This is a genomic window from Streptomyces sp. NPDC087844, assembly GCF_044742785.1.
Taxonomy (GTDB): Bacteria; Actinomycetota; Actinomycetes; order Streptomycetales; family Streptomycetaceae; genus Streptomyces.
Genome location: NZ_JBIUVD010000007.1, coordinates 1 through 111440 on the forward strand (window position 1 = coordinate 1; position 111440 = coordinate 111440).

A 111440-nucleotide genomic window follows, 5' to 3' on the forward strand; every position below is an offset into this window, starting at 1 on the left:
CTGGCGTTGATTTTTGGCACGCTGTTGAGTTCTCAAGGAACGGACGCTTCCTTTGTACTCACCCTCTCGGGCTTTCCTCCGGGCGCTTCCCTTCGTGTTTCCAACCTTACCAGATCCGTTTTCCGTTCCGTTTCCGGTCGGAATTCATTTCCAGCGGCCAGTTGGGAGGCCTTTGCCTATTTGATTGCCTTGCGGCTCTCTTTCGGCGATTCCGACTTTATCAGAAGTTTCCGACCGGCCTGACCGGCCGCTCAATTTCTGAATTATCGGGGGGTGCTCCACCGAAATTGAATTTCAGGGAGCTGACAGATGCTAACTGCCACCGCCGAGCTTGTCCAGCTCTAGGCAACTGTTCGAATCTACCTCCCCACGCGTCCCGTGTCAACGGTTTTTGTGGGGCGAAGAGGAGACTAGCAGCCTGACCGGGGTGCCTGCACATCAGGCCGCGGTCGGTACCGAGGCGCTGCGCTCGGCTTCCTCGACGTCGCCCGTCTCGCCGGCCCGCACGGCTCGGCCGCCCAGGACGTAGACGTAAGCGAGGAAGAGCAGTTCGGCGGCTATGCCTATGCCGATGCGGGCCCAGGTCGGGAGGCCGGAGGGGGTGACGAAGCCTTCGATGGCGCCGGAGACGAAGAGGACCAGGGCAAGGCCTATCGCCATCCCCAGGGCGGCACGGCCCTCCTCGGCGAGGGCCGCACGACGAGTGCGCGGGCCCGGGTCGATGACGGTCCAGCCGAGGCGCAGTCCGGTGCCGGCCGCCACGAAGACGGCGGTCAGTTCCAGGAGGCCGTGCGGGAGGATCAGGCCGAGGAAGGTGTCGAGACGGCCGGCCGAGGACATCAGGCCGATGCCGACACCCACGTTGAGCATGTTCTGGAAGAGGATCCAGACGACCGGCAGGCACAGGAAGGCGCCGAGTACCAGGCACATGGCGGCCGCCTGGGCGTTGTTCGTCCATACCTGGGCGGCGAAGGACGCCGCGGGGTGGCTGGAGTAGTACGTCTCGTACTGGCCGCCGGGGCGTGTGAGCTCCCGTAGTTCGGCGGGGGCCGCGATCGAGGACTGGACCTCGGGGTGGGTGCCGATCCACCAGCCCAGGAGGACCGCCAGCGCGGTGGACAGGAGCGCGGTCGGGACCCACCAGTGGCGTGACCGGTAGACCGCCGCGGGGAAGCCCTGGATGAGGAAGCGGGTGACGTCTCGCCAAGAGGCACGGCGGGTGCCTGTCACGGCACTGCGCGCGCGGGCCACCAGTTGACTGAGGCGGCCGGTGAGCTGGGGGTCCGGTGCGCTGGACTGGATCAGGGAGAGATGGGTCGCCGTGCGCTGATAGAGGGCGACGAGTTCGTCGGCCTCCGCTCCGGTGAGACGGCGCCTGCGTCCGAGGAGTGCGTCGAGCCGGTCCCACTCCGCCCGGTGGGCGGACACGAAGACATCGAGGTCCATCGGGTTGGCTGCTCCTCGGCTGCTCGTCTTGTGCTCGTCGTGTGGTCAGCTTGTCGCACTGCGGCGCGATGTGCCTCAGCTTGACAGACTGGCTGTTCTCAGGGCAGTTCGGGGAAGGACGGCGGGCGTGAGTGAGCTTGTGACGGGCGAGGCGGTGGCGCTGGAGCTGCGCCCCGCGAAGCTGCCGAGTCGGGTACTGGCCGTGGTGCTCGACCTGGTGGTGGTGGTGACCGCCTATGTGGTCGTGCTGATCGCCCTGGCCGTGTCCACGGCCGCGCTCGACGAGGCGGCGCGGATGGCCGTGGCGATCGCCGCGTTCCTTCTTCTGCTGGTGGGCGGGCCGATCGCCGTGGAGACGCTCAGTCATGGGCGCTCTCTGGGGAAGATGGCGTGCGGGCTGCGCGTGGTGCGGGACGACGGCGGGCCCATCCGGTTCCGGCACGCGCTGGTGCGTGGGGCGGTCGGTGTGGTCGAGATCCTGATGACGTTCGGGGTCGTGGCGTGCATCGCTTCGCTCGTGTCGGCGCGGGGGCGGCGGCTCGGTGACGTGTTCGCCGGAACCCTCGTCGTACGGGAACGGATTCCCACCGGGCGTACGTCCTTTGTCCCTCCTCCGCCACCATGGCTGTCGGGGCGGTTTTCCGGACTTGATCTGTCCGGGGTTCCGGACGGGCTGTGGCTGGCCGTCCGGCAGTACCTGACGCGGATGCAGCAGCTGGACCCGCAGGTCGGGTGGGCGATGGCGGAGCGGCTCGCGAACGACGTGGCCGAGCGCACCGGCACTCCGGCACCGCCCGGTGTTCCGCCGGCGGCGTTCCTGGCGGCCGTGATGCAGGAGCGGCAGGCTCGGGAGGCACGGCGGGCGTTCGGTGGCGGCGTTGCCGGGGGTGGGCCTGCCGGTGGTGGCTTCCTCGGCGGCCCGGCCGGACAGGCAGCCGGTGTACCGGGCGGGGGTGCGCCGAACATGCCGTACGGCACGGTGCATGGGGTGCCGTACGGCACCCCGCATGGCCCGGGGTATGGCGGGAGTCAGCCCCAGGGGCCGGTCGGTTATCCGATGCAGGGCGCGGTGGGGAGTCCGGCGCGGGGTCCTGTCCAGGACGCTGTCCGCCCGGCCGCTCCACCTCTCCCGGCCGCTCCCCCGCTCCCGTCTCCTGCCGCGGCTCCCGTGAACGCCTCGCCTCCGCCGGTTTCGCAGGAGGCCGACACGCAGCGCCCCGCCACCGGGTTCGCCCCGCCCGTTTGACCGCCGGGCTCGCTCGGCACCGGTGTCAGGCGGCACCGGTGTCAGGCGAAGACCGACGGCGGCGATTCGAGGTCTTCGAGTTCGATGCCGGGCGCGGAGAGCACCACGTCGCCGGACAGGTGCACGGTGTGCTGTTCACCGGTGTCCAGGGCTGTGACCTGGTATTCCTCCACGGCCAGGGGGCCGTTGTCAGTGGCGTGTGCTTCTCTTGTGATCAGGGCCCAGGACTGGTCGAGGGTGCGCGGGGCGAGGACCGGGTCCGTGAAGGCGACGAGGCGTACACGCGTGGCGGAGGCATCGGGGGTGAGGCGCAGCAGACGTGCGGTGGCGACGAGGAAGGCGGGGGACGAGCCGGTGAAGGCGTGGGCGCGGACATTGCCTTCGGTGGCGTGATCTCCCGTGGGGTCGGTACGGACCCAGGTGACACCGTCGAGGGCGGCGGCGCGGACCTGCCAGCCCGACGCGTGGAGTTCCAGGCGGATGGGGCGGCCGCGGTCGTCGAGGGCGAGGTCGACGGAACCGGCGGGGGTGCCTTGCCGTGCGGTTCCCTCGGGTCCCGTGCCGGAAGGGGTGGTCAGTTGGGAGACGTAGCGCCAGCCGGAGGGGCCGGGCGCGCAGTGGAACCGTTCTTCGGCGAGGGGGGTGTGGTCGTGCGGGTCATGGAGCGAATATCGGCCGCGGGGCATGGTGGCTCGGGTCCTCGTAGGGGGCAGGCCCCCGCCGGTGAGGGCGAGGGCCTGCTGACAACCGTCTGGTGAGCGCTGGGCTCAGTAGCGGTAGTGGTCCGACTTGTACGGGCCTTCGACCTCGACGCCGATGTACGAGGCCTGCTCGGGGCGGAGCGTCGTGAGCTTCACGCCGAGCGCGTCCAGGTGGAGGCGGGCGACCTTCTCGTCGAGGTGCTTGGGCAGCACGTAGACGTCGATCGGGTACTCCTCGGGCTTGGTGAACAGCTCGATCTGGGCCAGCGTCTGGTCCGCGAACGAGTTGGACATCACGAACGACGGGTGGCCGGTCGCGTTGCCCAGGTTCAGCAGGCGGCCCTCGGAGAGGACGATGAGCACCTTGCCGTCGGGGAACTTCCAGGTGTGGACCTGCGGCTTGACCTCGTCCTTGACGATGCCGGGGATCTGCGCGAGGCCGAGCATGTCGATCTCGTTGTCGAAGTGGCCGATGTTGCCCACGATCGCCTGGTGCTTCATCTTGGCCATGTCCGCGGCCATGATGATGTCCTTGTTGCCGGTCGTGGTGACGAAGATGTCGGCCTTGTCGACGACCTCGTCGAGGGTCGTGACCTGGTAGCCGTCCATCGCCGCCTGCAGTGCGCAGATCGGGTCGATCTCGGTGACGATCACGCGGGCGCCCTGACCGCGCAGGGACTCCGCGCAGCCCTTGCCCACGTCGCCGTAGCCGAGGACGACGGCGGTCTTGCCGCCGATGAGGACGTCGGTGGCGCGGTTGATGCCGTCGATCAGGGAGTGGCGGCAGCCGTACTTGTTGTCGAACTTCGACTTGGTGACGGCGTCGTTCACGTTGATCGCCGGGAACAGGAGGGTGCCCCCGCGGTGCATCTCGTACAGGCGGTGGACGCCGGTCGTGGTCTCCTCGGTCACGCCGCGGATCTCCGAGGCGAGCTGGGTCCACTTCTGCGAGCCGCCGGTGATCGTCCGGTTGAGGAGCTCCAGGACGACCCGGTGCTCTTCGTTCTCGGCGGTGTCGACGGACGGGACCTTGCCGTCCTTCTCGAACTGGACGCCGTTGTGGACGAGCATGGTGGCGTCGCCGCCGTCGTCCAGGATCATGTTCGGGCCGCCCGTGGGGGTGTTCGGCCAGGTCAGCGCCTGCTCCGTGCACCACCAGTACTCCTCCAGGGTCTCGCCCTTCCAGGCGAAGACCGGGATGCCCTGAGGGTTGTCGGGCGTGCCGTTCGGGCCGACCGCGATGGCGGCCGCCGCGTGGTCCTGGGTGGAGAAGATGTTGCAGGAGGCCCAGCGGACCTCGGCGCCCAGGGCGACCAGGGTCTCGATGAGTACGGCGGTCTGCACGGTCATGTGCAGGGAGCCGGTGACGCGGGCGCCGGCGAGGGGCTGCGCCTCGGCGTACTCCTTGCGGATCGACATCAGGCCGGGCATCTCGTGCTCGGCGAGGGTGATCTCCTTGCGACCGAAGTCGGCCAGGGAAAGGTCGGCGACCTTGAAGTCCTGTCGGTTGGCGACAGTGGTCATGCGAGCTGCTCCTCGGGTTGGGGCGAGGTCGGTTTCGGCTGGTCTGCGCGGCGGCGGGCACGGTGAGCGCCCCACGGGGCACACGAATGCCCGGTGCCTTGCGCAGCGCAGTCCGTCGGAGGCCCTCTCTCCCTCGGCCGGCCCGTGGGGCCGCCCGACCGCCATCAGCAGCGACGTCTGGCTCGGTTCCGAATCTACACCGATCGGCGCAGTGGGCCCCAGTCCGCCTGCGAACAGATCAAGCGGATTTCGAGCGTCCGGCGAGTCGGGGACACCCGTGCGCGACCTGATGGCGGCTCTCCACGGGGCGGCTGTTCTCGACGTGCCGCGCGAGATCCGGTAGCCGTAGCCGTAGTCGTACCTCTGGTCATACGTGACCGGGGCCCGCCGGAAAGTTCGGCGGGCCCCGGTCACGTATCCGACGGGTCGGGTCGTACGGAGATCAGTGTTCGGCGGTCGGTGCCGGGCCGCCCGGCGAGGCCTCCGGGTCGGCGCCCTTCTCGGCCTCGGACTCGTTGTAGATGTCGGGTTCGAGGTAGATGACGCGGGCGATCGGGACGGCCTCGCGGATGCGGGACTCGGCGGCGTTGATCGCCGAGGCGATCTCGGCGGCCGTGTCGTCGTGCTGGACCGCGATCTTGGCGGCGACCAGCAGCTCCTCGGGACCGAGGTGGAGCGTACGCATGTGGATGATGCCGGTCACCGTGTCGCCGTCGACGATCGCGGCCTCGATCTTGTGGACCGCCTCGATGCCTGCGGCCTCGCCCAGGAGCAGCGACTTGGTCTCGACGGCAAGGACGATCGCGATGACGATGAGCAGGATGCCGATGCAGAGGGTGCCGATGCCGTCCCAGACGCCGTCACCGGTGGCCAGGGCGATGCTGACGCCGCCCAGCGCGAGGACCAGACCGACCAGGGCGCCGAGGTCCTCCAGGAGGACGACCGGCAGCTCGGGTGCCTTGGCGTGGCGTACGAAGTCCTTCCAGGACTGCTTGCCTCGCGTCTGGTTGGACTCCACGATGGCCGTCCGGAAGGAGAAGGACTCGGCGATGATCGCGAAGACGAGGACGCCCACCGGCCAGTACCAGTGCTCGATCTCGTGCGGGTGCTTGATCTTCTCGTAGCCCTCGTAGATCGCGAACATGCCGCCGACCGAGAAGAGGACGATCGAGACGAGGAAGGCGTAGATGTAGCGCTCGCGGCCGTAGCCGAAGGGGTGTTGCGGGGTCGCCTCGCGCTTGGCCTTCTTGCCGCCGAGGAGCAGCAGTCCCTGGTTGCCGGAGTCGGCGAGCGAGTGCACGGACTCGGCGAGCATCGACGACGAACCGCTGAAGAGGAACGCCACGAATTTCGCTACCGCGATGGCGAGGTTGGCGGCGAGTGCCGCCACGATCGCCTTGGTGCCGCCTGACGCGCTCATCTGTTCCCGATGTCCCTTCGTCTGCCACTCGACTGCCACTCGACTGGCACTCGTCTGTCACCCGGCTGCCCCGGTCGGCCGCCGTCAGGCTGCCGTCCCGCATTTTGCCTGCCCTTTGCGGTGGGCCATTGTTGCAGCCCGGACCGGCCCCGGAGCGCCGGGCCGCGACAGTGGTGCCTGGTGATTCCCTCAGACGACGACCGTGGCCCGAAAAATGGTCCCGCTTCCGGAGACTTCCACCTTTTCGTCCGCCGGTACGAACACGGATTCACCCGCGACGAGCGTGACGTCGCCCGTCTGTACGGAGCCGGCGGTGCACAGCAGGATCTGCGGGGTGCGGCGGGTGAGGTCGCGGTCGGGTCCGCCCGCCGGGAGGACGTACCGGGAGAGGCGGAACTCGTCGATGGGGGTCTCGTAGACCTCCTCGCCGTCCGGGGAGGCCTCGGGGCGCAGTACGCCCGGGTCGCCCGCCTCGAAGCAGACGATGCGCAGGAGTTCGGGGACGTCGACGTGCTTGGGGGTCAGTCCGCAGCGCAGCACGTTGTCGGAGTTGGCCATGATCTCGACGCCGAGGCCGTTCAGATACGCGTGCGGCACCCCGGCGCCGAGGAACAGGGCCTCACCGGGCTGCAGTTGTACGTGATTGAGCAGCATCGCGGCGATGACACCGGGGTCGCCGGGGTAGTGGTGGGCGATCGAGGCGTACGGGGCGTGGGCGCCGCCGAGCCGGGCGCAGGCCGCGGCGGCCTCGGTGACCGTGGTGGCCATCAGCTCGGGGTCAGCGGTGAGTACTGCGGTCAGCACCTCGCGCAACGCGGCCTCCTCGGGCCGCGCGTGCAGCAGGTCGACGTACGGCTTGAGGGAGTCGACCTCCAGGGCCGTGAGCAGCTCGGCGGCATCCAGCGGGGCGCGGAAGCCGCACAGGCCGTCGAACTCCGTGAGCGCGCAGATCAGTTCGGGCTTGTGGTTGGCGTCCTTGTAGTTGCGGTGCGGTGCGTCGATCGGGACGCCGCGGCGCTCCTCGTCCTCGTACCCCTCCTTCGCCTGGGTCAGGTCGGGGTGCACCTGGAGGGAGAGGGGGGCGCCCGCGGCGAGGATTTTGAGCAGGAAGGGGAGGCGCGGGCCGAATGCGGCGACCGCCTCGGTGCCCAGTTCACGCTCGGGGGCCGCGGCGATCACCTCGGTGAGGGGGCCGCGGGGGGTGCGTGAGGGCGCGCCCGGGTGGGCGCCCATCCACATCTCCGCCTGCGGTTCGCCGGTCGGCTCGGTGCCGAGGAGCCGCGGGATGGCCGTGGTGGAGCCCCAGGCGTAGGGGCGGACGGTGTTGTCGAGGCGGTCCATGCTCTGTCTTCTTCTCCGTACGTGCGCTGGTACGCGTGCTCCGGTCAGGAGGCGTGGCTCAAGGTCAGGCCGTCGAGGCGAGTGCCAGGTAAACGGCGGCGAAATCCGTGACGGCGATCAGTTCGGCGAGTGTTTCCAGGTCGCCGCCCTCCTCCGGTTCGAGTTCGCTGATCGCCGTGTCGTGGCTGAGGGCCAGCTCGCGGGCGGCCGGGGCCGCGGTGCGCCCGCCGGCCGGGCGGTCGCGCAGCAGGACCACGCGCGCGTGGACGACCTGGGCCTCCTCGACGCGGTCGCGGAAGAAGTCGTCGGGGTCCGCGCCCGCCGCCAGTGTGCCCGCGAGGAGGACGCTGTGCGCGGCCAGTGCCTCGGGCAGTTCGGCGGTGAGGGCGGGGCGCCCCGCGAGTTCGGCCAGGGCCGCGACGAAGCGGCGGCCCGCGGGGCCCGCGGAATCGCCCTCGGTCCAGATCACCGGGAGTGCCTCGGCGAGTTCGGACGCGAGCGTCTTGGCGGGGTTGCTGTACGTCGCGATGGCCGGTCCGCAGCGCTCGGCCACCTGGTCGAGACGGTCGGCGACCTTCTGCAGGGTCTCGGGCGGTGCGGACAGGAGGCCGGTGCGGTCGAGCAGGGCGAGCAGCGGGGTGAGCAGTGCCCAGAGGGAGCCCGGGGCCGAGGCGGCGGTCGGGGCCTGCGGCTCGTAGGGGGCGGTCGCCATCGGCACGGAGAGGCCGTGGGCGCCGGCGACCGCGTCCGTGAGCGGGGCGCGGGGCGGGCAGACGGCGACGACGGTCAGGCCGCGCCGGTAGGCCTGCTCGACGAGGAGCGAGAGGCCGGGTTCGCTGCCGTCGGGGGTGGCGATCAGCAGCAGGTCCACGGGGCCCGCCCAGCCCGGGAGTTCCCAGAGCAGGGCGCCCGCGGCCGGGGCCACTCCGCGAGGGGTGAGCCGGGTGACGGGGCAGGCGGCGCCGGCGAGCGAGCCGAGCAGGTCGGCGACGCAGGTGGCGGCGAGGCCGGGGCCCGCGGTCAGGATGGCGCGCGGGCGGCCGTCGGGCTTCAGCTCGGCGATTCCGGCCTCGGTGGCGTGCCGGACGGCGGTGCGTACGCGGGCGCCCGCCTCGGCGGCGCCGCGGAGCAGGTCCCGCCGGTCCGCGCGAGCCAGCGCCTCCGGGTCGTCGAGGAGTGATTCGTCGAACATGGTGGGCAGCCTCCGGACGCCTGGCGGGGTCGCTTCTGCGGGGTTGCTTCTCTGTGGCCGGCGGGGCTCTACGCGGGGCGGCGGGCCTCGTCGACCAGGAGGACCGGGATGCCGTCGCGGACGGGGTAGGCCAGGCCGCAGTCCTTGCCCGTGCAGATCAACTCGGCCTCCTGCTCTTCGGAGGAGGCCTCCTTGAGGGGGGCGTGGCAGGCCGGGCAGGCGAGGATTTCCAGGAGGCCGGCTTCTAGTGGCATGTCAGGTCCCTTCGGGGGCGGGTTCCGGGGTGGGGCCGGGGTGGGGGTGTGTGTGATGTGGCCTGGTCAGGGTACCGCTGCGTGGGGGTGAGCGTGGGGGGTCTTCGCCCCCGCCGCCCCTACCCGTTCCCGTCACGCATGGGGGCTTCGCCCCCTCGCCCCCCTGTCGCGCTGCGCGCTCGTCCTCAAACGCCGGACGGGCTGAAAGAATCGCGTTGAGGACCGGGGGTCGGGGGCGGCGCCCCCGAGTACGTGACGGGGATCGGTCAACCCCTGATGAGCGCCAGTACCTCGTCGCGCACCTTCGCCACCGTCGGCTCGTCCCGGGCCTCCGCGTTCAGGCGCAGGAGCGGTTCCGTGTTGGAGGGGCGGACGTTGAACCACCAGTCCGCGGCGGTGACGGTGAGGCCGTCGAGTTCGTCGAGGGTGACGTCCTCCCGGCCCTCGTACGCCGTCCGGATCGCGGTGAGGCGGGCCGTCTGGTCGTCGACCGTGGAGTTGATCTCGCCCGAGCCCGCGTAGCGGTCGTACTGGGCGACGAGGGCGGAGAGGGTGCCCTCCTGGCCGCCGAGGGCCGCCAGGACGTGGAGGGCGGCGAGCATTCCGGTGTCCGCGTTCCAGAAGTCCTTGAAGTAGTAGTGCGCGGAGTGCTCACCGCCGAAGATCGCCCCGGAGGCGGCCATCTCGGCCTTGATGAAGGAGTGGCCCACGCGGGTGCGTACCGGTGTGCCGCCGTTCTCGCGGACGACCTCCGGGACCGACCAGGAGGTGATCAGGTTGTGTATGACCGTGCCCTTGCCGCCGTGCCTGGCCAGCTCCCGGGCGGCGACCAGGGCCGTGATCGCGGACGGGGAGACCGGCTCGCCGCGCTCGTCGACGACGAAGCAGCGGTCGGCGTCGCCGTCGAAGGCGATGCCGAGGTCGGCCGCCTCCTCGCGGACGCGCTTCCGGAGGTCGACGATGTTCGCCGGGTCCAGCGGGTTCGCCTCGTGGTTCGGGAACGTGCCGTCCAGCTCGAAGTACATCGGGACGAGGGTCAGGGGGAGGCCTGCGAAGACCGTCGGGACCGTGTGTCCGCCCATGCCGTTGCCCGCGTCCACCACGACCTTCAGGGGGCGGATCGAGGTCAGGTCGACGAGGCCGCGCAGGTGCGCCGCGTAGTCCTCCAACGTGTCGCGCCGCGTGATCGTGCCTTGCGTCGCATCCGAGGCCGGAGCTTGTGGGGTCGGAGCTTGTGGGGTCGGAGCTTGTGATGTCGGGGCTTGCGCGGTCGGGGCTCCCGCGTCGAGCCACGACTCGACCAGTTCCCGGATCTCGGTGAGGCCGGTGTCCTGGCCGACGGGGGCCGCGCCCGCCCGGCACAGCTTGATGCCGTTGTACCGGGCCGGGTTGTGCGAGGCCGTGAACATCGCGCCCGCGAGGTCGAACGCCCCCGACGCGTAGTACAGCTGGTCCGTGGAACAGAGCCCGATCTCGGTGACGTCGACGCCGCGCGCCGCCGCCCCGCGTGCGAAGGCCCGGGACAGACCCGGTGACGAAGGGCGCATGTCGTGACCGGTCACGATCGCGTCCGCTCCCGTCACCTGCACGAAGGCCGCACCGAACAACTCGGCCAGGGTCTCGTCCCACTGGTCCGGGACCACCCCGCGTACGTCGTACGCCTTAACGAGCTGCGACAGATCAGCGGTCACGGCCAACCCTTCTGGAGTCCTCAACGGTGACGGGGACCCCAAAGTACCCGTACGGACCGACACTCGGCCGTGCGGGACCTACGCGGGCACATACGGACATCGCGCGGGCTTACGGAAGCATCCATCCCAGGACGGGTGAGCTCTGTCCGACGACGATCAGGCACATGATCAGCAGGAGTCCGAGGCTCCACGGGAGCACCTTGCGCAGCAGGTCGCCCTCGCGGCCCGCGAGGCCGACCGCCGCGCAGGCGATGGTGAGGTTCTGGGGCGAGATCATCTTGCCCAGGACACCGCCCGAGCTGTTGGCCGCGGCGAGGAGTTCCGGGGACAGGCCGGACTCCCTCGCCGCGGTCACCTGGAGGGCGCCGAAGAGCGCGTTGGCCGAGGTGTCAGAGCCGGAGACGGCCACTCCGAACCAGCCGAGTACGGGTGACAGGAAGGCGAGTCCCGCGCCGGCCGCCGCCACGAAGTGGCCGATCGTGGCCGCCTGCCCGGACAGGTTCATGACGTAGGCGAGCGCGAGGACGGAGGTGACGGTGAGGATCGCGAACCTCAACTCGTGGACGGTGGCCGCCCATTCCTTGAGCGCCACGCGCGCGTGCACCCCGAGAACGACTGCCGTGCACACGCCGGCGAGCAGCACCAGCGTGCCGCCGGTGGACACGATCGGCCAGGTGAAGACATTGCCGCCGACCGGGTCGCCGTCCGGGTTCACGACGTTCAGGAAGGGCCAGTCGAAGACCCGGGTCGCCTTCGCCAACTGGTCCTTGACGGGCGGGATCTGGGCGATGGAGAAGATCACCACGATCAGTGCGTACGGGGAGTACGCGCGCAGTACTTCGGGGCGCGGGTCCTCCTCGTCCAGGTCCTCGCTGCGGGTGCCCGTCAGGACCGCGGCCCGTACGGGTTCGGCGGCGGGCCTGCGCGCGTGCGGTACCGCCATCAGCGCGGCCGCGCCGGCCAGGGCGGCCCCGATGTCAGCGAGTTGCGCGGAGACGTAGTTGGAGGCGGCGAACTGGGCGATGGCGAAGGCGACTCCGCACGCCATCGCGGGTACCCAGGTCTCGCGCAGGCCGCGCCGGCCGTCCACCAGGAAGACGAGCACGAGGGGCACCACCAGGGCGAGCAACGGGGTCTGACGGCCCACCACGGAGGCGACGGTGTCCAGCGGCAGGTCGGTCACCTGGGCGAGCGTCACGACCGGTGTGCCCATCGCCCCGAAGGCGACCGGCGCCGTGTTGGCGACGAGCGCGACCACCGCCGCGCGGACGGGGTCGAAGCCGAGCGCGACGAGCATCACCGAGCAGATCGCGACGGGCGCGCCGAAGCCCGCGAGGGCCTCCAGGAGCGCGCCGAAGCAGAACGCGACGACGAGCGCCTGGATGCGCGGGTCGTCGGAGAGCCGCCCGAAGGAGCGGCGCAGGATGTCGAAGTGCCGGGTGCGGACGGTCATCCGGTAGACCCAGAGGGCGTTGACGACGATCCACAGGATGGGGAAGAGGCCGAACACCGCTCCCTGGGCGGCGCTGGAGAGGGTCTGGCCCACCGGCATGCCGTACGCGAGTGTGGCGACCAGGGCCGCCGCCGCCAGACCGATGAGGCCGGCCAGGTGCGCCTTCATGCGGACCCCGCCGAGCAGGACGAGGACGAGGACGAGGGGCAGGGTCGCGACGAGCGCGGACAGGCCGAGCGAGTCGGCCAAGGGCTCAAGTTCCTGGACGTACACGGAGCCTCCCCCGATTCCGCTATGCGGAAATCAATTTCTCATGGGCCGGGGAAAATCGTCGTGTCCGCGACAAGCGCGCGTCAATGGTCATGCACCACTGAGCGAAACGTGTACCGAATACACACGGGACACACGAGACACACGGGATGCAGGGGACACAAAGGACGCAGGGGACACGCGGGGTGAAGTCCCCTGCAAGGAGGAAGGGTTCAGGAGTCCGGTGAGCGCAGGACCCGCAGATGGCCGCGGCGGGCGACCTCCATCGGGTCGGCGCCACGGGCGTTGCCGCCACCCGCGCGGGTGGGCCGCTCCTGCGGGCGGGCCGCCTCGCGGACCGCGTTGGCGAGCGCTTCCAGGTCGTCACCGCTGGGGCGGGAGGGAGCGGAGCCGTCGGCGAGCCGGACGACCTCCCAGCCGCGCGGCGCGGTGAGGCGCTCGGAGTGCTCGGCGCACAGGTCGTAGCAGTGGGGTTCGGCGTAGGTGGCGAGCGGGCCGAGGACCGCGGTCGAGTCGGCGTAGACGTACGTCAGCGTCGCTACGGCGGGACGGCCGCAAGCGGTGCGCGAACAGCGACGTACAGGGCTCACGAGGTTGGACGGTACCGCACTCTTGAGCGGGCCGCGACGACACTCCCCCGGGTCACTCCACCGTGTCGTGCGGTGACGCCCGGCACAAGGGGATTCCGGCGGGCGTGTTCGGCCTGCTGGTACGGGTGTTGACGAGGTGACGGACGAGCCCGGGAGTGGTCGCGATCCAGTGCAAAGGCTGTCAAATACCGCTATGCGCCCGGCCTTGGAGGATACGGTCCTGGAGGAAGCGGAAACCAGCCCGAGCTTGGCTCCGACGCCCATCCCGCGACATGTCTGATGCGGGGCCCCCGAACTCGTACGCAACGGTGGTCCGTAGCCGCAGGCGGGACGCGTGCCGTGTGCGGGCGGCGGCGGGGCGCGGGGACTACTCTTCGTCAGTGATGGACAACCCCGTACCGCCCCGTCCCGCCGAACCCGGGCCCCGTCGTCGTGATCGACACGGACGCGGGATGCGTGGGCCCGTGGCACCACCGCAGGTGCCCCTCTCGGCCAGTCGCTCCGAGGTGTTCGCGGATCTGGTGCAGGACTCCGTGGAGCGGCTGGAGCGGCGGTGGCCACAGCTCTCCGACATCGAGTTCATGGTGCTGGAGGTCCCCCGGTTCGATCCGGCAGGTGACGAGGGCTGGGGCGAGGAGGCCGTGCCCCTGGGCGGCACCACTCCGGCGCACGAGGGCCGTCCCGCCCGGGTCATCGTCTACCGGCGCCCCGTCGAGATCCGTACGAAGAGCCGCGACGAGCGGGCCGCACTGGTGCACGAGGTCGTGGTGGAACAGGTCGCCGAGGTGCTGGGCCTGACACCGGAGACCGTCGATCCCCGGTACGGGGAGGACTGAAGCCCGGACGGACCGAAGCCTGGACGGACCGAGCACCGGAGGACCGAGCCCTGGACGGGCCGGGGCTCCTCCCTGAGTGCACTGAGTGCCCTGAGTGCTGGTACCGCCCTACTTCTGCAGGACCGAGAGGTCCTGCTCGGCGACCGGTACCTTCACCGTCCCCCGGTCGTCCGGGAGGGTCTGCACGGTGAACATGGGCACGCCCCCCTCGGCCGCTTCGAGCATGCGCGACGCGTGGACGGGCCCGCCGGACAGCGGCTCCACGGTGAGCGCGTACGTGCCCTTGAGGCCGGCGGGCACGGGAAGCTCGACGTTCTGCGTGGTGCCGGCCTTGACCGTGTACGTCTTCGAGGCGGCCGTGCCGCCGTCGCTGCCCGCGGAGGCCGTGACCTTGACCTTCGCGCCGCGGCCGGGGGCGACCAGGGAGAGTGTGGAGCCCTTGGAACGGTTGTCGGCGGCCGTCGCACGCGCGCCCACCGGGCCCGTGGCCGGGATGAACGCCGTTTCCTGGTCGGCGCCCTTGCCGCGTACGACCCTCAGGGCCGCGACGACAGGGGTGGACTTCCCGGTCGGCGTCAGCACCAGGGAACCGGCCTCGCCGCGTGTGACGTCGCCGAGGTCGACGGCGGCCGTCATACCGGCCTTCACGTGCAGCGTCTCGTGCCCGGCGGGAGTGATCGTGCCGGTCGGCGAGGCGAGCCGCACCTTCAGGTCGGCGTCGGCCTCACCGGGCGCGAACGCCACCAGCCGTACGGAGGTGGCGTCCTTCGGGATGCCCGGCAGGACGAGGCTGCCCGCCGGAGCGGCCGAGGGGGCGAGCCAGTCGCCGCCGAGCGCGTCGTCCAGAGCCTGGACGGCGGCGGCCACCCGGCCGCTGCGGACCGTGACGTGCACGGTGAGGTTGGTCTCCGGCTCGTCGATGAGGGTCGACAGGAGCACCGACTCACTGGAGTGCGGCGGGATCTTGATGCCCTCTCCGACCGTCGACTTCAGGACGCCGTCCTTGCCGTACAGCTCGATGTCGGCGACGGCTGCGGAGTCGTCGGGGTTGGTCAGGTGCGCGTAGTCCGTGCGCTCCTTGGCGGTGCTGGCGCCCGGGAACCAGAAGTCGGTGTCCGGTGCCGAGCAGCTGGTACCGAGCAGGCCGCGGCCGGTGCCCGCCTCGACCTCGGTGGTCTGCTGGACGGCCCAGCCGGGTGCGAACCTGCCCTCGGCCGTGCCGACCAGCGCGGGCGACTCGGCGCCTGACGCCTTGGCCGTGACCGGCTTCCCGGGCTCCTTCGGCGTCAGGACCGGCTTCTCCTTCTCGCCGTCCTTCTTGTCGTCCTGCTCGCTGTCCTGCTCGCTGTCCTGCTTCTCGTCCCCGTCGTCGGCCGCGGACCCGTCGGCCGACTGCGCACCCGCGGCCACCAACTCGGCCTTGCCGCTCGTACCGGTGCCCTTGGTGACGGGTGTGAAGGACGTGTACGCGGTCTCGGCGAGGTCCGAGGTGCTGGGAGCCGGACAGAGGAGGCTGGTGCGCTCCACGGGCAGCTGGGCGGCCGCCTTGGCCGTGTCCTCCCCGGCGGCCTGCGGCTCGGACATCGAGGCGAAGCCGGTGACGGCGGCGAGCGCGGCCACGCCGGCGATCAGGGACACGGTGGTGCGGTTCACTGCTGGCTCCCGTCGGGGCGCTCGTTGTCGGTGCCGTGCGGTGGTTGCTGCTGTTGCTGTTGCTGCTGTTGCTGCTGTTGCTGCTGTGTCGGGTCGTACGAGGGGTCGTAACCCTGTCCGTAAGTCTGCGACGGGTCGTACCCCGCGTTCCCCGTGCCGTACGCCGCGTACGGGTCGTATTGGTCCGCCTGGTACGGGTCCGCCTGGTACTGCTGCTGCTCGTACGTGCCCGCGGGGTACTGCGGGGCGCCCTGGTACTGCTGCTGCTCGGAGGTGCCGTACTCGGCGCCGTACGTCGACGCGTCCCACTCGTCGTAGGACTGCTGCTGCGGGATCGGGGCGACCGCGGGGGCTTCTCCCGGAGCGGGCGGGGCGTCGGGCGGGAAGGAGTCGGACCGCTCCGACGGCCCGGCCTGTGCGGCCTCTTCGCTCTGTTCGGCCTCCGCCTGGGCGCGCAGGCGGCGGGCCCTGCGGCCCTCGCCCGACGCGGACTCGACGGGTACGACGGCCTCCTCGGGGAGGTCGTCGTCGACATCGCGACGGCGTCCCGGCAGCGCGAGCACCACGAGGACGACGGCGAGCGCGCCCTGGGCCCACAGCCAGCCGGTGTGCCCGAACGGCGCCTCGAAGGTGACGTCGAGGCGGCCTCCGGTGGCGGGCAGTTCGAAGCCCTGGGCCCAGCCGTCGACCGTGGTCCTGGTGAGCGGCTTCCCGTCGAGGGTGGCCGTCCAGCCCTCGTCGGCGGTGTCCGCGAGGCGCAGGACGCGGCCCTCGGCACCGGCGGAGATCTTGGTGTGCAGTTCGACGGGGCCGGCGGCGATGGGCTGCGGGTCGCCGGAAGCGGGAACGATGGCCGCGCGCGCGACCTGCCGGTCGACGCGCCACAGGGCGCTGCCGTCCTGCTGGCTGAGCCGGCTCAGGCCCGGTGTGGCGTCCAGGACGCGACCGACCTCGCGGGGCGCGCCGTCGCGCACCAGGACGTACCGCACGGCGAAGCCGCCGAGCTGGTCGGCCTGGTCGGCGCCGGAGCCCGCCACGAGGTTGGCGACGACCTTGTCGAGCGTCCTGTTCTCGCCGCCCGCCGCGGCCAGTTCGGCGTCGCCGAGGCGGGCGCCGGAGCCGCGGACGAGGGTGTAGCCGACCTTGGACGCCGTGTCGCTGCCGAGGACGAGCGTGCGGGCCTGGTCGCGGGTGCCGCTCTCCTCGGCGACGAACGCGGGCACCTGGACGGGATCACGTCGCTCCAGGGGGCCGTCCGCACCGCGGATCATCCAGCCTGCGGCGATGAGCAGGGGCCCGGCGGCCGAGGCGAAGGCGATGAGGACGGCGACCGGCTGACGCCAGCCGAAGCTCTGCTCTGCCACGCGTGAGCGTGCCCCGTCGGCGCCGAGCGCGGCGGCTGCGAGGAACGCGAGGCCGTAGACGAGGGTGGCGGGTCCCGCCCAGGTGGAGCCGTTCGAGAGGGCGGCGAAGACGAGCGCCACCAGGGCGGCCGTCCAGGCGGCCCAGATGCCCAGTTGCCGTTCGGCGCGCATCAGGGCGGCCACGGCGGCGCACACGATGCCGGTGAGCATCAGCCCGCTGACCGTGCCGGGTCCGCCGGGGCTCGCGCCGAGAAGGTCGAGTGCGGAGGCCGCTCCCGACTCGTACTCCATGCCGGCCTCCTGGAAGAAGCCGAACGGGAGCAGGGTGAGCGACCAGGGGGCGAGGACCAGCAGCGGGGTGCCGAGCTGGAGCAGGAAGCGCAGCCCGTAGGCGGCGATGTCACCGCGGCGCACGACCGCAAGGGCGACGCCGAGCACCAGCGCGATGGGCCACACGATCGGAGTGAACGCGGTGGCGAGGGTCAGCAGGAGCGCGTACGCCCAGGTGGCACGCCAGCCACCGCGGCCGGACTCCGAGGCGAGGCCGCTCGCCGCGATGCCCGCGCGCGCGATGAGGGGCAGCAGGACGGCGAGCACGGCGGTGCCGAGACGGCCGCCCGCGAGCGCGCCGGTGGCGGCGGGCAGGAAGGCGTACGCGACGGACGCCCAGGCGCGCAGCAGGCGCGACTCGACGAGCGGCCGGGAGACGAAGTAGGCGGCGAAGCCGGCCAGCGGTACCGAGCCGATCAGCAGGACGGTGACCGCGAGGCCCGCGGAGCCGAACAGCACGCTGGCGAGCATGGCGACGAGCGCGAGGTAGGGCGGCGCCGACTGCGTGCCCCCGGCGCCGACGGGGTGCCAGCCGTCCAGGTAGCGCGACCACAGTTCGGAGGAGTCCGCGGGGGCGGGCAGCAGCGCGCCGCCCGCGAGCGCACCGCCGCCGAGGAGTTCACGGCAGGCGATGAGGGTGAAGAAGAGGAGCACCACGAAGACCATCGGCCCGGGCTTGCGGGCGACGCGCTTGAGGCGGGCGAACTGCTCGATCTGCAGGAAGTCGGCGTCGTCGCCGCCCGGTCCGGACTCGACCGCGCTGCCGTGGCGTCCCGCCGCGTTCAGCTCGGGGTCGGAGCGGCCCACGAGGCTGCCCGCGGCCTGTTCGACGGTGGCCCGGACGGTGGCGCCGGGGGGTGGGAACAGTGCGCGCAGTTCGTCCTTGTCGACCTGCGGGCTGCCGCGCCTGCGCCGGCCCGCGATGATGCGCTCGGGGCGCAGCAGGGTGCCCAGCAGGCCGCGGATCTCGTCGACCGCCTGCCCGGGGGCCTTGCCGACGAGGTACGCGACCGTGCGCAGCAGGGTGCCGAGCACGAGCCGCACGAGGATCCAGGGCAGGACCGCGCTGCGGGCGTTGACGAGGAGGGTGTAGGTGGCGCCCGCCTTGTCGACCTTGTGCGGGGAGGCGGAGGTGCGGCCCACGCAGTCGACGGTGCGGCGCTCGCGGGAGGACGCCTCGGCGTGCCGTACGACCGCTTCGGGGGCGACCAGGACGCGGTGGCCCGCGGACTGGGCGCGCCAGCAGAGGTCGATGTCGTCGCGCATCAGGGGCAGCCTGCGGTCGAAGCCGCCGAGCTCCTCGTAGACGTCGCGGCGGATCAGCATGCCGGCGGTGGAGACGGCCAGCACGGGAATCACGTGGTCGTGCTGGCCCTGGTCCTGCTCGCGCCGGTCGAGGCCGGTCCAGCGGCGGCCGCTGTGGGCGATGGTCACGCCGACTTCGAGGAGCTGTCTGCGGTCGTACCAGCCGCGGAGCTTGGGGCCGATGACGGCGACGTCCTTGCCGAGCTCCCGTTCGTTCTCCACGACGCGCAGCAGCTGGGCCAGGGCGTCGGGCTCCGGGGCGCAGTCGTCGTGCAGCAGCCACAGCCACTGCTGGGGCTCGCCGTGCGGCAGCTCCGGCAGGTCGTACGTGTCGTCGCGCCAGGTGCGGGTGACCGGGTCCCAGCCGCTGGGGCGCTTCAGGTACGGAAGCTCGTCCGGGGTCAGCACGCCCGCGATGCGGACGGCCTCCTCGACGGCCTGGCCGAAGCCCGTGCGCCGGGCGAGGTGGAGCACCCGGTCGGCGCCGAGGGCGTCGGTGACCAGCTGGGCGGAGGCGTCCGCGCTGCCGGTGTCGGCCGCCACGGCGTTCTGTACGGGGCGCTCCTGGCCGAGCAGCCCGGAAAGGGCGTCGGGCAGCCAGCGGGCACCGTCGTGCGAGACGAGCACGGCGGTGACCACGTGCCTCGGGAACTCCGGCGGGCGGCCCGGGTCGGACACCATCGGGCCGGCCGGGTCGAACGCTGCGGGGGCAGTGTCGTACTGACCTGCCGAATGGCTGTGCACGGACATCGAGGTACGGGCCCCGGTTCGCTGGACTGCGGTGGACGCCTGTGTTCCCGGGGGATCACGGGGCGTCTCGGACGGAGGCCCACACTAACGGCTGCACAACGGCGCGGCCCGCCGCCTGTGGACAACCCACCCGCGACGGGCCGTGCGTTACGTATCACTACGTAGGGGTGTGCGCCGTTCGATCGGAACACGATCAGAGTGTGGCCGAAGTGCGACCGGATGCGATCAGGTCACTTCTGGTACCTGTCACTTCTGATCCCTGTCGAGTCTGGCCCCTGTCGAGTCTGGCCCCTGTCGAGTCAGGTCAGACGGCGGCTTTCTTCAGGCGGCGCCGCTCACGCTCGGACAGACCGCCCCAGATACCGAAGCGCTCGTCATTGGCGAGGGCGTATTCAAGGCATTCCGAGCGGACCTCGCAGGCGAGGCAGACCTTCTTCGCCTCGCGGGTGGAGCCGCCCTTCTCGGGGAAGAAGGACTCGGGGTCGGTCTGCGCGCAGAGCGCCCGCTCCTGCCAGCCGATCTCCTCTTCGGCCTCGTCGACCAGCAGTTCCTGAAACAGCTCGGTCATGTGCGCCCCTCGTCCGTCTCGCGTCCCCGTGATACTGCCGCTACCGATTTCGGCTGAACGACACGAGTGAAATTACAATTGCGCTGCTCCGGCCCAGTCAAGCCGAGATCTGCTATTGGGCCTCTTATTCACTCTGCGGAACCAAGGCTATGCGGAAAGTGTTCAAATCGGCATAAACCCTGACAGCCGAAAGAGAGCCAGCGGGACGCCGTCTCCGCACAGGACTTGTACAGAGGAAGACGCCCAGGAGTTCGATCTCGTTCCGCCACGATCGACGAAGCGAACCGGATCACATATGGATCACTGGGATCACACAGGGATCGCGGGGTCGCGCCGAGGTTCGTGCGCCCGGTTGTGCGCCATGTGTCCCGGCACCCTCCTGCACAAACCTTTCACCTCCGAGGTGGCCCGGATGAGGTGAAAGATCTCCTACATATCGGACGTCAAGTTGACAGTGCGGGTGTGAACCGGTGTGCTGGTGGGCATGCTCGCGAACTCGGTACTCACCTCGACCCGCATCGCCGGGTCCCTCGGTGCTGTCCAAGCTCGCTGTAGCTGTAGCTGTTGCTGTCGCAGCTGTTGAGCTCACCGCGCTCCCGCTGCCGCCGCGTCCACTGAGACCGGCCGCTGGTCCCCTCCCGCCCGTACCAGGGCCCGCCCTCACCGGGGCACACCTCACGCCCGCGATCCGGGCGGCCGGTACGTGACATCCCCGACCTCCAGCACTCTCTTCCGCCGAGGAAACCACCGCACCTCATGAACAGCGACAGCGACCTCCAGATCGCCGGCGACATCCTCGAAGTACCGCACCTCCTCCAGCCGCCGCGCGAACACCCGGCCACCGTGGCCGAGTTCGTCGGCCTCGCCCGTTCCATCGCAGCCGACCGCTCCCGGTGGGAGCACCTCGTCCGCTACGACGCGGCCTCCCGCTGGTACCACCGGCTGCGCACCGGCCCCGGCTACGAGGTGTGGCTGCTGTCCTGGGTCCCCGGGCAGGGCAGCGGGCTGCACGACCACGGCCCGTCCTCCGGTGTGCTGACCGTCCTTGAGGGGGCGCTGACCGAGCGCACCGAACGGGGCACCCGCGCGCTCGCCGCGGGAACCCAGCGGGTGTTCGCGCCCGGCTACGCGCACGAGGTGGTCAACGACTCGCTCGAACCGGCCATAAGCCTGCACGTCTACTACCCCGGCTTGACGGAGATGCCGATGCTCCCCCAGTCGCAGCTCCGTTCGACCGGGGGAACCCCCAACGTCCGGTGCTCGATGGCCGAGGTCCTGTGACCGGTCGACGTGCCGCAGTCATCGGTGACGCGTTGTCGCAACCGGCTGACGCGTTGTCGTAGCCGCCTGCAAGACTGCATGCCATGCGCATTGTGGTTCTGGCAGGCGGCATCGGCGGTGCCCGGTTCCTGCGTGGTCTCCAGCAGGCCGCGCCGGACGCGGACATCACCGTCATCGGCAACACCGGGGACGACATCCACCTCTTCGGGCTGAAGGTCTGCCCGGACCTCGACACGGTGATGTACACGCTCGGCGGCGGTATCAACGAGGAACAGGGCTGGGGACGGGCCGAGGAGACGTTCCATCTCAAGGAGGAGCTGGCGGCGTACGGCGCCGGCCCCTCCTGGTTCGGTCTCGGCGACCGTGACTTCGCGACGCACATCGTGCGGACGCAGATGCTGAGCGCCGGTTATCCGCTCAGCGCCGTCACCGAGGCGCTGTGCGACCGGTGGAAGCCGGGCGTCCGGCTGATCCCCATGTCCGACGACCGCGTCGAGACGCATGTGGCCGTCGAGATCGACGGCGAGCGCAAGGCCGTCCACTTCCAGGAGTACTGGGTGCGGCTGCGGGCCTCCGTGGAGGCGCACGCGGTGGTGCCCGTGGGAGCCGACCAGGCCAACCCGGCACCCGGGGTGCTGGAGGCCATCGCCTCCGCGGACGTCATCCTCTTCCCGCCGTCCAACCCCGTCGTGTCCATCGGCACGATCCTCGCCGTGCCGGGCATCCGCGAGGCGATCGCCGAGGCGGGGGTGCCGGTGGTCGGCCTCTCCCCCATCGTCGGCGACGCGCCCGTGCGCGGCATGGCCGACAAGGTCCTGGCGGCCGTCGGCGTCGAGTCGACCGCGGCTGCGGTCGCCGAGCACTACGGCTCGGGGCTCCTCGACGGCTGGCTGGTCGACACGGTGGACGCCGCCGTCGTCGAGCGGGTCACCGAGGCGGGCATCCGGTGCCGTGCCGTCCCGCTGATGATGACCGATCTCGACGCGACGGCCGAGATGGCCCGCGAGGCACTGACGCTGGCCGAGGAGGTGCGGGGCGCTTGAGCGACAACGGCAGGGACAGGGACAGGGGCAGCGGCAGCAACCCCGATGCGCCCGGCTATCGCGTCTGGGCGCTGCCCGGGCTCCCCGAGGTACGACCGGGGGACGATCTCGCCAAGCTGATCGCCAGTGCCAGTGCCAGTGTCAGTGTCAGTGCCCATGCCAGCGCCGAGCCGGGGCTCATGGACGGGGATGTGCTGCTGGTCACCTCGAAGATCGTGTCCAAGGCCGAGGGGCGCGTCGTCGAGGCGATGGACCGGGAGGCCGCCATCGACGCCGAGACCGTGCGGGTCGTGGCCCGGCGCGGTCCGCTGCGGATCGTGGAGAACCGGCAGGGACTCGTGATGGCCGCCGCCGGGGTCGACGCCTCCAACACACCCGCCGGGACCGTACTGCTGCTGCCCGAGGACCCCGACGCCTCCGCCCGCACGATCCGGGACGGTCTGCGGGACGCGCTCGGTGTCGAGGTCGGCGTCCTCGTCACGGACACCTTCGGCAGGCCCTGGCGGACCGGGCTCACCGATGTCGCCATCGGGGCCGCCGGAGTGCGCGTGCTCGACGATCTGCGGGGCGGCACGGACGCGCACGGGAATCCGCTGGGCGCCACCGTCGTCGCCACCGCCGACGAGCTGGCCGCCGCCGGGGACCTGGTCAAGGGCAAGGCCGCGGGACTGCCCGTCGCCGTCGTGCGCGGGCTGTCCCACGTGGTGGGCACGGACGGCGGCGCGGAGGAAGGGACACGGGGCATGGTCCGCGGGGCGCGCGACGACATGTTCCGGCTCGGCACCTCCGAGGCCGTACGGGAGGCCGTCACCCAGCGGCGTACCGTACGGGCCTTCACCGACGAGCCCGTCGACCCCGGTGCCGTACGGCGTGCGGTGGCCGCGGCCGTGACCGCGCCGGCCCCGCATCACACGACACCGTGGCGATTCGTCCTCCTGGAGACGGCCGAGTCGCGTACGCGGCTGCTGGACGCCATGCGGGACGCCTGGATCGCCGATCTGGAGCGGGACGGGAAGAGCGCGGAGTCCATCGCCAAGCGGGTGCGCCGCGGGGACGTCCTGCGGAAGGCTCCGTATCTCGTCGTGCCGTGTCTCGTCATGGACGGGTCCCACACGTACGGCGACGCCCGGCGCGACGGGGCCGAGCGGGAGATGTTCGTGGTCGCCACCGGCGCCGGGGTGCAGAACTTCCTCGTCGCGCTCGCCGGGGAGCGGCTCGGGTCCGCGTGGGTGTCGTCCACGATGTTCTGCCGGGAGGTCGTCCGGGACGTGCTCGCGCTGCCGCAGGGCTGGGATCCCATGGGGGCCGTCGCCGTCGGGCACGCGGCGGAGGAGCCGAAGGCCCGGGCCCGGCGGGATGCGGGGGCGTTCATCGAGGTGCGGTGACCTGCGAGCCTGTGACTGGTGACGGGGGCTGGTGACTGGCGCCTAAGGGCTGTCCCGTAATCCCCGGCGGGCGCACGACGACAGCTACGGCACCTCGCTGCGTTGTCGGATCGCCCGAATACGCCCAGTATGAGGACGACCCTCCGCCTTGCGATGCACCGCATCTGACGTCGCGCGCTGATCCACCGGGGATTACGGGACAGCCCTTAGCCTTGTGCCCGCATCCCGAGCAGCTTCCTACCGAAGGACCTCATCCGTGGCCGGACGCTTCGAACAGCGGCCCACGCGTACGACCGTGCGCGGCGGGCGTGTCGTCGTGCCTGTGCCTGTGCCCGAGCCCCGGTCGGCGGCGGCGGCCGGGGAGGGTGGGCGGAAGCGGGAGTGGGTGCCGCCCTGGCCGCTCGATCTGGGGCTCGTGCTCGGGCCGTTGCGGCGGGGGCCCGCCGATCCCACTTTCCGCGCGGCTGCGGACGGGTCCGTGTGGCGGGCCAGCCTCACCCCGGTCGGGCCCGGGACCCTGCGGGTGTCCGCGCGCGCGGGTGTGGTGCGGGGTGAGGCGTGGGGACCCGGGGCCGAGTGGCTGCTCGACCGGCTTCCCCTGCTGCTCGGGGAGGCCGACGATCCCGACGCCTTCGAGCCCCGGCACCGGCTGGTCGCGATGACCCGGCATCGGCGGCCCGGGCTGCGGCTGACGCGTACCGGGCTCGTGCTGGAGTCGCTGATTCCGTCGGTTCTGGAGCAGAAGGTCACCACCGACGAGGCGTACCGGGCGTGGCGGCTGCTGGTGCGGAAGTACGGCGTGCCCGCGCCCGGGCCGGTGGAAGGGCGCATGTTCGTCATGCCCGAGCCGCGGGTCTGGTCGCTGATTCCCTCGTGGGAGTGGCATCGGGCGGGGGTCGACAACAAGCGGGCGTCGACGATTCTGCGGGCCGTGCGGGTGGCTCGGCGGATGGAGGAGGCTGTGGCGTTCGATCCGGTCGCGGCGCGGGAGCGGCTTGAGGTGGTGGCCGGGGTGGGGCCGTGGACCTCGGCGGAGGTTGTGCAGCGGAGTCATGGGGCGGCCGATGCGGTGACGGTCGGGGACCTTCATCTGCCGGGGATCGTGGGGTATGCGCTTGCGGGGGATCGGGATGCGGACGACTCCTTGATGCTGGAGTTGTTGGAGCCTTATGCGGGGCAGCGGCATCGGGCTGCTCGGCTGATCCTGTTGAGCGGGCGTACGCCGGCTCGGCGGCATCCGAAGATGCCTCGTGGGGATATCGGGGTGCTGTGAGGTTGGGGGCTTTTTTCGCCCCCGCCGCCCCTACCCGTCCCGTCACCGCGTGAGGGCTCCGCCCTCACGCCCCCCTTTGCGCAGTTCCCCGCGCCCCCCAGGAAGGCGCACACCGGGCCGCCGCCGATGACGCAGGCCTCCCTGGCAGGGACTCCGCTACTGGTCCGACGAGAAGCGTAGTGATCCCTGGGGGATGCGTGCGTCGCACCAGACGCGTACGCCTGCTCGGAGTTCGTTGTCCGGGCCCACCGTCGCTCCGTCGCCCACGACCACGCCCGTGAGGATCGAGCGGGCGCCCACCCGGGCGCGGGCGCCGATCAGGGAGTCCGTGACGACCGCGCCCGGTTCGACGACGGCGTCCGCCAGGATCGCGCTGCCGTGAACGCGCGCCCCCTCACCCACGGTCGCGCCCCTGCCGACGACCGTGCCGCCGGTGAGTTTGGCGTCCGGGGCGACGGTGGCCTCCGGGAGGACCAGGCGGTCTCCGCAGCGGCCCGGGACGGCCGGGGACGGCGCCCTGCCGAGGACCAGGTCGGCGGAGCCGCGGACGAAGGCCTGGGGAGTGCCCAGGTCCAGCCAGTACGTGGAGTCGACCATGCCCTGGAGATGGGCGCCGGCTGCCAGCAGGTCCGGGAAGGTCTCCCGTTCGACCGAGACGGGACGGCCGACCGGGATCGAGTCGATGACCGACCGGCGGAAGACGTACGCGCCCGCGTTGATCTGGTCGGTGACGATCTCCTCGGGGGTCTGGGGTTTTTCGAGGAACGCCTGTACGCGGCCCGAGGCGTCCGTCGGGACCAGCCCGTACGCCCGCGGGTCCGTCACCCGTGTCAGGTGCAGCGAGACGTCCGCGCCCGAGGACCGGTGGGTGTCGACCAGGGCCGGGATGTCCAGGCCGGTCAGGATGTCCCCGTTGAAGATCAGTACGGGGTCGTCGGGGGCGGATCGCAGATGAGAGGCCACGTTCCGGATCGCGCCGCCGGTGCCGAGGGGTTCGTCCTCGGTGACGTACTCGATACGGAGCCCCAGCGACGAGCCGTCGCCGAAGTAGGGCTCGAAGACCTCGGCCAGGTAGGACGTGGCCAGCACTATGTGCTCGACCCCCGCCGCTCTCGCCCGTGCCAGCTGGTGCGTGAGGAACGGTACGCCGGCCGCCGGAACCATTGGTTTCGGCGTGTGCACCGTGAGGGGGCGCAACCGAGTGCCCTTGCCGCCGACCAGGAGGATCGCTTCTGTCACCTGTCGTCTCTGCTTCCTGCTGGGGCCGGTCGAACGGTCATTCGACCGGCCAGTGTATGCAGACGTCTCGATGGCTGTGGGGCGCCTCTGGGAGGTGGCCGTGGGGAGCCGCCGGGTCGGGTCGTCCCGGCCGGCCGGGCCTCACCGTTCCCGCCGACCGGACGTCATCGCCCCTGGTAGCGGGCCGAAGTGGCACGGGCCTTGCCGAGCTTCGCGTAGAGCCGGCCGCCCGGGCATTCGGTGGCGAATCCGTCCCGGTGACCGGAGATTACATTGAGTCGTACGTTCTTTCCTTTTCGGTACAGATTTCCGCCTCCCGACTTGAGGTAGGTCTTGCCGCGCGGGTTCGCCCCGTAGAGGCCGAGCTTCCATGCCGTGAGCTTGGCGACGGCCTTCACCGAGGCGGCGGGCGGGTTCGCGGTGCCGAAACTTCCGAGGACGGCGATCCCCATGCTCTTGCTGTTGAAACCGAGCGTGTGTGCGCCCATCACCGGCTTGGCCACACCACCGGCCCTGCCCTCGTAGATGTTTCCGCACTTGTCGACGAGGAAGTTGTAGCCGATGTCGCGCCAGCCACTGCTCTTCACGTGGTAGCGGTAGATACTGCGGATGACTGAAGGCGCTTGCGCACAGCGGTAGTTGTTGCCCGAGGCGCTGTGGTGGACGAAGACGGCCTTCACCGTCTTCGTGTAGCTGAAGTTCGACTCCCGCAGCCCCTCGTCGGCGCCCCAGCCCCGGCGGGTGACGATGCGCGGACGGGCGCCGATGTACGGCTTCGCACGCTGGTTCGCGCTCGCGGCGACGGTGTCTGCCGTCCCCGCGGCACCAGTACCAGTGCCAGTGCCCGTACCCGTACCCGTCGTATCAGTCGCGTCCGTCTCCTCGCCATGGGTCGCCAGCAGGTCGGCCCTGGTCTCCTTCCGGCTCAGGGCCGAGATCTCGGTGGCGCCGATGGGCGCGAGCTCGGCGTTGACGGCGGAGGCCGCCGCCGCGGACTCGGCGGTCAGGACGCCCGGAGGCGGGGCGTTCAGTTCGGGGCCCTGGGGCGGGGGTTCGGCGCCGGGGTCGACCAGTTCGACGTGCAGGCCCTTGGGGAGGGGTTCGGCGGTGACGGCTCTTCCGCCGGCGCCCGGCCGGCCGGCCGCCTCGCCCTGGACCCTGACCTCCACACCGTCCGAGTCGCCCACCCACAGGGGTGCCGTGGAGCCCCGTACCCGGCCGGAAGTGCGCTCCGCCGTGTCCGGGTCGGCCGCGTGCTCGTGGTTGTGGGTGTCCACGTCCTGCCAGGCGGACCACTTCGTGGTGCCGGTCGCGCGGGTACGGACCTGGACCCGGCCGTGGAGTTCGCTGTCCGGGTCGTCCCAGACGACGCCCACGAGGGAGAAGTGCCGGACGTCCCGGCGGGCCAGGCCCTGGGCCGGGGCGGTCGCGAGAGCGGGAGGCGGCAAGGTGCGGTCGCCCGAGGACGGGGTCGAGGGCGAGGACGGGGTCGAGGGCGAGGGCGGGGTCGAGGAGGAGGGCGGGGTGCTGGGGGTGAGAGGGGTGAGCGGGAGGGACTGGGTGCTGCCGGGGGTCGTGCCGCCCGGGTTCGAATTGCCGGTGGTCCGTCTCTCGGCCGCCGAGGAGGTGGCCGCGGCGTCCGAGGACAGGGCCAGCGGGAGGGCCAGGGCGGCCGCACAGGTGACGGCGATCGAGGAAGCTAGGTGTCCGCGCATGCCCCTGATCCTGGACATAGTCAGACTTATCTGTCCATCTGGGATGTGACGGACCGTCGGTCGCACTCCGCCGAACCGGTGCCCCTTCCTCCTCCGCCCGGGCAGCCGCCCGCGTACGCTTGCGTCCCGTGACCGCCATCGACCGCACCCCTGCCGACCTGCTGCGATCCGCGCTCGCCGCGGATCCCGCGCGCCCCCTGGTGACCTTCTACGACGACGCCACGGGCGAACGTGTCGAACTGTCCGTGGCCACCTTCGCCAATTGGGTGGCCAAGACCGCCAATCTGCTCCAGGGCGAACTGGGCGCCGAGCCCGGCGAGCGGGTGGCACTGCTGCTGCCCGCGCACTGGCAGACGGCGGTGTGGCTGCTCGCGTGTTCCTCGGTGGGTGTCGTGGCGGAGGTCGGGGGTGACGCGGGGGACGCCAATCATGTGGTCGCCGGGCCCGGGCAGTTCGAGGCCGGGCTCGCCTGCTCCGGGGAGCGGGTGGCGCTGTCGCTCGCGCCGCTGGGGCGTCGCTTCGCGCAGGTGCCGGGTGGGTACGCCGATTACGCGGTCGAGGTGCCCGGGCAGGGGGACGTCTTCCGGCCGTACGGGCCTGTGGACCCGGAGTCCGCCGCGCTGGTTGTCGCCGGGGCGGAGCTTTCGGGGGCGGAGGTGGTCGAGCGGGCCCGGGGGGATGCGGGGGCGCTCGATCTGACGGGGCCCGGGGGGCGGTTGTTGTCCGCGCTGTCCTATGACACGTGGGAGGGGTTGAGCGCCGGGTTGTACGCGCCGCTGGCCGCCGGGGGGTCCGTGGTGCTGTGCCGGAACCTCGACCGGCTCGGGGAGGAGGCGCTCGCGAAGCGCATCGAGAGCGAACGGGTCACGTCCACGGCCCGCTGAGGCATCTCCCGCCCCCGCCGCCCCGTCACCGCATGGGGGCTCCGCCCCCTCGCCCCCGTCGCGCAGTTCCCCGCGCCCCTGAGGGGCTCGCCCCCGCCGCATCCCCCGTTCGGCCCACCACCCGGCGCCCCCGCCCCCCAACCCGCGTCATGGTCGTAGAGGGCAGCGCAGGGAACGGCCGGCGGGAGGAGGCGACAGGGTGGCGAGCCGGACGGGTGGGACGCGTGGTGACGGGGCTGTCGGACCGGGCGTGGGCTCAGCCGCCACCGGAACCGGTGTCGCCCGGCGCCGCAGGCGGTGGCTGCGGTGGACGGGGATCGGCGTCGCCGTGACCCTCGTCGGCGCCGCGGGAGCCGGCTGGGCGGTGTACGAGAAGCTGAACGCCAACATCACCTCGGACGACGACACGGCCGCCGAACTGGCCCGGTACGAGCGGGAGCGGCCCACCGCACTGGTACGCGCCGCGCAGAACATCCTGCTGATCGGGTCGGACTCGCGGTCCGGGGACGGGAACCGCAAGTACGGCAGGGATTCCGGCACCGAGCGTTCCGACACCACGATCCTGCTGCACCTCGCGGCGAACCGGCGCAGCGCGACCGCCGTCTCGCTCCCGCGCGACCTCATGGTCGACATACCGGGCTGCCGGCGCACGGACGGCGCCCGCGCCGCACCCGTGTTCTCGATGTTCAACCACGCCTTCCAGAACGGCGGTCCGGCCTGCACGATCCGTACCGTCGAGAAGCTGACCGGTGTGCGCGTGGACCATCACATGGTGGTGGACTTCCACGGGTTCAAGGACATGGTCGAGGCGGTCGACGGCGTCGAGGTGTGCCTGAAGGAGCCGATCGACGACCCCGCAGCGAAACTGCGGCTGCCCGCGGGCAAGGTGCGGCTCGACGGCGAACAGGCCCTCGGTTACGTGCGCGCCCGCAAGACCATCGGCGACGGCAGCGACACCGACCGGATGGACCGCCAGCAGCGCTTCCTCGGCGCGCTCGTCAACAAGGTGCGCAGCAACGACGTACTGCTGAATCCCGCGAAGCTCTATCCCGTGCTGGACGCGGCGACGTCGTCCCTCACGACCGACCCCGGACTGGCGAACCTGCGGGGGCTGTACGACCTGGTGCGCGGTATGCGCACCATCCCCACCGAGCGGGTGCAGTTCCTCACCGTGCCGAGGGAGTCGTACGCCCTCGACGCCAATCGCGACCAGCTCGTGGAACCCGAGGCGGAGAAACTCTTCGAGCGGCTGCGCAGGGACGCGCCGCTGGAGGTCGCGAAGGAGGTTCCGAAGGATTCCGGCGCGGAGAGGAGCACTGAGGAGCCCGTCGACCACCAGGACAGACAGGGCTATTCATACGACTTCGAGCGCTACCGACCGGGTGACGGGGGTGAGGAGGAGCCTGACAGGTCGGAGTCGGGTGCGGACGACGGCAAATGGGGCGGAAAGCGGGCCGACAGGACCTCGGCCACACCGGAGCCCGCACCGACTCCCGCGCCGACTTTCCGGGGCAATACGGCCGCCGAGGACGTGTGCGGTTAACGCCCGAACTGCCCTCCGAGTAAAGGGCATACCAAGAGCGGGAACGTACGTTCAAAGAATTGGGCGGATTGTGCGGTTGTAGGGACGTGGAATGCGTCACCGTCGTCGCTCGACGCTGATCCAGCCGGATAGTGTGAGCGATCCGGTGCACCCGGCCCGAGGTTTGTCCTGGGAGTCGCGCACTGGTTGGACCGACTGACCGAGCGTCTTTCTGAGGGGGAAAAGACGCCGCGTGGCCCCGACGGAGGACTCAAGCAACCGTGGACGCGCAAGGCCGTGGGCGGGCGGACGATATCGACCCCGCAGACCAGTGGGTACTCAATCCGAGCACAGGCGACTACGAACTGCGACTGCAGAGTTCCGCACCGCAGTCGGCGGTCCCAGGCCCCCGTTCCCGCAGAACGGCGGGAGCCGACGCGCCACCGCGCGCGCGCACCGCTCCGGGCCGGGAGCGGAAGAAGACACCGGAGGAGGCGCCGGAACCCGCGGTGCCCGGCCCGCGCAGACGCCGTGCGCCGGAGGAGCCGCTTCCGGGCCGCCGTCGGGCGCGCACGAAGTCCGGCAGATCGAGGGCGAAGAAGGTGCTGCTGTGGACCGGCGGCGGCATGGCCTTCGTACTGGTCGGCGTCTCGGCCGCGGCGTACGCCTACATCAAGCACCTTGAGGGCAACGTCAGCACGACCGATGTCGGCAGCGCGGGTGCGAGCAGTTTCAGCAAGGACGAGGCTTTCAACATCCTGATCATCGGTACGGACAAACGCACCGGGTCGGGCAACGAGGGCTACGGCGACAAGGGCAGCGTCGGCCACGCCGATACGAACATCCTGTTGCACGTCTCCAAGGACCGTACGAACGCGACCGCGATGAGTATCCCGCGCGACCTCGTGGTCGACATTCCGGACTGCGTGACCAAGCAGGAGGACGGCAGCGAGAAGGTCGTTCCAGGGACGCAGAACCAGCGCTTCAACACGAGCCTGGGCCAGGACGGCCGGGACCCGGGCTGCACCATGCGCACGGTCAAGGCGGTCACCGGCATTGAGCCGCAACACTTCATGATGGCCGACTTCAACGCGGTCAAGACCCTCACCACGGCGGTGGGCGGCGTCGACGTCTGCGTGGAGAAGGCCGTCAACGACAAGGATTCGAAGCTCAAGCTGCCGGCCGGTACGTCCACGGTCGAGGGCGAGCAGGCCCTCGCCTTCGTCCGCACCCGGCACAGCTTCGGCAATCAGGGCGACCTCGACCGCATCAAGGTCCAGCAGCAGTTCCTGGGCTCGCTGATGCGCAAGATGGCGTCCGGCAACACGCTCACCAACCCGAGCAAGTTGCTGAAGCTCGCCGAGGCCGCCACCAAGGCACTGACCGTGGACACCGGCATAGGGAAGGTCAGCACGCTCAAGGACGTGGCGCTGGAGCTGAAGAAGGTGCCGCCGAAGAACATCACCTTCACCACGGTGCCGGTCGTCGACAACCCCGCCGAGACGGTCAAGGCGACGGTCGTCGTCAATGACGCGAAGGCACCGCAGATCTTCTCGATGATCAAGGACGACGTCTCGTTCACCGAGGTCAAGCAGGAGAAGAAGAAGGAGAAGGCCGCCGTGGCCGCCCGTCTCAAGGGCAGCAAGGCCGACCCCGCCGATGTCCGCGTGCGGGTCCTCAACGGCGGCGCGGTCGCCGGCTCCGCGCAGGAGACCCTCAACTGGCTGCAGCTCGAAGAGGGCATCACGAAGTCCGAGAACGCGGGCAACTCCGGGGCGACGCTGAAGAAGACAACCGTCGAGTACGCTCCCGACCAGGCCGATCAGGCACGCAGGCTCGCCGGTCTCATGGGCCTGTCGGGATCGGCCATGAAGCCGGGCAAGAGCGTGACCAACTCCCAGGGTCTCCCTGCGATCACGCTGACCCTCGGTGAGGACTTCAAGGGGGCCGGGGTCTCTCTGACCACTCCGTCGACGACGCCGGAGGACGTCGAGAAGTCCACGGCGGACAAGGTCGAGTGCGCCAAGTGACCTAACAGGTCCGTCCTACGTCTCACAGGGCGTAGGACGGACCTGTGTCAGGCGCAGGGTGGGGAGGCAGGAACATGGCGCAGAGCAGTGTGCGTGGGGAGGGGGCTCGTCCACGCGCCTCGCGCGCGAGGGAACGAAGCCGCAGTGACGGCTCCTCGCATACGGGGGAACAGAGCGGGAGCGGCTCTCCTCAGGCGCCGCAGGTACCGCGGGCGCGGACCGCGCCGGGCGGGAACGGCGGCGACGACGACGGGGACGGCGGCAGACGGGAGAGACCGCGGGGCGGCAAACCCCGGCGCATACTGCGGTGGTTCGCGCTGGTCCTCGCGGTACTGATACTCGGGACGGCCGGCGCCGGATACCTCTACTACCGCCATCTGAACGGCAACATAGACAAGGGCAAGCGCAACAACGGTGAGTCGGACGTCAAGAAGACGGAGCCCAACGCGGCCGGTCAGACGCCGTTGAACATCCTGTTGCTCGGCTCCGACAGCCGCAACTCCAAAGAGAACGTGAAGCTCGGCGGCAGCAAGGACCAGGTGGGCAGCAAGCCCCTGGCCGACGTCCAGATGCTGGTGCACGTCTCCGCGGACCGCAAGAGCGCCTCCGTCGTGAGCATCCCGCGCGACACCCGGGTGAAGATCCCCGAGTGCGAGGATCCCGACACCGGCGACAAGTACCCCGAGACGAACAACATCATCAACATGTCGCTGCAGCGCGGCGGGGCCGGCTGCACGCTGGCCACCTGGCAGAACCTCACCGGTGTCTACATCGACCACTGGATGATGGTCGACTTCGGCGGCGTGGTGAAGATGGCGGACGCCGTCGGCGGCGTCGAGGTCTGTGTGCGGCAGAACGTGTGGGACCGCCCGCTGCCGGGCGTCCCCGGCGGCTCCGGTCTGAAGCTGGAGGCGGGCAGCCACAAGGTCAAGGGGAAGCAGGCCCTGCAGTGGCTGCGCACCCGGCACGCCTTCGAGAGCGACCTGGGCCGCGCCAAGGCCCAGCACATGTACATGAACTCGATGATCCGCACGCTGAAGGGCCAGAACGCCTTCACCGACAGCGGCAGGCTGATGGGGCTGGCCGAGGCGGCCACCGACTCCCTTGAGGTCTCCGAGGAGATCGGCACGGTCAAGAAGCTGTACGACCTGGGGATGAAGCTCAAGTCCGTGCCGATGGACCGGTTCACGATGACGACCATGCCCACGGTGACGGACCCGCTGAACCCGAACCACCTGGTCCCCAAGCCGACGGACGCGGACAAGGTGTGGTCGATGATCCGCAACGACGTGTCCTTCGACAAGGGCGGCAAGAGCGGCAAGGACGGCAAGGGCGAGAGCGGTGCGTCCGCGAGCCCGGCGGCGACCGGGCCGACGGCGGCGCCCGCCGAGGGGCTGGCCGTCTCGGTCGTCAACGGCACGGCCGGCGACGACAGTGAGCTGGCGCCGGTGGGCAGCCGGGCCACGGCGATCGCCGGCGCCCTGCAGGGCAAGGGGTTCGCCAAGGCCACCGCGAGCGCGCAGGCCGATCCCAGCTCGCGTACGCAGATCACGTACCCGAAGAGCTCGGGCGCCCAGGGCAGGGCGAACGCGCTGTCCGTGGCCGGGGCCGTCGGTGTGCCGAGCAGTCAGGTACGCGCCACGGCGGACGCCGTCACCACCACGCTGACCGTCGGCAGTGACTGGCGGGAGGGCACGTCCTATCCGAAGCAGGACACTCCTGATGCGGGTGACCTGCCCGCGAGCGCGGACGCCCTCAACGGCTCCGAGAAGGACGCCTGCATGCCCGTGTACAAGCCGTACCAGTACTGAGTCCGGTACTGAGTCCAGTACCGGACTCAGTACCGGACCGGCGAGGGGCCGGGACCACTGTCACGACGACAGCGGTCCCGGCCCCTCGGCAGTTCGGGTTCCCGGCGCGGACGCTCAGGTCTCGCTCAGTACCGCCGGCCTGCGGGACGCGATGACCTTCTTGGCCAGCGCCTTCGGGCTGGTGAGGAAGCCCCAGCCCCACGACATGTGCATGGTCGCCAGCGCCACCGGGATCCGCAGCCGCGCCTTCGGGGGGAGTCCCTTGCCCGCGGGCAGCGAGCCGGCCGCGATCGCGACGAGGTAGCCGAGGGGGACCAGGAAGCCCCAGGGGGTCACCGCCGCGCCCACCACGAGGCCGAGGATGATCGCGACGACCGCCGTCGGCGGCGCCAGGTAGCGCAGGTTGATGGAGCCGGAGTGGTAGCGCGCCACGACATGACGCCAACGGCCGTAGTCCTTGTACTGCTTGGCCAGGGCCTGCATCGAGGGGCGCGGACGGTACGAGACCCGCAGCTCGGGCGAGAACCAGATGAGGCCGCCCGCCTCCCTGATCCGGAAGTTCAGCTCCCAGTCCTGGGCGCGGACGAACTCCTCGTTGTAGCCGCCCTGTTGCTCCAGCGCCGCCCGCCGGAAGACGCCCAGGTAGACCGTGTCCGCGGGGCCCGCCCTGCCACCCGTGTGGAAGGCCGCGTTGCCCACGCCGATCTTCGAGGTCATGGCGGCGGCGACCGCGTGCTCCCAGTCGTTCTCGCCCTCGGCGTGCATGATGCCGCCGACGTTCTGCGCGCCGGTCTCCTCCAGGAGCCGCACGGCGGTGGCGATGTAGTTCGGCGAGAGCATGCCGTGCCCGTCGACGCGTACGACGATCGGGTGGCGGGACGCCTTGATCGCCGCGTTCAGCGCGGCGGGGGTGCGGCCGGTCGGGTTCGGGACCGTGTGCACCCGGGGGTCCTCGCGCACGAGTTCGGCCGCGATCTCCTCCGTACGGTCCGTGGAGGGACCGATGGCGATCACGACCTCCATCTCTCCCGCGTACTGCTGGGCGAGGATCGCTTGGACGGCCCCGCGCAGATGCCGTTCCTCGTTGAGGACGGGCATGATCACGGACACGGCGGGAAGTTGCACGGCGGGTTCGGCGTTCATCGCGGATTACGTTACCGCGAACGGGGGACACCGACGCGCGCCGCCCGGTCCCTGCACCGGGCAGCAGATCGTATGGGCCTACGGTGCTCACGGACCCCCACACCCGGCCGACGCGGAGGTGTCCGCCTTGCCCACCCCGCCCAGCTCCCCCGCTCCTCCCCCGCGACAGCCCCCGGTACGGCAGCCCGTACGGGCCGGCCGGCCGCAGTGGGCCACGCGGGTGGCGACCACGCTGTCCGTGGCGGTGCTCGCGGCGGCCGGCGTCGGACACGCGGTGGTCACCGGACTCGACTCCGACATCAACCGGATCGACCCCTTCAAGGACATGAAGAACCGGCCCGCGCGCGGTCACGGCATGAACGTGCTCCTGGTCGGCACCGACGGACGGGACCGGATCACACCACGGGAGAAGGAGGAGTACCGGCTCGGCGGCGCCCCCTGCCACTGCACGGACACGGTCATGATCGTGCACCTGTCCGAGGACCGGCGGCGGGCCAGTGTGGTGAGCCTGCCGCGCGACTCGTACGCCGAGACGCCCGCGCACATCGACCGGACCACCGGCGACCGGCACAAGGCGCACCCGGTCAAGCTGAACGCGGCCTACGCGGAGGGCGGGCCGCAACTGACCGTGCGCACGGTCGAGAAGATGACCGACGTGAAGATCGACCATTATCTGGAGGTCGACTTCATCAGCTTCATGAAGACCGTGGACGTGCTCGGCGGGGTGCGGATCTGCACGGCCCGGCCGCTGAAGGACACGGTCACCGGTCTCGACCTCGCGACCGGGACGCACGACCTGAACGGCGGCCAGGCACTGCAGTACGTGCGTTCACGGCACGTCGACGGGGCCTCGGACCTCGGCCGGATGCAGCGTCAGCAGCGGTTCCTGGCGGCGCTGATCGCCCGGGCCACGTCGTCCGGGGTACTGCTCAACCCGATCAGGTTCCGCGATGTGACGCAGTCCGTGCTCGGTTCCGTGCGAGCGGACAAGGGCTTCGGAACGAACGAACTCCTCGCCCTGGGGCGGGCGATGCGGGGCTTCTCGCCGTCGTCCTCGGAGTTCACGACGGTCCCGATCGAGCAGATGGGGTACGCCGTCAAGGGCATCGGCTCGACGCTGAAGTGGGACGCGAAGAAAACGGGGCGGCTCTTCAGGACCCTGCGCGACGACAAACCGCTCGCTCCGCACCGGGTGCGGTCCAAGGTGCTGAGCGTCGATGTCGCTCCGCAGCGGATCCGGGTCCAGGTCGAGAACGGGACCATGACCTCCGGGCTGGGGCGCCGGGTCGACAGAGGGCTGGCCGCGACCGGGTTCCGTACGACGCGGGCGCCGGTGAACGCGCAGGACCGGACGCTGCGGCGGACCGTCGTGCGGTACGACCCCCGCTGGGACCGGTCCGCGAAGTCGCTCGCGGCGGCGTTGCCGGGCAGTGAGCTGCATGCCGTCACCGGGCAGGGGCCGGTGATGGAGGTGCTTGCGGGGGCCGACTTCGCGGGGGTTCGCAAGGTGCGGGCGGACGACCCGGCGCAGGGGGAGTTCGACACGGTCACCGGCGACCAGGTGATCTGCCCTGAGCCGGGCACCAACGGGTAGTACCCACCCCTGCGGGTTCGGTGGGGCCGGGTACGGACGAAAGACAAAGGATTGCGCCGTTCCCCGCGCCCCTAGGGGCCCCTCAGGGGCGCGGGGAACGGCGCAGTCCTTCGGGGGCGCGGGGAACGGCGCAGTCCTTTGGGGGGCGCGGGAACGGCGCAGTCCTTTGGGGGCGCGGGGAACGACGCAGTCCTTCGGGGGGCGCGGGAACGGCGCAGTCCTTTGGGGGCGCGGGGAACGACGCAGTCCTTCGGGGGGCGCGGGAACGGCGCAGTCCTTTGGGGGCGCGGGGAACGGCGCAGTCCTTTGGGGGTGGTCCCGCCGGGCCGGAGGTGGGGGCGGGCTAGTCCAGGCCTTCCGCCGCGCGGCGTTCGCGCAGGTCCAGGATGGCCCGGCGGCGAGCCAACCGGTGCCGGCGCCGGATCTGCGCCTCCTGGTACCGCCGCTCGTCCCGCTCGGTCTCCGGACACACCGGAGGCACCCGACGCGGCTTCCCGTCCGCGTCCACCGCCGCGAAGACGAGATACGCCGACCCCACCTGCTGCGGCGGCGTCGACTCGTTCCACCGCTCGGCAAGCACCCGGACACCGACCTCCATGGACGTCCGCCCGGTCCAGTTGACCTGTGCCTTCACATGGACCAGGTCGCCTACGCGCACAGGTTCCAGGAACGCCATCTCGTCCATGGACGCGGTGACGGCGGGCCCGCCCGAGTGCCGCCCCGCCACCGCACCGGCCGCGTCGTCGACCAGCTTCATGATCACTCCACCGTGCACCGTCCCCAGCAGGTTGGTGTCGTTGTGGCTCATGATGTGGCTGAGGGTGGTCCGGGACGCCGAGGTCGGCTTGCCCGGAATATCGGATTCCGGGTTGGTGGCCTGCTCTGTCATGCCGCCCACCCTATGCCGGGGCGCCCAGGACCCGCTTTGCATCAGCTTGGCAACAGCCCTGATCCGATTTTCCGAAGACCCTTGTATGCCACACCCTCGGGCACTGCACACTGGTCGCATGAACGATTGGCCCCAGGGATGGTCCGGAAACAACGGCGGCGACCGCCAAGGCCGTGGCAGCGCGAGCGCCCAGCCCGAGGGTGCCCGCGTGATGCGACAGGTGCAGCGCGGCCCGGGCGGCGCCCCGCACTCCTCGGCGCCTCCCCACGGGGTCCCGCCGCAGCAGTCGTACACCGACGGTCACGGTGACAACGGCTACAACACGGGGCAGGTCTACGGGGGCGGCGGCGGTACGCAGGGCCCCGGCCCCGACGGCGGGCCCGGCCGCCCCGCGCCGAACTGGCGCCGGCGGATCAAGTGGATCTCGATCACCGTGGTCACGCTGTTCGTCGTGGTCTCCGTCGGCACGTACTTCTGGGCCGACTCCAAGCTCAACCGGGACGTCGACCTGTCGCAGGTCATCGACCGTCCCGACGCGGGCGAGGGCACGAACTACCTGATCGTCGGCTCCGACAGCCGCGAGGGCATGTCCGCCGAGGAGAAGAAGAAGCTCCACACGGGCTCCGCCGACGGCAAGCGCACGGACTCGATGATGATCCTGCACGTCGGCGACAACGGGAACACGATGGTCTCGCTGCCCCGCGACTCGAACGTGACGATCCCCACCTTCAAGGGCTCCGAGTCGGGCAAGACCTTCCAGGGCACCGGCCGCCAGGTGAAGCTGAACGCGGCGTACGCGGAGGACGGCCCCGAGCTGCTCGTACGGACCGTCGAGGCCAACACGGGACTGCGCATCGACCACTACGCGGAGATCGGCTTCGCCGGCTTCGCCAAGATCGTCGACTCCGTCGGCGGCGTGGAGATCGAGATTCCCAAGGGCGGCATGAAGGACACCAAGTCCGGCGCCGACTTCGAGGCGGGCAAGCAGACCCTCAACGGCGAGCAGTCCCTGGCCTTCGTCCGGACCCGGTACGCGCTCGCGGGCAGCGACCTGGACCGTACGAAGAACCAGCAGAAGTTCCTCTCGGCGCTCGCCAACCAGACGGCGACCCCGTCCACGGTCCTCAACCCCTTCAAGCTGTACCCGACCCTGAGCTCCGGCCTCGACACCCTCACCGTCGACAAGGACATGTCCCTGTGGGACCTCGGCTCGATGTTCCTGGCCATGAAGGGCGTCACCAGCGGCGACGGCAAGTCCATGAACATGCCGATCTCGGGCAACACCGGCAACGGCAACCTCCAGTGGGACACCGCCAAGGTCAAGCAGCTGGTCGAGCAGCTGAAGAACGACGAGAAGGTCACGGTGACGAGCAACCGGTAGGCAGTACCGGTCCCCGCCGCCACGGCATGCGAGAGGCCCCCGGAACCGAACTGCCGAACTGGTTCCGGGGGCCTCTCGCCTGCCGTGCGAGGTGCCTCACGGCAGGTGCCCTACGGCAGGTTCCTCGCCATGACGATGCGCTGCACTTGATTCGTGCCCTCATAAATCTGCGTGATCTTGGCGTCGCGCATCATGCGCTCGACCGGGTAGTCACGGGTGTAGCCGTAGCCGCCGAGGAGCTGGACGGCGTCGGTGGTGACCTCCATGGCGACGTCGGAGGCGAAGCACTTGGCCGCCGCTCCCTGGAAGGTGAGGTCCTTGTCGCCGCGCTCGGACTTGGCGGCGGCCGCGTACGTGAGCTGGCGGGCGGCCTCGATCTTCATGGCCATGTCGGCGAGCATGAACTGGATGCCCTGGAAGTCGCCGATCGGCTTGCCGAACTGCTTGCGCTCCTGGACGTACCCCTTGGCGTAGTCGAGCGCGCCCTGCGCGATGCCGAGTGCCTGCGCGGCGATCGTGACGCGGGTGTGGTCCAGGGTCTTCATCGCGGTGGCGAAGCCCGTGCCCTCCTCGCCGATCATGCGGTCGGCCGGGATGCGGACGTTGTCGAGGTAGACCTCGCGGGTCGGGCTGCCCTTGATGCCGAGCTTGCGCTCCGGGGCACCGAAGGAGACACCCTCGTCCGACTTCTCCACGACGAACGCCGAGATGCCCTTCGAGCGCTTGGTGGGGTCGGTCACGGCCATCACCGTGTAGTACTCCGACTCACCGGCGTTGGTGATCCAGCGCTTCACGCCGTTCAGGACGTAGAAGTCGCCGTCCCGGACCGCCCTCGTCTTCATGCCGGCCGCGTCCGAACCGGCGTCCGGCTCGGAGAGACAGTACGAGAACATGCCGTCGCCCTTGGCCAGCGGCGTCATGTACTTCTTCTTCAGGTCCTCGGAACCCGAGAGGATGACGGGCAGCGAGCCGAGCTTGTTCACCGCGGGGATCAGGGACGAGGACGCGCAGACCCGTGCCACCTCCTCGATCACGATGACCGTGGCGAGGGCGTCCGCGCCCGTGCCGCCGTACGACTCGGGTACGTGCACGGCGTGCAGGTCGGCCGCGACCAGCGCGTCCAGGGCCTCCCGGGGGAAGCGGGCCTCCTCGTCCACCGCCGCGGCATACGGCGCGATCTTCGCCTCGGCCAGGGAGCGGATCGCGTCCCGGAGCATGTCGTGCTCCTCGGACAGGCGGTACAGGTCGAAATCAGCCGATCCGGCCAAGGTCTCTCACGCTCCAAAGATGCAGTGACGGTGACGCTAACTACCGTTAAGTAACCCAAATTTTATGCACGCGCCCACGCGAGTGATACGTGAGCTTGCCGACAGGGGGAGATCTGCCCGGTCCGAGGCTCCGGCACGCCCCGACTATGCTCTGTCCGCGCACCTGACGGCTACCTCCTGGAGCACCCATGGCCCTCAAGATCACTGTGATCGGCACCGGCTATCTCGGCGCCACGCATGCCGCCGCCATGGCCGAGCTCGGTTTCGAGGTGCTGGGCCTGGACGTGGTGCCCGAGAAGATCGAAATGCTGCAGCGGGGCGAGGTCCCGATGTACGAGCCCGGTCTTGAGGAGCTGCTGCGCAAGCATGTCGCCGGTATCGAGGGGTCCAGCGGGCGGCTGCGGTTCACCATGGACTTCGCCGAGGTCGCGGAGTTCGGCGACGTCCACTTCGTCTGTGTGAACACCCCGCAGAAGCACGGCGAGTACGCCTGCGACATGTCGTACGTCGACGCCGCCTTCGCCTCGCTCGCGCCCCACCTCACCGGGCCCGCGCTGGTCGTCGGCAAGTCCACCGTGCCCGTCGGTTCGGCGGACCGCCTGGCCCGCACGCTCACCGGGCTGGCCCCCGCGGGCGAGGAGGTCGAGCTGGCCTGGAACCCGGAGTTCCTGCGCGAGGGCTTCGCCGTCCAGGACACCCTGCACCCCGACCGCATCGTCGCCGGTATCCGCAGCGAGCGCGCCGAGAAGCTGCTGCGCGAGGTGTACGCGACGCCGCTGGCCGAAGGGACACCGTTCGTGGTGACCGACTTCCCGACCGCCGAACTGGTGAAGACCGCCGCGAACTCCTTCCTCGCCACCAAGATCTCCTTCATCAACGCGATGGCCGAGGTCTGCGAGGCCGGCGGCGGCGATGTCATGAAGCTCGCCGAGGCGATCGGGCACGACGACCGGATCGGGAAGAAGTTCCTGCGCGCGGGCATCGGCTTCGGCGGCGGCTGTCTGCCCAAGGACATCCGCGCGTTCATGGCCCGCGCGGGCGAGCTGGGCGCCGACCAGGCTCTCACCTTCCTGCGTGAGATCGACTCCATCAACATGCGGCGCCGCGGCCAGATGGTGGAGATGACGCGGGAGGCACTGGGCGGCAGCTCCTTCCTCGGCAAGCGGATCGCGGTGCTCGGCGCGACCTTCAAGCCCGACTCGGACGATGTCCGGGACTCCCCCGCACTGAACGTCGCGGGCCAGATCCACCTCCAGGGCGGCCAGGTCACCGTCTACGACCCCAAGGGCATGGACAACGCGCGCCGCCTCTTCCCGACCCTCGGCTACGCGGAGACGGCCGTGGACGCCGTCCGCGGGGCGCACGCCGTCCTGCACCTCACCGAGTGGCGCGAGTTCCGGGAGCTGGACCCGGCGGCGCTGGGCGAGGTCACCACGGACCGGGTGGTGCTGGACGGCCGCAACGCGCTCGACCCGGCCGTATGGCGGGCCGCGGGCTGGACGTACCGCGCGATGGGCCGCCCGACGGCCTGAGACCCCGGATCACCCGTCCCGAGGAAGAGGAGAAGACCATGGCTCTCGCAAAGCTGGACTCCGTCGTCCTGGACTGTCCCGACCCGCACGCGCTGGCCGCGTTCTACGCCGGGGTCCTCGGCGGCACGGTCGAGGACAACGGCGACTGGATCGACCTGCGGCTGCCGGGACCGGCGGGCGGGACGCTGGCGTTCCAGGCCGCCCCCGGACACGTACCGCCGAAGTGGCCCTCGCCGGACGCCTCGCAGCAGTTCCATCTGGACCTGACGGTCGAGGACCTGGACGCGGCGGAGGCGGAGGTACTGGCGCTGGGCGCCAAGGTGCTGGACGCGGCGGACCGCACGCGCACCTGGCGGACGTACGCGGACCCGGCGGGCCACCCGTTCTGCCTCTGCGCCGGCTGAGCTAACCGTCGAGTTCGGCGATCCGCGCCATGGACGGCTCGCGGCGCTGCCGGGCGGCGCGGGAGGTGAAGTCCGCGCTGCGCAGGACGCGTTGGACGTTTCCCCAGGTGAGCAGGGCCAGATCGGTCTCGGACCAGCCGCGCCCGAGGAGTTCGGCGACCAGCCTCGGATACCCCGAGGCGTCGGACAGGTCCTGCGGGTGCGCGGCGCCTGAGTCGAACGTCCCCGAGAGGCCGACGCACTCGGGCCCCGCGAGTTCCCGTACGTGGTCGAGGTGGTCGGCGACGTCCCGGACCGTGGGGCCCGTCTGCTCGGCGGTCAGCGGGACCAGGCACAGGCCCTGGGTGGCGCCGAGTTCGACGAGCACGTCGTCGGGGAGGTTCGCCGGGTGCGGGCGCAGGGCGCGGGCGCCGGAGCGGGTGCACATCACCGGGGCCTTGGAGATGGTCAGGGCGCGGCGGACGGTGGCGTCCGAGGCGCCGGAGAGGTCGGCGAGCACGCCGAGGCGGTTCATCTCGCGTACGACCTCCTCGCCGAACCGGGTCAGCCCGTTCTCGCCGGCCCAGGACGCGCCGGAGAGGGTGAGGACGCGCAGGCCCAGGGCGTGCAGCGCGCGCAGGATGCCCAGGGAGTCGTCCAGTGCGGCCGCGCCCGCCGGGCCGAGCAGCACGGCGACCCGCCCGCAGTTCCTGGCGTCCATGATCTGGGCCGCGCTGTGGGCCATGCGCAGACCTTCCGGATGGGCCGCGACCACGGTCTTCACGAGATCGAGCTGCTCCAGCGTCGCGCCCACAGCCCGTTCACCCACGAGCCCCCCGGGCAGATGCAGCGACCAGAACAACACTCCCACGTGCCCCTCGCGGAGCCGGGGCACGTCCGTGTCGACCGCGCTCTCGCCGACTTCGAGGTCGTACCAGGACAGGCGCCGCAGGGCCCAGGGCAGGCCGCTGTACCCGTCCGCGACGGGGTTATCGGCGAGGAGGGCGTGCGCGCGGGCCAGCGGGTCGTCACCGGCCTCACTCTCACCGCCGAGCCCGGTGACGGTTTCGGCCTCGGCGGCTTCGGCGGTGAGCGGCTCGAACCCGCTCAGTCGCTCGGGATGATCCAGGTCCAGGTCCCCGACCTCTGCGGTGGAGTGCAGTTCGTCCTGCAGATCAGCCATACGAGGCTCCGGGGTCCGGTGGTGCCAACAGGTAGACCCACCGTGCCATGGGACCCGGGCAGCTTCACGGCAGAAGAGCCGTTCGGGCGACGCCCGCGCCCCTGGGAGACCGCGCGTCTTGTGGGTGCGGGTACGTCGCGGCTGATTGCGCAGTTCCCCGCGCCCCTGAAAAGACCGGCCGCCTTATGGGTGCGGGTACCTCGTGGCTGGTCGCGCCGTTCCCCGCGCCCCTCAAAAGACTGGCCGCCTTGCAGGTGCGGGTACCTCGACGCTGGCCGCGCCGTTCCCCGCGCCCCTCAAAAGACCGGCCACCTTGCGGGTGCGGGTACCTCGACGCTGGCCGCGCCGTTCCCCGCGCCCCTCAAAAGACCGGCCGCCTTGCAGGTGCGGGTACCTCGACGCTGGCCACGCCGTTCCCCGCGCCCCTGAAAAAAGCGCCCGGCCTGCGGCAGCGGGGCGAGAAACGGCGCGAGCAACCACACCGCCGCCCACCCGACGCACGCGGCCAACCCCCACCCCCTGAGGGGCGCGGGGAACTGCGCGGCCAGCCCTCACGGGGCCGCAGCTACAAACCGGCCGTCCCTATCAGGGGCGCGGGGAACGGCGCAACAAGCCCCCACCGGGCCGCACCCGCAAGACGGCCGGTCCCCCAGGGGCGCGGGGAACTGCGCGGTCAGGCGCGGCGCGACCGCAGGTACGCACCGGCCGGTCCAGGCGAGGGCGCCGGGAAACGCGCCCTCAGCGGAGCGACCCGCACTCCTCGGCCCGCGCCAGCAGGAACGACCGCTCCCGCTCGTTACGAGCGAGCCCAGCCGCCCGCGCGAACTCCCCCGCCGCCTCCGCCGTACGGCCGAGCCGCACCAACAGATCCCCCCGAACACTCGGCAGCAAGTGGTACTCACGCAAGACCGGTTCCCCCATGAGCGCGTCCACAAGGGCCAGCGCCGCTCCCGGCCCCTCAGCCATCGAAACGGCAACAGCCCGGTTCAGCTCGACGACCGGCGACGGAGCCCGCACGGCGAGCATCCCGTACAGCGTGACGATCCGCCCCCAGTCGGTCTCCGCGTACGTGAGGGCGTGCGCGTGACACGCGGCGATGGCGGCCTGCAGCACATACGGCCCCGGCCCGCCCCCCGAAGACACCGCCTCCGCCCGGCCCAGCGCGGCGAACCCCCGCCGGATGAGCACCCGGTTCCACCGGGCCCGGCTCTGGTCCTTGAGCAGCACGGGCTCCCCCGACGCCCCGGTCCGCGCGGCCGACCGTGACGCCTGCAGCTCCAACAGCGCCGCGAGACCGTGCACTTCGGGCTCCTTGGGCATCAACTCGGCCAGTACGCGCGCGAGCCGCAGCGCGTCCTCACAGAGCGCGGGCCGCAGCCAGTCGTCCCCGGCCGTGGCCGCGTACCCCTCGTTGAAGATCAGGTAGATGACCTCAAGTACGGAGCCGAGCCGGGCTTCCCGTTCGGGCCCGTACGGCACCTCGAAGGGAACGCCCTTCGCGGCGAGTGTCCGTTTGGCGCGCACGATGCGCTGGGCGAGGGTCTTCTCCGGAGTGAGGAAGGCGCGGGCGATCTCGACGGTGGTCAGCCCGCCGAGCAGCCGCAGGGTGAGGGCGATCCGGGCCTCGGCGGACAGGACGGGGTGGCACGCGGTGAAGACCAGTCGCAACAGATCGTCGTCGATGCCGTCGGGATCGGCGGGCTCGTCGACGTAACCCTGCCCGTGCCCGTACCCGTGCCCCTGCGGCCCGGACGTCTCCAGGTCGCGCCCCATCTCCGCCAGCTTGCGCGCATACCGCTCGCGCCGCCGTACGAGGTCGATCGCCCGGTGCTTGGCGGTGGCCATGAGCCAGGCCCCGGGATTGCCCGGCACCCCGTCCCCGGGCCACTGCTCCAACGCCGCGACCAGCGCGTCCTGTGCCAGCTCCTCCGCGATCCCGACGTCCCGCACGATGCGCGCGACCCCGGCGATGATGCGGGGCGACTCCATTCTGAAGACGGTTTCGATGGTGTGGTCGGGATCCTGGGCGGGGGTATCTGGCGTCACGCTCCACCATCAGACACCCCCGGACCCGTACGGCCAAGCCCAGAGCCGAAGCCGAGGCCAAGCCCAGAGCCGAGGCCGAACGCCGGGCTCAGCCTTCGACGATCTCCCGCACCTCGCAGGTCACCGTCCAGTGGGCCTCGTGGATCTGCAGGAACCGCTTGGTCCACTCGACCGCCTCGGCCCTGTCCTTGGCCTGGAGCATCGCGTAGCCGCCGACGACCTCCTTGGCCTCGGTGAACGGCCCGTCGGTGACGGACAGTTCGCCGCCCTCCCAGCGCACCCGCGTGCCCTGCGCGGTAGGCGTCAGCCCCGAGGTGTCCAGCAGCACGCCGGCCTTCGTCATCTCCTCGATCAGCTCACCCATCCGCTCCATGAGCGCGTCGCTCGGACCCTCGGCGGGGGCGTTCTGCTCGTCGATACGGATCATCGACAGGTAACGGGGCATGGTGACTCCCTGAATCCTCGGCGCTGAGCCGGGGCTGATCCCCGCCTCACATCGCCTCTCACCCATGCGTCGAACGACCGACGACGGAATCGACACGCCCGCCGGATTCTCATCGGAGTTTCTTCGAGAAGGTCACTTCAGTGACTCCCACAGCTTCCCCGCCTCCGGCTCCTGAGCCACCACCCGGTTGGGGTTGGACGGCGCGGGGACCACCGGCATCGTCACGGTCTCGGTGTAGGTGGAGGAAAGGGACTTCAGGCTCTGGCCGAGGCTCATGAGTTCGCTCAGGGAGTTCAGGCCCGTGTCCGTGGTGAGGCTGCCGGTGAGGGCGTCGGCGACGCTGTACAGGCGGGTGGGGCTGGTGAGGAGGTTGCTGGAGGAGACCTGGTCGAGAAGCCCCTTCACCAGTTTCTGCTGGAGGCCTATCCGACCGAGGTCGCTGCCGTCGCCTATGCCGTGCCGGGTGCGCGCCAGGGCCAGCGCGTCCGCGCCGTCGAGGTGATAGGTGCCCGCCTCCAGTTCGAGGTGGCTGTCCTCGTCGGAGATGTCGTCGTCCGTCGTCACCGTGACCCCGCCCAGCGCGTCCACCAGATCGGCGAAGCCGGCGAAGTCGATCTCGATGTAGTGGTCCATGCGGACGTTCGTCATGGTCTCCACCGTCTTGACGGCACAGACGGGCCCGCCGACCGAGTACGCGCTGTTGAACATCACGCCGTACGCCTCCGCCGTCGAACCGCCCGAGGACAGCGGGCAGGAGGGGCGCGTGACGAGGGTGTCGCGCGGGATGCTCACGACGGTCGCCTCCGAGCGGCCCTCATCGACATGGATGATCATCGCCGTGTCGGAGCGGGCGCCCTCGCTGCTGCCGCCGCCGAGCGCCTTGTTGCGCTTGCCGCTGCGCGAATCCGAGCCGAGGACCAGGATGTTGAGCGCGCCGCTGGGCAGCGGGGTGGCGGACTCGGGCCCCGTCGGGGTCGTCACGGCCCTGGCCGGCCGGTTGTCGCCGAGCGCGCTGTCGATGTCGACGCTTCTGATGTTGTGGTTCAGGTGCCAGTACACCCACGCGGCTCCGGCCATCGAGGCGACGAGCGCGCAGCCGAGGGCGATGCCCGCCACCTTGAACAGCCGCGACCGGCCCGACCACCACGAACGTCCCCCGACGCCACCATCACCGACGTCACCGTCACCGTCACCGGCTTCGCCGGGTATCGCGGCGTCCTCGCCCCCGGACCCGTCTTCTCCGCTCACGCCCACACTCCCGCTCACAGGAAGAACATAAGTCCGAATTATTTCAACATGGAACCACTTCCCGGCTTTACTTCGGAAACTCTCAGGTTTCGTTCAGTTTTCTCAGATCCGTCTTCGATCCGTCTTCGATCCGTCTTCGATCCGTCTTCGAAACTTTCGGCGGGCCGATACAGCTCACGTCGCCGACGGCGGCGCCGTGCTGCTCCTGACCACGAGACTCGTCGCCAGTTCCACCCTCGTGGCGGTCGAGGGCCGTTCCGAGCGGCCGAGGTCCAGTACGAGCCGGGCCGCCGCCTCGGCCATCTCCGTGAGCGGCTGGCGCACGGTGGTGAGCGGCGGGCCGACCCAGCGGGCCACCGGCAGGTCGTCGAAGCCGACGATGCTGAGGTCCTCCGGTACGCGAAGGCCCAGCTCGCGGGCGGCCTCGTACAGGCCGAGGGCCTGGAGGTCGTTGCCCGCGAAGACGGCCGTCGGGCGGTCCGGCAGCTTCAGCAGTTCGAGCCCGGCGCGGTAGCCGCTGTCGTGGTGGAAGTCGCCGGTGCGCACGAGTGCCGGGTCGACCGGCAGCCCGGCCGTGTCCAGCGCCGCCCGGTACCCGTCGAGCCGGGCCCTGCTGCACATCATCCGCGAGGGCCCGCTGATCACGCCGATGCGCCGGTGGCCGAGGTCCGCCAGATGCCGGGTCGCCGCGAGCCCGCCCTGCCAGTTGGTGGCGCCGACGGACGGCACGTCGTCCCCGGGGTCGCCGGCCGGGTCGACCACCACGAACGGGATGGAACGGCTGGCCAGCAGCGCCCGCTGGGACTCGTCGAGCCCGTTGAGGACGAGCACGACACCGTGCGGGCGGCGGGCGGCGACCTGGTCGGCCCAGGTGCGCCCGGGGGTGAGCCGCCCCGCGCTCTCGGAGAGGACGACGCTCAGCCCCTCGTCCCGCGCCACGTTCTCCACGCCCCGGATGACCTCCATCGCCCACGCGCTCTCCAGTTCGTGGAAGACGAGGTCGATGAGCGGCGACCGGGACGCCTCGGCCCGGCGGCGCCGATAGCCGTGGTTGCGCAGCAGTTCCTCGACCCGGGTGCGGGTCGAGGGGGCCACATCGGCGCGGCCGTTGAGCACCTTCGAAACAGTCGGGGCCGAGACTCCCGCCTCGCGGGCGATCTCGGCGAGTGTCGCTGACTGGGCTACGGCGGGATTCGGGCGAGTCATGAACCGGATCGTATCCCTGCGCAACCTCTTGACGAAGCCCCTCGACCGCCATACGTTCCCGGAACATTCGAAGTACCACCCGAAACATTCGTGCATGTTCGATGCATATTCGTGCCGCTAGCACGCTGGTGAGCGAACAGGCCGGACAAGAAGAGGTGCTGTCATGGAGTCGATCAACGGGCGGTCCAACAGCGGGCAGCCCACGGGCGAAGGCCCGAGCAGAAGCACGGGCACCAGCCTGAGCAGCCGCGCGTTCAGCAGGCGCTGGGTCCTGGGCGCCGGTGCCACCACCCTGCTCACCACCGGCCTCACCGCCTGCGGCTCCGACAGCGACTCCGGCGGGGGCGGCGGCACCCTCACCGCCTTCGTGTACGGGGACGACGCGGTGAAGGTCCAGCAGACGGCCGTCGAGCGCTTCAACAAGTCCACCGCGGCCAGGACGGCCAAGGGCAAGGTGAAGCTGGAGAGGATTCCGGGCGCGGAGTACCCGGCCAAGCTGCGCACCGCGATGGGCTCCCCGAGCGCCCCCGACATCTTCTTCAACTGGGGCGGCGGGTCCATCAAGGACTACCAGGAGGCGAAGCAGGTCGTCGACCTGACCGACACCATCGAGAACGACCCGGCCCTGAAGTCGGGCTTCCTGCCCGCGGTGCTGGCGGCCGGCGCGCTCGGCGGCCGCAACTACGGGATACCGATGCGCGGCATGCAGCCGGTCATCCTCTTCTACAACAAGGCCCTCTTCGCCGAGCACAAGCTCCAGCCGCCCACCACCTGGGCCCAGTTGCAGGACATCAACGCCAAGCTGAAGAAGGCGGGGATCACCCCGTTCGCGCTCGGCGGCGCCGACACCTGGACCGAGCTGATGTGGCTGGAGTACCTCGTCGACCGCATCGGCGGCCCGGAGGTCTTCTCGAAGATCCAGGAGGGCGACGCGTCCGGCTGGGGCGACCCGGCGGTCCTGAAGGCCGCCGAGACGGTCAAGGAACTCATCGACGACGGCGCCTTCGGCTCGAAGTTCAGCTCGGTCGCGTACACCAACGGCGGTGCCCCCGCGGTCTTCGCCAAGGGCAAGGCGGCGATGCACCTGATGGGTTCGTGGGAGTACTCGACGCAGCTCGGCAAGTTCCCCTCCTTCGCGAGGAACAACCTCGGCTGGTGCGCGTTCCCCACGGTCGAGGGAGGCACCGGCGACATCCGCAACGTCGTCGGCAACCCCACCAACTACTGGTCGGTCAACACCCGGGCGGGGAACAAGGACGCGGCGATCGCGTTCCTCAAGGACTGCGCCTCCGAGACGTACGCCAAGGCGCTGATCGCCAACGGCGACATCCCGACGACGTCGAACGCGGCCAGGTTCCTGGACGCCTCGCCCAATCCGGAGTTCGCGAAGTTCCAGTACGAGATGGTCGAGAAGGCGCCCGCCTTCACGCTCTCCTGGGACCAGGCGGTCGGCTCGAAGACCGCGACCCCGATGCTCACCGAGATCAACAAGCTGTTCGTGGGGAAGTCCTCGCCGAGCGAGTTCGTGTCGGCGCTCAAGGAGCTGAAGTGAGCGCACCCACCCCCACCAGGGCCCCGGTGGGAAGCCCGGTCGCGGAGCGCGGCGGGCCCGAGGTGTCCCGGAGTCCGCGCAAGCGGTCCGGGGCCGCCACGGCCGGCCGCCCGCACGCCGCCTGGGCACTGCCCGGCGTCCTGTTCTTCGGCTTCTTCGCCGTGGTCCCGATGGGCCTGGCCCTCTACCTCTCCTTCACCAGCTGGGACGGCCTCGGCGACCCGCGGCCCGTGGGCCTGGACAACTGGCGGAAGCTGATCGACGACGACCGGATGGTGCAGTCCCTGTGGCTCACGGTCCTGCTGACGGCGGTGAGCTGGGCCTTCCAGACGGTGATCGCGCTGCTGCTCGGCGTCTGGGCGGCGGGCCGCCAGCGCAACCGGGCGGTGCTGTCCGCGATCTTCTTCGTCCCGTTCCTGCTGTCCTCGACGGCGATCGCGCTGCTCTTCTACGCCCTGCTCGACCCGAACTTCGGCGTCGTCCGGGAGAACATCCTCGGCTCCTCCAGCGGCGCGTTCCTCGCGATCGTCTTCGTCGGCGGCTGGCAGTTCATCCCCTTCCACACGCTGCTCTACCAGGGCGGCGCCCGTCAGATACCCGAGGTCCTCTACCAGGCCGCGGCGATCGACGGGGCGGGCCGCTACCGCCAGTTCTTCTCGATCACGCTCCCGCAGCTGCGCCACACCGTCACGACGTCCACGGTCCTGATGGTCGTCGGCTCGCTCACGTACTTCGAGACCGTGCTGATCCTGACCAAGGGCGGCCCCGGCACCGACACCGCGATCCTGCCGTACCTGATGTACGAGGCGGGCTTCAAGAGCTACGACTTCGGTTACGCGAGCGCCATCGCGTCCTTCCTGGTGCTGATCGCCACCGGCCTGTCCCTGATCCTCGTGCGGCTGACCGGCTTCGGCGGCATGCGCAGTACCCGCGAAGGGATGTGACGGAGTGTCACACGACACCTTGCCGCGTCCGCGTCCCGTGCGGACCGGTGACCGCGACACGCGACCGCCCCGGCCCCGCCGCCGCCGGCACTGGACGAAGCGAGCCAACCCCGTCGCCGGGCTCGGCTCGGTCGTCTGGCTCGTGGTCGTGATCATCCCGATCTACGCGATGCTCTCGGCCTCCCTCACCAGTCAGGACAAGGCGCTCACCGGCAACCCGCTGAGCCCGCCGACAAGCCCCACGCTCGACAACTACAACACCGTGCTGAACAGCGGGTTCGGCCACCTGCTCGCCAACACGGCGATCGTGGCCACCGCGGTCGTGGGCACAGTCCTCGTCCTCTGCGTCCCCCTCGCGTACGTCGCCGTCCGCACCCGCAACCGCTGGTCGGGCCTGGCCTTCCGGCTCTTCCTGCTCGGCGTCGCGATCCCGGCCCAGGCGGTCGTGGTCCCCCTCTACCTCCTGATCGCGAAACTCGACCTGTACGACAGCCTCCTGGCGGTCATCCTGCCGACGGCGGCCTTCGCGATGCCGGTCTCGGTGCTGGTCCTGGTGGGCACTTTGCGGGACGTCTCCGAGGAGCTGTACGAGGCGATGGCCCTGGACGGCGCCTCACCGCAGCGGATGCTGTTCCAGCTGGCGATCCCGATGGCCAGGGGCGGTATCAGCACGGTCGTCATCTACGCGGCGCTGCAGGCCTGGAACGGCTTCCTCTTCCCGCTGATCTTCACCCAGTCCGACGAACCGCGCGTCCTGACCCTCGGGCTCTTCAACTACGTCAGCCAGTTCGGCGTCAACATCCCCGCCCTGCTGGCCTCGGTCGTCCTCTCCGGCGTCCCGATCTTCGCCGTCTACCTGGTGGCCCGCCGCGCGCTGGTCGGCGGCCTGATGGGCGTGGGCGGAAAGTGAACCCGCTCGACCCTGACCCTGGCCCTGGCCCTGACCCTGACCCTGACCCTGACTCTGACAGGAGTTTCATGACCACCGCTCCCTGGCGTGATCCCGCCCTGCCCGCCGAGGCCCGAGTCGACGACCTGCTCGCCCGGATGACCCTGGAGGAGAAGGCCGCCCAGCTGTACGGCGTGTGGGTGGGAGCCGCCACGGACGGCGACGGAGTCGCCCCGCACCAGGACGAGATGACCTCGGACTTCGACTGGGACGAGCTGATCACCCACGGTCTGGGCCAGCTCACCCGCTCGTTCGGTACGGCCCCCGTGGACCCCGCGCTGGGCGCGCAGGCCCTGGCCCGCGCCCAGCGCCGGATCAGCGAGGCGGGCCGCTTCGGCATCCCGGCGGTCGCCCACGAGGAGTGCCTAGCGGGCTTCACGGCCTGGGGCGCCACCGCGTATCCGGTGCCCCTCGCCTGGGGCGCCTCGTTCGACGCGGCGCTGGTCGAGGAGATGGCCCACCGGATCGGCCGGGACCTCGCGTCCGTCGGCGTCCACCAGGGCCTCGCCCCGGTCCTGGACGTCGTACGGGACCCGCGGTGGGGCAGGGTCGAGGAGACCATCGGCGAGGACCCGTACCTCGTCGGGACGATCGGCGCGGCGTACGTCCGCGGGCTTGAGTCCGCGGGAATCGTCGCCACGCTCAAGCACTTCGCGGGGTACGCGTCATCGGCGGGCGCCCGCAACCTCGCTCCCGTACGGGCGGGGGTGCGCGAGTTCGCCGACATCACGCTGCCGCCGTTCGAGTTCGCGCTGCGCGAGGGCGGGGCTCGTTCGGTGATGGCCGCGTACACGGAGACGGACGGCGTGCCCGCCTCCGCGGACCCGTACCTGCTGACTGAACTCCTGCGCGAACAGTGGGACTTCACCGGCACGGTCGTCAGCGACTACTTCGGCGTCGGCTTCCTGAAGACCCTGCACCGGGTGGCGGGCACCGAGGCCCAGGCCGCCCACGCGGCCCTGGCCGCGGGCGTGGACGTCGAACTGCCGACGGTCCACTGCAACGGCGACCCGCTGGTCGAGGCGGTACGGGCCGGTGACATCCCCGAGTCCCTGGTGGACCGGGCGGCGGGCAGGGTCCTGCGCCAGAAGTGCGAGCTGGGCCTGCTGGACGAGACCTGGTCCCCGGAGCCGACCGGCCCCATCGACCTCGACTCGACGGCGAACCGCGTCCTGGCCCGCCGCCTGGCCGAGGAATCCGTGGTCCTGCTCTCCAACCCGGAGGGCCTGCTCCCGCTCGCCCCCGACACCCGCATCGCCGTGGTGGGCCCGAGGGCGGCCGACGCGCTGGCGATGCTGGGCTGCTACTCGTTCCCGTCCCACGTGGGCATCAGCCACCCGGCCCTGCCGATGGGCATCGAGATCCCCACGCTGCTGGAGTCCCTGCGCACGGAACTGCCCGACGCGAAGATCACGTTCACCGAGGGCTGCGACACCACCGACCCGGACACCTCCGGTTTCGAGGAGGCCGTCGCGCGCTCCACCGAGGCGGACGTCTGCGTGGCCGTGCTCGGCGACCGGGCGGGCCTCTTCGGCCGGGGCACCTCGGGCGAGGGCTGCGACGTGGCGGACCTGCAACTACCAGGCGTGCAGGCCCAGTTGCTCGACGCTCTCACCGCCGCCGACACCCCCGTCGTCCTGATGCTGCTCACCGGCCGGCCGTACGCGCTGGGCCGCTGGCACGACCGGCTGGCCGCCACGGTCCAGGCGTTCTTCCCCGGCGAGGAGGGCGGCCCGGCGGTGGCGGGCGTCCTGTCGGGCCGTGTGAACCCCTCGGGCCGGCTGCCCGTGAGCATCCCCCAGACCCCCGGCGGCCAGCCGTGGACCTACCTCCAGCCCCCGCTGGGCCTGGCGGGCGAGGTCAGCAACCTGGACCCGACCCCGCTCCACCCCTTCGGCCACGGCCTGGGCTACACGGACTTCACGTGGGAGAACACGGAGGACCGGCACGCGGAGATCACCACGGACGAGGGGCACGACGTCTCGGTCACCGTCCGCAACACGGGCCCGCGGGAAGGCACGGAGATCGTCCAGCTGTACCTGCACGACCCGGTGGCGTCCGTGACCCGCCCCGACGTACGCCTGATCGGCTACCACCGCCTGACCCTGGCCCCCGGGGAGGCCCGCCGGGTCACTTTCCACTTCCACCCGGACCTGTCGGCCTTCACGAACCGCAAGGGCCGACGCGTGGTGGAACCGGGCGCCCTGGAACTGCGGGTATCCACTTCCAGCACAACACCCCACCACACAACGCACCTGACCCTGACAGGCCCAGAACGCCCCATACCCACAACCCGCCAACTGACATGCAGAACAACGACCCGCTAGGGGCGCACTTTCAGGGGCGCGCTGTCAGGGGCGCGCTCTCAGGGGCGCGGGGAACGGCGCAATCTTTTTGCTTTTCGCCTTCAGGGGCGCGGGGAACGGCGCAGTCCTTCAGCCTTTGCCCTTGCCCTTCAGGGGCGCGGGGAACGGCGCAATCCTTCAGCTGTCGCTGTCGACAGACTCGAACCGCCACCGATGAACGGCCCGAGCAACCAACCCCGCAGCCGGCTCCGGAAACTCAGGAAGCGCGTCGTCATACGCGGCATCCCACCACGTGATGACAAGCACCCGCTCCCCCGGAGCCCGCAGGACCTCCCGCCGCAGGGGCCGCGGCGAGAGGTCCTGCTCCCGCACCCACGCGAGCAGCTCCTCCCCCCGCCCGGCAACAGCCCGCGCCTCCCACATCAACGCGACACTCATGAGTACAGATTTCCCTTACTGACCTCATGCACATGATCGTGGGAGTGGGAGTGGGAGCGCCCCGGCACATGCGGGTCGGTCACGGGCAGGGACGAGTCCGCCGACAGATCCCAGTCGGACGCGGCCCGCCCCCGAGCCACCATCTCCGCACCCAGCGCGGCGACCATCGCCCCGTTGTCCGTACACAACTTCGGCCGCGGCACCCGCAACGTGATCCCCGCCGCCTCGCACCGCTCCTGAGCCAGCACCCGCAACCGCGAGTTCGCGGCGACCCCGCCACCGATCATCAGATGGTCGACGCCTTCGTCACGACAGGCCCGTACGGCCTTACGGGTCAGCACGTCCACCACCGCCTCCTGGAAGGACGCGGCCACATCCCGCACCGGCACGTCCTCGCCGGCCGCCCGCTTCGCCTCGATCCACCGGGCCACGGCGGTCTTCAGCCCGGAGAAGGAGAAGTCGTACGCGGCGTCACGCGGCCCGGTGAGCCCACGCGGGAAGGCGATGGCACGCGGGTCCCCCTCCTTCGCGTACCGGTCGATGACGGGCCCACCGGGGAAGCCGAGGTCGAGAACACGGGCGATCTTGTCGAAGGCCTCACCCGCCGCGTCGTCGATGGTCGCGCCCATCGGCCGTACGTCACTGGTGATGTCCGAGGACAGCAGCAGCGAGGAGTGGCCGCCGGAGACGAGCAGGGCCATCGTCGGCTCGGGCAGCGGGCCGTGCTCAAGCTGGTCCACACAGATGTGGGACGCCAGATGGTTCACCCCGTACAACGGCTTCCCCAGCGCGTACGCGTACGCCTTCGCCGCCGAGACCCCCACGAGCAGCGCGCCCGCGAGCCCGGGTCCGGCGGTGACGGAGATGCCGTCGAGGTCACGCGCGCTGACCCCGGCCTCCTTCAGTGCCCGCTCGATGGTCGGCACCATCGCCTCCAGGTGTGCGCGGGAGGCGACTTCGGGTACGACCCCGCCGAAGCGCGCGTGCTCGTCGACGCTGGAGGCGATCGCGTCCGCGAGGAGGGTCGTACCGCGGACGATGCCGACGCCGGTCTCGTCGCAGGAGGTCTCGATGCCGAGGACGAGAGGTTCGTCAGCCATTGATCTCGGTTCCCTCGGTTCCTTGTACGGAAGTTGACGGGTCGTTGAGGCGCATCACGAGGGCGTCCACGTTCCCCGGCTGGTAGTAGCCGCGCCGGAAGCCGATCGGCTCGAAGCCGAAGCGCTCGTAGAGCTTCTGGGCGCGGATGTTGTCGACCCGGCATTCGAGCAGCACCTCGGCGCACTCGAAGGCGGTCGCGGCCCGCAGCAGTTCGGTCAGGATCAGCGCGCCGAGCCCGGTGCCCCAGTGCCCCCGGGCGACGGCGATGGTCTGTACGTCACCGGTGTCACCGGCGGCGGCCAGGCCCCCGTACCCGACGATCACCCCGCCGTCCTCCGCCACCACGTACCGCCGGGTCGCCTCGGGTCCTCGCGCGTGGGCCAGGTCGGCCCAGAACATGCCCCGCGACCAGGCGTCCTCGGGGAAGAGGTCCTTCTCCAGTTCCAGTACGGGCTCGATGTCCCACCAGCGCATCTCGCGCAGCACCGCGGTCGTCACTTGGGGGTGACCACCTTGTAGTTCTTGGGCACTTGGGCGTCGGGCCGGCGCAGATAGAGGGGCCGGGGCGCTTCCAGTTCCTCGCCGGCCGCCAGCCGCTCCGCCGCCAGGGACGCGAGCGAGGCCGCCGACACGTGCTCGGGCTCGCGGGCGTCCGGGAAGGTGTCGGGGTACAGCAGCGCGCCCGCGCCCACGGCGGGCAGCGCGCCGATGTCCAGTTCCCCCGGCCGGTCCACGGCGGGTTCGGTGAGCCGCGTACGGGAGTCGGCGTACCGCGCCCAGTAGACCTCTTTGCGCCGGGCGTCGGTGGCGACGACGAAGGGCCCCTCGATCCCCGCCTCACCCCCGGCGGCGTACGCGAGGCCGTCGAGGGTGCACAGGCCGTACACCGGGACGCCGAGCGCGAGCCCGAACGTGTCGGCGGTCATCAGACCGACTCTGAGCCCGGTGTACGGGCCGGGGCCCACGCCGACGACGATGCCGGTGACGGCGTCGAGCCGCAGCCCGGCTTCGGTGAGTACCCGGTCGACGGCCGGCAGGAGCAGTTCCCCGTGCCGGCGCGCGTCCACCTTGCTGTGGGCGGCGACGACGGACGTGCCGTCGTGCAGCGCGGCGGTGACGGCGGGGGTGGCGGTATCCAGAGCGAGCAAGAGCACGCGAACAGCCTACGGCGCCCGGACCCGGCGCACGGCCGCCTCAATCCGGAGGGAACCTGCTGCTAACGTCACATCGTCACAACACGGACAAATACCGTACAAGATCGTGCGAGAGGTGGGCACCCAGGTGGCTCGGAGCAGCTCGGGAATCGTGGCCGGGCTCACCGCGACGGCGCTCGCGGTGATCGGCTTCCTCACCTACCAGGCGTCGGCGTACGCACCGGACGACCTGTCCTCCCCGCGGGCCGCCGAGCCCTTGCCGGCCACGGCGTCGAAGGCTCCCCGGGACAAGAACCACCCCACGGCCCTGCCCGGCGACTCGGGCACCGGTCGGCGGGTCGTGTACTCGCTGGACGACGACCGGGTGTGGCTGGTCGACGAGGGCGACCGGGTCAGGCGCACGTTCCGGGTCGCCCCCGGTACGGTCGATCCGCTGCCCGCCCGGTACGTCGTCACGTCACGCTCCGGGACGATCGTCGGCTCCGACGGTGTGGCCGTCGAACACGTCGTCCGCTTCGCCGGCGTGGACGGCATCGCGATCGGCTTCAGCGCGGCGGTGGACGGGTCGGTGACGCCACCCGACTCCAGCAGGAGGCTGGGCGGCATCCGCGAGTCCCGCGACGCCGGGGCGGCCATGTGGGACTTCGCCACCATCGGCACAAGGATCACCGTAATCAGGTAACCCATCCCCCACCCGCACACCCACCCACCCACCCACCCACAGGAACAACGCGACCCCAGGGACACCCCCTCAGGGGCGCGGGGAACGGCGCAATCTATTGCCTTCCGCCCTCAAGGGGCGCGGGGAACGGCGCAATCTTTGCGCTTTTCGCCCTCAAGGGGCGCGGGGAACGGCGCAGTCTTTATGCTTTTCGCCTTTAGGGGCGCGGGGAACGGCGCGACCAACAACGACGCACCCGCACACCTACGCCGCCCGCCGCTCACCCCGCACAGGCGCCGCAGGCACAGGCACAGGCACAGACACAGGCACAGACGCCGGCGGAGGGGGAGGCGGAGGCACAGACACCGCCCGAACAAGCGCCCCCACGGCAAGCAACTCCCCCACCGAGACCCCACCGGTCCTAGAAGGAACACGTTCCGACGTAGGCATCGCGGCCTCCTGAAGGGCTCCGGGAGCAGACATGCCAGGTAGACTTAGGTAGACCTAACCAACTCCTCCGCCCATGTGAACACGCCGAAGCCCCGGGACGCAACATCTTCCCGACATCATGTCGGAACCTGGGGCGAACGTACGAACCCCAGCCCCGCGCTCAGGCGGAGAGCGCGCCCAGATCCACCGAAGCCCACCGCTCCCCCACCCCGGTCAGGGCGACATGCCGCACCTCGTCCGTCGTGTCCCCGACGGCCCGGTGGATCAGCAGGTGCAGCCGGTCGTCCGTCAGCTCCTCGACCTTCCCCTCGCCCCACTCCACGACGATCACGGAGTCGGACAGCGACACGTCGAGATCGAGGTCCTCCATCTCGTCGAGCCCGCCACCCAGGCGGTACGCGTCCACGTGAACGAGCGGCGGCCCGTCCCCGAGCGAGGGGTGCACGCGGGCGATCACGAACGTCGGCGAGGTGACCGCGCCCCTGACCCCGAGCCCTTCCCCGAGCCCGCGGGTCATCGTGGTCTTGCCCGCGCCCAGTTCGCCGGTGAGCATCACGAGATCGCCGGCCCGCAGGAGCCCCGCGAGCCTGCGGCCCAACTCCTTCATCTGCTCGGGCGAGTGGACGACGACCTCGGCGGTCACGGCGGGCACGGCGGTCACGACACCGGGTTCAGCCGGGTTGCGCGGTGCTGCTGGTGCTTCCATAGCCACCAACGGTAGCCCCTGCGGGCACGGCGCCGACGCGGGTGAGCAGGTCCGCGAGCCGGTCTATGACGACCTCCGGATGCTCCATCATCACGAGGTGCCCGGCGTCCGGTACGAGCACCAGTTCGGCGTCCGGCAGCAGATCGGCGATGGACTCGCTGTGCTCGCTCGGCGTCACGAGGTCCTTGACCCCGGCCAGTACGAGCACGGGCAGATCGGCGAAGTACGCGAGCGCCTCGGTCTTGTCGTGGTCGGTGAAGGCCGGGTAGAACTCGGCGACCACGTCGATCGGCGTGGCCTCGATCAGCCGTTCCGCGAACCGCGCGACCGCCGGGTCGATGTCCCTGGACGCGAACGAGTACCGCTTGATGATCCCGGCGAACAGGTCGGCGGTGGCCCTGCGCCCGCGCTCCACCAGCTCGGCCCGCTGCCCGAGCGCCTTCAGCACACCGGGCAGTATCCGCCGCACCGCGTTGACACCCGCGACCGGCAGCCCGAAGTTGACCTCGCCGAGCCGCCCGGACGACGTACCGACGAGCGCCACGCCGACGACGCGGTCGCGGATCAGGCCGGGGTACTGGTCGGCCAGGGCCATCATCGTCATGCCGCCCATCGAGTGGCCGACGAGCACGAGCGGGCCCTCGGGCGCCGCCGCGTCGATGACGGCCTTCAGGTCCCGGCCCAGCTGGTCGATGGTGACCGGCTCGTCGTCCCTGACCTGGGCCACGCCCCGCCCGGAACGGCCGTGGCTGCGCTGGTCCCAGTGGACGGTCCGTACGACTCCGCGCAGCGCGGCGCGCTGGAAGTGCCAGGAGTCCTGGCTGAGGCAGTAGCCGTGGCTGAAGACGACGGTGACCGGGACGGGCGCCTTGCGGCCGAAGAGCCTGCGGCGGCGCGGGGCCAGTGCGGTGTCGGTCTCCACCTCGTCGACCTCGTAGTACAGCTCGGTGCCGTCGTCCGCGGCGGCCTTGCCCGGCATACCGCGCAGCGCCCCGTACGGACCGGCCGAGTCGAGGGCGAGCCGCGCCTTCCTGCGCATGCCTCGGCCGACCGTGAGCCGCTCTATGGCGACTCCGGCGGCGGCGCCCGCGGCGATCACTCCTATCGCGGCACCGGCGACACCGGTGGTCCTGCGCCAGTTCGCGGCCCCGGCCGCGGAGACCGCCGAGGCCGCGGCCGTGGCCGCTTCCACCGCTGCCTCCGCGCTGCTCTCGCTCACGAACCGCTCCTCTTCATCCGCTCAGGTTGCCGTGCCCCGCCGTGCCCCGCCGTGTATCCGCCGTGTATCCGCACTCATGCGAATACCCCGCTTGTTACTCGTTCACGTAGTCATTCACGTAGACGCGCGGTACGCGGGTTCCGATGCGGGTGACGATTTCGTACGCGATCGTGCCCGCGGCCCGGGCCCAGTCCTCGGCGGTCGGCTCGCCGTGGTCGCCTGGCCCGAAGAGGACCGCCCGATCTCCGGCCGGCGGTTCGTCCCCGCCGAGGTCGACCGCGAACTGGTCCATCGCGACCCGCCCCGCGACCGTCCGCCACTTGCCGCCCACCAGGACGGGTCCGGTGCCGGAGGCGTGGCGCGGGATGCCGTCCGCGTACCCGACGGGCACGAGGCCGAGGGTCGTGTCGCCGGCGGTGACGTAGTGGTGTCCGTAGCTGACGCCGTGGCCCGCCGGCACGTGCTTCACCAGCGCGAGCGACGCCCAGAGCGTCATCACGGGGCGCAGCCCGAGGTCGGCGGAGGTGCCCAGCTGGGGGCTGGGCGAGATGCCGTACGTGGCGATCCCGGTCCGTACGAGGTCGAAGTGCGACTCGGTCAGGGTGAGCGTGGCGGGCGAGTTGGCGATGTGCCGCACCTCCGGGCGCAGCCCCGCTCCCTCCGCGTGGGCCAGCATTTCGCGGAAGAGGGTGAGCTGGGCCGCGATGGAGGGGTGCCCCGGCTCGTCGGCGCAGGCGAAGTGCGACCACAGGCCGGTGACGGCGACCAGGCCCTCGCTCTCGGCCCGCCGCGCCTCGGCGACCAGTTCGGCCCAGTCGGCGGGCTGGCAGCCGTTGCGCCCGAGACCGGTGTCGGCCTTGAGCTGGACGCGGGCGGTGCGGCCGGCCGCGCGCGCGGCCTCCGCGACCTCGCGAAGAGCCCACAGTCCGCTGATCCCCAGATCCAGGTCGGCCTCGACGGCCTCCCGCCACGGCCCGCCCGGCGTCCACAGCCAGCACATGATCCGCCCCGGCAGCCCGGCCGCGCGCAGCGCCAGTGCCTCCTCGGGAGTGGCCGTGCCCAGCCAGGTCGCCCCCGCGTCCAGGGCCGCGCGGGCACACGGCACGGCCCCGTGCCCGTACGCGTCGGACTTGACCACCGCCATGAGGGCGGCGGCCGGCGCCTGGGCGCGCAGGGTCCGCACGTTGGCCCGCAGGGCGGCCAGATCGATCTCGGCGCGGGCACGCGCGGGTGCTGTCTCAGTCATCGCCGACCAGTGTCTCAGAGGCTCAGTCCATGACATCCCGCCAGGCCTCGCGCACCGCCTCGGCCACATCGTGCGCCCCCACGGGCGCGCCGTCCGCGGCGAGCCGCCCGGCCAGCCCGTGGAGGTACGCGCCCACGCTGCCGGCGTCCAGCGCGTCGAGTCCGGCGGCGAGCAGCGACCCGGTCAGCCCGGACAGCACGTCGCCGCTGCCGGCGGTGGCGAGCCAGCCGGTCCCGGTGGAGTTCACCCGCACGGGTCCGCCCCCCGGGGAGGCGATGAGCGTCGTGGACCCCTTCAGCAGCACGGTGGCTCCGTACTGCTCGGCGAGCTCCCTCACGGATGCCAGCCGCGCGCCCTCGACCTCCTCACGCGGGACACCGAGCAGCGCGGCGGCCTCTCCGGCGTGCGGGGTGAGCAGAGTGGGCGCCCGCCGGGCCCGTACGGCGTCGCGGTCGGCGAGCCGCAGCCCGTCGGCGTCGATGAGCACGGGTACGTCCGCCTTGAGCACGGCCGCCACGACATCGCCGTCGTCCCCTGCGCCGGGGCCGACGACCCACGCCTGCACGCGCCCGGCCTGCTCCGGCGACCCGGTGGACACGAGCGTCTCGGGGAAGCGTGCGATGACCGCGTCCCCCGCGGGTCCGACGTACCGTACGGCGCCGGCGCCACCCCGCAGGGCACCGGAGACGGCGAGCACGGCCGCGCCCGGATAACGGGAGGACCCGGCGGCGATCCCCACGACCCCTCGCCGGTACTTGTCGCTCTCGGCTCCGGGTACGGGCAGCAGCGCGGCCACATCGGCGTGCTGGAGCGCTTCCAGTTCGGGGTCGCCGGGCAGCGCGAGCCCGATATCCACCAGCCGTACGGACCCGGCGTACTCGCGCGCCGGATCGACGAGCAGCCCCGGCTTGTGCGTCCCGAAGGTGACGGTCAGATCGGCGCGTACGGCTGCTCCGCGGACCTCGCCGGTGTCGGCCTCGACACCGCTGGGCAGGTCGACGGCGACGACGGCGGCGCGGATCTCGCCCAGCACGTCGAGGAGCCTGGCGGCGTCGGGGCGCAGCCCGCCCTTCCCTCCGATCCCGACGATGCCGTCCACGACGAGATCGGCACGGCGGAGGGGTCCCTCGGCCGCCTCCGCCCCCCTGACCACCCTCCCGCCGACGCTGCGCAGGGCGGCGAGGCCGCCGGGGTGGGTGCGGTCGGGGGCGAGCAGGACGGCTACGACACCGGCGCCCCGCTTCGCCAGCCGGGCACCGGCGTAGAGGGCATCGCCCCCGTTGTCCCCACTGCCGACCAGCAGCACAACACGCCGGCCGTAGACCCGCCCCAGCAACTCGGCACACGCGGCGGTGAGCCCGGCCACGGCCCGCTGCATCAACACCCCGTCGGGAAGCCGCGCCATCAGCTCCCGCTCGGCGACCCTGACCGTCTCCACGCTGTACGCAGTACGCATACTCCGAGTCTCCCCCAGGTCGCGCCCGTCGGCTGCGGGTCGCACGTGGCTGGTCGCGCAGTTCCCCGCGCACGTCGGGGAGCGAGGCCCTTCAGGGGCGCGGGGACGCTTTTAGGGGCGCGGGGAACGGCGCAGTCTTTTGCCTTTCGCCCTTCAGGGGCGCGGGGAACGGCGCGATCTTTTCGCTTTCAGGGGCGCGGGGAACTGCGCGACCAGCCACAACGCACCCGCAGACTCCGAACACCACCCCGCGAGGCATCACCCCTCAGCGATCACCACAGCCGACGCCACCCCCGCGTCATGGCTCAACGAAACATGCCATGACCGCACCCCCAACTCCGCCGCCCGCGCGGCAACCGTCCCCGTCACCCGAAGCCGAGGCTGCCCACTCTCCTCGACAAAGACCTCAGCATCGGTCCACCGCAGACCCCCCGGCGCCCCCAACGCCTTGGCAAGCGCCTCCTTCGCCGCGAAGCGAGCGGCAAGAGAGGCAACCCCCCGCCGCTCCCCGCTGGGAAGCAGCAACTCACTCTCCAGAAACAGCCGTTCGGCCATCCCGGGCGTCCGCTCCACCGAAGCCGCGAACCGGTCGATCTCCGCCACGTCGATCCCGACGCCGATGATGCTCATCCGGGCACCCTATTCCTGGCGAAGCTCCGCGCCCGCCCCGAACAGGGTTTCCACACGCTCGACCGTTCCGGCCCGGTCGAGCCAGTCGCGGAGGCGAGAGGCCCGCGGCATACCCGGAGGCCCACGACTCGGCGTAACCCGGCGGCCACTTCTCGATCTTTCCCCGCAGATAGGCGATCTCCCAGGGAGACAGCCCCTTTCGCTTGAGGATCTCCTTGAACCTTCTGTGGAGTTCGGCCATGCCTTTTTCGGGCTGGAGCCCAAAGGCCATGCCCGCCACGAGTGACATGGAAATGCCTGAGATCTCCTCTTGCAGCTCCGGGCTCAGGCTCTGCCGATTGTCTTGCAGGTCCGTCAATGCTCGGGCCTGTTCAGGACAGGCCCCCGGACCTCGTCCGGGTCCTCGGCGAACAGGTCCTCGGCCGCTGTAGCTGTCAGGGAACGGTCGAACCACAAGGAGAGGATGTCGAGGTCGGTGCACGAGGTGATGCGCTCCCTTGTTACCTCGGGGACGGGGATGCCGCGCTTCTCCAGGACGCGAAGGACCATCGAGGCACGGTCGTCGACCTGCCCTTCGAGCTTGCCTTCCAGGTAAGCCGTCTCACGGACCGTCCCCCGGCCAGGGAAGTAGCTGACGAACGTCATGTCTTTCCTCCATTGATCTCCGGCTGGGGTCTTCCCCAGGTTGACGAGCGGCGCCGAACGTTCACGCCGCCGAAGTCAGCTCGCACCACACGCACTTGCCGCCGTTGCCGTTGCTGGTCAGCGAATACCAGCCCCACGCGTCGGCGCAGGACTTGACCAGGGCCAGCCCGCGGCCCTCCTCCGACAGGTCCAGCTCGTCGCCCAGCAGGCCCGGCGATTCCGGCGGGTTGGGGTCCGCGTCCCAGACGCCGATGCGCAGCACACCGGCCGACCAGCGCACGCGGAGGGCGGCGGGCCCTTTGGTGTGGCGTACGGCGTTGGTGATCAGCTCCGTGGCGAGGAGTTCGGCGACGTCGACGTGACGGATCAGGCCGTGCATGGTGAGGATCAAGCGGAGGGTACGGCGGGTGACCGTGACGGCCCGGGGGTCGTTGGGAATGTGGAGGGAGTACTCACAGGGCGCGTCGGTCTCGATTTCAGGCATGCGTCAGCTCCGGTTCGGTGGTGGGGTTTCGGAGGTCTGCGGTTGATCGCGGGCGGTGGGCATGCCTCAGCCGTCCCGGCAGGACGGAGTGGTGCGCTTCCGGAGCCCCGGAATGTCACAGAGTGTGCGTCGCATCACCGAACGTAGACCTTAGATTTAAGCTTTAGCAACTGGATCGAGTAATCTGACCCCGAACGGGTCACAACGGCAGGCGCGTTGAGTCAGGGAGCAGCCGATGAGCGCAAGGCGCGAACCAACAGCACGACAGATGCGCTTGGCGGTCGAGCTGCGCAGGCTCCGCGAGGCGGCAGGGCTCAGCGCCCGCGAAGCGGGAGCACTGCTCGGCGTTAACTCCGTCCAGATCAGCCAGATCGAACTTGGCACTTCAGGCGTGAGTGAGAAACGCCTCCGCCGCCTCGCGTCCCACTACGCCTGCACGGACACGGAGTTCATCGACGCCCTGGTCGCGATGGCCACGGACCGGACACGCGGCTGGTGGGAGGAGTACAGGGGCGTGCTACCCACGTCGTTCCTGGACCTGTCCGAGCTGAACCACCACGCTTCGTTCCGGCGCGATGTGGCGATCCTGTACGTTCCTGGTCTGCTGCAGACCGAGGACTACGCACGCGCCGTCTTCTCCGGAAGGGTTCCCGAACTCACCTCAGACGAGCTTGAGTTGCGCGTCCACCACCGAATGGCAGGACACGAGATCACCGCCCCGTACGAGTTGGTGATTCACGAGTCGGCCCTACGCATCAGGGTCAGCGACCGCACCACCTCCCGGGCTCAACTCGCCAAGCTGCTGGAGCTATCCGAGGCGGACAACATCACCGTGCGCGTCGTCCCCTTCGATCTGGACGGCTTCGCCAGAGCCGCCAGCACGATGACGTACGTGGGCGGCCCCGTACCCAAACTGGACACAGTAGTGCGTGACGTACCTCAGGGCTCGGCCTTCATCGACTCCGAAGCACAGCTCAGCGCCTTTCGAGCTCGTTTCCATAAAGTGGAAACTGCGTCGCTCAACCCCGAACGGTCGCGTGATCTCATCAATCGGCTGACGAAAGAGCTGTGAGGTACCCCATGGACAACTGGCGGAAGTCGTCTTACTCAGGCCCCGACGACGGCAACGAATGCGTAGAGATAGCAAACTCCCGCACCCACGTCTCCGTACGCGACTCAAAGGTCCCGGCCGACGGCACCCTCACTTTCCCAGCCGAGACCTTCACCGCTTTCGTCAACGCCCTGAAGGACACATGACCACCCCCGGCAACTGGCGCAAGTCGTCCTACTCCGACGGCGACGACGGGAACGACTGCGTAGAGATCGCGAACTCGCGCTCCCAGGTCTCCGTACGCGACTCGAAGACCCCCACCCAAGGCACCCTCGCCTTCACCGCCGAAGGCTTCACCACCTTCCTCGGCGCCCTCAAAAAGGCGCCCTACTCCACCGTCACGGACTTCGCCAAGTTGCGCGGCTGATCCACCTCGTTGCCGCGAGCGGTGGCCAGTTCACAGGCGAACACCTGCAGCGGGACGGTGGCCACCAGCGGCTGCAGCAGCACAGGCGTGACCGGGATCCGGATCAGGTGGTCCGCGTACGGAACCACCGTCTCGTCCCCCTCCTCCGCGATCACGATCGTCCGCGCCCCCCGCGCCCGGATCTCCTGGATGTTGGAGACGATCTTGTCGTGCAGCACCGAACGCCCCCGTGGCGACGGCACCACCACGACCACCGGCAGGTCGTCCTCGATCAGGGCGATCGGCCCGTGCTTCAGCTCACCCGCCGCGAAGCCCTCGGCATGCATGTACGCGAGCTCTTTGAGCTTCAGCGCGCCCTCCAGGGCGACCGGATAACCCACGTGCCGGCCCAGGAACAGCACGGTGTTCTTGTCGGCCAACGACCGCGCGAGTTCCCGTACCGGCTCCATCGTCTCCAGGACTCGTTCGACGTCCTCCGAGATCCGGGACAGGTCGCGTACGACCGCCCGGATCTCGTCGCCCCACTTCGTGCCGCGCACCTGCCCCAGGTACAGGGCGACCAGGTAACAGGCCACGAGCTGCGTCAGGAACGCCTTCGTCGAGGCGACCGCCACCTCCGGCCCCGCGTGCGTATAGAGGACGGCGTCCGACTCGCGCGGGATCGTCGAGCCGTTCGTGTTGCAGACGGCCAGCACCTTCGCCCCCTGCTCCCGCGCGTGCCGCAGCGCCATCAGCGTGTCCATGGTCTCCCCGGACTGCGAGATGGCGATCACCAGCGTCTGCTGGTCCAGGATCGGGTCCCGGTAACGGAACTCGCTCGCCAGCTCCACCTCGCACGGGATCCTGGTCCAGTGCTCGATGGCGTACTTGGCGATGAGCCCGGCGTGGAAGGCGGTCCCGCAGGCCACCACCACGACCTTGTCGACCTCCCGCAGCGCCCCGGGCGCGATCCGCACCTCGTCGAGCGTCAGCGAACCGCTCGCGTCGATCCGGCCCAGCAGCGTGTCGGCGACGGCCTTCGGCTGCTCGGCGATCTCCTTGAGCATGAAGTAGTCGTAGCCGCCCTTCTCGGCGGCGGACACGTCCCAGTCGACGTGGTACGAACGGGTCTCGGCCGGTGACCCGTCGAACCCGGTGACGTGCACCCCGTCGCGCCGCAACTCGACCACCTGGTCCTGCCCCAACTCGATCGCGGACCGCGTGTGCGCGATGAACGCGGCGACGTCCGAGGCGAGGAAGGCCTCGCCCTCCCCGACGCCCACGACGAGGGGCGAGTTGCGCCGGGCGCCGACCACCACGTCCGGCTCGTCGGCGTGCGCGGCCACCAGCGTGAAGGCCCCTTCGAGCCGCCGGCACACCAACCGCATGGACTCGGCGAGATCGGCGCACGCGGAGAACTCCTCGGCGAGCAGATGAGCGACGACCTCGGTGTCCGTCTCGGAGGTGAGGAGGTGGCCGCGCTCGGCGAGTTCGTCCCGCAGGGCGGCGAAGTTCTCGATGATGCCGTTGTGGACGACCGCGACCCGCCCCGCGTTGTCGAGATGCGGATGCGCGTTCGCGTCCGTCGGTCCGCCGTGCGTGGCCCAGCGCGTGTGCCCGATCCCCGTCGAACCCGCCGGCAACGGCCGCTCTACCAGCTCCTTCTCCAGGTTGGCGAGCTTGCCGGCCTTCTTCGCCGCGGCCATCCCGCCGTCCGCGAGCACCGCGATGCCCGCCGAGTCGTACCCCCGGTACTCCAGCCGCTTCAGTCCGGCGACCACCACATCGAGCGCCGACTGCGACCCCACGTATCCCACGATTCCGCACATGACGGCAGCCTAGGGGCCGACTGGCGCCCCACCGGGGCACCGCGTGCCCGATAGCGGAAAATTCCCGAGCCGTGAGCCGGCTACTACTCCCCGTACTCCCCGCGCTCGATACGGTCGATCGCGTCCTGCACCATCCCCAGGTACTCGACCTCCTCGCAGCGCGGCTTGCTGCCCATCCGGTAGAGGTCGATGCAGTCGTAGAGGTACTCCCCCAGGTCCTCGTCCGGCAGATCGAGCGCCAGTTCACTGCACACCTGGCCCGCCACGTCGGCCGGCCCGGGTCGGCCTCGGCGCCCGGCTCTCGCACCCACCAGACCACGCACTCGGAAACGTACGGTCATGACGACCATCCCCACCACCGGCGTCCCGGAAGGCGGCTCGCTCCCGGGTGGGCGGCACGCTATGCCCGTACGCCCCGACGGTCCAGGGGTCGGACGCGCCCGAACACAGGCCCGGCGTGACGGACTCCACCCGACGCTTCGTTCAAACTCCCGTAACAATGGACTGTGATCTCATCGGTCTCCTCGCTGCCGCGGAGCGCCCACCGGCCCAGGCCGGAGGCGACTCCCTACGTCGACCTCACCCGCGCACAGTGGAGCGCGCTGCGTGAGAAGACGCCTCTTCCGCTGACCGCCGAGGAGGTGGAGAGACTGCGCGGTCTCGGCGATGTCATCGACCTCGACGAGGTACGGGACATCTATCTGCCGCTGTCCCGGCTCCTCAACCTCTACGTGGGCGCGACCGACGGCCTGCGCGGCGCCCTGAACACCTTCCTGGGGGAGAAAGGGTCGCAGTCAGGTACGCCGTTCGTGATAGGCGTGGCGGGCTCGGTCGCCGTCGGCAAGTCCACCGTCGCCCGCCTCCTCCAGGCGCTGCTGTCCCGCTGGCCGGAGCACCCGCGCGTCGAGCGGGTCACCACCGACGGTTTCCTGCTGCCCACGAAGGAACTGCGGGCCCGCGGTCTGATGTCCCGCAAGGGGTTCCCGGAGTCGTACGACCGCCGGGCGCTGACCCGGTTCGTCGCCGACATCAAGGCGGGCAAGGACGAGGTGACGGCCCCGGTCTACTCCCACCTCATCTACGACATCGTCCCGGACGAGCGGCTCACCGTCCGCCGCCCGGACATCCTGATCGTCGAGGGCCTGAACGTCCTGCAGCCCGCCCTGCCCGGCAAGGACGGCCGCACCCGCGTCGGCCTCGCCGACTACTTCGACTTCAGCGTGTACGTGGACGCGCGGGCCGAGGACGTCGAGCGCTGGTACCTGAACCGCTTCCGCCGGCTGCGCGAGACGGCGTTCCAGAACCCGTCCTCGTACTTCCGCAAGTACACCCAGGTCTCCGAGGAGGAGGCCCTCGACTACGCCCGTACGACCTGGCAGACCGTCAACAAGGTCAACCTCCTGGAGAACGTGGCCCCCACCCGGGGCCGAGCCACCCTGGTGGTCCGCAAGGGCCCGGACCACAAGGTTCAGAAGCTCAGCCTGCGCAAGCTCTGACCGCCGCCAGGCCCGCCATCCGCTGCGGCTACCCTGCCCCCATGCTGCACCTGCGCCTGATCACCCCGTCCGACCGGACCGAGGCGGTGATCCGCCTGATCGAGAGGACCGTCGGCACGACCCATCTGGCGGTCGTGCCGGGCGCCGCCCGCAACCCCGTCGGCGACCTCGTGATGGTCGACGTGGCACGCGAGGCGGGCGACGAACTGATCGGCGGACTGTGCGAGCTGAAGATCGACACGGACGGTTCGATCGCCGTCGAGGACATCGACCTGTCGCTGTCGCGGCGCGCCGACAAGGCGGAGGACGACGCCCCCGGCGAGGGCGCCGACGCGGTCCTGTGGGAGCACCTGGCAGAGGCCACACACGAGGAGTCGACGCTCTCGGTCACCTACCTGGCCTTCATCACGCTCGCCACGATGATCGCGGCCTGCGGTGTCGTCCTCGACAACGCGATCCTGATCGTGGGCGCGATGGCGGTGGGCCCGGAGTTCGGCCCGCTGGCGGGTTTCAGCACGGCCGTGGTCCGACGCCGGCCGCGCCTGGCCCTGCGCTCACTCATCGCTCTGCTGGTGGGCTTCGCCGTGGCGATGGCCGTCACCGTGCTCTTCAGTCTGCTGATGGACGGCCTGGGCCTGTTCACCGAGGGCATGCTGGAGGGCGACCGGCCCAACACGGCCTTCGTCTACGCCCCCGACGCGTTCTCGTTCGTCGTGGCGGTCCTCGCGGGCATCGCCGGCACACTCTCCCTGACCTCGGCCAAGTCGGGCCTCCTGGTGGGCGTGGCCATCTCCGTCACCACGGTCCCGGCCGCCGCCAACGCGGCAGTCGCCCTCAGCTACGGAGACATGTCCCAGACCGCCGGCTCCACGAACCAACTCCTCCTGAACCTGGCAGGCATCATCCTGGCAGGCACCCTCACCCTCCTGACCCAAAGACACCTCTGGTCAAAAAAGAAGCCCCGCACCCCTTAGGGGCGCGGGGAACGGCGCAGTCCTTGTTTTTTCAGGGGCGCGGGGAACGGCGCAATCTTTGCGCCCTTCAGGGGCGCGGGGAACGGCGCGACCAGCCTCAACGCACCCGCACCCCGCAACGACCCCCCGCCCCACTCCATACCCAGGACCGAAACCGTACCCGGGGCCGAAACCGAAACCGGAGCCGGAACAAACCCCCCTGGTTCACCCCAACGCGGACTTCACCGCATCAGCAAGCCGCCCCGCAACAGCCCGAGCCTGATCAATATCAGCCGCCTCAACCATGACCCGCACCAGCGGCTCAGTACCGGACGGCCGCAGAAGCACCCGCCCAGTGGCGCCAAGCTCCCGCTCGGCCTCGGCCACGGCGGAAGCAAGCTCCGCGGACGTGGACACCCGCGACCGATCGACATCAGGCACATTGATCAGCACCTGCGGCAACCGCTCCATCACGGACGCGAGGTCCCGCAGCGTACGCCCCGTCTGCGCGACCCGAGCCGCGAGCAGCAGCCCGGTCAACGTCCCGTCACCCGTGGTCGCGTGATCCAGGATGATCACGTGCCCCGACTGCTCACCGCCGAGCGCGTAGTCGTGGCTCTTCATCTCCTCCAGCACATACCGGTCACCGACCCCGGTCTGCACGAGGGACACCCCTTCACGCTCCATGGCCAGCTTGAACCCGAGGTTCGACATGACCGTGGCGACGACGGTGTCGGACCGCAGCTCGGACCGCTCCCGCATGGCGAGCGCGAGCACGGCCAGGATCTGGTCCCCGTCGACCTCCGCACCGGTGTGGTCCACGGCGAGGCACCGGTCCGCGTCACCGTCGTGCGCGATGCCGAGATCGGCGCCGTGCTCGATGACGGCGGCCTTCAGCAGACCGAGGTGGGTGGAGCCGCAGCCGTCGTTGATGTTCAGCCCGTCGGGCTCGGCGCCGATCGTGACGATCTCGGCGCCCGCGCGCGTGAAGACCTCGGGCGAGACCCGTGCGGCAGCGCCGTGCGCCTCGTCGAGGACGACCTTCAGACCGTCCAGCCGGTTCGGAACGGCGGCGAGGAGATGGGCCACGTACTTCTCGAAGCCCTCCTCGTACGAGCGGACGCGTCCGACGCCGGAGCCGGTCGGCCGGTCCCAGGGAGCGCCGGTGCGGTGGTCCTCGTAGACGGACTCGATCCGGTCCTCCAGCTCGTCGGCGAGCTTGTGCCCGCCGCGGGCGAAGAACTTGACGCCGTTGTCCGGCATGGCGTTGTGACTCGCGGAGAGCATCACACCGAGGTCGGCGCCGAGGGCGCCCGTGAGATACGCCACCGCGGGGGTCGGCAGGACGCCGACGAGCAGCACGTCCACACCGGCGCTGGCGAGGCCCGCGATAACGGCGGCCTCCAGGAACTCCCCGGACGCACGCGGGTCCCGTCCGACCACCGCCGTCGGCCGGTGGCCTTCGAAGGTTCCCGCTTCGGCCAGTACGTGCGCCGCCGCCACGGAGAGGCCGAGCGTGAGCTCTGCCGTCAGATCCGCGTTGGCGACACCACGTACGCCGTCCGTCCCGAAGAGTCGTCCCACTGGTGTCCTCCGAACTTGCTCAGGCTCGATCAGTCTTGATCAGAATGTGCGACACACGTGCAATACACGTGCGCCACAACGCGCGACACAGCGCGCGCCACAACGCGCGCCATGATGTGCGACACAACGCGCGCCACGATGTGCGGCTCGGCCGAAGGTCCCGCCCCGGCCGCCCGGCACACGTCAGGTATATCCCCCGGGCCTGTATATCTCCCACGCCTGTTCCAAGGCTGTGGCCGAAAGGCCGCGGCACGCGGCTGCGACACCCGACCGCGGCGCGCGACACGTGCCCTACCGGGTGCCCCACAGCTTCTGACCAACGAGCGGTGACACAGGTTGTGCCACAGATCGTGATAAACGAACGCCCCGGCGGCACAGAACGTGCCGCCGGGGCGATTCGTGCAAACAGCGAGCGGGATTTAGCGCTTGCTGTACTGCGGGGCCTTACGGGCCTTCTTGAGACCGGCCTTCTTGCGCTCGACCGCACGGTCGTCGCGCTTGAGGAAGCCGGCCTTCTTCAGGGCGGCGCGGTTGTTGTCCAGGTCCGCCTCGTTCAGAGCGCGGGCCACGCCGAGGCGCAGGGCTCCGGCCTGACCGGAGACTCCGCCACCCGTGATGCGGGCGACGACGTCGTAGCGGTCGTCGAGCTCAAGCACCTTGAAGGGCTCGTTGACTTCCTGCTGGTGCACCTTGTTGGGGAAGTACTCCTCAAGGGTGCGACCGTTGATCTTCCACTTGCCGGTGCCCGGAACGATCCGGACGCGGGCGATGGCTTCCTTGCGACGGCCCAGGCCGGCGGCCGGCTGCGGGTCGCCGAAGCGGTCCGCGAGCGACTCCGAGGTGTACTCGCCCTCGACGACGGGGGCCTCGGACTCGGTGGTGTAGCTCTCGATGTCGACAGCCTCGGTCTCTTCGACCGGCTGCTCAACGGTGGTCTCGGCCACGATTCTCCTCAGATTCTGTTCAGTCTTAGGGGGGTGGTGGCCGGAACTACTGCGCGACCTGGGTGATCTCGAACGGCACCGGCTGCTGGGCAGCGTGCGGGTGCTGGTCGCCCGAGTAGATCTTCAGCTTCGAGAGCACCTGACGGCCCAGGGTGTTCTTGGGGATCATGCCCCGGATGGCCTTCTCGACGGCCTTCTCGGGGTTCTTCGACAGCAGCTCGTCGTAACGGACGGAGCGCAGACCACCCGGGTAACCGGAGTGGCGGTACGCCATCTTCTGGGTCCGCTTGTTGCCCGAGAGGTGCACCTTGTCGGCGTTGACGATGATGACGAAGTCACCAGCGTCGACGTGGGGGGCGTAAATCGGCTTGTGCTTGCCCCGCAGAATGTTCGCGGCAGTGGTCGCCAGACGACCCAGGACGACATCCTGGGCGTCGATGACGTACCACTGGCGAGTGATGTCGCCGGGCTTGGGGCTGAACGTACGCACGGTCATGCCTTCGCTTCTTCAGTGAGTGGGTCCTGACAATGGCCCACCACGGACGATGTACGACAGCCCTGGCGGACCTCGGGACGCAACCGAGTCCTGCCGCTGGTCATCGGCCCGGTGGACCGGTGTAAGGGCCCCTCACGTGAGAATGAGCAAGCCAATACACATAACGAACCGCAAGAATACCTTCGGTGGCCCGTACGGGTCAAAACGCGTGCCGGAAGGCAGGCGCTCGCCGGGTTCCGAGAGTACCCGAGTCCTCTGAGATGCCCCCTTTGCTCTCATTCGGGCTTGACACATCAGCGCTTCGAGTGCTGGGTGAGAGGACCAGCGGATCCCTCGTCCCCTTGTCCCGTCTAAGATGCGGCCCATGAGCTTTGGGCAGGGGGGACCCCAGTGGGGTTCCGGGGGATCGGGTTCTCAGCCGCCGCAGTGGAGCAGTCGGTCTCCCGACTGGGCGGCGCTGGCCGAGGCGTCCGAAACGCGCAACCGGCGTCGCAGGTGGATGCTGGTCGGCGGCGGCGCCCTGGCCACCATCGCCGTGGGCGCGGCCGTCGCGGTGGCCATGGTCTCGGCGGACGGCAAGGAGCAGTCCTCGAACAAGCCCGCCTCCGAGCTGCCCGCCTCCGCGGACATCCCGTCGGACACCGCCGGGACCGGCCCGTCCTTCGAGGCGACCTCCGCGCCGCCGCCGCTGGACCCGAAGGACTTCATATCCGATGTGAAGAAGGACACCGCGACGCTCGCGCCGGACATCCTCTTCCCGGGCACCCAGCTGACGATGGGCGAGACCGTCTACAAGAAGGGCGCGCTGGCGTCCACGAAGAACTGCGCGTCGGCCGCCCAGGGCACGCTCGGCTCGGTCCTCACCAAGAACGACTGCACCCGCCTCATGCGCGTCACGTACACGAAGGACGGGGTGGCCGTCACCGTCGGTGTGGCCGTCTTCGACAACGAGGCCAAGGCGCTCAGGGCGAAGACCGACGCCGACAAGCAGAGCGTCGTCCAGTCCCTCTCCGGTGAGGGCGTCCCCGTCTTCTGCCGCTCGGCGATCTGCCGCTCGACAACGAACTCGTACGGCCGCTACGCCTATTTCACGGTCGCCGGCTTCACCAACGGCAAGGACGTGACCCAGAAGGACGCCAAGGTCTTCACCACGGGCGACGACCTGGCCGAATTCACGTTCCGCCAGATCCGCCGCAGAGGCGAGGCCCAGGCGTCGGCGACCGCCAACCAGTAGGCGGCCGAGCGGCACGGCCACCCGGCGTGGTCACAGCCGCTTGGCGCTGCGCAGCGTCTTCGCGTAGTAGCCGTTGCCGTCCAGCCGGGAGGCGCCACCGATGTCACCGATGGTCGGGCCGTTGACCTCCTCGCGGCTGGAGATGAAGACCAGGTGGCCCTCGGTGTCATAGCCGAGCACCATGCCCACGTGGTCCAGCCGGTCGCCGGTACGGGTGTCCAGCTTGAAGAAGACCAGGTCACCGGGTTGCAGCTGGTCGATGTTGGCCGGCCGGTCGTCGGCCGAGATGCCGGTCAGCGGCAGCACGTCGGCCCCCTCCTTGGAGCGGGCCATACCGTTGGCGGTCCGCGGCAGACCATCGCCCGACTGGTCCGACGACATCAGCGGGTAGCGCGCCCGGTAGCCGAACACCATACGCATGTATCCCGAGCAGTCCACCGACCGCGCGCGCCCGCCCTCCGGTGTCCCGGTCGCCCCGTCCCTGAACGAGTACGGGACGCCGAGGTAGTCGTAGAAGTCGGACTGTTCGAGGCGCAGGTCGCCGCCCTCGGAACCGGCCGTGTTCAGTGGACCGAAGTTCGCGTCACCGGCGAAGGCGGTCCCCTCCTTGTCCTTCTTGACCGGGGCACCGGCCACGTACTGGGAGGAGAAGGCGAAGATGTCGTCCTTCTTGCTGCCCTCGTACTCGTCGTACCACTGCGTGAACCACTTCTCCTTCTCCGCGCCCTTCTCCCACGCCTCGGGCATCAGCCGTACCCAGTCGGTGGTGGAGACCTTCGAGCCGGTCGAGGACGGCTCGGCGAAGGTGCGGCCCGGCCCGGTCAGCGTCGCGGTGAGTGCTCCGTCGGTGAACACACCCTTGACCTGGCCGTCGTCCCCGCGCAGCACGGAGCGGGCGGGGTTCTCCAGCCGGGACCAGCTCGCCTTGCTCTTGTCGCTGCTCTTGCCGTCGGAGGCGGAGCGGCCGGCGCCGTCGAGCACGCCCACGCTCGTGATCTCCGAGACCCCCTCCTTGTCCTTTTGGCGTAGTTCCACGGTGAGGTAGCCGGACGCCCCGACGAGCGCCAGCACCACCACGCCGGAGAGGACCGGCCGTGACTTCTTCTTCCCTGCCATGTTTCTCCCCCAGGTTTTTCGGGATGGTGTGACGGTGTGACGTGCGCACTCAGACGGTGGGCATGATGCCGAGCAGTAGACCGGCGGCCACGACGATGTACGCCAGCAGTGAGACCGTGCCGGTCGCCAGCAGAGTGGCTCCCTTGGGCTGGCGCACCAGCTGGTAGGCGATCAGGCCGGGCACGATGAAGCCCAGCGTCTGGTTCCCGTACATCAGCGGGAACTCCAGCGACAGCACGATCATCAGCGTGGACTGGAGCAGTACGCCGAGCAGGACCACCGAGGCGAACAGCCGCTTGCCGTAGAGGATCACCAGCCGCTGCATGACCTTGGTGCCCGCGTAGGTCAGCGCGGTGACGCCGACCACCATGGCGGCTCGCTGGACGTCCTCGATCAGCGTCAGGGCGAGCCACCCGGGCGTGATCATCCCGCCGGGGGACAGATTGGTGGTGAGGTAGCACAGCAGCGAGAAGAACAGTCCGATGGCGATGCCCAGGGCGGCCATCTCGGGTGTCAGGGCGGCGGTGGTCAACGGATTCTCCGGACACGGGGGCGGATACGGATACGGATACGTAAGGCAGGAGATCGGACGGGTGGGCCGCGGCTGGAGGCGCGGCGCCCGGTGGGCGGTGACGGTCAGGAGTGCGGAGGCTGTCCACCACCGTCGGCCGCCGGATACGCGGTTCCGTCGTGGCTCTCGCCACCGCCCGGCCCGTAACCCGTGATGTGATACGGCCAGTCGTCCTCGACCGGCACGTCGTACCCGTCCTGGCCGGCCTGCGTGTCGTATCCCGGGTACTGCTCGGCGGCGGGATCGCCGTACGCCCCGGTACGGTGCGCGGGCGTGCCGTACGCGGGCATGCCGTGTGTCCGCTGGGCGGGCACGGCCCGGTGTCCCCGGCCGCCCTCCGGGAGCCGTACCGCCGGGAAGCCCTGCGTCTGCTCGGCCTGGTAGCGCTCCTCGTACGCCACGGGGTACGAGGCGTACGGGTCAAGCCGGGTGGGTTGGGCGAGCTGTGCGGCCGGGACGGCCTGGGCCTCGGCCAGGTCGGCGGAGTTTCCTGCGGGGTTCTCGGCGGCCGTCTCGTCCGTCGGGAGTTCGGCGAGGTACTCCAGGAGTTCCTCACCCTGGCCGTGAATGTTCCCGATGGCGACGAGGGAGGAGTCGGCGGCCAGCCGGCCGAGCAGGGTGGGCATGAACTCCTCGGCCGAGCGCCGCTCACCGCCCAGGTCGACGGCCCGGTCGCGCCACTCGGCGGGGATCGCGTCGATGGCGCTCTTGGCCGGGTGGCCGATGACGAAGACGTTGTCCGGCTGGAGGTCGGGGATGATCTCGCCCATCTGGCCGTTGCGCTCCACCCGGTCGGGGCGGCAGTTGATCACGACGTTCAGCGGGCGGTGGATCGCGCCGAGATCGAGCAGCTGGTTGATGTTCATCAGCGTCGATTCGGGGTCGTTCGCCGCGAAGACGTTGGCGAAGGCGAGCCGCTTGTCGCCGGGAGCCTGGTAGCGCTCCACGGAAAGGACGCCGGGGTCCGGCGGGGCGTCGTACATGCCCTGGAGAGCGATCTCGCGGTCCACGCCGAGGAGGTCGGCGACGACCAGGGCGATCGCCACGTTCTCCTTGAAGGTGAACCAGCTGAAGCCGCGCAGCTCGTCGTCGGAGACCATCGCGGGGTCCGCGTAGACCAGTTCGCAGTCGCGGGCGTCCGCCTCCTCCTGAAGGATGTGGAAACGATCCTGCTCCGCGGTGACGCAGATACCGCCCTCCGGCATCGAGCGGCACAGCGAGCGCGCCACGTCGTCCAGGGTCGGTCCCATCTCCGCGAGGTGGTCCTCGCGGACGTTGCACAGCACGCCGATCGTGGACCGGATCAGCTTGCTCTGGTTGACCTCCTGGAGCGCCGGCATGACGGCCATGCACTCGATGACGAGCGCGTCGGGCCGATAGGTGGCGGCCCGGCGGACGATGCCGATCTGCTCCACCACGTTGGCGATCCCGAACTTCCGGTAGACCGGCTCCTCGGTGGCGTCGGGGTGGATGAAGCGGGCGGCCGTCCCCGTCGTCTTCGCCACCGTGACCAGGTCACCGCCGCGCAGCGCCCCGGCGCACAACCGGGTGATGGAGGACTTGCCACGAATACCGTTGACGAGCACCCGCGAGGGGATGCTGTGCAGCGCGGCGTAGTGCCGTCGCTGTTCGACGATGCCCGCCACCAGCAGCAGCACGGCACCGACCAGCAGGACGAAGTACAGATAGAGCACAGCGGGTCACCTTCCTCCGACGGTCGGGCCGGACTCCGCGGGCCGGCGTGCCTGGATCTGCTTGCGGGCCTGGAGCTGCTGCCGGACCAGTTCGAGACTGCGCACGACCGCTCCCACCTCGTCCTGGTAGCGGGGGTAGTGCACGGTCTTGAGGTCGCCGTCCGCCAGCTTCTCGGCGGCGGCCGCGAGGGCGCGCAGCGGGCGGGCCACGACGAGGTGCACCCAACCCAGGCAGATGACGATCGCCGCCAGCCCGAGCATCCCGGCGAGCACGCTGCGATCCTCCAGCTGGTAGGGCGCGATCTGGAAACCCTTGGCGTTCTGCCAGCTGACCACGGTCCAGCCGACATCGGCCGCCACGCCGCCGCCGGAGAAGGGGGCCGCCGCCGCGACGGTGACCCCGTTCCCCTTGCGGATCAGCAGGCCGTTCTCCACGGGCCCCGCCCCGACCCGCACGCCGGTGGCCCGGACCAGGTCCGTGAGTGAGTCGTCAGGGAGGTCCTCGAAGGCCAGGAAGCCGTCACTGCCCGCGAGGGTCTCCGCCTTGCTGTCGACGACCCGTACCTCGCCCAGGCCCGGCCGGGCGAGCAGCGAGTTGAGGAACTCCACCCGCACCTCACCGACCAGGGTCGTGCCCTGCTCTCCCGACACGGGCGCCCCGGTCTGGATGACGGGCTTCTTGCCGCCCTTTCCGGACACCCGGACCAGTGGCAGGTCCTTGTCACGGCTCCAGTCGGCGTTCGGTTCGTCGCCCACCCTGGAGATGATGTCGCCGTCCTTGCCGACGAGGTACAGCGCGCCGTAGCGGGTGTGCTCGCGCAGGGTCTGCTTCAGCAGCTCGCGGGTGGCGTCGGCGGAGTCTGCGCCGGTCTCGATCAGGCCGGAGACGGAGACCATGTCGGCCTGCGCCTCGTTGAGCGCCCTGCGTACGCGGTCGGCCACCAGGTCGGTCCGGTCCCGCTGGTCGTTGACCATGGAGGCCGGGATGCTGACGGAGTCGTCGGTGCGGTTGAGCAGCCAGCCGACCGGTACGGACCAGAGCAGCAGCAGGACGGCCGTCAGCGCGAGCGGTACCCGCAGGCCGAAACGGCGCCGGCCGCCGCCGGGCGCGGACTCGTCTCCTCCGCCGCCTCCCAGCTGGACGCGCAGCCGCTCCAACGCGGACCCGAGGTGTGCCGTCTCACCCCAGCGGGGCACCACGACCGGCCTCGTCAGATCCCCGCGGGCGAGCCTGCGGGACTCCAGGAAAAGTGCCAGCAGCGGCCGTTGCACGGTCCTCCAGAGCACGGCCGCGGCGAAGAGACCGAGCACCACCAGGGCGCCGGCGGCCATCAGCCCGTACAGCTCCCGGCCCGCTCCGGCGGCCTGCTGCTGGACCACGGGCAGCATGGCGACCACCGTGAGGCCGAGGCCCGCGCCGACGCTCTGCTTCTCCTCCGGGTCCGAGGCGGCCAGCGAGGCATAACCGGCCGTGGCGATCCGGCCGTTGTAGCTCTCGCCCGTCAGGCTTCCGCTGACTCCCGGGTAGCCGTGGGAGCCGGGTTCCCTGGCGGTGACGGGGTTCTCCTCGGTGCGGTCGGCCGCTTCGGCTGACAACGCGCTCATCTGCTTCTGCAGGTAGGTGAGTTCCTTGCGTTCCTGGTCGGAGTTGAGCGCTTCCGACTGCTCGAAACCGGCGGTGGCGAGGACCTCCCCGCCGGTGGCCACCACCGCCATGGAACGGAACTGCCCCAGCGTGACGGCCGGTACGGACAGACTGTTGGACGCGATCAGCAGTTGCTGCGGCTGGTCCTTCCAGTCGAGGACCGCCATGGTCATCAGGCGTACGTCGCCGGTCTCCAGCCGCACCATGCGCGGGGTCAGGGCGCGGTCCCCGGTGAGGACGTCCTTGTCCAGCCAGGCAAGCGGGATCGGCTGGCCGCGGGCGGCCAGCACGTCACCGCTCTCCAGGTCCAGCACGGTGGTGCCGGTCCACTTCTGGTACGTCCGGCCGAGGTCGGACAGGACCCGTTCCGGCTTGACCGGCTCGCCCGCGTTCAACGCGCTGGCGGTGCGGTTGAGGTCGGTGACCCGCTCGTCGACCGAGGCACGCAGGGCGATGGCGCCGTCCTCCGCGTAGTGCTGCTGCGAGGAGAGCACCGCCTCCGGTACCGCCTGGTCGCCCGCCGGGCCGAGCACCTTGGCGGTGAGACCGGCCAGGGCGAGCACGAGCAGGCAGAGCAGCGCGATCGGCGGACGGATTCCGCCCAGCAGCGGCATGTCCGCCCGTCTGCGAATGCGTCGGCGCCCTCTACCGGGACGCACGGCACTAAGTGTCACCGGTGGCCTTCCCCCTTCGGCCTCGACAGGCCCACGGCCCACATGAATGTCGCCCTCGCACAGAAGCGAGGGCGACAGTGGGCAGTCATATAAAAGACTTCTAAGGGCCGCCTAGGTTGTAGACGTAAACCCCAAATGCGGCGTGATGCCGATCACTCCTTCAGTGGGAGCTCCTTGAGCCCGTCACCGCCGGGCGCACCTCGGTTGAAGAGGAACCCGCGGATACGGTCCTCCGCCAGCCGATAGCGGGCGAGTCGCTCCTCGGAGAGGTCGCCGGGGGCCTCGACCACGCGCCGCACGTCCACCAGCCGGTGGTCGGTGACCACGTCGGCGGGGAGCTTCTCACCGGGCTCGACCTCCGGCGGAACATCCACCAAGGTCGGGACATAGCGGGCCGAGACGTCCCAGCCGTCGGCGCCCTCGCGGAACTCGAACCACCCGATCACTCCTTCCTCCGTCAGCCCCGTGGGCGAGGAGTGCCGGGCGACCTGGTTGCCCAGGCCGTACGCGACCCAGGTGCCGTTCACCTTCTGGATCGGCTGCACCACGTGCGCGTGATGCCCGATCACCAGATCGATGCCCGTCTCCTCGGTGAGCCGCTCCGCCAGCCGCAGCTGCGGAACACTCGGCTCGTTGTAGTGCTCCAGTCCCCAGTGCACCGAGAGGATCACCACCTCGGCGCCCTGCTTGCGCGCACGGGCCTCGGCCTTCTTGATCTCGTCGGTGTCGAGCTGGTTGAACGCCCAACCCTGCTTGTCGGGCGTCGGGTTGAGGAACGACTCCCACGAGAAGGCGAGATGGGCCACCTTGACACCGTTGACCTCGCGGATCACGGTCTTCGCCGCCTCCTCGCGCGAGCGGGCCGACCCGGTGTGCCCGAGACCGACCTCGTCCATGACGTCCAACGTGCGTCGTACGCCACTCAGCCCGTGGTCGTAGGTGTGGTTGGAAGCGGTCGAGCAGGTGTCGTAGCCGACATCCTTGAGCGACGTCAGGATCTGCGGTGGAACGAGGAATTCGGGGTATCCCTCGAAGGGGCCCTTCAGCTTCCCGACCGGGGTCTCCATATGACAGATCGCAAGGTCGGCCTTGCTGATGACTGGTTTCACCCCGGCGAGCAACGGCCCGAAGTCCAGCCCGGCCTCACCCTTCCCGGTCGCCTCGGCGTCCTTCGCGGCCTGCTCGACCAGTTCGGGGTGGACAAGCACGTCACCCGCCGCGGCGACGGTGAACGAGCGCCCTCCCGGCTTGGCAGCCGGCGTCGCGGGTTCGGAGCCGCACGCGGCGGTCAGGGCCATGGCCACGGTGAGAGCGGCCACACGGGCTACCCGGAAAGGTTTACGGGGCGTCACATCGCTATATTCACATGTGAACCACAACAAACACAGGAATCACCATTACGAGACAGTCACGTTTCATACGGATATGCGCGTCCCTGGTTCTGGCGGCGACCTTGGCCGGCTGCGACGCGGAGGCGGACGGCACAGCGGACAACTCCCCTCCGCTTCCTAGGGAGTTGGTCGACCTGCGCAGCCGGATCCTCGCGTACACCGACGGGCTGGGACCTGACGACGACTACACCCCGCCGGACGGCACCACGCGCGCCCGGCTGGCCGAGGGCGTCGGGCGGCTCCTGGACGGCGACGAGCGGGAGGCCGAACGGCTGCTGGACCGGGCCGGGTTCACTCTCACCCGCCTCACCGACACCGCGTCCGGCCGTCGCTACGACGAGATCGCCGCGCCCCTGTCCGGCCCCGCACAAGGCTGGGGCCGCCTCTATCTGAACGCGGACTCCGAGCTCCGCTGGAACGCCCAGGTACCGCACCCCGTCTCCGACCGGGACACCGAACTGCTCGGCGTACACCTGCTGGAAGGCACCCCCGGCGGATCACTGGTTCTGGCGGGCGCCCACCGCCGCGCAGGCGCCAAGGGGGCCGCGGACGTCGCCCACCGCGAGGACAGCGCCTTCCACACCATCGTCGTGGAACTCCAGAAGCGCAGCGTGCCCGGCGTACAACTGCACGGCTTCGCCGAGTCGTCGGACCGTCCCTACGACGCGGTGCTCTCCACCGGGGTCGCGCAGAACGCGCTCGGCGAGACCACCGCCCTGGCCGACCGTATGGAGGCCGACGGCCTGCGGGTCTGCCGGGGCTGGTCGGCCCGGTGCCCGCTGGAAGGCACCACGAACGTCCAGGGCCGCTCCGCGCAGCAGCGACACACGACGTTCGTGCACGTGGAGCTCGCTCCCGACGCCCGGGGCGACGGCCGTGACGCCCGCACCGCCACGAAAGCCCTGTCGGGACTCGTCACCGCCTGGGCCGCCGACTGACGGGCACGGCCGCGACACGCCCGCGCACCCGCTCAGCAACACCCTCCCGGGCCGCCCGGCAGCACCCGCCGGTTCCGCGCCTCCTTGTTCCGCGCGGCGAGCAACTCGTCCGCCGGGTAGCCGACCTCCTCCAGGGTCAGCCCGTGCGGTCGCACCACATGCACGGCGGAGTCCCGCACCCCCGCGGCCAGCACCTTCGCCGGCCAGTCGGCCCCCCGGTGCCCGTCCCCCACGAACAGCAGCGCCCCGATCAGCGACCGCACCATGTTGTGGCAGAAGGCGTCGGCCCGCACGGTGGCGGTGATCACCCCGTCGCTCCCCCGCTCCAGCCGCAGCTCCTGGAGGGTACGGATGGTCGTCGCACCCTCCCGCTTCTTGCAGTAGGCGGCGAAGTCGTACTCGCCGAGGAGCCCTTGGGCGGCCTCGTTCATGGCATCGACGTCGAGCGGCCAGTCGTGCCACAGCACATGGCTGCGCAGCAGGGGGTCGACCCCGCCCGGGTTGTCGGTGACGCGATACGCGTACCGCCGCCACATCGCCGAGAACCGGGCGTTGAATCCGCTCGGCGCCTCGGCAACGGCCCACACCCGCACGTCCTTCGGCAGCCGCCCGGCCATGCGCTTGAGCAGCTTCTCCTCGTGCTCGGCCCACAGCTCCTCGGGCAGATCGACATGCGTCACCTGCCCCCGGGCATGCACGCCGGCATCGGTCCGCCCGGCCACGGTCAGCTCGTAGTTCGTCCCGCCCGACCGCGTGACGGTCCGCAGCGCGTCCTCGATCTCCCCCTGCACGGTCCTGCGTCCGCCGGCCTGCTTGGCCCACCCGGAGAACTCGCTGCCGTCGTACGAGACATCCATCCGGATACGGACATGGCCGGGCGCTACTTCGTCACTCACCTAGAGATCCTCTCAGGAACACGAAAGCGGGCCCGCTCCTGAAAGGAACGGACCCACTCAAGCAAGCCCCCGAAGGGGCGCGGGGCTGTATCGACATGCGACTCCGCCGCGTGGGCGCGACCGCCACGACGACGCCGCACCCGCCAACGAACAGTCCCCGCAGACGCTTACGCGTCCTTGGGCTCCTCGGCAGCCTCGTCACCCTTGGTCACGTCGACCTTGGCGTCCTCGACCTGAGTCTCCTCGGTCTTGGCGTCCTCAGTCTTGGTGTCCTCGGTCTTGGTCTCGACCTCGGCGTCCTTCGCGGAGCGCTTCGTCGCCGCCTCGGCCTCACCGGTGGCCTGCTGGGCCACGGTCAGGGCCTCCACCAGCTCGATGACAGCCATGGGCGCGTTGTCGCCACGACGGTTACCGATCTTGGTGATACGGGTGTAGCCACCCGGGCGGTTCTCGTAGCGCGGGCCGATCTCGGTGAAGAGCGTGTGCACGATGCTCTTGTCCGTGATGACCGACAGCACCTGACGGCGGTTGTGAAGGTCGCCCTTCTTCGCCTTGGTGACCAGACGCTCGGCGTACGGCCGCAGACGGCGGGCCTTCGCCTCGGTGGTCGTGATCTTGCCGTGCTCGAAGAGCGACTTCGCGAGGTTCGCGAGGAGCAGCTTCTCGTGCGCGGCACTGCCGCCCAGACGGGCACCCTTGGCAGGCTTCGGCATGGTGTTTCTCCTAGGTGTCTGCCCCGGCCGTATCAGGTACCGAGGTCAGTGTTCGAGCAGGCGATCGCCTGTCGAAGATCCGGGAGGCCTCTAAGAGGCCCTCCCGGAAGGGGTGCGGGGCGTTGTCGATATGCGACTCCGTCGCGTGGGCGCGACCAGCCACAGCGGACCCGCACCGAAAACGGACCGTCAGGCCCGAGTTCCTAGTACTGCTCGGTCTCGACGAAGCCCGCATCCACGTCGTCGTCCGCGCCGAACGCGTCCGCGGCGGCGGTGGGGTCGAACCCGGGAGGCGAGTCCTTGAGCGCGAGACCCATGCCGGCCAGCTTCGCCTTGACCTCGTCAATGGACTTCGCACCGAAGTTGCGGATGTCCAGCAGGTCGGCCTCGGACCGAGCCACGAGCTCACCCACGGAGTGGATGCCCTCACGCTTGAGGCAGTTGTACGACCGAACGGTGAGCTCAAGCTCCTCGATCGGCAGGGCGAGATCAGCGGCGAGGGCGGCGTCCGTCGGGGACGGGCCCATGTCGATGCCCTCGGCGTCGATGTTGAGCTCGCGCGCCAGACCGAACAGCTCGACCAGGGTCTTACCGGCCGACGCCATGGCGTCACGGGGACGCATGGCCTGCTTGGTCTCGACGTCGACGATCAGCTTGTCGAAGTCGGTGCGCTGCTCGACACGAGTCGCCTCGACCTTGTACGTGACCTTGAGAACCGGCGAGTAGATCGAGTCGACCGGGATGCGCCCGATCTCCTGACCGACCTGCTTGTTCTGCACGGCGGAGACGTAACCGCGACCGCGCTCGACGGTCAGCTCCATCTCCAGCTTGCCCTTGCCGTTGAGCGTGGCGAGGACGAGGTCGGGGTTGTGCACCTCGACACCGGCCGGGGGCGCGATGTCGGCGGCGGTGACCAGACCCGGGCCCTGCTTGCGCAGGTACATCACGACGGGCTCGTCGTGCTCACTGGAGACGACCAGCTGCTTGATGTTGAGGATCAGGTCGGTGACGTCCTCCTTGACACCCGGCACGGTGGTGAACTCGTGCAGGACGCCGTCGATCCGGATGCTGGTGACAGCGGCTCCGGGGATCGAGGAGAGGAGCGTACGACGGAGGGAGTTGCCGAGGGTGTAGCCGAAGCCCGGCTCCAGCGGCTCGATCACGAACCGGGAGCGGAATTCGTCGACGACCTCTTCGGTCAGCGACGGGCGCTGAGCAATAAGCATGTTGCGATCCTTCAGTCATGGGCACCCACTATTTGATGCCCCACTGGTACTGCAAGGGTACGGGCGGCACGCCCCCGAAGAGCCGTACCGCCCGAACCCAGGAAAAACTAAGACAACCGTGCGTCAGACGCGACGGCGCTTGGGCGGACGGCAGCCGTTGTGCGGCGTGGGCGTCACGTCCTGGATCGAGCCGACCTCAAGGCCGGTCGCCTGCAGCGAACGGATGGCGGTCTCGCGACCGGAACCCGGACCCTTCACGAAGACATCGACCTTGCGCATGCCGTGCTCCTGCGCGCGACGGGCGGCCGACTCAGCGGCCATCTGCGCGGCGAAGGGGGTGGACTTGCGCGAGCCCTTGAAGCCGACGTGGCCGGCGGAGGCCCAGGAGATCACGTTGCCCGAGGGGTCCGTGATCGAGACGATGGTGTTGTTGAACGTGCTCTTGATGTGGGCGTGCCCATGAGCGACGTTCTTCTTTTCCTTGCGGCGCACCTTCTTGGCAGCGCCCTGACGACCCTTGGGGGGCATCTATAACTCCTACGGGGAGGTGGTCGGTCCTATAGCGAAGACCGCTGATGAAGCGTTGTCCGCTGAGGACTACTTCTTGCCCGGCTTCTTCTTGCCGGCGATGGCGCGACGCGGGCCCTTGCGGGTACGAGCGTTCGTGCTGGTGCGCTGACCATGGACAGGCAGGCCACGACGGTGGCGCAGGCCCTGGTAGCAGCCGATCTCCACCTTGCGGCGGATGTCGGCCTGAACCTCACGGCGGAGGTCACCCTCGGTCTTGAAGTGGCCGTCCACGTACTCGCGGATCCGGACCAGCTCCTCCTCGGAGAGGTCACGGACGCGGGTGTCGGGGTTGACGCCGGTGTCAGCCAGCGTCTTCTGCGAGAGGGTCCGGCCGATGCCGAACACGTAGGTGAGGGCAACCTCCACGCGCTTTTCGCGCGGGATGTCAACACCGGAAACGCGTGCCATTCAATGGCTCCAGTTGTCGTTCGGAGGTCTTCCACAGGGCCGCCTCCCGCCCGCCGTCCTCTTCTTCGGTGCATACCTCGAAGATTCGGTACGGATCGGGTCCCCGGCCTCCGACCGGGGGTGTCGGATCACTGCGAACAGTCGATCCGGGCTCTGCGTATGAACATGTTCCTGCGTCGCGCGAAGTTCTGCGGGTGCAGAAGGTGCGGTCGTGCGTCAGCCCTGGCGCTGCTTGTGGCGCGGGTTTTCGCAGATGACCATGACCCGGCCGTGACGGCGGATCACCCTGCACTTGTCGCAGATCTTCTTGACGCTCGGCTTGACCTTCATTGGTGAGGTTCTCCGGGTCAGTGCCACCACCCCGCGGAAGCGGGGCACAGGCAAGATCTACTTGTACCGGTAGACGATCCGGCCACGCGTCAGGTCGTACGGAGACAACTCCACCACGACCCTGTCGTCAGGGAGGATGCGGATGTAGTGCATACGCATCTTGCCGCTGATGTGTGCCAGAACCTGGTGGCCGTTCTGGAGCTCAACCTTGAACATGGCGTTCGGAAGAGACTCGACGACAGTGCCCTCGATCTCGATGGCACCTTGCTTCTTGGCCACGCTTCGCCCTTCGAATCGACTACCTTGATCGACTCCGTGCTTACCACATGCAGACATGCGGATGCACGAGAGCCGACGAGTCAGTCTACGTCAGGGCCCCCGGAAAGACGAATCGAGAAAGTCTGCCCCACGTTCAAGATCCCTAAGCAGAGACCGCCCCTCAAGGGGCGCGGGGAACGGCGCAGTCATGCGCCTTTAGGGACGCGGGGAACGGCGCAAACCTTTGCCTTCAGGGGCGCGCGGAACGGCGCAATCTTTCGCCTTGGGGCGCGGGGAACAGCGCGACAAGCCCCCACCGACCCGCATCCGCACCCGCACCCGCACCCACACGCGAACACCCTCCTCGGAGGGCGACCCCTGCCCGGAGGGCGACCCCACCCCGGAGGGCGCCCTACGCCAAAGGATCAGGCGCCGCGGTGATCCCGTACTCGGCCAACTTCGCCGCACCCCCGTCGGGAGACGTGAGCACGAGCGGCCCCTCCTCCGTCAGAGCGACAGAGTGCTCCCAGTGCGAGGACCACGTCCCGTCCGTCGTGATGACGGTCCAGTCGTCGGACAGCACCTCCGTCCGAGGCGTCCCCAGCGAAACCATCGGCTCGATGGCGAGGCAGAACCCGGCCACCAGCTTCGGCCCCTTGCCCCGCCGCCGCTCGACGTAGTTCAGCAGATGCGGATCCATGTGCATCTCGGTACCGATGCCATGGCCGCCGTAGTCCTCGACGATCCCGTACTTGCCGCCACCGGGCTTCGGCTGACGCCGGATGTACGTCTCGATGGCCCGGGAGACGTCGACGAGCCGGTTCCCCAGCTTCATCGCCGCGATCCCGGCCCACATCGACTCCTCGGTCACCCGGGACAGCTCAAGGAGCTCGGGAGCATGACCGGATCCCACGAAGGCCGTGAACGCCGCGTCCCCGTGCCAGCCGTCGATGATCGCGCCGGCGTCGATCGAGATGATGTCGCCGTCCTTAAGGACGACGTCGTCGGTCGGGATGCCATGGACGACGACCTCGTTCACCGAGGTGCAGATCGTGGCGGGGAAGCCTCCGTAGCCCAGGAAGTTCGACTTCGCGCCGTGCTCGTCGAGCACCTTGCGGGCGACCTGGTCGAGATCCCGGGTCGTGGCACCTGGTACCGCGGCTTCCCGCGTCGCGCGGTGGACGGCGGCGACGACCAGGCCCGCCTCACGCATCTTGGCGATCTGCTCGGGGGTCTTGATCTGCACCATGGGGGCCCGCGCTCTCCGTCTTCTCTGCCTACTGGTTTACGTACACAACAGTACGGCCGCGGCACCCATGGAGGGCACCGCGGCCGAACCGGTCGGGACGACTACTTGTCGCCGTCGCCCCGGCTGTCGTTCTTGTCCTCGTCGCGCTGGTCCTTGCCCTCGGCCTGCCCCTTGAGGGCGTCCATCGCGCGCTTGGTGACCTCGTCCACCTTGCCGAGCGCCGAGATCGTCACCACGAGGCCCTGGGCCCCGTAGTAGTCGATGATCGGCTCGGTCTGGGTGTGGTAGACGTCCAGGCGCTTGCGGACGGTCTCCTCGGTGTCGTCGTCACGCTGGTACAGCTCGCCGCCGCAGACGTCACAGACGCCTTCCTTCTTCGGCGGGCTGTACGTCACGTGGAAGACGTGACTCGACTCGTTGCGGCAGACGCGGCGGCCGGCGATGCGCTTGACGACCTCGTCCTCGGGGACCTCCAGGTCGAGGACCCCGTCCAGCTCCACACCGTCGGCCTTCAGCGCCTGGTCCAGCGCCTCGGCCTGCGAGACGTTCCGCGGGAAGCCGTCGAGCAGGAAGCCGTTCGCGGCGTCCGGCTGCTCCATGCGGTCCTTGGCCATCGCGATGGTGACCTCGTCCGGCACGAGGTTGCCCTCGTCCATGTACGACTTCGCCAGTTTGCCCAGTTCGGTCTGCTGGCTGATGTTCGCACGGAAGAGGTCGCCCGTGGAGATGTGCGGGATCAGCAGGTTCTTGGCGAGGAACGCGGCCTGCGTTCCCTTGCCCGCCCCGGGCGGCCCGACGAGGACGATTCGCATCAGCGGAGGAACCCTTCGTAATTGCGCTGCTGGAGCTGGCTCTCGATCTGCTTCACCGTCTCCAGACCGACACCCACGATGATCAGGATGCTGGTGCCACCGAACGGGAAGTTCTGGTTTGCCCCGAAACCAACCAACGCCATCGTCGGCACGAGAGCGATCAGGCCCAGATACAGCGAACCCGGCCACGTGATCCGGTTGAGTACGTATCCCAGGTACTCAGCGGTCGGCCGGCCGGCCCGGATGCCCGGGATGAAGCCACCATACTTCTTCATGTTGTCCGCGACTTCTTCGGGGTTGAAGGAGATGGCCACGTAGAAGAAGGCGAAGAACACGATCAGCAGGAAGTAGGTGGCGATGTAAATCGGGTGGTCGCCCTTGGTGAGGTTCTGTTCGATCCAGGTCTTCCACCCCGAGGTCCCACCTGCGAACTGAGCCACCAGCGCCGGAATGTAGAGCAGCGACGAGGCAAAGATCACAGGGATGATGCCGGCCTGGTTGACCTTCAGCGGAATGTACGTGGACGTGCCGCCGTAGGACCTCCGGCCGATCATCCGTTTCGCGTACTGGACCGGGATACGGCGCTGGGCCTGCTCGACGAAGACCACCAGGCCGACCATGACGAGGCCGACCGCGATGACCGTGCCGAACTCGATCCAGCCGTCCGCCAGGTTGCCCTGCTGCTTGATGGCCCACAGCGCCGACGGGAACGTGGCGGCGATCGAGATGAACATGAGGATCGACATGCCGTTGCCGATGCCGCGGTCGGTGATGAGCTCACCGAGCCACATGACGACGGCCGTACCGGCGGTCATGGTGATGACCATCGTGATGGTGACGAAGATCGACTGGTCCGGCACGATCTGGTTGGCGACCGGGCAGCTGGTGAAGAGCGCGCCGCTGCGGGCGGTGGCCACCAGGCCGGTGCCCTGCAGGATGGCCAGCGCGACCGTCAGATAACGCGTGTACTGCGTGATCTTCGCCGTACCTGCCTGGCCCTCCTTCTTGAGGGCTTCCAGGCGCGGGATCACCACGGTCAGCAGCTGCAGAATGATGCTCGCCGTGATGTACGGCATGATGCCCAGGGCGAAAATCGTGATCTGCAGCAGAGCGCCACCGCTGAACATGTTGACCAGACCGAACAGGCCCTGGTTCTGGCTCGCGTTGTCGATACAGGTCTGGACATTCTTGTAGTCGACACCGGGGATCGGGACGTGCGTACCCACCCGATAAACCACGATGATGCCGAGCGTGAAGAGCAGCTTCTTGCGCAGGTCGGGCGTCTTGAACGCCCGGGCGAACGCGGTGAGCACGGTGCCTCCTGCGACCCCCGCGCAAGTGCGCCAGAGGTGACGGTCTTGAGGTTCGACGAATAAGTAACGGACAGCTAACTAACAGTCAGAAGCCACCTGGAGTTCCCTGACGGCACACCGGGCGAAAATTAGCAGCGCAGGCCACCTTACCGGCGACACCGCTCCCCTAGGAACGACCAACCGGGGATGCCCCTTTTGTGGGGCACCCCCGGTCGGGATCGCTCAAGTCATCGAGTCGCCTGAAGTGATCAGATCAGCTCGGTGACGGTACCGCCGGCGGCGGTGATCTTCTCCTTGGCGGAGCCGGAGACGGCGTCGACCGTCACCTGCAGTGCCACGGAGATCTCGCCCTGGCCGAGGACCTTGACGAGGCTGTTCTTGCGAACCGCACCGTTGGCGACGAGCCCCTCGACGGTGACCTCGCCACCCTCCGGGTACAGCGACGCCAGCTTGTCGAGGTTCACGACCTGGTACTCGGTCTTGAACGGGTTCCGGAAGCCCTTGAGCTTCGGAAGGCGCATGTGGAGGGGCATCTGGCCACCCTCGAAACGCGCCGGAACCTGGTAACGGGCCTTCGTGCCCTTGGTACCACGACCGGCCGTCTTACCCTTGGACGCTTCACCACGACCGACTCGCGTCTTCGCGGTCTTGGCGCCCGGGGCGGGACGGAGGTTGTGGATCTTGAGCGGGTTGTTCTCCGCCATGATCAGTCGACCTCCTCAACCGTCACGAGGTGGCGGACGGTGTGAACCATTCCGCGGAACTCGGGGCGGTCCTCCTTGACGACCACATCGTTGATCCGCTTGAGACCAAGCGAACGAAGGGTGTCACGGTGGTTCTGCTTGCTGCCGATGAACGACTTCTTCTGCGTGATCTTGAGCTGAGCCATGATTACGCACCCGCTCCCGCACGTGCACGCAGGAGAGCCGCGGGGGCGACGTCCTCAAGGGGCAGACCGCGGCGGGCCGCGATCTCCTCGGGACGCTGCAGGCCCTTGAGGGCCGCCACGGTCGCGTGCACGATGTTGATCGCGTTGGAAGAGCCGAGCGACTTCGACAGGATGTCGTGAACGCCGGCGCACTCCAGGACAGCACGCACCGGGCCACCGGCGATAACGCCGGTACCGGGGGAAGCAGGCTTGAGCAGGACGACGCCCGCGGCCTTCTCGCCCGTGATCGGGTGCGGGATGGTGCCCTGGATACGGGGGACCTTGAAGAAGTGCTTCTTGGCCTCTTCAACACCCTTGGCGATCGCGGCCGGCACCTCCTTGGCCTTGCCGTAACCGACACCGACGGTGCCGTCACCATCGCCCACTACGACGAGCGCAGTGAAGCTGAAGCGACGACCACCCTTCACGACCTTGGCAACGCGGTTGATCGCGACGACACGCTCGACGTACGCGGTCTTCTCGGCAGCTGCGCCGCCGTCACGGCCCTTCCGGTCCCGCCGCTCGCCGCCACCGGCACCGCTTCCGCGGCGCTGGGGTCCAGCCATTGGAATTACCTCTCTCTGTTTCCGCTAGCTACGGAACCAGGACTCAGAACTTGAGTCCGGCTTCGCGGGCGGCGTCCGCCAGAGCGGCAATGCGCCCGGCGTACTGGTTTCCACCACGGTCGAATACGACAGCCTCGACACCGGCGGCCTTGGCACGCTCGGCGACCAGGGCGCCGACCGACTTGGCCTGCTCGGACTTGTCGTTCTCGCCGCCGCGGATGGACGTGTCCAGGGTGGACGCCGACGCCAGGGTGTGACCCTTGACGTCGTCGATCACCTGGGCCACGATGTGGCGGTTCGAGCGCGTCACGACCAGGCGAGGCCGCTCAGCCGTACCGGAGATGTGCTTCCGGATGCGGATGTGACGTCGCTTGATGGCAGCACGCTTGTAAGCGTCGCCCTTAGCAATCTTGACACCGTATGCCATGGCTTACTTACCCGCCTTTCCGACCTTGCGCCGGACGACTTCGCCCTCGTACTTGACGCCCTTGGCCTTGTACGGGTCGGGCTTCCGCAGCTTGCGAATGTTGGCCGCAACCTCGCCGACCTTCTGCTTGTCGATTCCCTCGACCGAGAAGTGTGTCGGGTTCTCGACCTTGAACGAGATGCCCTCGGGCGCCTCGACCGTGATCGAGTGGCTGTAGCCGAGCGAGAATTCCAGGTTGGAACCCTTCGCCAGGACGCGGTAACCGACACCGCTGATTTCGAGCTTCTTCACGTAACCCGTGGTCACGCCGGTGATCATGTTCGCCACCAGCGTGCGGGACAGGCCATGGAGGGCCTTGTTCTGACGCTCGTCGTTCGGGCGGGTGACATTGAGAATGCCGTCCTCGCCCTTAGCGACCTCGATCGGCGCCGCGACGGTGTGGGAGAGGGCGCCCTTGGGGCCCTTCACCTGAACCGTACGGCCATCGATGGTGACGTCCACGCCGGCGGGAACCGTGATGGGGAGCTTGCCAATACGCGACATAGCTGTTTCCTCCGTTCCCTTCCGCTACCAGACGTAGGCGAGAACTTCTCCGCCTACGCCCTTCTTGCCGGCCTGCTGTCCGGTGAGGAGACCGTGCGACGTGGAGATGATCGCCACGCCGAGGCCACCCAGCACCTTGGGCAGGGAGGTGGACTTCGCGTACACACGCAGACCCGGCTTCGAGATCCGCTTGATGCCCGCAATGGAGCGCTCGCGGTTCGGACCGAACTTCAGCTCAAGGACGAGCTTCTTGCCGACTTCGGCGTCCTCGACCTTCCAGCCGGTGATGAAGCCCTCCTGCTGGAGGATCTCCGCGATGTGCGACTTGATCTTGCTGTGGGGCATCGCGACATCGTCGTGGTACGCCGAGTTCGCGTTACGCAGACGAGTAAGCATGTCTGCGATGGGATCAGTCATGGTCATGAATTGGCCTTCGGCCTCTCTCGCCGGGGTTTCCTGTATGCGCCATCCCTCTCCCCACTCAGTGGCGGGACGGGTGCGGTGCGGGGACCTACGGCGTAGTAAGCGTTAACTAGTGGGCTGTACCCACCTGCGTTCGGGCGGCAGACGCCCAACCCTCCTAGCCTAAGCCATGGAGGAGAGGGCCTCTGCCAACCCACTGCTTACCGAGAGCGTCCGGGTCGTCCCAACTGAGGGACTACCAGGAGCTCTTGGTCACGCCCGGGAGCTCTCCACGGTGAGCCATCTCACGAAGGCACACGCGGCAGAGACCGAACTTGCGGTACACGGAGTGCGGGCGGCCGCAGCGCTGGCAACGGGTGTAGCCACGCACACCGAACTTGGGCTTACGAGCAGCCTTGGCAATCAGAGCCTTCTTCGCCATCTCGCTTACGCCTCCTTGAAGGGGAAGCCGAGGTGACGGAGAAGGGCACGGCCTTCGGCGTCGTTGGTCGCCGTGGTGACCACGGTGATGTCCATACCCCGGACGCGGTCGATCTTGTCCTGGTCGATCTCGTGGAACATGACCTGCTCGGTGAGACCGAAGGTGTAGTTGCCACGACCGTCGAACTGCTTGGGAGACAGACCGCGGAAGTCGCGGATGCGCGGAAGCGCCAGCGACAGGGTGCGGTCCAGGAACTCCCACATGCGGTCGCCACGAAGTGTGACGTGGCAACCGATCGGCTGTCCCTCACGCAGCTTGAACTGCGCGATGGACTTGCGGGCCTTGGTGACGGCCGGCTTCTGACCGGTGATCGTGGTGAGGTCGCGGATGGCGCCCTCGATCAGCTTGGAGTCGCGGGCGGCGTCGCCCACACCCATGTTGACCACGATCTTGACGAGACCCGGGGTCTGCATGACGTTCTCGTAGGAGAACTCTTCCTGCAGCTTGCCCGCGATCTCCTCGCGGTACTTCGTCTTGAGACGCGGAATGGTGGTGGTAGCCATCAGATGTCCTCACCCGTCCGCTTGGCAACGCGGATCTTGTTGCCCTCGTCGTCGAAGCGGAAACCGACGCGCGTGACGACCTTGTTGCCGTCCTTCTCAACGACCAGCTGGACGTTGGAGACGTGGACGGGCGCCTCGGTCGTGACAATGCCACCGGCCTGCGAACCGCTAGCGGTAGGACCGGCCTTCGTGTGCTTCTTGACCCGGTTGACACCCTCGACCAGGACGCGCTCGTCGCGCGGGTAAGCGGCAATGACCTTGCCCTGCTTGCCCTTGTCCTTACCGGTGATGACCTGAACCAGGTCGCCCTTCTTGATCTTCATGCTTACAGCACCTCCGGCGCGAGCGAGATGATCTTCATGAACTTCTTCTCGCGCAGCTCACGGCCGACAGGGCCGAAGATACGGGTGCCACGAGGGTCGCCGTCGTTCTTCAGAATGACGGCGGCGTTCTCGTCGAAGCGGATGTACGAGCCGTCGGGACGACGACGCTCCTTGACGGTGCGAACGATGACCGCCTTGATGACGTCACCCTTCTTCACATTGCCGCCGGGGATCGCGTCCTTGACGGTGGCGACGATGACGTCGCCGATGCCCGCGTAGCGGCGACCGGAGCCACCGAGCACACGGATGCAAAGGATTTCCTTCGCACCAGTGTTGTCGGCGACACGCAGTCGCGACTCCTGCTGGATCACGTCTATCTCCTGATTGTCTGCCGGTTCCCGGCAGGGGCTCCTTCACGGAAACCCCTGCCGAGCCTGGCGGAACCAACCTGCGGGAAACCCCTCAGGTACTTACTACTTGGCCTTTTCGAGGATCTCGACGATGCGCCAGCGCTTCGTCGCAGACAGCGGACGGGTCTCCATGATGACAACCCGGTCGCCGACGCCGGCGGCGTTCTGCTCGTCATGAGCCTTGAGCTTGTTCGTACGGCGGATGACCTTGCCGTACAGCGCGTGCTTCACGCGGTCCTCGACAGCGACGACGACGGTCTTGTCCATCTTGTCGCTGACGACCAGACCCTCACGGGTCTTGCGGAAGCCGCGGCTCGTCTTGGTCTCTTCGGTCACGTTGTTCTCGCTCATCAGGCGCTCTCCACCGTCTCGATGCCCAGCTCGCGCTCACGCATCAGGGTGTAGATCCGCGCGATGTCCTTACGGACGGCCTTGAGCCGCCCGTGGTTTTCGAGCTGACCGGTCGCCGCCTGGAAGCGGAGGTTGAACAGCTCTTCCTTGGCTTCGCGAAGCTTCGCGAGAAGCTCCTCGTCACCCAGTTCGCGCAGCTCGGACGCCTTGGTACCGGCCGACATCACGCTTCACCTGCCTCGCGCTTGACGATCCGGCACTTCATCGGCAGCTTGTGCGCTGCGCGAGTGAGGGCCTCACGGGCGATCTTCTCGTTGGGATAGGACAGCTCGAACATGACCCGACCCGGGTGCACGTTCGCGATCCACCACTCGGGGGATCCCTTACCGGAACCCATGCGGGTCTCGGCGGGCTTCTTGGTCAGCGGGCGGTCCGGGTAGATGTTGATCCAGACCTTGCCGCCACGCTTGATGTGGCGGGTCATCGCGATACGAGCCGCCTCGATCTGGCGGTTCGTGACGTACGCCGGCGTGAGGGCCTGAATGCCGTACTCGCCGAACGAAACCTGCGTACCGCCCTTGGCCTGACCGCGGCGCTTCGGGTGGTGCTGCTTGCGGTGCTTGACCCTACGAGGGATCAGCATTTCGGTCAGGCCTCCGTTCCGGTGCTCTCGGCCGGAGCGGCAGCGGCGGCGGGAGCGTCGGCCTTGGGGGCCTCGGCTGCCGGCGCGGACTGCTGCTGCGGCTTGCGGCCACGGCCGCCACGCTCGCCACCACGACCGCCACGTGCCGGGCGGTCGGCGCCGCCACCGGCTCCACCACGGGCCGGGCGGTTACCCGCACGGGCCGCGGCGTTCTCGGCGCGGACCTCGGCGATGTTCTTGACATCGCCCTTGTAGATCCAGACCTTCACACCGATACGGCCGAAGGTCGTCTTGGCCTCGAAGAAGCCGTAGTCGACGTTCGCGCGGAGCGTGTGCAGGGGCACACGGCCCTCGCGGTAGAACTCCGAGCGGGACATCTCGGCGCCGCCGAGACGGCCACCACACTGGATCTTGATGCCCTTGGCGCCGGCCTTCATCGTGCCCTGCATGCTCTTACGCATGGCGCGACGGAAGGAGACGCGGGAGGACAGCTGCTCGGCGACGGCCTGGGCCACCAGCTGAGCGTCCGTCTCCGGGCTCTTGACCTCAAGGATGTTCAGCTGGACCTGCTTGCCGGTCAGCTTCTCCAGGTCACCGCGGATGCGGTCGGCCTCGGCGCCACGGCGGCCGATGACGATGCCCGGGCGCGCGGTGTGGATGTCCACACGGACGCGGTCACGGGTGCGCTCGATCTCCACCTTCGAGATGCCGGCGCGCTCCATGCCGGACGTCATCATCCGACGGATGGCGACGTCTTCCTTGACGTAGTCCTTGTACAGCTTGTCGGCGTACCAACGGGACTTGAAGTCCGTGGTGATGCCGAGCCGGAACCCATGCGGGTTAACCTTCTGGCCCATTACCGGGTTCCTTCCTTGCTGCTGACGACCACGGTGATGTGGCTGGTCCGCTTACGGATCCGGTAGGCGCGGCCCTGGGCGCGCGGACGGAACCGCTTCAGGGTCGGACCCTCGTCGACATACGCCTCGGAGATGACGAGGCTGTCGGCGTCGGGGTGGTCGTAGTTGTGTGCGGCGTTGGCAATGGCGCTGTCAAGCACCTTGCCGACGGGCACGCTCGCGGCCTGCGGGGCGAAACGCAGGACCGCCTGAGCCTCCGTGGCATCCATGCCACGGATAAGGTCCACCACACGGCGGGCCTTCATGGGCGTGACGCGGATGTACCGCGCCTGGGCCCTGGCTTCCATGGTTGTCCTTCCAGTGTCTGTCATGGTCATTCCACCCCGCGTTAGCGGCGCTTCGACTTCCGGTCGTCCTTGACGTGACCCCGGAAGGTGCGCGTCGGCGAGAACTCGCCGAGCTTGTGGCCGACCATCGACTCGGTGACAAACACCGGAATGTGGGTCTTGCCGTTGTGCACCGCGATCGTGTGGCCGAGCATGGCCGGGATGATCATCGAGCGACGGGACCAGGTCTTGATGACGTTCTTGGAACCGGCTTCGTTCTGTACGTCCACCTTCTTGATGAGGTGGTCGTCGACGAAGGGCCCCTTCTTGAGACTGCGCGGCATCTAAACCCGCTCCTAGCGCTTCTTGTTCGTCTTGCGGCGGCGGACGATGTACTTGTTCGATGCCTTCTTCGGCGAACGAGTACGACCCTCCTTCTGACCCCACGGCGAGACCGGGTGACGTCCACCGGAGGTCTTGCCTTCACCACCACCGTGCGGGTGGTCAACCGGGTTCATCGCCACACCGCGAACGGTCGGGCGGACGCCCAGCCAGCGCTTGCGGCCGGCCTTGCCCCAGTTGATGTTCGACTGCTCGGCGTTGCCGACCTCGCCGACGGTGGCGCGGCAGCGCACGTCGACCAGGCGGATCTCTCCGGACGGCATGCGCAGGTGGGCCATCTGGCCCTCCTTCGCGAGCAGCTGCACGGAGGCACCGGCGGAGCGGGCGAACTTGGCACCGCCACCGGGACGGAGCTCGATCGCGTGGATCGTGGTACCGACCGGGATGTTGCGGAGCGCCAGGTTGTTGCCCGGCTTGATGTCGGCCCCGGGACCGTTCTCGACGCGGTCGCCCTGCGACAGGTTGCGGGGGGCGAGGATGTAGCGCTTCTCGCCGTCCGCGTAGTGAAGCAGCGCGATGCGCGCGGTGCGGTTGGGGTCGTACTCGATGTGCGCGACCTTCGCCGGCACGCCGTCCTTGTCATGGCGACGGAAGTCGATGACACGGTAGGCGCGCTTGTGTCCACCACCCTGGTGGCGAACGGTCACACGACCGGAATTGTTACGGCCGCCCTTGCTGTGCAGCGGGCGAACCAGCGACTTCTCCGGCGTGGACCGCGTGACCTCGACGAAGTCGGCGACGCTGGAGCCACGGCGGCCCGGCGTAGTCGGCTTGTACTTGCGGATTCCCATTTCTCAGTCCTCGTCCGATATTCGGACCAGGGCGCTCCGTTAGGAGGCCTGGCCGAAGATGTCGATACGGTCGCCCTCAGCGAGGGTCACGATGGCGCGCTTGGTGTCAGCACGCTTGCCGAAGCCGCTCTTGGTCCGCTTGCGCTTTCCCTGGCGGTTGATCGTGTTGACCCCGGTGACCTTGACCGAGAAGACCGCCTGAACGGCCTGCTTGATCTGGGTCTTGTTGGCGCCCGGCGCTACGACGAAGGTGTACTTGCCCTCGTCGAGCAGCGCGTAGCTCTTCTCGGAGACGACCGGCTTGATGAGGACGTCACGGGGGTCCGTGAAGCTCTTGCTGATCGGCGTCTCAACGGTGTTCTTGCCCTCGGCCTCGTGGCGCTTCGCCTTGGCGACGCGCGCGGCCTTGGCGACCTTGGCCGCCTTGGGGGCAATGCTCGGGTGACGCGTAGCCATCAGGCTTCGCTCCCTTCGGTGTCAGCGGCCTGGGGGCCAGACACGAAGGACTCGAAAGCGGCCTGGGTGAAGACCACGTCGTCCGAGACGAGAACGTCGTACGTGTTCAGCTGGCCCGGCTCCAGGATGTGGACCTGGGGCAGGTTGCGCGCGGAGAGCAGCGCGGCCTCGTCGGCACGATCGATGACCAGGAGCACGTTCTTGCGCTCCGAGATCTTGGCGATCAGGACCTTCGCGGCCTTGGTGTTCGGGGTGTCGCCCTCGATCACGCCGGAGACGACGTGGATACGAGCGTTGCGGGCCCGGTCGGTGAGGGCGTGGCGCAGGGCCGCGGCCTTCATCTTCTTCGGGGTCCGCTGTGAGTAGTCACGCGGCTGCGGGCCGTGGACGACGCCACCGCCGACGAACTGCGGGGCGCGGGTCGAGCCCTGGCGCGCACGGCCGGTGCCCTTCTGACGGTAGGGCTTCCTACCGCCACCACGAACCTCGGCGCGCGTCTTGGTCTTGTGCGTGCCCTGGCGGGCAGCGGCCAGCTGGGCGACTACGACCTGGTGAAGCAGCGGGATGCTGATCTTCTCGACGTCGAAGATCTCCGCGGGGAGCTCGACCGTCCCGGTCTTGTCGCCTGCCGGCGAAATGATGTCAACAGTGCTCATCGTTACCTCAGGCCCCCTTGGCCGCGGTGCGGACCAGGACGAGGCCGCCGTTCGGACCGGGGATGGCTCCCTTGATGAGGAGCAGTCCCTTCTCCGCGTCAACGGCGTGGACGGTCAGGTTCTGGGTGGTGACCCGCTCATGACCCATGCGACCCGCCATGCGCATGCCCTTGAAGACACGGCCGGGGGTGGCACAGCCACCGATGGAACCGGGAGAGCGGTGCTTGCGCTGGACGCCGTGTCCGGCGCCGAGGCCATGGAAGTTGTGACGCTTCATGACACCGGCGAAGCCCTTGCCCTTGCTCGTGCCGGTCACATCCACCTTGACGCCGGACTCGAAGGTCTCAGCGGTGATCTCCTGGCCGAGGACGTACTCGCTGGCGTCAGCGGTACGGATCTCGACGAGGTGACGACGGGGGGTGACGTCGGCCTTGGCGAAGTGGCCCTTGAGGGGCTTGTTCACCTTGCGCGGGTCGATCTCGCCGAAGGCGATCTGGACCGACTCGTAGCCGTCGACAGCGTTCGTACGGACCTGGGTCACGACATTGGGGCTGGCCTTGACGACGGTGACCGGAACAACACGGTTGTTCTCGTCCCACACCTGCGTCATGCCGAGCTTCTCGCCCAGGATGCCCTTGATCTGCTTAGCCATTCTCAGACCACATCCCCTAGAGCTTGATCTCGATGTCGACACCGGCCGGGAGGTCGAGTCGCATCAAAGAGTCAACGGTCTTGGGAGTCGGGTCGAGAATGTCGATCAGGCGCTTGTGCGTGCGCATCTCGAAGTGCTCGCGCGAGTCCTTGTACTTGTGCGGCGACTTGATGACGCAGTACACGTTCTTCTCAGTGGGCAGCGGCACCGGGCCCGCGACCGACGCACCAGTGCGCGTCACCGTCTCGACGATCTTCTTCGCCGAGGAATCGATGACCTCGTGGTCGTAGGCCTTGAGCCGGATGCGGATCTTCTGTCCCGCCATGGCTACTCAGTAGTCCTTTGTCTCGTAAAAACCGCTCTGCGACCCGGGGGTTCGCGTCCCGCTCTCCGACCCACGCGGTCGGGTGTGTCGCATCCTCACCGCAGAGATATCCACCATCGGATTTCCCTACCAGGGACACGGCCCATCCCAAAGACGACCGCAGGACCGGGGGCCGAACACCCACCGGGCGCCTGGTCTGCACCCCGCTGACACTTCCCGGAAGATTCCCGTACGTCCGCCCCAGCGCTGCCTTACGGCAGTTTGGGCGACGAGTACTGTGGGACTCGCTTCCGGTCCTCCCGGCGGGAGGCGCGCAGCATCGGCACTCAACCGAGCAACCCCGACAGTCTGCCACACGGGGTGCGGAGCTGGCGAATCGAGCCGGAGAGAATACCCCGAGGGTGACGCAGGTCAAACACTGGCTCGCCCGGACGCAGTCGGTGCAACCCCGTCCTGACCGGCCCGGTGAGCTGACCGATGGTCCTGGAGCAGGCCCCGGCCCAGGTGACGCGGCGCAGCCCGCAGGCTCCGGCGCACGGCTACGAGGTCTCGTCGTCCCGGAGCCGCACTCCGCTGAGGAACGGCGCCGAACCGGCTCGGTCGACGCCTGGGCCACCACCACACCCGCCGCACAATATCCGTGCGGAATTTCCCCGCCGCACTCCTCCTGTTAGCCCGGTCTGGCTACCTTCGCCCCGCCCGGGCCGGTATCAGGAGAGGTACATCCATGAGCACCCCGATCCACCGCACCTCGACACGGCAGTCCGCGGCTGTCCTGACGTCGGCACAGCAGCGTGGCCAAGGGAGCCGGACCGGGAACACGTCCGCACGCTCGCCGGAGCGCGCCCTTTTAGAACTGCAGTCCCGCGCCGGCAACCGGGCCACGACCGCGACGGTGCAGCGCGCCCGGGACACCGCGGGAGGCAACGCGGGCGGCAGTGCGGCGGAGAACGTCGGCGCGTCCGCCGGAGCGAAGAAGAAGAACTACCGCGACCGGATCGCCGCGCTCCTCGACAGGTTCAAGAAGAACCTCGAACCCATCGACACCTTCATCAAGGGCTTCCAGACCCCCACCAACGCGGCCTTCACCCAGCAGGCCGCCGTCACGGCCAACGAGGGCGTCAAGCACTCCGCCGCCGCCTCGGGGACCTCCGCCGCGTCGGGGAACCTCCTCACGGAGGCCGCCGGCACCGTGGTCAGTGGCATGGACGCGTACAAGAACATGAGGGACGCCAAGCAGCACGAGACCGGGGCCAAACACCACACGGCGAAGAAGAAGGCCAAGACCAAGGGGACCGACGCGGTGGTCGGCGCCACCAGCTCGGGAAGCTACAGCGCCGCCATCGCCAAGGAAGCGACCAAGGTCCAGAAGGCGGCGGACGCCGCGGTGGCGTCCGAGGTGAGCGGTGCCGCCAGCGCCTCCATCGGCCTGATCAAGGGCGCTCGGGCCGCCTTCCGCGTCGGCAAGACGGCCCGCAAGTACAACGAGGTCAAGAGGCTCGGAGATCCCCGCCTCGTCCACGCGGCGTCACTGGCCCGGCTGACCGAGTCGCGGGAGCACGCCGACTGGGCCGCAGCGGAGGCCTACGTCTCGCTGGACGCCTACTGGGCCCATGAAGACGGGGGCCAGGGACGGCTGGACCTCATCTCCGAGGCCATCGACGCCGCCTGGGACTCGATGGGCGAAGCCCGCGACGCCGCCGAAAGCCTCCAGCGAGCCGAAAGCGACGTGGAAAAGCTGAGCACGGTGCAGGGGTACGCGAAGAAGAAGCAGCTCACCAAGATCGGCAAAGAGACGGTCGGCGGCGCGGTGGGCGAGTCCACCAAGGCCGCGGCCGGCATCGTGACGGCGGTCGCGGCGGGAACGGCCGGGCTGGCGTCCAATCCGGTCGGATGGGGTCTCGCCGGGGCCGGGGCCGGCCTCGTCCTCAGCGTCACCCTGTACAAGGCGCTACGCGCCGCCACGAAGCGCTACGAAGAGGTCCACCACCCCGAGCGCTGGGCGCCGCAGGGCGAGACCCCGGCGGAGGCCGCGTCCCGCAAGGAGTCGCTGAAGCACGCGCTGAAGTTCTGGAAGAAGGTGTCGAAGGGCGAACGCGCAGCCATGGCGCGCGAGATCTACGCCCTGGCGGCGGGCCCCGACATCTCAGGACACACGACGGAGGAGATGCGGGAGTCCGCGAGGTCCCTGCTCATCGCCCTCAAATCCGGCCCCGCCAAGCACAAGCTGGAGCCGGACGCGTGGGCCGACACCCTCAACGACCCGGCGAAGACCTCCGGCTGGATCGCGGAGATAGCGGAGCAACTGGCTTCGGGGTGACCCCGCCTACCGGGCCGACGACAGGGGCGCCACGAAGGACGCCCAGGCGGCGGGGCTGAGTGTGAGCCGAGGGCCGGCGGCGTTCTTGGAATCACGGACGTGGATGGCGGCGGGGGCTTTGGCTATTTCGACGCAGTCGTTGATGTCACTGCTGTCGCTGTAGCTGCTCTTGAACCACTCCGACGCAACCTCGACGCAGTCGCCAGGCTCGCCGCTACTGCTGTAGCTGCTCCTGAACCAGCGGAGTTCTTTGGCACTCATAGTTCTCCCAGCGCTCTCTCGATGAAGGCCAGAGACTCCCTCGGCGGGAGAGCCTGAGCCCGGATCATTCCGTACCGCAGTTCAAGGATACGAAGCTCCCTGAGATTGGAGACCGGGCGGCCGTTGAAGGCTCCGTCCGAACGTCCTACCGCGGTGCCGTCGGCGAACTTCAGCACCTCGATCAGGCCCTGCGTCCCAGCGTGCTCCTCCCGCCGAGTTGGCATGACCTGAAGCGTAACGTTCCGCAACTGCCCGATGCAGACCAGGTGTTCGAGCTGTCGGCGCAGCACCATTTCCCCACCCAGTGGGCGTTCAAGCGTCACCTGCTCCTGGACGAAACTGAGCGTCGGGGCAGGCTCCCGCTCAAAAATGGCCTTCCGAGCCATGCGCGCGACGGTTTCTCTCTCCACCACCTCCGGAGTGAGAGCGGGCTGCGTCATCTCGAACAGCACCCGCGCGTACTCCGGTGTCTGCAACAGGCCATGGATGTTGTGGTTGCTGTACAACAGCACCTCAACCGACCGATCCTCCAGCTTCTTCAGCTCCCGCACCTTCTTCGGATACCGGGCCCTCTCCACATCCTCCCTGAACGCCTTGAGGTGCCCCCTCCCTTTCAGGACCTCGTCCGCCCGGTCCAGGAACTCCGGCCGGGGAATCCGAGCCCCGCGCTCGATCTTGCGGATCATGTCCTCGCCGTACCCGAGGGCCGCAGCGAGGTCGGCGACCCGCATCCCGGCCGCCTCCCGGCAGATCCTGACCAGCCGCCCCACGGCCTCGACCAACGGCGCGCTCTCGTCCCCCGGTTCGAGGTCCCAGCCCGCCTCGTCCACACCCTCACCACTCATGCCCACCCACCTCCAACGCCGACCCGTACCCGCACGGCACCCAAGACAGCCAAGACAGAACGGGACAACAGCGCGACAGTCCCGATACGCACAGTCGCAATCCCCTCGCAGAATACGCACGGTCGACCACGCTGAGTGACGTGAATCAAGAAACCGTCCGCAACTTCAGCCTGCTCCTGTCCGCCACACCGCGAGGCGCCCGCCTGGCCCGGCGGTTCACGACAGAGCAAGTACGTATCTGGGGACTCCCGTTGGACCCCGACCGCGCGGAGCACATCGTGGCGGAGCTGGCGGCCAACGCCATCACGCACGGCCGCGTACCGGGCCGCGACTTCCAGCTCATGCTGTACGTCGTCGGCGGCACCCTCCGTATCGAGGTGACCGACGCACGCGGCGACCGGCCGGTCTCACCCCCGGAACAGCGCGGCGACGACGCCGAGTCCGGACGCGGCCTCGTCATCGTCGAGGCCCTCTCCGACCGCTGGGGCGTCACGCCCGGCAGACCCCCACGCAAGACGGTCTGGGCCGAGATCAACCTCGTACCGCAACCCGCCCCCACCGGCCCCCGGGTTCTGCCGTCCCGGTAAACGGCCGACCGGTACCGCACGGCATCAAATGCTTTTTAAGAACCCCGGGAGAGAACCCACCAAACCCAACCCCACCCAGCCCTCCCGCAGCCTCGCGTCAGCGCCGCGAGCCCACGTCGCCCGTAAGGGTGACAAAGCATAAATCATCTTCATTTAGGCCCAGTTGCCGGGCATATGCTCGCCCCGCGACAACCCGAACAACCCCGAACGCAACACTCCAGAACATGCGACGGCCCCCGGCCGGGACTGACCTCCCGATCGAGGGCCTGACCACCAAGGAAGAAAGAACCTTCCCGATGGATACGCAGCACCCTAGCGCGCCCCCGTGCGCCCAACCCCGGATTCCGCATCAGCTTGCGCAGCCGCATTCGCGAGGCATCACACACGTCACAGTCCGCCACACCGCCCGCTTCACGGTGATCGGCAACCACCTCGCCCAGCACCCGCAGTTGTCGGGGCTCGCGATCGGGCTCGGCGTCCACATCCAGTCGCTGCCCACGGGTGCCCGCGTGGACATCAGGACGCTCGCGGACCGCTTCCCCGAGGGCGAGACGAGAATCGCGTCGGCCCTGCGGGAGCTGGAGACCCACGGATATCTGGCCCGCACCCGCCACCGCCTGCCGAGCGGGCACCTCGTCACACGAACGGTGTCGTACAACCAGCCGGGAGCCACCGCGGTCACGGTCCAGAAGCCCCGCCCCACCCCGCCGCCGAGGCCTGCGCCCGCGCCTACTCCTGCCGTGGCCCCGGCCCCCGTACACCCGACCGTCGAAACTCCCCCGGCCCCGGCCACACCGCCCGCCACTCCCCCGGCCCCGGCCCCGGCCACAGCCAGAGCCAGAGCCACAGCCGCCCACCACACAGCCACCACCCTCCTCGCGAGCCTGCACCGCGACGACCCCCGCCTGCTCCTCCCCGAGCGAGTCGTCCACCACCTCGCCCCCGCGGTCACCGCCTGGCTGGATCGCGGCGCCGCCGCCGAAGCCGTACGCCGGAGCCTGACGGCCGGCCTCCCCGAGGGGCCCCTCCTCCACCCGGCCGGCCTGCTGGCCCACCGCCTCGCGGAACTGCTCCCACCGCCGCTCCCCACCCTCGCGACAGCCAGGACCACACCACCCGAACATCCCTCCCCCCTGCGGAACTGCGACGGCTGCGACCGCGCCTTCCGCTCCCCCGAACCAGGACACCGCTGCCGTGACTGCCGATCCAATCCTCAGGAGGCCGCCTAGCATGAAGGGGACGATCCCTACCCCCGGGCACACCACACGAGGAGCGAGCGCCATGACCATCGCCTCAGACGACACACGGCCCGGCGCTCACCACCGCTACCAGGCAATGCGCGATTTCCTTGAGTCGATGGACGACACGCTCCCCGGGAAATTCGAAATCACCAAGGAAGGGATCGTTCACGACATGATGTCGCCGGGAGGGCCCCACGAGGTGACGGCAGCGCTCGTCAGCCGCCGCCTGGAGAAGGTCATGCCGGACGAGCTACTGGCTCACACCGGCACGCCAGATGTGGAGGACGAGCCGGAGGGCATCATGCGCCACCCGGATGTGATGCTGATCGCGTGGGACGACCTCAACATCGAGGGCTCCATCGACTCCCGAACGCTCATCGCCGCCATCGAAGTGGTCTCCCGTTCCAATCCCGAGAACGACTGGGCCGGCAAGGCGCGTGATTACCCACTACTCGGCATCCCCATCTACGCGATCTTCGACCCCCGTACGGGCACAGGCGCCGTCCTCTCCGACATCCACCCCACCCCCCACGGCCCCCGCTACGCGACCCGCAAGGACTTCCTCTACGGGGAGGACGTCACCATCGCCGAGTGGACCATCTCCACCGCCGACCTGCCGCGCTACCCCGCCAAGGACTGACGGCGACACCGAATCCCCCCGGCTCCGCAGAGAGCTCCACCGCCAACTACTTGGCTAGCCACATAATCAGTGCTACTTTTTATGTGGCTGGCCACGTAAACTCGGTCAGCGATCATCACATCGGCTCACCTAGGGAGACAGCAGTCATGAAGGCCATCGTTTTCGACGCGTTCGGCGGCACCGAGGTCCTGCACGAGGCCGAGATCGAGGTGCCCCGGCCCGGGCCCGGCCAGATCCGCGTACGGGTCCGTGCCGTGGGCGTCAATCCGGTGGACGGAAAGATCCGCTCCGGGATCATGGAGGCCATCTTCCCCACCACCCTGCCCGCCGTCCCCGGTGGTGAGATCGCCGGGACCGTCGACGCCCTCGGCGAAGGCGTCGACCGGTTCGGGGTGGGCGACGAGGTGCTGGGCTGGTCCGACACCGGCGCCTACGCCCAGTACGCGCTGGCCGACGCGGCCGTCCTCGCCCTCAAGCCGGCCGGCCTGGACTGGACACACGCGGCGGCGCTGCCCGTGGCGAGCGACGCCGCCGACCGGGTCCTGGACCTGCTCGACGTCAAGGCCGGCGAAACGCTGCTGATCCATGGTGCCTCCGGCGCCCTCGGCACCGTCGCCGTCCAGCTCGCCGTCGCCCGCGGCGCCCACGTCACCGGCACCGCGGGCCCGGCCAACCAGGAGTACGTCACCTCACTCGGCGCCACCGCGCTGGTCTACGGGGACGGCCTGATCGAGCGGGTCTTCGCGCTCGCCCCGCACGGCGTGGACGCTGTCCTCGACGCCGCGGGCAAGGGTGCGCTGGAGGACTCCATCACCCTGCGCGGCGGCACCGACCGGATCGTCACCACCGCCGACTTCCGGGCCCGCGAACTCGGCATCGTCTTCGCCGAGGGCCCGCAGCGCCGCTCGGCCACCCGGCTGTCCGAAATCGCCCGCCAGGCCGCCGACGGCAAGCTGGTGATCACGGTCGGCGCTACCTACCCGCTCGCCGACGCGGCCACGGCGCAGCAGGTCAGCGACGGCGGTCACGGCCGCGGAAAGCTCGTCCTCACCGTCGACTGACCTTCCCCTCGACTGACCCCTCCCATCGACCGACCTTCCCGGTCCACTGACCTTTCCGGTCCACTCCCCCTCCCGGTCCACTGCCCCTCCCGGGCGACTACGCCTCCCGGGCGACCGCCTCTCACGCGGGACCTGCTCCACGCCCGGGGTCCTGACCGGCAACCCACCCCCGTCAGGGCAGCCGCGAGGACGACCCGCGCACGAGCTGTACGCAGCACTCAGCCGTCACGGGCTCTGGGGGAGCTGCCAGTCGCCGCCGCGGTCCTCCTTCGAACAGCGCGCGACGAGGTCGGGGATGTGCAGGAAGCAGGCCAGTGCGGTGGCCGTCTGGAAGGCGTCGATAGCGCGTTGGGTGATTGGCATGCCCAGGCGCAGGAGACGCGGATTCACCTCGGCCTGGATCTCGTTGACGAAGGGCCGCAGCACGGTGTCGTAGTTCGCCAGTGCGGTCGGCAGATTGTCCGGGCGCTGGTTGATCTCGTTGGCCAGAACGTAGGCGCCGACCAGGCCGCCGGAGATTCCCATGCCGCTGTAAGGGGAGGCGCAGTGCGCGGCGTCCCCGGCCAGGACGACGCGGCCCTTGGACCAGGTGTCGGTGCGGACCTGGGCGATCTCCTGGGAGTAGAAGAAGGGACTGGTCCTCATGCCCTCGATGAAGCGCTCGGTCTGCCATCCGGCACCGCGGAACCGACTCGCCCAGAACTCCTGCTGACGCTCGACGGGTTCCCCGTGGACCGCCGAGGCTTCCTCGGATTCCTCTCGTATCACGAAGTAGACCTGGGTCTCGGCCGGACTGTGGCTGCGGCGCATGATCTGACGGCCTCCCGGAACCATGTAGGTGTCGCGGATATTGCTGTCGGACCCGATGCGCGGGACGAACCAGTACGCCATGTGGATGCCGACCCGCCAGTACGGGTCGAAGCCCTCCGGGAGAATCGCCCGACGGATGCGTGAGCCCTGCCCATCCGCGCCGACCAGGAGGTCGAACTCTCCGGACGTCCCATCGGAGAAGCGCGCGACAACGTTGTGGTCGTCCTGCTCGAAGCTGTCGACGCTCTTGCCGAAGACATAGCTGGTGTCGTGCTTGGTCGCATCGTTGAGGATGCGCACCAGGTCTCCGCGCATGATCTCGTACTCGGACGTCAGCGTCTGACGGCCCTGCCCGGAGGTGTTGGCCATGATCGTCGCTCTTACCTTGCCGCGGCCGTTGACGAAGGCCACGCCCTCCTCGTCCACGAGCTTGTCCCGGACGATTTCGAGGAGTCCCATGCGCCGGACGGCTTCGATGCCCTGGCCTCGGAGATCGACCTGGGCGCCGGTGGCCCGCAGCGCGGGGAAGCGCTCGACGACGGTCACGCGGTGGCCACCCCGCGTCAGCCAGAAGGCCAGCGCCTGCCCGGCGACTCCGCCGCCGGCGATGAGGACCCGCAAGGGGCGCGTTCCCGAACCCTGCGTCATGCCCACCATCCAAAATCTATCGGTGAATGATTCCTTTCCAGAGTCATCTATCAGCGATAGATTGTCAACGTGACGAAGATGAACCTTGAGACCGTGGTGGCCGAGGCGCTCAACCTGCTCGACGAGGTGGGTCTGGACGCCGTCAGCACGCGGCAGCTCGCCAAGCGGCTGGGCGTCGAGCAGCCATCGCTGTACTGGTATTTCCGGACCAAGAAGGACCTCCTCGCCGCCATGGCGCAGGTGGCGATGGAGCCCCATGCGACCGCACCGCTTCCGATGCCTGCGGACGACTGGCGCGCCTGGTTCATGGAGAACACCCGCGGCTTCAGGCGCACCCTGCTGATGCGCCGCGATGGCGCACGTCTCCACGCCGGCACCACTCCCACCAGCGACCTTGACCGGATCCGCTGCAAGATGGACTTCCTCCTCGCCTCCGGCGTACCCGAGCGGGACGCACAGATGGGGATGCTGGCCGCCAGCCGCTTCACAGTCGGCAGCGTCCTGGAAGAACAGGCGGGCCCCGGCCCCGGCCACAGCCTGGACCTACCGGCCGACACGCCCAGAATTGATCCCGAAGCGGCGTTCGAGGCTGGACTTTCCCTCATCGTGGACGGCTTGGCGCTGCGCAGCACGGCATAGAAGCCGCACCTGCCCACGGCCGCGTCCTGCCTTCAAGCCCGCAAGCCCGCAAGCCCGCAAGCTCACCGCAGGCTTACGCGTGCATCACCGCTACACACAAGCCGGCCCCAACCCCCACCCCCCTAGGGGCGCGGGGAACTGCGCAACCCGAGCCACGGCGGACCCGCACCCTACGAGCCAACGCCAGCCCTCCCGACCGGATACGCTCCGGACCGCCGCCCCCTGCCGCCCGAGGAGCAGCAATGACCGACCCCGCCCCCGCCCCCCCGAGCGCGGCGCGCGACGCACGCCTCAGCTACGCCATCTTCCAGCTCGCCCGCACCCACCGCGGCCACGCCGCCGCCATGCTCCGCGCCTTGAACCTGCATCCCGGGCAGGAACTGCTGCTGATGCAGCTCTTCGACCGCGACGAGCAGACGCAGTCCGAGCTTCTGGAGGGCGTCGGCCTCGATCACTCGACCGTCTCCAAGTCGCTGCGCCGCATGCAGGAGGCCGGACTCCTCATCCGGGAGCCGTCCGCCCATGACCGGCGCGTCCTGGTCGTCCGGCTGACCGACGCCGGCCGCGCCCTGCGCGCCCCCATCACCGAGGTGTGGCGGACGCTGGAAGAGATCTCCGTCCGAGAGCTGACAGCGGAGCAGATCGAGGCGTTCACCGCGTCCGCCTACACGATCGAGCAGTCGATCAAGGAACACGGCCACCAGGGCTGACCGAAGGCTCCGGGCCCAGGGCAGGCCGGCTGGTCGGCAGGTCGGCTGGTCGGCAGGTCGGCAGGTCGGCAGACCGGCAGACCGGCTCAGAACAAGGCGAGTTCAGGCGAGCGCGCTCAGAGCACGCGCCGGCTCTCCCGCGGCCCCAGATACGTAGGCGTCAACCCACCCGTGTCGATCACCAGCCGCTGCACCACCACCGTCGGGTCGACCGCCCAGAACTTCAGCCGGTGCACCCCCGCGGCCCCGATCGTGTGGCGCGTGGACGTGCGGTTGACGTTGTCCGATGTGTTGCGGGCCCACTCCACGTTCATCAGCCCGTCATCGGCCCCGGTCACCGCGTGGATGTCGACGATCTGCGGCGCGTCATCGTCGAACGAGACCCCGTACCGCAGCCCGGCGCCCGTCGACAGCGCCGGATTCCGCGGCGACAGATACGCCCACACCGTGACCGGCCCCACAGCCGCGGACGCGGACCCCGACCCCGACCCCGACAGCAGACTCACCTCGTACTCCAGCCGCGGTGACGAACCCCCCGGGGTCCAGCCGGGAGCCGTCACCGGCCACGGCGTCACGCCCGCGCCCGTACGCCCGATCCCGTCGATGCGCCGCCACGTCCCCACCGAGCGCGCGAAGTGCTCGGCGTCGACGGCGACGTAACCGCCCGCCTCGACGAATCCCCGCAGCCCGCGCGACGCACGTACCGACGGGTGCTCCGCGATCACCCCGACCTCCACCACCTCCCCCGCCCCCTCCACGGTCACCGACGCCTCCGTCCGCCCCCGCGGAGCCTTCGCCCAGTCCACCGTCAGCACGACCCGTACCTGCTCCCGGACCCGCCCCCGCGGCCGGTCGGCCACGAGCCACGGCACGGACGGCGTGATCCGGTAGTCGAAGGCCTTACGCCCCCGGTTGAACACCTCGATGTACTGGTCGGGCCGCGTCTGGTACGGACTGAACACCGGCAGCACAGCCGAAGCCGCCCCCGAACCCGCACCCGTCCCCGGCCCCGCACCCGGCCACCACCCCTCCGCCCCGTCCACCGCCACCCCCAACTCCGCCCCCGTCGGCACCTCGATCCGCTGCACCGCCGGGAAGATCTCGTCCGGCAGCGCCACGTTGTCCCGCTCGGGCTGCTGCCAGGGCGCGTTCGGGCCGTAGCGCTCCACATCCCCGTACCCGATGTGCGGCTGGGTCTGGAAGCCGCGCCATTTGCCGCCCGCCACCCGCGAGTTGAAGCGTTCGGCGAGTGCGAGGTCCCGGGCAAGACCCGCCTCCGCCTCGGCCGCGAGGCCGTTCGTCGCGGCCCGCCCCTGCCCGGCGTACAGCAGGTTCGTGAACTCCGCCGCCCGCAGCCCGTACAGGTTGGCCGTCGCCGCCACCTCGTACCCGACCAGCTCGAACCACGCGTCCTGGTCCGCGGCCGGCAGCCGTCGCCCGAT

113 protein-coding genes (1 of these 113 running past the window's edge) are annotated in these 111440 nt (G+C 69.6%); 34 read left to right on the forward strand and 79 right to left on the reverse strand.

Annotated features, from left to right (window positions below; all coding sequences use genetic code 11):
• A partial coding sequence (locus ACIOKD_RS15825; protein ID WP_402083581.1) for a hypothetical protein occupies positions 1-243 on the forward strand: 243 nt, incomplete at its 5' end.
• A gap of 195 nt (positions 244-438) precedes the next feature.
• Here the strand turns inward: ACIOKD_RS15825 and ACIOKD_RS15830 are convergent.
• On the reverse strand, positions 439-1446 hold the full coding sequence (locus ACIOKD_RS15830; RefSeq protein WP_402083584.1) for a stage II sporulation protein M: 1008 nt from the start codon (positions 1444-1446) through the stop codon (positions 439-441).
• 127 nt (positions 1447-1573) lie between these two features.
• On the opposite strand from ACIOKD_RS15830, the gene ACIOKD_RS15835 reads away from it, so the two are divergent.
• Positions 1574-2692: an RDD family protein gene (locus ACIOKD_RS15835; protein WP_402083587.1), complete on the forward strand. Its 1119-nt coding sequence runs from the start codon at positions 1574-1576 to the stop codon at positions 2690-2692.
• A gap of 41 nt (positions 2693-2733) precedes the next feature.
• On the opposite strand, the gene ACIOKD_RS15840 is transcribed toward ACIOKD_RS15835, so the two are convergent.
• The 9 genes from ACIOKD_RS15840 to ACIOKD_RS15880 all read right to left on the reverse strand — a co-directional run bounded on the left by ACIOKD_RS15840 (position 2734) and on the right by ACIOKD_RS15880 (position 13128).
• The gene (locus tag ACIOKD_RS15840) at positions 2734-3378 is read right to left on the reverse strand and encodes a hypothetical protein (protein WP_402083589.1); all 645 of its coding nucleotides are present in this window, start codon (positions 3376-3378) and stop codon (positions 2734-2736) included.
• Between the two features lie 81 nt (positions 3379-3459).
• Positions 3460-4917 (reverse strand): adenosylhomocysteinase, encoded by a 1458-nt coding sequence (gene ahcY / locus ACIOKD_RS15845; protein ID WP_402083591.1) that lies wholly within the window; start codon positions 4915-4917, stop codon positions 3460-3462.
• A gap of 442 nt (positions 4918-5359) precedes the next feature.
• The gene (locus tag ACIOKD_RS15850) at positions 5360-6337 is read right to left on the reverse strand and encodes a cation diffusion facilitator family transporter (RefSeq protein ID WP_402083594.1); all 978 of its coding nucleotides are present in this window, start codon (positions 6335-6337) and stop codon (positions 5360-5362) included.
• A gap of 189 nt (positions 6338-6526) precedes the next feature.
• Positions 6527-7678 carry a mannose-6-phosphate isomerase, class I gene (gene manA, locus ACIOKD_RS15855; protein ID WP_402083597.1) on the reverse strand — a complete coding sequence of 384 codons (1152 nt, stop codon included), beginning with the start codon at positions 7676-7678 and terminating at the stop codon, positions 6527-6529.
• Positions 7679-7742: 64 nt separating this feature from the next.
• Positions 7743-8870 carry an SIS domain-containing protein gene (locus tag ACIOKD_RS15860; RefSeq protein WP_402083600.1) on the reverse strand — a complete coding sequence of 376 codons (1128 nt, stop codon included), beginning with the start codon at positions 8868-8870 and terminating at the stop codon, positions 7743-7745.
• Between the two features lie 68 nt (positions 8871-8938).
• A complete protein-coding gene (locus ACIOKD_RS15865) occupies positions 8939-9124 on the reverse strand; it encodes a Trm112 family protein (protein ID WP_107022483.1) in 186 nt (61 codons plus the stop codon).
• A gap of 266 nt (positions 9125-9390) precedes the next feature.
• Positions 9391-10815 carry a phosphomannomutase/phosphoglucomutase gene (locus tag ACIOKD_RS15870; RefSeq protein WP_402083603.1) on the reverse strand — a complete coding sequence of 475 codons (1425 nt, stop codon included), beginning with the start codon at positions 10813-10815 and terminating at the stop codon, positions 9391-9393.
• Positions 10816-10924: 109 nt separating this feature from the next.
• Positions 10925-12541 (reverse strand): L-lactate permease, encoded by a 1617-nt coding sequence (locus ACIOKD_RS15875; protein WP_402083605.1) that lies wholly within the window; start codon positions 12539-12541, stop codon positions 10925-10927.
• 209 nt (positions 12542-12750) lie between these two features.
• Positions 12751-13128 carry a DUF3499 domain-containing protein gene (locus tag ACIOKD_RS15880; protein ID WP_402083608.1) on the reverse strand — a complete coding sequence of 126 codons (378 nt, stop codon included), beginning with the start codon at positions 13126-13128 and terminating at the stop codon, positions 12751-12753.
• A 383-nt stretch (positions 13129-13511) separates the two neighbouring features.
• Between ACIOKD_RS15880 and ACIOKD_RS15885 the strand changes: the two genes are divergently transcribed.
• On the forward strand, positions 13512-13964 hold the full coding sequence (locus ACIOKD_RS15885; RefSeq protein WP_402084316.1) for a metallopeptidase family protein: 453 nt from the start codon (positions 13512-13514) through the stop codon (positions 13962-13964).
• A gap of 108 nt (positions 13965-14072) precedes the next feature.
• Here the strand turns inward: ACIOKD_RS15885 and ACIOKD_RS15890 are convergent, their stop codons facing one another.
• The 3 genes from ACIOKD_RS15890 to ACIOKD_RS15900 form a co-directional block, all read right to left on the reverse strand.
• The gene (locus ACIOKD_RS15890) at positions 14073-15617 is read right to left on the reverse strand and encodes a DUF5719 family protein (RefSeq protein WP_402083610.1); all 1545 of its coding nucleotides are present in this window, start codon (positions 15615-15617) and stop codon (positions 14073-14075) included.
• Positions 15614-19366 carry a glycosyltransferase gene (locus ACIOKD_RS15895; protein WP_402083612.1) on the reverse strand — a complete coding sequence of 1251 codons (3753 nt, stop codon included), beginning with the start codon at positions 19364-19366 and terminating at the stop codon, positions 15614-15616. Before ACIOKD_RS15895 ends, ACIOKD_RS15890 begins: the two co-directional genes overlap by 4 nt.
• A gap of 304 nt (positions 19367-19670) precedes the next feature.
• Positions 19671-19934: a WhiB family transcriptional regulator gene (locus tag ACIOKD_RS15900; RefSeq protein ID WP_107022476.1), complete on the reverse strand. Its 264-nt coding sequence runs from the start codon at positions 19932-19934 to the stop codon at positions 19671-19673.
• 756 nt (positions 19935-20690) lie between these two features.
• Between ACIOKD_RS15900 and ACIOKD_RS15905 the strand changes: the two genes are divergently transcribed.
• From ACIOKD_RS15905 to ACIOKD_RS15920, 4 genes are all read left to right on the forward strand, one after another.
• Complete coding sequence (locus tag ACIOKD_RS15905; protein WP_402083615.1) at positions 20691-21215, forward strand: cysteine dioxygenase; 525 nt, start codon at positions 20691-20693, stop codon at positions 21213-21215.
• A gap of 83 nt (positions 21216-21298) precedes the next feature.
• Positions 21299-22258, forward strand: coding sequence for a 2-phospho-L-lactate transferase (cofD, locus tag ACIOKD_RS15910; protein ID WP_402083618.1), 960 nt, complete (start codon positions 21299-21301; stop codon positions 22256-22258).
• Positions 22255-23643 carry a coenzyme F420-0:L-glutamate ligase gene (locus ACIOKD_RS15915; RefSeq protein WP_402083620.1) on the forward strand — a complete coding sequence of 463 codons (1389 nt, stop codon included), beginning with the start codon at positions 22255-22257 and terminating at the stop codon, positions 23641-23643. Before cofD ends, ACIOKD_RS15915 begins: the two co-directional genes overlap by 4 nt.
• A gap of 256 nt (positions 23644-23899) precedes the next feature.
• Positions 23900-24916: a DNA-3-methyladenine glycosylase family protein gene (locus ACIOKD_RS15920; RefSeq protein ID WP_402083622.1), complete on the forward strand. Its 1017-nt coding sequence runs from the start codon at positions 23900-23902 to the stop codon at positions 24914-24916.
• A gap of 156 nt (positions 24917-25072) precedes the next feature.
• Here the strand turns inward: ACIOKD_RS15920 and ACIOKD_RS15925 are convergent, their stop codons facing one another.
• Together ACIOKD_RS15925 and ACIOKD_RS15930 are read right to left on the reverse strand one after the other, a co-directional pair.
• Positions 25073-26155 carry a sugar phosphate nucleotidyltransferase gene (locus ACIOKD_RS15925; protein WP_402083624.1) on the reverse strand — a complete coding sequence of 361 codons (1083 nt, stop codon included), beginning with the start codon at positions 26153-26155 and terminating at the stop codon, positions 25073-25075.
• A gap of 164 nt (positions 26156-26319) precedes the next feature.
• Entirely contained in the window at positions 26320-27888 is a 1569-nt protein-coding gene (locus tag ACIOKD_RS15930) for a peptidoglycan recognition protein (RefSeq protein ID WP_402083627.1), read from the reverse strand.
• A 110-nt stretch (positions 27889-27998) separates the two neighbouring features.
• Here ACIOKD_RS15930 and ACIOKD_RS15935 point away from each other — a divergent pair, with 110 nt between their 5' ends.
• The 4 genes from ACIOKD_RS15935 to ACIOKD_RS15950 all read left to right on the forward strand — a co-directional run bounded on the left by ACIOKD_RS15935 (position 27999) and on the right by ACIOKD_RS15950 (position 34117).
• Positions 27999-28754: a TIGR03089 family protein gene (locus tag ACIOKD_RS15935; protein ID WP_402083630.1), complete on the forward strand. Its 756-nt coding sequence runs from the start codon at positions 27999-28001 to the stop codon at positions 28752-28754.
• A 199-nt stretch (positions 28755-28953) separates the two neighbouring features.
• Positions 28954-30297, forward strand: coding sequence for an LCP family protein (locus ACIOKD_RS15940; RefSeq protein ID WP_402083631.1), 1344 nt, complete (start codon positions 28954-28956; stop codon positions 30295-30297).
• 260 nt (positions 30298-30557) lie between these two features.
• Positions 30558-32306 (forward strand): LCP family protein, encoded by a 1749-nt coding sequence (locus tag ACIOKD_RS15945; protein WP_402083634.1) that lies wholly within the window; start codon positions 30558-30560, stop codon positions 32304-32306.
• 74 nt (positions 32307-32380) lie between these two features.
• Positions 32381-34117, forward strand: coding sequence for an LCP family protein (locus ACIOKD_RS15950; protein WP_402083636.1), 1737 nt, complete (start codon positions 32381-32383; stop codon positions 34115-34117).
• A gap of 114 nt (positions 34118-34231) precedes the next feature.
• On the opposite strand, the gene ACIOKD_RS15955 is transcribed toward ACIOKD_RS15950, so the two are convergent.
• Entirely contained in the window at positions 34232-35260 is a 1029-nt protein-coding gene (locus tag ACIOKD_RS15955) for a glycosyltransferase family 2 protein (protein WP_402083639.1), read from the reverse strand.
• 118 nt (positions 35261-35378) lie between these two features.
• Between ACIOKD_RS15955 and ACIOKD_RS15960 the strand changes: the two genes are divergently transcribed.
• Entirely contained in the window at positions 35379-36854 is a 1476-nt protein-coding gene (locus tag ACIOKD_RS15960; RefSeq protein WP_402083640.1) for an LCP family protein, read from the forward strand.
• 343 nt (positions 36855-37197) lie between these two features.
• On the opposite strand, the gene ACIOKD_RS15965 is transcribed toward ACIOKD_RS15960, so the two are convergent.
• Positions 37198-37743: an acyl-CoA thioesterase gene (locus ACIOKD_RS15965; protein ID WP_402083643.1), complete on the reverse strand. Its 546-nt coding sequence runs from the start codon at positions 37741-37743 to the stop codon at positions 37198-37200.
• Positions 37744-37861: 118 nt separating this feature from the next.
• Between ACIOKD_RS15965 and ACIOKD_RS15970 the strand changes: the two genes are divergently transcribed.
• A complete protein-coding gene (locus tag ACIOKD_RS15970) occupies positions 37862-39124 on the forward strand; it encodes an LCP family protein (RefSeq protein ID WP_402083646.1) in 1263 nt (420 codons plus the stop codon).
• 110 nt (positions 39125-39234) lie between these two features.
• Here ACIOKD_RS15970 and ACIOKD_RS15975 read toward each other — a convergent pair whose 3' ends face one another.
• Positions 39235-40392, reverse strand: coding sequence for an acyl-CoA dehydrogenase family protein (locus tag ACIOKD_RS15975; protein ID WP_402083648.1), 1158 nt, complete (start codon positions 40390-40392; stop codon positions 39235-39237).
• 188 nt (positions 40393-40580) lie between these two features.
• On the opposite strand from ACIOKD_RS15975, the gene ACIOKD_RS15980 reads away from it, so the two are divergent.
• Together ACIOKD_RS15980 and ACIOKD_RS15985 are read left to right on the forward strand one after the other, a co-directional pair.
• The gene (locus ACIOKD_RS15980; RefSeq protein WP_402083651.1) at positions 40581-41924 is read left to right on the forward strand and encodes a UDP-glucose dehydrogenase family protein; all 1344 of its coding nucleotides are present in this window, start codon (positions 40581-40583) and stop codon (positions 41922-41924) included.
• A 38-nt stretch (positions 41925-41962) separates the two neighbouring features.
• Positions 41963-42328, forward strand: coding sequence for a VOC family protein (locus ACIOKD_RS15985; protein ID WP_402083654.1), 366 nt, complete (start codon positions 41963-41965; stop codon positions 42326-42328).
• A gap of 1 nt (position 42329) precedes the next feature.
• On the opposite strand, the gene ACIOKD_RS15990 is transcribed toward ACIOKD_RS15985, so the two are convergent.
• The 5 genes from ACIOKD_RS15990 to ACIOKD_RS16010 all read right to left on the reverse strand — a co-directional run bounded on the left by ACIOKD_RS15990 (position 42330) and on the right by ACIOKD_RS16010 (position 48435).
• Positions 42330-43490 (reverse strand): dipeptidase, encoded by a 1161-nt coding sequence (locus ACIOKD_RS15990; protein WP_402083656.1) that lies wholly within the window; start codon positions 43488-43490, stop codon positions 42330-42332.
• A 738-nt stretch (positions 43491-44228) separates the two neighbouring features.
• Entirely contained in the window at positions 44229-45479 is a 1251-nt protein-coding gene (locus tag ACIOKD_RS15995; RefSeq protein WP_402083658.1) for an RNA polymerase sigma factor, read from the reverse strand.
• Positions 45480-45624: 145 nt separating this feature from the next.
• Entirely contained in the window at positions 45625-45981 is a 357-nt protein-coding gene (locus ACIOKD_RS16000) for a YciI family protein (protein ID WP_107022241.1), read from the reverse strand.
• 132 nt (positions 45982-46113) lie between these two features.
• Complete coding sequence (locus tag ACIOKD_RS16005) at positions 46114-47229, reverse strand: LCP family protein (protein WP_402083661.1); 1116 nt, start codon at positions 47227-47229, stop codon at positions 46114-46116.
• 174 nt (positions 47230-47403) lie between these two features.
• Positions 47404-48435, reverse strand: a complete 1032-nt coding sequence (locus tag ACIOKD_RS16010; RefSeq protein WP_402083664.1) for a LacI family DNA-binding transcriptional regulator — start codon at positions 48433-48435, stop codon at positions 47404-47406.
• A 163-nt stretch (positions 48436-48598) separates the two neighbouring features.
• Here ACIOKD_RS16010 and ACIOKD_RS16015 point away from each other — a divergent pair, with 163 nt between their 5' ends.
• From ACIOKD_RS16015 to ACIOKD_RS16030, 4 genes are all read left to right on the forward strand, one after another.
• A complete protein-coding gene (locus tag ACIOKD_RS16015) occupies positions 48599-49987 on the forward strand; it encodes an ABC transporter substrate-binding protein (protein WP_402083666.1) in 1389 nt (462 codons plus the stop codon).
• Between the two features lie 62 nt (positions 49988-50049).
• Positions 50050-50931 (forward strand): carbohydrate ABC transporter permease, encoded by an 882-nt coding sequence (locus ACIOKD_RS16020; RefSeq protein WP_402084318.1) that lies wholly within the window; start codon positions 50050-50052, stop codon positions 50929-50931.
• A gap of 4 nt (positions 50932-50935) precedes the next feature.
• On the forward strand, positions 50936-51841 hold the full coding sequence (locus tag ACIOKD_RS16025; RefSeq protein WP_402083669.1) for a carbohydrate ABC transporter permease: 906 nt from the start codon (positions 50936-50938) through the stop codon (positions 51839-51841).
• A 68-nt stretch (positions 51842-51909) separates the two neighbouring features.
• Positions 51910-54207, forward strand: coding sequence for a glycoside hydrolase family 3 N-terminal domain-containing protein (locus ACIOKD_RS16030; RefSeq protein WP_402083672.1), 2298 nt, complete (start codon positions 51910-51912; stop codon positions 54205-54207).
• A 156-nt stretch (positions 54208-54363) separates the two neighbouring features.
• Here the strand turns inward: ACIOKD_RS16030 and ACIOKD_RS16035 are convergent, their stop codons facing one another.
• Genes ACIOKD_RS16035 through tsaB form a run of 4 tightly spaced genes read right to left on the reverse strand, consistent with a single transcriptional unit; the run spans position 54364 to position 56879 of the window.
• Positions 54364-54624: a hypothetical protein gene (locus tag ACIOKD_RS16035; protein WP_402083674.1), complete on the reverse strand. Its 261-nt coding sequence runs from the start codon at positions 54622-54624 to the stop codon at positions 54364-54366.
• Positions 54621-55724, reverse strand: a complete 1104-nt coding sequence (gene tsaD / locus ACIOKD_RS16040) for a tRNA (adenosine(37)-N6)-threonylcarbamoyltransferase complex transferase subunit TsaD (protein ID WP_402083677.1) — start codon at positions 55722-55724, stop codon at positions 54621-54623. Before tsaD ends, ACIOKD_RS16035 begins: the two co-directional genes overlap by 4 nt.
• Positions 55717-56199 (reverse strand): ribosomal protein S18-alanine N-acetyltransferase, encoded by a 483-nt coding sequence (gene rimI, locus ACIOKD_RS16045; protein WP_402084320.1) that lies wholly within the window; start codon positions 56197-56199, stop codon positions 55717-55719. The genes tsaD and rimI overlap by 8 nt, the downstream gene beginning before the upstream one ends.
• Positions 56200-56219: 20 nt before the next feature.
• Positions 56220-56879, reverse strand: coding sequence for a tRNA (adenosine(37)-N6)-threonylcarbamoyltransferase complex dimerization subunit type 1 TsaB (gene tsaB, locus ACIOKD_RS16050; protein WP_398291546.1), 660 nt, complete (start codon positions 56877-56879; stop codon positions 56220-56222).
• A gap of 127 nt (positions 56880-57006) precedes the next feature.
• Between tsaB and ACIOKD_RS16055 the strand changes: the two genes are divergently transcribed.
• Positions 57007-57561, forward strand: coding sequence for a hypothetical protein (locus ACIOKD_RS16055; protein WP_402084322.1), 555 nt, complete (start codon positions 57007-57009; stop codon positions 57559-57561).
• A gap of 589 nt (positions 57562-58150) precedes the next feature.
• On the opposite strand, the gene tsaE is transcribed toward ACIOKD_RS16055, so the two are convergent.
• The 7 genes from tsaE to ACIOKD_RS16090 all read right to left on the reverse strand — a co-directional run bounded on the left by tsaE (position 58151) and on the right by ACIOKD_RS16090 (position 64376).
• Complete coding sequence (tsaE, locus tag ACIOKD_RS16060) at positions 58151-58696, reverse strand: tRNA (adenosine(37)-N6)-threonylcarbamoyltransferase complex ATPase subunit type 1 TsaE (RefSeq protein ID WP_402083680.1); 546 nt, start codon at positions 58694-58696, stop codon at positions 58151-58153.
• Positions 58662-59915, reverse strand: a complete 1254-nt coding sequence (locus ACIOKD_RS16065) for an alpha/beta fold hydrolase (RefSeq protein ID WP_402083683.1) — start codon at positions 59913-59915, stop codon at positions 58662-58664. Before ACIOKD_RS16065 ends, tsaE begins: the two co-directional genes overlap by 35 nt.
• Before the next feature lie 94 nt (positions 59916-60009).
• Positions 60010-61161 carry an alanine racemase gene (alr, locus tag ACIOKD_RS16070; RefSeq protein WP_402083685.1) on the reverse strand — a complete coding sequence of 384 codons (1152 nt, stop codon included), beginning with the start codon at positions 61159-61161 and terminating at the stop codon, positions 60010-60012.
• A gap of 22 nt (positions 61162-61183) precedes the next feature.
• Positions 61184-62617: an NAD(P)H-hydrate dehydratase gene (locus ACIOKD_RS16075; protein ID WP_402083688.1), complete on the reverse strand. Its 1434-nt coding sequence runs from the start codon at positions 62615-62617 to the stop codon at positions 61184-61186.
• 258 nt (positions 62618-62875) lie between these two features.
• A complete protein-coding gene (locus ACIOKD_RS16080; protein ID WP_402083691.1) occupies positions 62876-63247 on the reverse strand; it encodes a holo-ACP synthase in 372 nt (123 codons plus the stop codon).
• A 354-nt stretch (positions 63248-63601) separates the two neighbouring features.
• Positions 63602-63892, reverse strand: coding sequence for a hypothetical protein (locus ACIOKD_RS16085; protein WP_402083694.1), 291 nt, complete (start codon positions 63890-63892; stop codon positions 63602-63604).
• A 61-nt stretch (positions 63893-63953) separates the two neighbouring features.
• Positions 63954-64376, reverse strand: coding sequence for an ATP-binding protein (locus ACIOKD_RS16090; protein WP_402083697.1), 423 nt, complete (start codon positions 64374-64376; stop codon positions 63954-63956).
• Positions 64377-64611: 235 nt separating this feature from the next.
• Here ACIOKD_RS16090 and ACIOKD_RS16095 point away from each other — a divergent pair, with 235 nt between their 5' ends.
• Genes ACIOKD_RS16095 through ACIOKD_RS16105 form a run of 3 tightly spaced genes read left to right on the forward strand, consistent with a single transcriptional unit; the run spans position 64612 to position 65854 of the window.
• A complete protein-coding gene (locus ACIOKD_RS16095; RefSeq protein ID WP_402083700.1) occupies positions 64612-65448 on the forward strand; it encodes a helix-turn-helix domain-containing protein in 837 nt (278 codons plus the stop codon).
• 8 nt (positions 65449-65456) lie between these two features.
• The gene (locus tag ACIOKD_RS16100; protein ID WP_402083702.1) at positions 65457-65633 is read left to right on the forward strand and encodes a DUF397 domain-containing protein; all 177 of its coding nucleotides are present in this window, start codon (positions 65457-65459) and stop codon (positions 65631-65633) included.
• Entirely contained in the window at positions 65630-65854 is a 225-nt protein-coding gene (locus ACIOKD_RS16105; protein WP_402083705.1) for a DUF397 domain-containing protein, read from the forward strand. Before ACIOKD_RS16100 ends, ACIOKD_RS16105 begins: the two co-directional genes overlap by 4 nt.
• Here ACIOKD_RS16105 and glmS read toward each other — a convergent pair.
• On the reverse strand, positions 65815-67662 hold the full coding sequence (gene glmS, locus ACIOKD_RS16110; RefSeq protein WP_402083708.1) for a glutamine--fructose-6-phosphate transaminase (isomerizing): 1848 nt from the start codon (positions 67660-67662) through the stop codon (positions 65815-65817). The two genes, ACIOKD_RS16105 and glmS, sit on opposite strands and share 40 nt — an antisense overlap.
• An 83-nt stretch (positions 67663-67745) precedes the next feature.
• A complete protein-coding gene (locus tag ACIOKD_RS16115) occupies positions 67746-68003 on the reverse strand; it encodes a hypothetical protein (RefSeq protein ID WP_402083710.1) in 258 nt (85 codons plus the stop codon).
• Positions 68004-68168: 165 nt separating this feature from the next.
• Here ACIOKD_RS16115 and coaA point away from each other — a divergent pair, with 165 nt between their 5' ends.
• Complete coding sequence (gene coaA, locus ACIOKD_RS16120; protein WP_402083712.1) at positions 68169-69158, forward strand: type I pantothenate kinase; 990 nt, start codon at positions 68169-68171, stop codon at positions 69156-69158.
• 41 nt (positions 69159-69199) lie between these two features.
• Positions 69200-70132: a DUF389 domain-containing protein gene (locus tag ACIOKD_RS16125; RefSeq protein ID WP_402083714.1), complete on the forward strand. Its 933-nt coding sequence runs from the start codon at positions 69200-69202 to the stop codon at positions 70130-70132.
• A gap of 204 nt (positions 70133-70336) precedes the next feature.
• Here ACIOKD_RS16125 and glmM read toward each other — a convergent pair whose 3' ends face one another.
• The 3 genes from glmM to rplM form a co-directional block, all read right to left on the reverse strand.
• On the reverse strand, positions 70337-71695 hold the full coding sequence (gene glmM / locus ACIOKD_RS16130) for a phosphoglucosamine mutase (protein WP_402083716.1): 1359 nt from the start codon (positions 71693-71695) through the stop codon (positions 70337-70339).
• Positions 71696-72114: 419 nt separating this feature from the next.
• Positions 72115-72639, reverse strand: coding sequence for a 30S ribosomal protein S9 (gene rpsI / locus ACIOKD_RS16135; protein ID WP_402083719.1), 525 nt, complete (start codon positions 72637-72639; stop codon positions 72115-72117).
• A gap of 46 nt (positions 72640-72685) precedes the next feature.
• Positions 72686-73129 carry a 50S ribosomal protein L13 gene (gene rplM / locus ACIOKD_RS16140; protein WP_362775375.1) on the reverse strand — a complete coding sequence of 148 codons (444 nt, stop codon included), beginning with the start codon at positions 73127-73129 and terminating at the stop codon, positions 72686-72688.
• A gap of 370 nt (positions 73130-73499) precedes the next feature.
• On the opposite strand from rplM, the gene ACIOKD_RS16145 reads away from it, so the two are divergent.
• A complete protein-coding gene (locus ACIOKD_RS16145; RefSeq protein WP_402083722.1) occupies positions 73500-74369 on the forward strand; it encodes a hypothetical protein in 870 nt (289 codons plus the stop codon).
• A gap of 30 nt (positions 74370-74399) precedes the next feature.
• Here the strand turns inward: ACIOKD_RS16145 and ACIOKD_RS16150 are convergent, their stop codons facing one another.
• The 5 genes from ACIOKD_RS16150 to ACIOKD_RS16170 form a co-directional block, all read right to left on the reverse strand.
• On the reverse strand, positions 74400-75485 hold the full coding sequence (locus ACIOKD_RS16150; protein ID WP_402083724.1) for a C40 family peptidase: 1086 nt from the start codon (positions 75483-75485) through the stop codon (positions 74400-74402).
• Between the two features lie 49 nt (positions 75486-75534).
• Positions 75535-76017, reverse strand: a complete 483-nt coding sequence (locus ACIOKD_RS16155; RefSeq protein ID WP_402083726.1) for a poly-gamma-glutamate biosynthesis protein PgsC/CapC — start codon at positions 76015-76017, stop codon at positions 75535-75537.
• 104 nt (positions 76018-76121) lie between these two features.
• Positions 76122-77750 (reverse strand): poly-gamma-glutamate synthase PgsB, encoded by a 1629-nt coding sequence (pgsB, locus tag ACIOKD_RS16160; RefSeq protein WP_402083728.1) that lies wholly within the window; start codon positions 77748-77750, stop codon positions 76122-76124.
• A gap of 6 nt (positions 77751-77756) precedes the next feature.
• Complete coding sequence (locus ACIOKD_RS16165; protein ID WP_402084325.1) at positions 77757-80009, reverse strand: HAMP domain-containing protein; 2253 nt, start codon at positions 80007-80009, stop codon at positions 77757-77759.
• 212 nt (positions 80010-80221) lie between these two features.
• The gene (locus ACIOKD_RS16170) at positions 80222-81367 is read right to left on the reverse strand and encodes a CapA family protein (RefSeq protein WP_402084328.1); all 1146 of its coding nucleotides are present in this window, start codon (positions 81365-81367) and stop codon (positions 80222-80224) included.
• Between the two features lie 155 nt (positions 81368-81522).
• Between ACIOKD_RS16170 and ACIOKD_RS16175 the strand changes: the two genes are divergently transcribed.
• The gene (locus ACIOKD_RS16175; RefSeq protein WP_402083731.1) at positions 81523-82398 is read left to right on the forward strand and encodes a hypothetical protein; all 876 of its coding nucleotides are present in this window, start codon (positions 81523-81525) and stop codon (positions 82396-82398) included.
• 32 nt (positions 82399-82430) lie between these two features.
• Here the strand turns inward: ACIOKD_RS16175 and truA are convergent, their stop codons facing one another.
• From truA to rpsJ, 31 genes are all read right to left on the reverse strand, one after another.
• Positions 82431-83294, reverse strand: coding sequence for a tRNA pseudouridine(38-40) synthase TruA (truA, locus tag ACIOKD_RS16180; protein WP_402083734.1), 864 nt, complete (start codon positions 83292-83294; stop codon positions 82431-82433).
• A 167-nt stretch (positions 83295-83461) separates the two neighbouring features.
• Positions 83462-84007 carry a 50S ribosomal protein L17 gene (gene rplQ / locus ACIOKD_RS16185; protein ID WP_402083737.1) on the reverse strand — a complete coding sequence of 182 codons (546 nt, stop codon included), beginning with the start codon at positions 84005-84007 and terminating at the stop codon, positions 83462-83464.
• A gap of 203 nt (positions 84008-84210) precedes the next feature.
• Positions 84211-85233: a DNA-directed RNA polymerase subunit alpha gene (locus ACIOKD_RS16190; protein WP_019055532.1), complete on the reverse strand. Its 1023-nt coding sequence runs from the start codon at positions 85231-85233 to the stop codon at positions 84211-84213.
• Positions 85234-85356: 123 nt separating this feature from the next.
• Positions 85357-85761 (reverse strand): 30S ribosomal protein S11, encoded by a 405-nt coding sequence (gene rpsK / locus ACIOKD_RS16195; RefSeq protein ID WP_003956432.1) that lies wholly within the window; start codon positions 85759-85761, stop codon positions 85357-85359.
• Between the two features lie 69 nt (positions 85762-85830).
• The gene (gene rpsM / locus ACIOKD_RS16200; RefSeq protein WP_402083739.1) at positions 85831-86211 is read right to left on the reverse strand and encodes a 30S ribosomal protein S13; all 381 of its coding nucleotides are present in this window, start codon (positions 86209-86211) and stop codon (positions 85831-85833) included.
• Between the two features lie 216 nt (positions 86212-86427).
• On the reverse strand, positions 86428-86541 hold the full coding sequence (gene rpmJ, locus ACIOKD_RS16205; protein ID WP_003998809.1) for a 50S ribosomal protein L36: 114 nt from the start codon (positions 86539-86541) through the stop codon (positions 86428-86430).
• Positions 86542-86598: 57 nt separating this feature from the next.
• Positions 86599-86820: a translation initiation factor IF-1 gene (infA, locus tag ACIOKD_RS16210; RefSeq protein ID WP_003948620.1), complete on the reverse strand. Its 222-nt coding sequence runs from the start codon at positions 86818-86820 to the stop codon at positions 86599-86601.
• 391 nt (positions 86821-87211) lie between these two features.
• The gene (gene map / locus ACIOKD_RS16215; RefSeq protein ID WP_402083742.1) at positions 87212-88048 is read right to left on the reverse strand and encodes a type I methionyl aminopeptidase; all 837 of its coding nucleotides are present in this window, start codon (positions 88046-88048) and stop codon (positions 87212-87214) included.
• Between the two features lie 101 nt (positions 88049-88149).
• Positions 88150-88860 carry an adenylate kinase gene (locus ACIOKD_RS16220; RefSeq protein ID WP_402083745.1) on the reverse strand — a complete coding sequence of 237 codons (711 nt, stop codon included), beginning with the start codon at positions 88858-88860 and terminating at the stop codon, positions 88150-88152.
• A complete protein-coding gene (gene secY, locus ACIOKD_RS16225; RefSeq protein WP_398291491.1) occupies positions 88860-90173 on the reverse strand; it encodes a preprotein translocase subunit SecY in 1314 nt (437 codons plus the stop codon). Before secY ends, ACIOKD_RS16220 begins: the two co-directional genes overlap by 1 nt.
• A gap of 248 nt (positions 90174-90421) precedes the next feature.
• A complete protein-coding gene (gene rplO, locus ACIOKD_RS16230) occupies positions 90422-90877 on the reverse strand; it encodes a 50S ribosomal protein L15 (protein WP_402083748.1) in 456 nt (151 codons plus the stop codon).
• A gap of 2 nt (positions 90878-90879) precedes the next feature.
• Positions 90880-91062, reverse strand: coding sequence for a 50S ribosomal protein L30 (rpmD, locus tag ACIOKD_RS16235; RefSeq protein ID WP_107022202.1), 183 nt, complete (start codon positions 91060-91062; stop codon positions 90880-90882).
• Between the two features lie 2 nt (positions 91063-91064).
• Positions 91065-91667 (reverse strand): 30S ribosomal protein S5, encoded by a 603-nt coding sequence (gene rpsE / locus ACIOKD_RS16240; RefSeq protein WP_055513610.1) that lies wholly within the window; start codon positions 91665-91667, stop codon positions 91065-91067.
• A gap of 43 nt (positions 91668-91710) precedes the next feature.
• Positions 91711-92094, reverse strand: a complete 384-nt coding sequence (gene rplR / locus ACIOKD_RS16245) for a 50S ribosomal protein L18 (RefSeq protein ID WP_189776125.1) — start codon at positions 92092-92094, stop codon at positions 91711-91713.
• 3 nt (positions 92095-92097) lie between these two features.
• Positions 92098-92637, reverse strand: a complete 540-nt coding sequence (rplF, locus tag ACIOKD_RS16250; RefSeq protein WP_055513607.1) for a 50S ribosomal protein L6 — start codon at positions 92635-92637, stop codon at positions 92098-92100.
• Positions 92638-92661: 24 nt separating this feature from the next.
• Positions 92662-93060, reverse strand: a complete 399-nt coding sequence (gene rpsH, locus ACIOKD_RS16255; RefSeq protein ID WP_081218894.1) for a 30S ribosomal protein S8 — start codon at positions 93058-93060, stop codon at positions 92662-92664.
• A gap of 235 nt (positions 93061-93295) precedes the next feature.
• Positions 93296-93481: a type Z 30S ribosomal protein S14 gene (locus ACIOKD_RS16260; protein ID WP_003948630.1), complete on the reverse strand. Its 186-nt coding sequence runs from the start codon at positions 93479-93481 to the stop codon at positions 93296-93298.
• A 5-nt stretch (positions 93482-93486) separates the two neighbouring features.
• The gene (rplE, locus tag ACIOKD_RS16265) at positions 93487-94044 is read right to left on the reverse strand and encodes a 50S ribosomal protein L5 (RefSeq protein WP_398291487.1); all 558 of its coding nucleotides are present in this window, start codon (positions 94042-94044) and stop codon (positions 93487-93489) included.
• The gene (gene rplX, locus ACIOKD_RS16270; protein ID WP_190084421.1) at positions 94044-94367 is read right to left on the reverse strand and encodes a 50S ribosomal protein L24; all 324 of its coding nucleotides are present in this window, start codon (positions 94365-94367) and stop codon (positions 94044-94046) included. Before rplX ends, rplE begins: the two co-directional genes overlap by 1 nt.
• Positions 94368-94369: 2 nt before the next feature.
• Positions 94370-94738 carry a 50S ribosomal protein L14 gene (gene rplN, locus ACIOKD_RS16275; protein ID WP_003992364.1) on the reverse strand — a complete coding sequence of 123 codons (369 nt, stop codon included), beginning with the start codon at positions 94736-94738 and terminating at the stop codon, positions 94370-94372.
• 102 nt (positions 94739-94840) lie between these two features.
• A complete protein-coding gene (gene rpsQ, locus ACIOKD_RS16280) occupies positions 94841-95128 on the reverse strand; it encodes a 30S ribosomal protein S17 (protein WP_107022197.1) in 288 nt (95 codons plus the stop codon).
• Positions 95128-95352 (reverse strand): 50S ribosomal protein L29, encoded by a 225-nt coding sequence (gene rpmC, locus ACIOKD_RS16285; protein WP_003998824.1) that lies wholly within the window; start codon positions 95350-95352, stop codon positions 95128-95130. Before rpmC ends, rpsQ begins: the two co-directional genes overlap by 1 nt.
• Complete coding sequence (rplP, locus tag ACIOKD_RS16290) at positions 95352-95771, reverse strand: 50S ribosomal protein L16 (RefSeq protein WP_010986348.1); 420 nt, start codon at positions 95769-95771, stop codon at positions 95352-95354. The genes rpmC and rplP overlap by 1 nt, the downstream gene beginning before the upstream one ends.
• Positions 95772-95776: 5 nt before the next feature.
• The gene (gene rpsC, locus ACIOKD_RS16295) at positions 95777-96628 is read right to left on the reverse strand and encodes a 30S ribosomal protein S3 (RefSeq protein ID WP_398291484.1); all 852 of its coding nucleotides are present in this window, start codon (positions 96626-96628) and stop codon (positions 95777-95779) included.
• Positions 96628-96975, reverse strand: coding sequence for a 50S ribosomal protein L22 (gene rplV, locus ACIOKD_RS16300; RefSeq protein ID WP_402084330.1), 348 nt, complete (start codon positions 96973-96975; stop codon positions 96628-96630). Before rplV ends, rpsC begins: the two co-directional genes overlap by 1 nt.
• A 41-nt stretch (positions 96976-97016) precedes the next feature.
• Positions 97017-97298, reverse strand: coding sequence for a 30S ribosomal protein S19 (rpsS, locus tag ACIOKD_RS16305; RefSeq protein WP_006376029.1), 282 nt, complete (start codon positions 97296-97298; stop codon positions 97017-97019).
• 12 nt (positions 97299-97310) lie between these two features.
• Positions 97311-98147, reverse strand: coding sequence for a 50S ribosomal protein L2 (gene rplB / locus ACIOKD_RS16310; RefSeq protein ID WP_055614926.1), 837 nt, complete (start codon positions 98145-98147; stop codon positions 97311-97313).
• A 39-nt stretch (positions 98148-98186) separates the two neighbouring features.
• Positions 98187-98603, reverse strand: a complete 417-nt coding sequence (gene rplW, locus ACIOKD_RS16315) for a 50S ribosomal protein L23 (RefSeq protein ID WP_402083759.1) — start codon at positions 98601-98603, stop codon at positions 98187-98189.
• Positions 98603-99259, reverse strand: a complete 657-nt coding sequence (rplD, locus tag ACIOKD_RS16320) for a 50S ribosomal protein L4 (RefSeq protein ID WP_398291482.1) — start codon at positions 99257-99259, stop codon at positions 98603-98605. Before rplD ends, rplW begins: the two co-directional genes overlap by 1 nt.
• A gap of 7 nt (positions 99260-99266) precedes the next feature.
• A complete protein-coding gene (rplC, locus tag ACIOKD_RS16325) occupies positions 99267-99911 on the reverse strand; it encodes a 50S ribosomal protein L3 (RefSeq protein ID WP_402083762.1) in 645 nt (214 codons plus the stop codon).
• A 16-nt stretch (positions 99912-99927) separates the two neighbouring features.
• Complete coding sequence (rpsJ, locus tag ACIOKD_RS16330) at positions 99928-100236, reverse strand: 30S ribosomal protein S10 (RefSeq protein ID WP_003948644.1); 309 nt, start codon at positions 100234-100236, stop codon at positions 99928-99930.
• 727 nt (positions 100237-100963) lie between these two features.
• Here rpsJ and ACIOKD_RS16335 point away from each other — a divergent pair.
• Positions 100964-102556, forward strand: coding sequence for a hypothetical protein (locus ACIOKD_RS16335; protein WP_402083764.1), 1593 nt, complete (start codon positions 100964-100966; stop codon positions 102554-102556).
• Positions 102557-102562: 6 nt separating this feature from the next.
• Here ACIOKD_RS16335 and ACIOKD_RS16340 read toward each other — a convergent pair whose 3' ends face one another.
• Both ACIOKD_RS16340 and ACIOKD_RS16345 read right to left on the reverse strand, forming a co-directional pair.
• Positions 102563-102817, reverse strand: a complete 255-nt coding sequence (locus ACIOKD_RS16340) for a DUF397 domain-containing protein (RefSeq protein ID WP_402083767.1) — start codon at positions 102815-102817, stop codon at positions 102563-102565.
• The gene (locus ACIOKD_RS16345; protein WP_402083769.1) at positions 102814-103662 is read right to left on the reverse strand and encodes a Scr1 family TA system antitoxin-like transcriptional regulator; all 849 of its coding nucleotides are present in this window, start codon (positions 103660-103662) and stop codon (positions 102814-102816) included. The genes ACIOKD_RS16340 and ACIOKD_RS16345 overlap by 4 nt, the downstream gene beginning before the upstream one ends.
• Before the next feature lie 140 nt (positions 103663-103802).
• Here ACIOKD_RS16345 and ACIOKD_RS16350 point away from each other — a divergent pair, with 140 nt between their 5' ends.
• The 4 genes from ACIOKD_RS16350 (at position 103803) to ACIOKD_RS16365 (ending at position 107191) form a co-directional block, all read left to right on the forward strand.
• Positions 103803-104249, forward strand: a complete 447-nt coding sequence (locus ACIOKD_RS16350) for an ATP-binding protein (RefSeq protein ID WP_402083772.1) — start codon at positions 103803-103805, stop codon at positions 104247-104249.
• Positions 104250-104545: 296 nt separating this feature from the next.
• Positions 104546-105478, forward strand: coding sequence for a helix-turn-helix domain-containing protein (locus tag ACIOKD_RS16355; RefSeq protein ID WP_402083775.1), 933 nt, complete (start codon positions 104546-104548; stop codon positions 105476-105478).
• Positions 105479-105530: 52 nt separating this feature from the next.
• Complete coding sequence (locus tag ACIOKD_RS16360; RefSeq protein WP_402083776.1) at positions 105531-106130, forward strand: Uma2 family endonuclease; 600 nt, start codon at positions 105531-105533, stop codon at positions 106128-106130.
• A gap of 146 nt (positions 106131-106276) precedes the next feature.
• Positions 106277-107191, forward strand: a complete 915-nt coding sequence (locus ACIOKD_RS16365) for an NADP-dependent oxidoreductase (protein ID WP_402083779.1) — start codon at positions 106277-106279, stop codon at positions 107189-107191.
• Positions 107192-107416: 225 nt separating this feature from the next.
• Here ACIOKD_RS16365 and ACIOKD_RS16370 read toward each other — a convergent pair whose 3' ends face one another.
• Entirely contained in the window at positions 107417-108649 is a 1233-nt protein-coding gene (locus tag ACIOKD_RS16370) for an FAD-dependent monooxygenase (protein ID WP_402083781.1), read from the reverse strand.
• Positions 108650-108727: 78 nt separating this feature from the next.
• Between ACIOKD_RS16370 and ACIOKD_RS16375 the strand changes: the two genes are divergently transcribed.
• Both ACIOKD_RS16375 and ACIOKD_RS16380 read left to right on the forward strand, forming a co-directional pair.
• The gene (locus ACIOKD_RS16375; RefSeq protein WP_402084333.1) at positions 108728-109288 is read left to right on the forward strand and encodes a TetR/AcrR family transcriptional regulator C-terminal domain-containing protein; all 561 of its coding nucleotides are present in this window, start codon (positions 108728-108730) and stop codon (positions 109286-109288) included.
• Between the two features lie 242 nt (positions 109289-109530).
• Positions 109531-109998, forward strand: coding sequence for a MarR family winged helix-turn-helix transcriptional regulator (locus ACIOKD_RS16380; RefSeq protein ID WP_402083784.1), 468 nt, complete (start codon positions 109531-109533; stop codon positions 109996-109998).
• Between the two features lie 116 nt (positions 109999-110114).
• On the opposite strand, the gene ACIOKD_RS16385 is transcribed toward ACIOKD_RS16380, so the two are convergent.
• Positions 110115-111440: the end of a glycosyl hydrolase 115 family protein gene (locus tag ACIOKD_RS16385; RefSeq protein ID WP_402083787.1), read on the reverse strand. It continues 1830 nt past the right edge of the window; only the last 1326 of its 3156 coding nucleotides appear in the window; its start codon lies off the right edge, out of view; it ends in the stop codon at positions 110115-110117.

Excerpts from the sequence above, each read along its gene's own strand:
- ACIOKD_RS15830 (WP_402083584.1), bottom strand. The coding sequence starts at position 1,446 with ATGGACCTCGATGTCTTCGTGTCCGCCCACCGGGCGGAGTGGGACCGG.
- ACIOKD_RS15840 (WP_402083589.1), bottom strand. The coding sequence starts at position 3,378 with ATGCCCCGCGGCCGATATTCGCTCCATGACCCGCACGACCACACCCCC.
- ahcY (WP_402083591.1), bottom strand. The coding sequence starts at position 4,917 with ATGACCACTGTCGCCAACCGACAGGACTTCAAGGTCGCCGACCTTTCC.
- ACIOKD_RS15850 (WP_402083594.1), bottom strand. The coding sequence starts at position 6,337 with ATGAGCGCGTCAGGCGGCACCAAGGCGATCGTGGCGGCACTCGCCGCC.
- manA (WP_402083597.1), bottom strand. The coding sequence starts at position 7,678 with ATGGACCGCCTCGACAACACCGTCCGCCCCTACGCCTGGGGCTCCACC.
- ACIOKD_RS15860 (WP_402083600.1), bottom strand. The coding sequence starts at position 8,870 with ATGTTCGACGAATCACTCCTCGACGACCCGGAGGCGCTGGCTCGCGCG.
- ACIOKD_RS15865 (WP_107022483.1), bottom strand. The coding sequence starts at position 9,124 with ATGCCACTAGAAGCCGGCCTCCTGGAAATCCTCGCCTGCCCGGCCTGC.
- ACIOKD_RS15885 (WP_402084316.1), top strand. The coding sequence starts at position 13,512 with ATGGACAACCCCGTACCGCCCCGTCCCGCCGAACCCGGGCCCCGTCGT.
- ACIOKD_RS15895 (WP_402083612.1), bottom strand. The coding sequence starts at position 19,366 with ATGTCCGTGCACAGCCATTCGGCAGGTCAGTACGACACTGCCCCCGCA.
- ACIOKD_RS15900 (WP_107022476.1), bottom strand. The coding sequence starts at position 19,934 with ATGACCGAGCTGTTTCAGGAACTGCTGGTCGACGAGGCCGAAGAGGAG.
- ACIOKD_RS15905 (WP_402083615.1), top strand. The coding sequence starts at position 20,691 with ATGAACAGCGACAGCGACCTCCAGATCGCCGGCGACATCCTCGAAGTA.
- cofD (WP_402083618.1), top strand. The coding sequence starts at position 21,299 with ATGCGCATTGTGGTTCTGGCAGGCGGCATCGGCGGTGCCCGGTTCCTG.
- ACIOKD_RS15930 (WP_402083627.1), bottom strand. The coding sequence starts at position 27,888 with ATGTCCAGGATCAGGGGCATGCGCGGACACCTAGCTTCCTCGATCGCC.
- ACIOKD_RS15950 (WP_402083636.1), top strand. The coding sequence starts at position 32,381 with ATGGCGCAGAGCAGTGTGCGTGGGGAGGGGGCTCGTCCACGCGCCTCG.
- ACIOKD_RS15955 (WP_402083639.1), bottom strand. The coding sequence starts at position 35,260 with ATGAACGCCGAACCCGCCGTGCAACTTCCCGCCGTGTCCGTGATCATG.
- ACIOKD_RS15965 (WP_402083643.1), bottom strand. The coding sequence starts at position 37,743 with ATGACAGAGCAGGCCACCAACCCGGAATCCGATATTCCGGGCAAGCCG.
- ACIOKD_RS15970 (WP_402083646.1), top strand. The coding sequence starts at position 37,862 with ATGAACGATTGGCCCCAGGGATGGTCCGGAAACAACGGCGGCGACCGC.
- ACIOKD_RS15980 (WP_402083651.1), top strand. The coding sequence starts at position 40,581 with ATGGCCCTCAAGATCACTGTGATCGGCACCGGCTATCTCGGCGCCACG.
- ACIOKD_RS15985 (WP_402083654.1), top strand. The coding sequence starts at position 41,963 with ATGGCTCTCGCAAAGCTGGACTCCGTCGTCCTGGACTGTCCCGACCCG.
- ACIOKD_RS15990 (WP_402083656.1), bottom strand. The coding sequence starts at position 43,490 with ATGGCTGATCTGCAGGACGAACTGCACTCCACCGCAGAGGTCGGGGAC.
- ACIOKD_RS15995 (WP_402083658.1), bottom strand. The coding sequence starts at position 45,479 with ATGGAGTCGCCCCGCATCATCGCCGGGGTCGCGCGCATCGTGCGGGAC.
- ACIOKD_RS16000 (WP_107022241.1), bottom strand. The coding sequence starts at position 45,981 with ATGCCCCGTTACCTGTCGATGATCCGTATCGACGAGCAGAACGCCCCC.
- ACIOKD_RS16010 (WP_402083664.1), bottom strand. The coding sequence starts at position 48,435 with ATGACTCGCCCGAATCCCGCCGTAGCCCAGTCAGCGACACTCGCCGAG.
- ACIOKD_RS16015 (WP_402083666.1), top strand. The coding sequence starts at position 48,599 with ATGGAGTCGATCAACGGGCGGTCCAACAGCGGGCAGCCCACGGGCGAA.
- ACIOKD_RS16030 (WP_402083672.1), top strand. The coding sequence starts at position 51,910 with ATGACCACCGCTCCCTGGCGTGATCCCGCCCTGCCCGCCGAGGCCCGA.
- ACIOKD_RS16035 (WP_402083674.1), bottom strand. The coding sequence starts at position 54,624 with ATGAGTGTCGCGTTGATGTGGGAGGCGCGGGCTGTTGCCGGGCGGGGG.
- tsaD (WP_402083677.1), bottom strand. The coding sequence starts at position 55,724 with ATGGCTGACGAACCTCTCGTCCTCGGCATCGAGACCTCCTGCGACGAG.
- rimI (WP_402084320.1), bottom strand. The coding sequence starts at position 56,199 with ATGCGCTGGTGGGACATCGAGCCCGTACTGGAACTGGAGAAGGACCTC.
- tsaE (WP_402083680.1), bottom strand. The coding sequence starts at position 58,696 with ATGGAAGCACCAGCAGCACCGCGCAACCCGGCTGAACCCGGTGTCGTG.
- alr (WP_402083685.1), bottom strand. The coding sequence starts at position 61,161 with ATGACTGAGACAGCACCCGCGCGTGCCCGCGCCGAGATCGATCTGGCC.
- ACIOKD_RS16075 (WP_402083688.1), bottom strand. The coding sequence starts at position 62,617 with ATGCGTACTGCGTACAGCGTGGAGACGGTCAGGGTCGCCGAGCGGGAG.
- ACIOKD_RS16080 (WP_402083691.1), bottom strand. The coding sequence starts at position 63,247 with ATGAGCATCATCGGCGTCGGGATCGACGTGGCGGAGATCGACCGGTTC.
- ACIOKD_RS16085 (WP_402083694.1), bottom strand. The coding sequence starts at position 63,892 with ATGACGTTCGTCAGCTACTTCCCTGGCCGGGGGACGGTCCGTGAGACG.
- ACIOKD_RS16090 (WP_402083697.1), bottom strand. The coding sequence starts at position 64,376 with ATGCCTGAAATCGAGACCGACGCGCCCTGTGAGTACTCCCTCCACATT.
- ACIOKD_RS16095 (WP_402083700.1), top strand. The coding sequence starts at position 64,612 with ATGAGCGCAAGGCGCGAACCAACAGCACGACAGATGCGCTTGGCGGTC.
- ACIOKD_RS16100 (WP_402083702.1), top strand. The coding sequence starts at position 65,457 with ATGGACAACTGGCGGAAGTCGTCTTACTCAGGCCCCGACGACGGCAAC.
- ACIOKD_RS16105 (WP_402083705.1), top strand. The coding sequence starts at position 65,630 with ATGACCACCCCCGGCAACTGGCGCAAGTCGTCCTACTCCGACGGCGAC.
- glmS (WP_402083708.1), bottom strand. The coding sequence starts at position 67,662 with ATGTGCGGAATCGTGGGATACGTGGGGTCGCAGTCGGCGCTCGATGTG.
- ACIOKD_RS16115 (WP_402083710.1), bottom strand. The coding sequence starts at position 68,003 with ATGACCGTACGTTTCCGAGTGCGTGGTCTGGTGGGTGCGAGAGCCGGG.
- ACIOKD_RS16125 (WP_402083714.1), top strand. The coding sequence starts at position 69,200 with ATGCTGCACCTGCGCCTGATCACCCCGTCCGACCGGACCGAGGCGGTG.
- ACIOKD_RS16145 (WP_402083722.1), top strand. The coding sequence starts at position 73,500 with ATGAGCTTTGGGCAGGGGGGACCCCAGTGGGGTTCCGGGGGATCGGGT.
- ACIOKD_RS16150 (WP_402083724.1), bottom strand. The coding sequence starts at position 75,485 with ATGGCAGGGAAGAAGAAGTCACGGCCGGTCCTCTCCGGCGTGGTGGTG.
- ACIOKD_RS16165 (WP_402084325.1), bottom strand. The coding sequence starts at position 80,009 with ATGCCGCTGCTGGGCGGAATCCGTCCGCCGATCGCGCTGCTCTGCCTG.
- ACIOKD_RS16170 (WP_402084328.1), bottom strand. The coding sequence starts at position 81,367 with ATGGCCCTGACCGCCGCGTGCGGCTCCGAACCCGCGACGCCGGCTGCC.
- rplQ (WP_402083737.1), bottom strand. The coding sequence starts at position 84,007 with ATGCCGAAGCCTGCCAAGGGTGCCCGTCTGGGCGGCAGTGCCGCGCAC.
- ACIOKD_RS16190 (WP_019055532.1), bottom strand. The coding sequence starts at position 85,233 with ATGCTTATTGCTCAGCGCCCGTCGCTGACCGAAGAGGTCGTCGACGAA.
- rpsK (WP_003956432.1), bottom strand. The coding sequence starts at position 85,761 with ATGCCCCCCAAGGGTCGTCAGGGCGCTGCCAAGAAGGTGCGCCGCAAG.
- rpsM (WP_402083739.1), bottom strand. The coding sequence starts at position 86,211 with ATGGCACGCGTTTCCGGTGTTGACATCCCGCGCGAAAAGCGCGTGGAG.
- rpmJ (WP_003998809.1), bottom strand. The coding sequence starts at position 86,541 with ATGAAGGTCAAGCCGAGCGTCAAGAAGATCTGCGACAAGTGCAGGGTG.
- map (WP_402083742.1), bottom strand. The coding sequence starts at position 88,048 with ATGGTGCAGATCAAGACCCCCGAGCAGATCGCCAAGATGCGTGAGGCG.
- ACIOKD_RS16220 (WP_402083745.1), bottom strand. The coding sequence starts at position 88,860 with ATGCGAATCGTCCTCGTCGGGCCGCCCGGGGCGGGCAAGGGAACGCAG.
- rplO (WP_402083748.1), bottom strand. The coding sequence starts at position 90,877 with ATGGCGGAGAACAACCCGCTCAAGATCCACAACCTCCGTCCCGCCCCG.
- rpmD (WP_107022202.1), bottom strand. The coding sequence starts at position 91,062 with ATGGCTCAGCTCAAGATCACGCAGAAGAAGTCGTTCATCGGCAGCAAG.
- rpsE (WP_055513610.1), bottom strand. The coding sequence starts at position 91,667 with ATGGCTGGACCCCAGCGCCGCGGAAGCGGTGCCGGTGGCGGCGAGCGG.
- rplR (WP_189776125.1), bottom strand. The coding sequence starts at position 92,094 with ATGGCATACGGTGTCAAGATTGCTAAGGGCGACGCTTACAAGCGTGCT.
- rplF (WP_055513607.1), bottom strand. The coding sequence starts at position 92,637 with ATGTCGCGTATTGGCAAGCTCCCCATCACGGTTCCCGCCGGCGTGGAC.
- rpsH (WP_081218894.1), bottom strand. The coding sequence starts at position 93,060 with ATGACCATGACTGATCCCATCGCAGACATGCTTACTCGTCTGCGTAAC.
- ACIOKD_RS16260 (WP_003948630.1), bottom strand. The coding sequence starts at position 93,481 with ATGGCGAAGAAGGCTCTGATTGCCAAGGCTGCTCGTAAGCCCAAGTTC.
- rplE (WP_398291487.1), bottom strand. The coding sequence starts at position 94,044 with ATGGCTACCACCACCATTCCGCGTCTCAAGACGAAGTACCGCGAGGAG.
- rplX (WP_190084421.1), bottom strand. The coding sequence starts at position 94,367 with ATGAAGATCAAGAAGGGCGACCTGGTTCAGGTCATCACCGGTAAGGAC.
- rpsQ (WP_107022197.1), bottom strand. The coding sequence starts at position 95,128 with ATGAGCGAGAACAACGTGACCGAAGAGACCAAGACGAGCCGCGGCTTC.
- rpmC (WP_003998824.1), bottom strand. The coding sequence starts at position 95,352 with ATGTCGGCCGGTACCAAGGCGTCCGAGCTGCGCGAACTGGGTGACGAG.
- rplP (WP_010986348.1), bottom strand. The coding sequence starts at position 95,771 with ATGCTGATCCCTCGTAGGGTCAAGCACCGCAAGCAGCACCACCCGAAG.
- rpsC (WP_398291484.1), bottom strand. The coding sequence starts at position 96,628 with ATGGGCCAGAAGGTTAACCCGCATGGGTTCCGGCTCGGCATCACCACG.
- rplV (WP_402084330.1), bottom strand. The coding sequence starts at position 96,975 with ATGGAAGCCAGGGCCCAGGCGCGGTACATCCGCGTCACGCCCATGAAG.
- rpsS (WP_006376029.1), bottom strand. The coding sequence starts at position 97,298 with ATGCCGCGCAGTCTCAAGAAGGGGCCCTTCGTCGACGACCACCTCATC.
- rplB (WP_055614926.1), bottom strand. The coding sequence starts at position 98,147 with ATGGGAATCCGCAAGTACAAGCCGACTACGCCGGGCCGCCGTGGCTCC.
- rplW (WP_402083759.1), bottom strand. The coding sequence starts at position 98,603 with ATGGCTACGCGTCACCCGAGCATTGCCCCCAAGGCGGCCAAGGTCGCC.
- rplD (WP_398291482.1), bottom strand. The coding sequence starts at position 99,259 with ATGAGCACTGTTGACATCATTTCGCCGGCAGGCGACAAGACCGGGACG.
- rplC (WP_402083762.1), bottom strand. The coding sequence starts at position 99,911 with ATGGCTAAGCAGATCAAGGGCATCCTGGGCGAGAAGCTCGGCATGACG.
- rpsJ (WP_003948644.1), bottom strand. The coding sequence starts at position 100,236 with ATGGCGGGACAGAAGATCCGCATCCGGCTCAAGGCCTACGACCACGAG.
- ACIOKD_RS16335 (WP_402083764.1), top strand. The coding sequence starts at position 100,964 with ATGAGCACCCCGATCCACCGCACCTCGACACGGCAGTCCGCGGCTGTC.
- ACIOKD_RS16340 (WP_402083767.1), bottom strand. The coding sequence starts at position 102,817 with ATGAGTGCCAAAGAACTCCGCTGGTTCAGGAGCAGCTACAGCAGTAGC.
- ACIOKD_RS16345 (WP_402083769.1), bottom strand. The coding sequence starts at position 103,662 with ATGAGTGGTGAGGGTGTGGACGAGGCGGGCTGGGACCTCGAACCGGGG.
- ACIOKD_RS16355 (WP_402083775.1), top strand. The coding sequence starts at position 104,546 with ATGGATACGCAGCACCCTAGCGCGCCCCCGTGCGCCCAACCCCGGATT.
- ACIOKD_RS16360 (WP_402083776.1), top strand. The coding sequence starts at position 105,531 with ATGACCATCGCCTCAGACGACACACGGCCCGGCGCTCACCACCGCTAC.
- ACIOKD_RS16365 (WP_402083779.1), top strand. The coding sequence starts at position 106,277 with ATGAAGGCCATCGTTTTCGACGCGTTCGGCGGCACCGAGGTCCTGCAC.
- ACIOKD_RS16370 (WP_402083781.1), bottom strand. The coding sequence starts at position 108,649 with ATGACGCAGGGTTCGGGAACGCGCCCCTTGCGGGTCCTCATCGCCGGC.
- ACIOKD_RS16375 (WP_402084333.1), top strand. The coding sequence starts at position 108,728 with ATGAACCTTGAGACCGTGGTGGCCGAGGCGCTCAACCTGCTCGACGAG.
- ACIOKD_RS16380 (WP_402083784.1), top strand. The coding sequence starts at position 109,531 with ATGACCGACCCCGCCCCCGCCCCCCCGAGCGCGGCGCGCGACGCACGC.